100 protein-coding genes, 2 tRNA genes, 1 other RNA gene and 2 pseudogenes (2 of these 105 only partly in view) are annotated in these 115,343 nt (G+C 43.5%); 85 read left to right on the top strand and 20 right to left on the bottom strand.

Annotated elements, in window-relative coordinates; translation table 11 throughout:
• From leuS to GPW69_RS09865, 29 genes are all read left to right on the top strand, one after another.
• A protein-coding gene (gene leuS / locus GPW69_RS10005) for a leucine--tRNA ligase (RefSeq protein WP_044680373.1) crosses the window boundary here: on the top strand, positions 1-2,196 show its 3' portion. The gene continues 306 nt to the left of window position 1, outside the view; 2,196 of the gene's 2,502 nt are visible here — the last part of the coding sequence; its start codon lies off the left edge, out of view; the stop codon is at positions 2,194-2,196.
• 209 nt (positions 2,197-2,405) lie between these two features.
• Positions 2,406-3,014, top strand: coding sequence for a CHAP domain-containing protein (locus GPW69_RS10000; protein ID WP_171841459.1), 609 nt, complete (start codon positions 2,406-2,408; stop codon positions 3,012-3,014).
• A gap of 356 nt (positions 3,015-3,370) precedes the next feature.
• Complete coding sequence (locus GPW69_RS09995; RefSeq protein ID WP_228381388.1) at positions 3,371-4,159, top strand: amino acid ABC transporter substrate-binding protein; 789 nt, start codon at positions 3,371-3,373, stop codon at positions 4,157-4,159.
• A 12-nt stretch (positions 4,160-4,171) separates the two neighbouring features.
• Positions 4,172-4,831 carry an amino acid ABC transporter permease gene (locus tag GPW69_RS09990; protein ID WP_002938543.1) on the top strand — a complete coding sequence of 220 codons (660 nt, stop codon included), beginning with the start codon at positions 4,172-4,174 and terminating at the stop codon, positions 4,829-4,831.
• A 9-nt stretch (positions 4,832-4,840) separates the two neighbouring features.
• Positions 4,841-5,587, top strand: a complete 747-nt coding sequence (locus GPW69_RS09985; protein ID WP_024414065.1) for an amino acid ABC transporter ATP-binding protein — start codon at positions 4,841-4,843, stop codon at positions 5,585-5,587.
• A 365-nt stretch (positions 5,588-5,952) separates the two neighbouring features.
• Positions 5,953-6,894, top strand: a complete 942-nt coding sequence (locus GPW69_RS09980; RefSeq protein WP_002939863.1) for a LacI family DNA-binding transcriptional regulator — start codon at positions 5,953-5,955, stop codon at positions 6,892-6,894.
• Positions 6,895-7,074: 180 nt separating this feature from the next.
• A complete protein-coding gene (locus GPW69_RS09975) occupies positions 7,075-13,380 on the top strand; it encodes a pullulanase (RefSeq protein WP_171841458.1) in 6,306 nt (2,101 codons plus the stop codon).
• Positions 13,381-13,727: 347 nt separating this feature from the next.
• Complete coding sequence (locus GPW69_RS09970) at positions 13,728-15,176, top strand: PTS sugar transporter subunit IIC (RefSeq protein WP_074391239.1); 1,449 nt, start codon at positions 13,728-13,730, stop codon at positions 15,174-15,176.
• Between the two features lie 58 nt (positions 15,177-15,234).
• Positions 15,235-15,513 carry a PTS sugar transporter subunit IIB gene (locus GPW69_RS09965; RefSeq protein ID WP_009910950.1) on the top strand — a complete coding sequence of 93 codons (279 nt, stop codon included), beginning with the start codon at positions 15,235-15,237 and terminating at the stop codon, positions 15,511-15,513.
• 62 nt (positions 15,514-15,575) lie between these two features.
• Positions 15,576-16,061 (top strand): PTS sugar transporter subunit IIA, encoded by a 486-nt coding sequence (locus GPW69_RS09960; RefSeq protein ID WP_012027941.1) that lies wholly within the window; start codon positions 15,576-15,578, stop codon positions 16,059-16,061.
• Between the two features lie 10 nt (positions 16,062-16,071).
• Positions 16,072-16,734 (top strand): 3-keto-L-gulonate-6-phosphate decarboxylase UlaD, encoded by a 663-nt coding sequence (locus tag GPW69_RS09955; RefSeq protein ID WP_002939878.1) that lies wholly within the window; start codon positions 16,072-16,074, stop codon positions 16,732-16,734.
• 5 nt (positions 16,735-16,739) lie between these two features.
• Positions 16,740-17,603, top strand: a complete 864-nt coding sequence (locus GPW69_RS09950; RefSeq protein WP_074391238.1) for an L-ribulose-5-phosphate 3-epimerase — start codon at positions 16,740-16,742, stop codon at positions 17,601-17,603.
• Positions 17,603-18,319 carry an L-ribulose-5-phosphate 4-epimerase gene (locus GPW69_RS09945; RefSeq protein ID WP_024407670.1) on the top strand — a complete coding sequence of 239 codons (717 nt, stop codon included), beginning with the start codon at positions 17,603-17,605 and terminating at the stop codon, positions 18,317-18,319. Before GPW69_RS09950 ends, GPW69_RS09945 begins: the two co-directional genes overlap by 1 nt.
• An 84-nt stretch (positions 18,320-18,403) precedes the next feature.
• Entirely contained in the window at positions 18,404-19,021 is a 618-nt protein-coding gene (locus GPW69_RS09940) for a phosphate-starvation-inducible PsiE family protein (protein ID WP_074391237.1), read from the top strand.
• A 124-nt stretch (positions 19,022-19,145) separates the two neighbouring features.
• Positions 19,146-20,834: a BglG family transcription antiterminator gene (locus GPW69_RS09935; protein WP_029170952.1), complete on the top strand. Its 1,689-nt coding sequence runs from the start codon at positions 19,146-19,148 to the stop codon at positions 20,832-20,834.
• Positions 20,835-20,943: 109 nt separating this feature from the next.
• Positions 20,944-22,035, top strand: a complete 1,092-nt coding sequence (gene ulaG / locus GPW69_RS09930) for an L-ascorbate 6-phosphate lactonase (protein ID WP_074391236.1) — start codon at positions 20,944-20,946, stop codon at positions 22,033-22,035.
• Positions 22,036-22,246: 211 nt separating this feature from the next.
• On the top strand, positions 22,247-24,217 hold the full coding sequence (tkt, locus tag GPW69_RS09925) for a transketolase (protein ID WP_024395431.1): 1,971 nt from the start codon (positions 22,247-22,249) through the stop codon (positions 24,215-24,217).
• A gap of 299 nt (positions 24,218-24,516) precedes the next feature.
• Positions 24,517-25,044: a tRNA adenosine(34) deaminase TadA gene (gene tadA / locus GPW69_RS09920; protein WP_029170954.1), complete on the top strand. Its 528-nt coding sequence runs from the start codon at positions 24,517-24,519 to the stop codon at positions 25,042-25,044.
• A 36-nt stretch (positions 25,045-25,080) separates the two neighbouring features.
• Positions 25,081-25,170: signal recognition particle sRNA small type (gene ffs / locus GPW69_RS09915), an RNA gene on the top strand.
• Between the two features lie 138 nt (positions 25,171-25,308).
• Positions 25,309-25,857, top strand: coding sequence for a hypothetical protein (locus GPW69_RS09910; RefSeq protein WP_074391235.1), 549 nt, complete (start codon positions 25,309-25,311; stop codon positions 25,855-25,857).
• 40 nt (positions 25,858-25,897) lie between these two features.
• Positions 25,898-27,319, top strand: a complete 1,422-nt coding sequence (locus GPW69_RS09905) for a glycosyltransferase family 8 protein (RefSeq protein ID WP_074391234.1) — start codon at positions 25,898-25,900, stop codon at positions 27,317-27,319.
• Between the two features lie 103 nt (positions 27,320-27,422).
• Positions 27,423-28,772: a glucose-6-phosphate isomerase gene (locus GPW69_RS09900; protein ID WP_074391233.1), complete on the top strand. Its 1,350-nt coding sequence runs from the start codon at positions 27,423-27,425 to the stop codon at positions 28,770-28,772.
• A gap of 293 nt (positions 28,773-29,065) precedes the next feature.
• On the top strand, positions 29,066-30,031 hold the full coding sequence (locus GPW69_RS09895) for a polysaccharide pyruvyl transferase family protein (RefSeq protein ID WP_024401365.1): 966 nt from the start codon (positions 29,066-29,068) through the stop codon (positions 30,029-30,031).
• Between the two features lie 257 nt (positions 30,032-30,288).
• A complete protein-coding gene (locus tag GPW69_RS09890; RefSeq protein ID WP_074391232.1) occupies positions 30,289-31,029 on the top strand; it encodes a metallophosphoesterase in 741 nt (246 codons plus the stop codon).
• A 112-nt stretch (positions 31,030-31,141) separates the two neighbouring features.
• Complete coding sequence (locus GPW69_RS09885; protein ID WP_074391231.1) at positions 31,142-31,666, top strand: hypothetical protein; 525 nt, start codon at positions 31,142-31,144, stop codon at positions 31,664-31,666.
• A gap of 107 nt (positions 31,667-31,773) precedes the next feature.
• Positions 31,774-32,472, top strand: a complete 699-nt coding sequence (gene dapD, locus GPW69_RS09880) for a 2,3,4,5-tetrahydropyridine-2,6-dicarboxylate N-acetyltransferase (RefSeq protein WP_074391230.1) — start codon at positions 31,774-31,776, stop codon at positions 32,470-32,472.
• Positions 32,473-32,481: 9 nt separating this feature from the next.
• On the top strand, positions 32,482-33,609 hold the full coding sequence (locus GPW69_RS09875) for an N-acetyldiaminopimelate deacetylase (protein ID WP_074391229.1): 1,128 nt from the start codon (positions 32,482-32,484) through the stop codon (positions 33,607-33,609).
• 41 nt (positions 33,610-33,650) lie between these two features.
• Positions 33,651-34,193 (top strand): 5-formyltetrahydrofolate cyclo-ligase, encoded by a 543-nt coding sequence (locus GPW69_RS09870; RefSeq protein WP_074391228.1) that lies wholly within the window; start codon positions 33,651-33,653, stop codon positions 34,191-34,193.
• A complete protein-coding gene (locus tag GPW69_RS09865) occupies positions 34,177-34,854 on the top strand; it encodes a rhomboid family intramembrane serine protease (protein WP_074391227.1) in 678 nt (225 codons plus the stop codon). The genes GPW69_RS09870 and GPW69_RS09865 overlap by 17 nt, the downstream gene beginning before the upstream one ends.
• Positions 34,855-34,872: 18 nt before the next feature.
• On the opposite strand, the gene galU is transcribed toward GPW69_RS09865, so the two are convergent.
• Together galU and GPW69_RS09855 are read right to left on the bottom strand one after the other, a co-directional pair.
• Complete coding sequence (gene galU / locus GPW69_RS09860; RefSeq protein ID WP_024399879.1) at positions 34,873-35,772, bottom strand: UTP--glucose-1-phosphate uridylyltransferase GalU; 900 nt, start codon at positions 35,770-35,772, stop codon at positions 34,873-34,875.
• 45 nt (positions 35,773-35,817) lie between these two features.
• Positions 35,818-36,834, bottom strand: a complete 1,017-nt coding sequence (locus GPW69_RS09855) for an NAD(P)H-dependent glycerol-3-phosphate dehydrogenase (RefSeq protein WP_074391226.1) — start codon at positions 36,832-36,834, stop codon at positions 35,818-35,820.
• A 221-nt stretch (positions 36,835-37,055) separates the two neighbouring features.
• Between GPW69_RS09855 and GPW69_RS09850 the strand changes: the two genes are divergently transcribed.
• The 3 genes from GPW69_RS09850 to GPW69_RS09840 all read left to right on the top strand — a co-directional run bounded on the left by GPW69_RS09850 (position 37,056) and on the right by GPW69_RS09840 (position 41,189).
• Positions 37,056-37,505, top strand: a complete 450-nt coding sequence (locus GPW69_RS09850; protein WP_074391225.1) for a MarR family winged helix-turn-helix transcriptional regulator — start codon at positions 37,056-37,058, stop codon at positions 37,503-37,505.
• The gene (locus GPW69_RS09845; RefSeq protein WP_074391224.1) at positions 37,498-39,204 is read left to right on the top strand and encodes an ABC transporter ATP-binding protein; all 1,707 of its coding nucleotides are present in this window, start codon (positions 37,498-37,500) and stop codon (positions 39,202-39,204) included. Before GPW69_RS09850 ends, GPW69_RS09845 begins: the two co-directional genes overlap by 8 nt.
• A 200-nt stretch (positions 39,205-39,404) precedes the next feature.
• Positions 39,405-41,189, top strand: a complete 1,785-nt coding sequence (locus tag GPW69_RS09840; RefSeq protein ID WP_074391223.1) for an ABC transporter ATP-binding protein — start codon at positions 39,405-39,407, stop codon at positions 41,187-41,189.
• 82 nt (positions 41,190-41,271) lie between these two features.
• Here GPW69_RS09840 and GPW69_RS09835 read toward each other — a convergent pair whose 3' ends face one another.
• From GPW69_RS09835 to GPW69_RS09825, 3 genes and pseudogenes are all read right to left on the bottom strand, one after another.
• A complete protein-coding gene (locus GPW69_RS09835; RefSeq protein WP_024407655.1) occupies positions 41,272-42,066 on the bottom strand; it encodes a formate/nitrite transporter family protein in 795 nt (264 codons plus the stop codon).
• Between the two features lie 82 nt (positions 42,067-42,148).
• Positions 42,149-43,384 (bottom strand): annotated as a pseudogene (locus GPW69_RS09830) (NAD(P)H-dependent oxidoreductase).
• A gap of 15 nt (positions 43,385-43,399) precedes the next feature.
• Positions 43,400-44,002: an NADPH-dependent FMN reductase gene (locus GPW69_RS09825; protein ID WP_074391222.1), complete on the bottom strand. Its 603-nt coding sequence runs from the start codon at positions 44,000-44,002 to the stop codon at positions 43,400-43,402.
• A 127-nt stretch (positions 44,003-44,129) separates the two neighbouring features.
• Between GPW69_RS09825 and GPW69_RS09820 the strand changes: the two genes are divergently transcribed.
• Entirely contained in the window at positions 44,130-44,489 is a 360-nt protein-coding gene (locus tag GPW69_RS09820) for a YbaN family protein (RefSeq protein WP_074391221.1), read from the top strand.
• 344 nt (positions 44,490-44,833) lie between these two features.
• Here GPW69_RS09820 and GPW69_RS09815 read toward each other — a convergent pair whose 3' ends face one another.
• From GPW69_RS09815 to GPW69_RS09805, 3 genes are all read right to left on the bottom strand, one after another.
• Positions 44,834-45,463, bottom strand: coding sequence for an ABC transporter ATP-binding protein (locus tag GPW69_RS09815; protein WP_014638747.1), 630 nt, complete (start codon positions 45,461-45,463; stop codon positions 44,834-44,836).
• Positions 45,460-47,568: an amino acid ABC transporter permease gene (locus GPW69_RS09810; RefSeq protein WP_074391220.1), complete on the bottom strand. Its 2,109-nt coding sequence runs from the start codon at positions 47,566-47,568 to the stop codon at positions 45,460-45,462. Before GPW69_RS09810 ends, GPW69_RS09815 begins: the two co-directional genes overlap by 4 nt.
• A 205-nt stretch (positions 47,569-47,773) precedes the next feature.
• On the bottom strand, positions 47,774-48,058 hold the full coding sequence (locus tag GPW69_RS09805) for a lactococcin 972 family bacteriocin (RefSeq protein ID WP_024384175.1): 285 nt from the start codon (positions 48,056-48,058) through the stop codon (positions 47,774-47,776).
• Positions 48,059-48,396: 338 nt separating this feature from the next.
• Here GPW69_RS09805 and GPW69_RS09800 point away from each other — a divergent pair, with 338 nt between their 5' ends.
• The 15 genes and pseudogenes from GPW69_RS09800 to mmuM all read left to right on the top strand — a co-directional run bounded on the left by GPW69_RS09800 (position 48,397) and on the right by mmuM (position 62,294).
• Positions 48,397-49,266, top strand: coding sequence for a helix-turn-helix domain-containing protein (locus GPW69_RS09800; protein ID WP_228478013.1), 870 nt, complete (start codon positions 48,397-48,399; stop codon positions 49,264-49,266).
• Positions 49,267-49,360: 94 nt separating this feature from the next.
• Positions 49,361-49,897, top strand: a complete 537-nt coding sequence (locus GPW69_RS09795; RefSeq protein ID WP_141668693.1) for a hypothetical protein — start codon at positions 49,361-49,363, stop codon at positions 49,895-49,897.
• 18 nt (positions 49,898-49,915) lie between these two features.
• The gene (locus GPW69_RS09790) at positions 49,916-50,902 is read left to right on the top strand and encodes a virulence RhuM family protein (RefSeq protein WP_024384172.1); all 987 of its coding nucleotides are present in this window, start codon (positions 49,916-49,918) and stop codon (positions 50,900-50,902) included.
• An 18-nt stretch (positions 50,903-50,920) separates the two neighbouring features.
• Entirely contained in the window at positions 50,921-51,364 is a 444-nt protein-coding gene (locus GPW69_RS09785) for a dUTP diphosphatase (protein ID WP_002939955.1), read from the top strand.
• Positions 51,365-51,370: 6 nt separating this feature from the next.
• A complete protein-coding gene (locus GPW69_RS09780; protein WP_074391218.1) occupies positions 51,371-51,904 on the top strand; it encodes a histidine phosphatase family protein in 534 nt (177 codons plus the stop codon).
• 6 nt (positions 51,905-51,910) lie between these two features.
• Positions 51,911-53,278: a DNA repair protein RadA gene (gene radA / locus GPW69_RS09775; RefSeq protein ID WP_024404944.1), complete on the top strand. Its 1,368-nt coding sequence runs from the start codon at positions 51,911-51,913 to the stop codon at positions 53,276-53,278.
• A gap of 123 nt (positions 53,279-53,401) precedes the next feature.
• Positions 53,402-53,896 carry a beta-class carbonic anhydrase gene (locus tag GPW69_RS09770; protein ID WP_074391217.1) on the top strand — a complete coding sequence of 165 codons (495 nt, stop codon included), beginning with the start codon at positions 53,402-53,404 and terminating at the stop codon, positions 53,894-53,896.
• 207 nt (positions 53,897-54,103) lie between these two features.
• Positions 54,104-54,862 carry a TIGR00266 family protein gene (locus GPW69_RS09765; protein ID WP_013730631.1) on the top strand — a complete coding sequence of 253 codons (759 nt, stop codon included), beginning with the start codon at positions 54,104-54,106 and terminating at the stop codon, positions 54,860-54,862.
• 177 nt (positions 54,863-55,039) lie between these two features.
• Positions 55,040-55,486, top strand: a complete 447-nt coding sequence (locus GPW69_RS09760; protein ID WP_074391216.1) for a LytTR family DNA-binding domain-containing protein — start codon at positions 55,040-55,042, stop codon at positions 55,484-55,486.
• Between the two features lie 4 nt (positions 55,487-55,490).
• The gene (locus tag GPW69_RS09755) at positions 55,491-56,150 is read left to right on the top strand and encodes a LiaF transmembrane domain-containing protein (RefSeq protein ID WP_074391215.1); all 660 of its coding nucleotides are present in this window, start codon (positions 55,491-55,493) and stop codon (positions 56,148-56,150) included.
• A 90-nt stretch (positions 56,151-56,240) separates the two neighbouring features.
• Positions 56,241-57,521, top strand: a complete 1,281-nt coding sequence (locus GPW69_RS09750) for an MFS transporter (RefSeq protein WP_044772041.1) — start codon at positions 56,241-56,243, stop codon at positions 57,519-57,521.
• Between the two features lie 71 nt (positions 57,522-57,592).
• Positions 57,593-59,047 carry a glutamate--tRNA ligase gene (gltX, locus tag GPW69_RS09745; RefSeq protein WP_044772042.1) on the top strand — a complete coding sequence of 485 codons (1,455 nt, stop codon included), beginning with the start codon at positions 57,593-57,595 and terminating at the stop codon, positions 59,045-59,047.
• 180 nt (positions 59,048-59,227) lie between these two features.
• A pseudogene (gene tnpA, locus GPW69_RS09740) lies at positions 59,228-59,722 on the top strand (IS200/IS605 family transposase).
• Between the two features lie 235 nt (positions 59,723-59,957).
• Positions 59,958-61,334 (top strand): amino acid permease, encoded by a 1,377-nt coding sequence (locus GPW69_RS09735; protein WP_044772043.1) that lies wholly within the window; start codon positions 59,958-59,960, stop codon positions 61,332-61,334.
• 12 nt (positions 61,335-61,346) lie between these two features.
• A complete protein-coding gene (gene mmuM, locus GPW69_RS09730; protein ID WP_044772044.1) occupies positions 61,347-62,294 on the top strand; it encodes a homocysteine S-methyltransferase in 948 nt (315 codons plus the stop codon).
• Positions 62,295-62,343: 49 nt separating this feature from the next.
• Here mmuM and GPW69_RS09725 read toward each other — a convergent pair whose 3' ends face one another.
• The gene (locus GPW69_RS09725) at positions 62,344-62,844 is read right to left on the bottom strand and encodes an NUDIX hydrolase (protein ID WP_044772045.1); all 501 of its coding nucleotides are present in this window, start codon (positions 62,842-62,844) and stop codon (positions 62,344-62,346) included.
• Positions 62,845-62,964: 120 nt separating this feature from the next.
• Here GPW69_RS09725 and GPW69_RS09720 point away from each other — a divergent pair, with 120 nt between their 5' ends.
• From GPW69_RS09720 to GPW69_RS09660, 13 genes are all read left to right on the top strand, one after another.
• Entirely contained in the window at positions 62,965-63,840 is an 876-nt protein-coding gene (locus GPW69_RS09720) for a VOC family protein (RefSeq protein ID WP_044772046.1), read from the top strand.
• A gap of 105 nt (positions 63,841-63,945) precedes the next feature.
• Entirely contained in the window at positions 63,946-64,473 is a 528-nt protein-coding gene (locus GPW69_RS09715) for a transcription repressor NadR (RefSeq protein WP_044772047.1), read from the top strand.
• A gap of 76 nt (positions 64,474-64,549) precedes the next feature.
• Positions 64,550-65,098 carry a hypothetical protein gene (locus tag GPW69_RS09710; RefSeq protein ID WP_044669548.1) on the top strand — a complete coding sequence of 183 codons (549 nt, stop codon included), beginning with the start codon at positions 64,550-64,552 and terminating at the stop codon, positions 65,096-65,098.
• Positions 65,099-65,290: 192 nt separating this feature from the next.
• Positions 65,291-66,484 (top strand): argininosuccinate synthase, encoded by a 1,194-nt coding sequence (locus GPW69_RS09705; protein ID WP_044679781.1) that lies wholly within the window; start codon positions 65,291-65,293, stop codon positions 66,482-66,484.
• 13 nt (positions 66,485-66,497) lie between these two features.
• Positions 66,498-67,892: an argininosuccinate lyase gene (argH, locus tag GPW69_RS09700; RefSeq protein WP_044679783.1), complete on the top strand. Its 1,395-nt coding sequence runs from the start codon at positions 66,498-66,500 to the stop codon at positions 67,890-67,892.
• 70 nt (positions 67,893-67,962) lie between these two features.
• Positions 67,963-68,322 (top strand): ribonuclease P protein component, encoded by a 360-nt coding sequence (gene rnpA, locus GPW69_RS09695; protein ID WP_004194560.1) that lies wholly within the window; start codon positions 67,963-67,965, stop codon positions 68,320-68,322.
• Positions 68,306-69,118 carry a YidC/Oxa1 family membrane protein insertase gene (locus GPW69_RS09690; RefSeq protein WP_029170980.1) on the top strand — a complete coding sequence of 271 codons (813 nt, stop codon included), beginning with the start codon at positions 68,306-68,308 and terminating at the stop codon, positions 69,116-69,118. Before rnpA ends, GPW69_RS09690 begins: the two co-directional genes overlap by 17 nt.
• Before the next feature lie 19 nt (positions 69,119-69,137).
• Complete coding sequence (jag, locus tag GPW69_RS09685) at positions 69,138-70,133, top strand: RNA-binding cell elongation regulator Jag/EloR (RefSeq protein WP_013730624.1); 996 nt, start codon at positions 69,138-69,140, stop codon at positions 70,131-70,133.
• A gap of 167 nt (positions 70,134-70,300) precedes the next feature.
• On the top strand, positions 70,301-70,438 hold the full coding sequence (gene rpmH / locus GPW69_RS09680; RefSeq protein ID WP_002939016.1) for a 50S ribosomal protein L34: 138 nt from the start codon (positions 70,301-70,303) through the stop codon (positions 70,436-70,438).
• A gap of 106 nt (positions 70,439-70,544) precedes the next feature.
• Entirely contained in the window at positions 70,545-71,327 is a 783-nt protein-coding gene (locus GPW69_RS09675) for a TatD family hydrolase (protein ID WP_074391591.1), read from the top strand.
• Positions 71,311-71,892 (top strand): ribonuclease M5, encoded by a 582-nt coding sequence (rnmV, locus tag GPW69_RS09670; RefSeq protein WP_044763725.1) that lies wholly within the window; start codon positions 71,311-71,313, stop codon positions 71,890-71,892. The genes GPW69_RS09675 and rnmV overlap by 17 nt, the downstream gene beginning before the upstream one ends.
• A complete protein-coding gene (locus GPW69_RS09665) occupies positions 71,889-72,407 on the top strand; it encodes a DUF3916 domain-containing protein (RefSeq protein ID WP_044763724.1) in 519 nt (172 codons plus the stop codon). The genes rnmV and GPW69_RS09665 overlap by 4 nt, the downstream gene beginning before the upstream one ends.
• A 19-nt stretch (positions 72,408-72,426) precedes the next feature.
• Entirely contained in the window at positions 72,427-72,882 is a 456-nt protein-coding gene (locus GPW69_RS09660) for an 8-oxo-dGTP diphosphatase (protein ID WP_044763723.1), read from the top strand.
• A gap of 365 nt (positions 72,883-73,247) precedes the next feature.
• On the opposite strand, the gene GPW69_RS10965 is transcribed toward GPW69_RS09660, so the two are convergent.
• A complete protein-coding gene (locus GPW69_RS10965) occupies positions 73,248-73,310 on the bottom strand; it encodes a putative holin-like toxin (protein WP_220125378.1) in 63 nt (20 codons plus the stop codon).
• 247 nt (positions 73,311-73,557) lie between these two features.
• Between GPW69_RS10965 and GPW69_RS09655 the strand changes: the two genes are divergently transcribed.
• The 7 genes from GPW69_RS09655 to GPW69_RS09625 all read left to right on the top strand — a co-directional run bounded on the left by GPW69_RS09655 (position 73,558) and on the right by GPW69_RS09625 (position 82,806).
• Positions 73,558-73,818, top strand: coding sequence for a type II toxin-antitoxin system Phd/YefM family antitoxin (locus tag GPW69_RS09655; protein ID WP_044763722.1), 261 nt, complete (start codon positions 73,558-73,560; stop codon positions 73,816-73,818).
• Position 73,819: 1 nt separating this feature from the next.
• Positions 73,820-74,077, top strand: a complete 258-nt coding sequence (locus tag GPW69_RS09650; protein ID WP_024384464.1) for a Txe/YoeB family addiction module toxin — start codon at positions 73,820-73,822, stop codon at positions 74,075-74,077.
• A gap of 115 nt (positions 74,078-74,192) precedes the next feature.
• Positions 74,193-75,065: a 16S rRNA (adenine(1518)-N(6)/adenine(1519)-N(6))-dimethyltransferase RsmA gene (rsmA, locus tag GPW69_RS09645; RefSeq protein WP_074391592.1), complete on the top strand. Its 873-nt coding sequence runs from the start codon at positions 74,193-74,195 to the stop codon at positions 75,063-75,065.
• 207 nt (positions 75,066-75,272) lie between these two features.
• Positions 75,273-77,003, top strand: a complete 1,731-nt coding sequence (locus GPW69_RS09640; RefSeq protein ID WP_074391593.1) for a hypothetical protein — start codon at positions 75,273-75,275, stop codon at positions 77,001-77,003.
• A 12-nt stretch (positions 77,004-77,015) separates the two neighbouring features.
• Positions 77,016-79,460, top strand: coding sequence for an LTA synthase family protein (locus tag GPW69_RS09635; RefSeq protein ID WP_074391594.1), 2,445 nt, complete (start codon positions 77,016-77,018; stop codon positions 79,458-79,460).
• Between the two features lie 142 nt (positions 79,461-79,602).
• Positions 79,603-81,180 carry an ATP-binding cassette domain-containing protein gene (locus tag GPW69_RS09630; RefSeq protein ID WP_074391595.1) on the top strand — a complete coding sequence of 526 codons (1,578 nt, stop codon included), beginning with the start codon at positions 79,603-79,605 and terminating at the stop codon, positions 81,178-81,180.
• A gap of 33 nt (positions 81,181-81,213) precedes the next feature.
• Positions 81,214-82,806, top strand: a complete 1,593-nt coding sequence (locus GPW69_RS09625) for an ATP-binding cassette domain-containing protein (protein ID WP_044684010.1) — start codon at positions 81,214-81,216, stop codon at positions 82,804-82,806.
• A 50-nt stretch (positions 82,807-82,856) separates the two neighbouring features.
• Here GPW69_RS09625 and GPW69_RS09620 read toward each other — a convergent pair.
• Positions 82,857-82,938, bottom strand: a tRNA-Leu gene (locus GPW69_RS09620).
• 448 nt (positions 82,939-83,386) lie between these two features.
• Here GPW69_RS09620 and rsgA point away from each other — a divergent pair.
• The 7 genes from rsgA (at position 83,387) to purR (ending at position 89,511) form a co-directional block, all read left to right on the top strand.
• The gene (gene rsgA, locus GPW69_RS09615) at positions 83,387-84,262 is read left to right on the top strand and encodes a ribosome small subunit-dependent GTPase A (RefSeq protein WP_074391596.1); all 876 of its coding nucleotides are present in this window, start codon (positions 83,387-83,389) and stop codon (positions 84,260-84,262) included.
• A gap of 14 nt (positions 84,263-84,276) precedes the next feature.
• Positions 84,277-84,936, top strand: a complete 660-nt coding sequence (gene rpe, locus GPW69_RS09610; protein WP_024407309.1) for a ribulose-phosphate 3-epimerase — start codon at positions 84,277-84,279, stop codon at positions 84,934-84,936.
• Complete coding sequence (locus GPW69_RS09605) at positions 84,929-85,561, top strand: thiamine diphosphokinase (protein WP_074391597.1); 633 nt, start codon at positions 84,929-84,931, stop codon at positions 85,559-85,561. The genes rpe and GPW69_RS09605 overlap by 8 nt, the downstream gene beginning before the upstream one ends.
• On the top strand, positions 85,562-86,800 hold the full coding sequence (locus GPW69_RS09600) for a DNA recombination protein RmuC (protein WP_044684013.1): 1,239 nt from the start codon (positions 85,562-85,564) through the stop codon (positions 86,798-86,800). It begins immediately after the preceding gene.
• Complete coding sequence (locus GPW69_RS09595) at positions 86,790-87,731, top strand: 3'-5' exoribonuclease YhaM family protein (protein ID WP_044684014.1); 942 nt, start codon at positions 86,790-86,792, stop codon at positions 87,729-87,731. The genes GPW69_RS09600 and GPW69_RS09595 overlap by 11 nt, the downstream gene beginning before the upstream one ends.
• Positions 87,731-88,597, top strand: coding sequence for an aminoglycoside phosphotransferase family protein (locus GPW69_RS09590; RefSeq protein WP_074391598.1), 867 nt, complete (start codon positions 87,731-87,733; stop codon positions 88,595-88,597). Before GPW69_RS09595 ends, GPW69_RS09590 begins: the two co-directional genes overlap by 1 nt.
• Positions 88,598-88,698: 101 nt before the next feature.
• Positions 88,699-89,511: a pur operon repressor gene (gene purR / locus GPW69_RS09585; RefSeq protein WP_002938438.1), complete on the top strand. Its 813-nt coding sequence runs from the start codon at positions 88,699-88,701 to the stop codon at positions 89,509-89,511.
• A gap of 25 nt (positions 89,512-89,536) precedes the next feature.
• On the opposite strand, the gene GPW69_RS09580 is transcribed toward purR, so the two are convergent.
• Both GPW69_RS09580 and GPW69_RS09575 read right to left on the bottom strand, forming a co-directional pair.
• Positions 89,537-90,403: an RluA family pseudouridine synthase gene (locus GPW69_RS09580; protein ID WP_074391599.1), complete on the bottom strand. Its 867-nt coding sequence runs from the start codon at positions 90,401-90,403 to the stop codon at positions 89,537-89,539.
• Between the two features lies 1 nt (position 90,404).
• On the bottom strand, positions 90,405-91,373 hold the full coding sequence (locus GPW69_RS09575) for an NAD(P)/FAD-dependent oxidoreductase (RefSeq protein ID WP_074391600.1): 969 nt from the start codon (positions 91,371-91,373) through the stop codon (positions 90,405-90,407).
• 152 nt (positions 91,374-91,525) lie between these two features.
• Here GPW69_RS09575 and pbp2a point away from each other — a divergent pair, with 152 nt between their 5' ends.
• The 5 genes from pbp2a (at position 91,526) to GPW69_RS09550 (ending at position 99,980) form a co-directional block, all read left to right on the top strand.
• Positions 91,526-93,739: a penicillin-binding protein PBP2A gene (gene pbp2a, locus GPW69_RS09570; RefSeq protein WP_074391601.1), complete on the top strand. Its 2,214-nt coding sequence runs from the start codon at positions 91,526-91,528 to the stop codon at positions 93,737-93,739.
• Between the two features lie 33 nt (positions 93,740-93,772).
• Positions 93,773-93,925 carry a 50S ribosomal protein L33 gene (gene rpmG, locus GPW69_RS09565; protein WP_002940258.1) on the top strand — a complete coding sequence of 51 codons (153 nt, stop codon included), beginning with the start codon at positions 93,773-93,775 and terminating at the stop codon, positions 93,923-93,925.
• Positions 93,926-93,934: 9 nt separating this feature from the next.
• The gene (secE, locus tag GPW69_RS09560; RefSeq protein WP_002940255.1) at positions 93,935-94,111 is read left to right on the top strand and encodes a preprotein translocase subunit SecE; all 177 of its coding nucleotides are present in this window, start codon (positions 93,935-93,937) and stop codon (positions 94,109-94,111) included.
• A gap of 109 nt (positions 94,112-94,220) precedes the next feature.
• Positions 94,221-94,760 (top strand): transcription termination/antitermination protein NusG, encoded by a 540-nt coding sequence (gene nusG, locus GPW69_RS09555; protein ID WP_002940254.1) that lies wholly within the window; start codon positions 94,221-94,223, stop codon positions 94,758-94,760.
• Between the two features lie 141 nt (positions 94,761-94,901).
• Positions 94,902-99,980, top strand: a complete 5,079-nt coding sequence (locus GPW69_RS09550) for a S8 family serine peptidase (protein ID WP_074391602.1) — start codon at positions 94,902-94,904, stop codon at positions 99,978-99,980.
• A 42-nt stretch (positions 99,981-100,022) separates the two neighbouring features.
• Here GPW69_RS09550 and GPW69_RS09545 read toward each other — a convergent pair.
• Positions 100,023-100,093 (bottom strand) — tRNA-Cys (locus tag GPW69_RS09545).
• A gap of 370 nt (positions 100,094-100,463) precedes the next feature.
• Between GPW69_RS09545 and rpsB the strand changes: the two genes are divergently transcribed.
• Positions 100,464-101,240, top strand: coding sequence for a 30S ribosomal protein S2 (gene rpsB, locus GPW69_RS09540; RefSeq protein WP_074391603.1), 777 nt, complete (start codon positions 100,464-100,466; stop codon positions 101,238-101,240).
• 129 nt (positions 101,241-101,369) lie between these two features.
• Positions 101,370-102,410: a translation elongation factor Ts gene (gene tsf / locus GPW69_RS09535; protein ID WP_024407282.1), complete on the top strand. Its 1,041-nt coding sequence runs from the start codon at positions 101,370-101,372 to the stop codon at positions 102,408-102,410.
• Between the two features lie 260 nt (positions 102,411-102,670).
• Here the strand turns inward: tsf and GPW69_RS09530 are convergent, their stop codons facing one another.
• A complete protein-coding gene (locus GPW69_RS09530) occupies positions 102,671-103,372 on the bottom strand; it encodes a GNAT family acetyltransferase (RefSeq protein ID WP_074391604.1) in 702 nt (233 codons plus the stop codon).
• Positions 103,372-103,710 carry a thioredoxin domain-containing protein gene (locus tag GPW69_RS09525; RefSeq protein ID WP_074391605.1) on the bottom strand — a complete coding sequence of 113 codons (339 nt, stop codon included), beginning with the start codon at positions 103,708-103,710 and terminating at the stop codon, positions 103,372-103,374. Before GPW69_RS09525 ends, GPW69_RS09530 begins: the two co-directional genes overlap by 1 nt.
• A 268-nt stretch (positions 103,711-103,978) precedes the next feature.
• Between GPW69_RS09525 and GPW69_RS09520 the strand changes: the two genes are divergently transcribed.
• The 3 genes from GPW69_RS09520 to GPW69_RS09510 all read left to right on the top strand — a co-directional run bounded on the left by GPW69_RS09520 (position 103,979) and on the right by GPW69_RS09510 (position 107,465).
• Positions 103,979-104,437, top strand: coding sequence for a CtsR family transcriptional regulator (locus GPW69_RS09520; protein ID WP_074391606.1), 459 nt, complete (start codon positions 103,979-103,981; stop codon positions 104,435-104,437).
• Between the two features lie 3 nt (positions 104,438-104,440).
• Positions 104,441-106,891 (top strand): ATP-dependent Clp protease ATP-binding subunit, encoded by a 2,451-nt coding sequence (locus GPW69_RS09515; RefSeq protein ID WP_074391607.1) that lies wholly within the window; start codon positions 104,441-104,443, stop codon positions 106,889-106,891.
• 94 nt (positions 106,892-106,985) lie between these two features.
• Positions 106,986-107,465: an adenylyltransferase/cytidyltransferase family protein gene (locus tag GPW69_RS09510; protein WP_074391608.1), complete on the top strand. Its 480-nt coding sequence runs from the start codon at positions 106,986-106,988 to the stop codon at positions 107,463-107,465.
• A 120-nt stretch (positions 107,466-107,585) separates the two neighbouring features.
• On the opposite strand, the gene dusB is transcribed toward GPW69_RS09510, so the two are convergent.
• The 4 genes from dusB to gshAB form a co-directional block, all read right to left on the bottom strand.
• The gene (gene dusB / locus GPW69_RS09505) at positions 107,586-108,590 is read right to left on the bottom strand and encodes a tRNA dihydrouridine synthase DusB (RefSeq protein WP_074391609.1); all 1,005 of its coding nucleotides are present in this window, start codon (positions 108,588-108,590) and stop codon (positions 107,586-107,588) included.
• Positions 108,583-109,449: an Hsp33 family molecular chaperone HslO gene (hslO, locus tag GPW69_RS09500; RefSeq protein WP_074391610.1), complete on the bottom strand. Its 867-nt coding sequence runs from the start codon at positions 109,447-109,449 to the stop codon at positions 108,583-108,585. The genes dusB and hslO overlap by 8 nt, the downstream gene beginning before the upstream one ends.
• Positions 109,450-109,528: 79 nt before the next feature.
• Positions 109,529-112,648, bottom strand: a complete 3,120-nt coding sequence (locus GPW69_RS09495; RefSeq protein WP_074391611.1) for a DUF6359 domain-containing protein — start codon at positions 112,646-112,648, stop codon at positions 109,529-109,531.
• A 556-nt stretch (positions 112,649-113,204) separates the two neighbouring features.
• A protein-coding gene (gene gshAB, locus GPW69_RS09490; protein ID WP_074391612.1) for a bifunctional glutamate--cysteine ligase GshA/glutathione synthetase GshB crosses the window boundary here: on the bottom strand, positions 113,205-115,343 show its 3' portion. Its footprint extends 93 nt past the window's final position; only the last 2,139 of its 2,232 coding nucleotides appear in the window; its start codon lies off the right edge, out of view; its stop codon occupies positions 113,205-113,207.

Genomic DNA, 115,343 nt, shown 5'->3' with positions numbered 1-115,343 from the left:
GAAAACATTGCCAACTTCAAGCGTCAGATTAACGCCCTTGGCTTTTCTTATGACTGGGATCGCGAGGTCAACACGACTGATCCTAACTACTACAAGTGGACCCAGTGGATTTTCACCAAGTTGTATGAAAAAGGCCTGGCCTACGAGGCAGAAGTGCCTGTCAACTGGGTGGAGGAATTGGGAACAGCTATCGCCAACGAAGAAGTCCTTCCTGACGGAACATCTGAGCGTGGTGGCTACCCAGTTGTTCGCAAGCCAATGCGTCAATGGATGTTGAAAATCACAGCCTATGCAGAGCGCTTGCTCAATGACCTAGAAGAAGTTGATTGGCCAGAGTCGATCAAGGATATGCAACGCAACTGGATTGGTAAGTCAACTGGTGCCAATGTGACCTTCAAAATCAAGGACACAGACAAGGACTTCACCGTTTTCACAACTCGTCCAGATACCCTATTTGGTGCGACCTATGCTGTCCTTGCCCCTGAGCATGACTTGGTCGACAGCATCACATCGCCTGAGCAGGCAGAAGCTGTGGCAGAGTACAAACGCCAAGCTTCTCTTAAATCAGACCTTGCTCGTACAGACCTTGCCAAAGACAAGACAGGTGTTTGGACAGGTGCCTACGCGATTAACCCAGTCAATGGTCGTGAAATTCCAATCTGGATTGCTGATTATGTCCTTGCAAGCTACGGAACAGGTGCTATTATGGCCGTTCCTGCCCACGATGAGCGTGACTGGGAATTTGCTAAACAATTTGGTTTGGATATCATTCCAGTTTTGGAAGGTGGCAATGTAGAAGAAGCACCTTACACAGAAGATGGTGCCCACATCAACTCTGACTTCCTAGATGGTCTCAATAAGGAAGAAGCTATTGCCAAAATGGTGGCTTGGTTGGAAGAAAATGGTCTCGGTCAGGAGAAAATTTCTTACCGCCTCCGTGACTGGCTTTTCAGCCGTCAACGTTATTGGGGTGAGCCAATTCCAATCATCCACTGGGAAGACGGTACTTCCACAGCAGTCCCAGAAAATGAGTTACCTCTGGTATTGCCAAAAACCTCAGACATCAAGCCTTCAGGTACAGGGGAGTCCCCTCTTGCTAACTTGACAGACTGGTTGGAAGTGGTGCGTGAAGACGGCGTCAAAGGTCGCCGTGAGACCAACACCATGCCACAATGGGCGGGTTCTAGCTGGTACTACCTTCGCTATATCGATCCACACAACGATGAGAAATTGGCAGACGAGGAGCTTCTCAAAGCTTGGTTGCCAGTGGACATCTACATCGGTGGTGCCGAGCACGCGGTTCTTCACTTGCTTTATGCTCGTTTCTGGCACAAGTTCCTTTATGACCTTGGCGTTGTACCGACCAAAGAGCCATTCCAAAAACTCTTTAACCAAGGGATGATTTTGGGAACTAGCTACCGCGACAGCCGTGGTGCCCTTGTAGCGACAGATAAAGTTGAAAAACGTGATGGTTCTTTCTTCAACATCGAAACTGGTGAAGAGTTGGAGCAGGCACCTGCTAAGATGTCTAAGTCTCTTAAAAACGTGGTTAACCCAGATGATGTGGTCGAGCAATTCGGTGCGGACACTCTCCGTGTCTACGAGATGTTCATGGGCCCACTTGATGCTTCGATTGCCTGGTCAGAAGAAGGTCTCGAGGGCAGCCGTAAGTTCCTTGACCGTGTTTATCGCCTCTTGACGACCAAAGAGCTTGTGGCGGAAAATAGCGGAGCGCTTGATAAAGTTTACAATGAAACTGTGAAGACGGTGACAGAACATATTGAAGACCTGAAATTCAACACGGCTATCGCCCAGCTCATGATTTTTGTCAACGCAGCCAACAAGGAAGGCAAGCTCTACGTCGAATACGCCAAAGGCTTTGTCCAATTGATCGCCCCATTTGCACCACACTTGGCAGAAGAACTCTGGCAGGGTCTGACAAATACTGGTCAGTCAATCAGCTATGTCGCATGGCCAACTTATGACGAAAGCAAGCTGGTAGAAAGCGAAGTGGAAATCGTTGTCCAAATCAAAGGCAAAGTAAAAGCTCGCTTGACCGTAGCCAAAGACCTAGCACCAGCTGAACTTGAAAAAGTTGCCCTTGCAGACGAAAAAGTCCAAGCTGAAATCGCTGGGCAAACAGTGGTGAAGGTGATTAGTGTACCGAACAAACTAGTCAATATTGTTGTGAAGTAACCAAATTAGTGAATATCCTAGCGAAATAAATGTAAATAATAAGAAAACGACTTCCGTATTGGAGGTCGTTTTTTTGACAAAAAGTCCGAACACTGTGATTGTTAAGAGATTGCAAGTTGTCTGTAATATTTGTTACATTTCTTTAAGCTCTCTGCAAGGATTATCCCTTAGGATAGATAGGGCAGAAAAACACGAAGGAATCAAATATTATGAGTTATCAAATGATAAAAAAACAATTCAAATTGGGACTGTTTACAGCCCTCATAGGAAATCTTTTATGGTTGGGAATGGTGAATGTCAGTGCAGATGACACAGTTATAAGCGATAGTCCGACAGTATCAGCGTTAACAAAAAAGGTTGAAGCTGCAAAAATAGCAGCCAAAGCTGCTGCAGAAAAAATTGTAGCTGAGAAAGCTGCAGCCACTGCAAAGGCTGCTTTGGCTACCAATATGGTGTCAGAGGTTGCTGTGGAATATACGGCTAATACCTATCCAGCTGGTCAGTGTACTTGGGGTGCCAAAGAAATGGCTCCTTGGGTTGGAAACTATTGGGGTAATGGTGGAGATTGGGCAGCTAGTGCGGCAGCGCTTGGATATGAAGTGGGAACTACTCCAAAAGTTGGCGCTATTGCTGTATGGACAGATGGAGGCTACGGTCATGTTGCCTATGTAACAGATGTGGCAGCTAACGGGCACATTCAAGTTAAGGAATCAAACTATGGTGGAGTATACTGCCCAAGTAATGTCCGAGGTTTCTTTGACCCAACAACGACTAGCGAAGGAACAGTCAGCTATATTTACCCACCGGCTGGAGTATAATTAATATGAGATATAAAGACCGAGTAGGTCTCAGATTGAAGAAAAAGTCCATTTTGGGCAATTTTCTTCAATCTTTTTTCTTTATGTTGAAAATAAAATAACTCTCAGAAACGATGAAATACCAATGTTTCTAAGAGTTTAATGACTTGCTATCTTTCGCAAACCTCTTCAATTTTTAATATTTTTAGGAGTTCGTCTACGTTCAGAGACCGAGTAGGTCTTTTTTTATGCTCCGATACTTGATTAAAATTTTTAATGTCCCTGATAGAAAAAATATATTGGCTGGAAATAGTTATTCATGATACTATTGTAAAATCTGAAAAAGAAAGTGTGTTTTAATTATGAAGAAAATAGCTATGTTTACAAGTTTATTGTTTGCGGGTATCGTGTTAGCAGCATGCAATTCATCTGCAGGTACATCGAATAGTACAGACCAAACCCTCTTGGCACAAATTAAGGAAGAAGGCGTTATTCAAATCGGTACTGAAGGTGCCTATGCTCCTTACTCTTACCACGATGAGAGCGGAAAGTTGGTCGGTTATGATGTAGAAGTAGCCGAAGCCGTTGCTGAGAAATTGGGTGTTAAGGTGGAATTTGTTGAAACAGAATGGGATTCCATGATTGCAGGTTTGGATGCGGCCCGTTTTGATACTATCGCTAACCAAGTTGGTATTACAGATGAGCGTAAGGTAAAATACGATTTTTCAACACCATATACATACATCTATGGAGCCTTGGTGACGCAAAAAGATAATACTGACATTACAAGCTTTGCAGATTTGTCAGGTAAGAAGTCAGCCAACAGCTTGACAAGTAACTGGGCAGATTTGGCGCGTGAAAATGGTGCAGAAGTTGTCGGTGTGGATGGATTCTCTCAGGCAGTTGAATTGTTGAACACAGGGCGTGTGGATGCTACCATCAATGACAACTTGGTGTACTTGGATTATGTGAAACAGCATGCTGATGCACCGATTAAGGTTGTGACCTTGACGGATGACGTATCGACAACAGCCTTCCCAGTTGCAAAAGGAAATGAAGATCTTGTGAAAGAGATTGATGCAGCCTTGGCAGAATTGGCTAGTGAAGGAAAATTAGCTGAAATTTCAAACAAATACTTTGGTGAAGACGTATCAAAAGCTAAGTAATCAGGAGAAACAATGACAGAGAGAGTATGGCAACTATTGCTTGATTCATTTTCACAAATACTTGTTCCAGGATTGTTGGTGACTATCCCACTGACAATCCTGTCTTTTACCTTTGGCTTGTTAATTGCTATTGGGACTGCCTTGGTGCAAATTGCTCAGATTCCCATTCTCAAACAAGTGGCTCGTTTCTATATTTGGGTTGTTCGAGGGACACCACTCTTGGTTCAACTCTATGTGATATTCTTTGGGCTACCAAGTCTAGGAATTGTCTTGGATGCCTTTCCGTCGGCGGTTTTGGTTTTTTCTGTCAATACAGGTGCCTACGCTGCGGAAACCATACGGGCTTCTATCGAGTCCGTGCCTAAGGGGCAGTTGGAGGCTGGCTATTCTGTCGGGATGAGTTTTGCCCAGACCATGCGTCGGATTATTCTCCCACAGGCCTTTCGAGTGGCCTTCCCGCCCTTGTCGAATACCTTGATTGGATTGGTTAAGGACACATCGCTGGCTGCCAATATCACGGTCTTGGAGATGTTTATGGCGACTCAGCAGATTGCAGCAAGGACCTATGAACCGTTTGCCCTCTATTGTGAGGTGGCCCTTGTTTATCTACTCTTTTCAACTATTTTGACCAAGCTTCAAGCCTATGGCGAGAAGAAGTTGGCAGTCTATTAGGAGGTTCAGATGATTCAAGCAAATGGAGTAAAGCTGGCCTTCGGTGGTCAGCAGGTGTTAAAAGGAATTGATGTAGAGGTCAATCCAGGTGAGGTGGTCGTCATTTTAGGTCCATCTGGATCAGGAAAAACGACTCTTCTTCGTTCTTTAAACTTTTTGGAAAAAGCTGACGCGGGTCACTTAGTCTTCGGTGAGGACAGCTATGACTTGGCTCAGATGACCAAGAAGGACATTGCAGGCATTCGCAAGCGCACAGCCTTCGTTTTTCAAAACTATAATCTCTTTGCCAACAAGACTGCCTTACAAAACGTGACGGAAGGTTTGATTGTGGCTCGAAAAGTACCCAAACAAGAGGCTGAAAGAATCGGTAAAGCAGCCTTGGACAAGGTGGGGCTATCTGATAAATATGGTTTCTATCCAAGCCAGCTATCAGGCGGTCAGCAGCAACGGGTCGGCATTGCCAGAGCCATTGCGACCAATCCCGAGGTCATCTATTTTGATGAACCGACCTCGGCCTTGGATCCTGAGTTAATCGGTGAGGTCCTGGCTGTCATGATGCAGTTGGCCAAAGAAGGTATGACCATGGTGGTTGTGACGCACGAGATGGGCTTTGCGCGTGCGGTAGCTGATCGAGTCATATTTATGGATGGTGGTCGGATTATCGAAGAAGGTCGACCAGAAGACATTTTTGACCAGCCAAAAGAAGAACGTACTAAGCAATTCTTAGCTCGCATTCAAAAGGTAGATGTTGAGTAAGCTAAGCAAATTAATTTATCTTATTCATTTCCATAATCGTACAGAAAATGGACAGAATTTAACAAAGATACTTCAATTGTTAGACATTGATTGGTCTAGCGGTTGGAGTATTTTTTGTTTAGAGGGAATGGATATTCTTATATAGTACTTTTAGCACGAGGCGATGAGCCACAGGCATAGATGAAGTTAGGCAAGGTAAGCTAAGGAAGTAATAGGAGGAAAACTAAATGACGATAAATGTATTCGAAAGGTCTTTACTTTTTAGTAATAAATAGTATATAATAACCTAAAGAAAACGTTTGCACGATTTTGACTGTTTGCTTGCTAAAAGATAAGCAACAGAAATAGAATTAGGGAGGAGTTCTATGACGACATTAGCCGATGTGGCTAGGTTAGCCAATGTATCAAAGATGACTGTTTCGCGTGTCATCAACCATCCAGAACAAGTTACACAAGAGCTGCGGACACTCGTAACAGCTGCGATGGAAGAATTAAACTATAAGCCAAATGTGGCGGCCAAGGCCTTGGCTCAGCAACGGACATTGATTGTTCAGGCTGTCATTCTCGAAAAGATGGATGTGGTAGAGCCGTACTATATCGACCTTCTTGCAGGAATCGCTGATGAGCTCAATCATCGAAATTATACTTTGCAGTTGGTGACCAATCCAAGTCAGATTACTGATCAATGTGATGGTTACATTGTGACTGGTGCTCGAAAGGATGACTATCCCTGGCTGAAAGGTCTGCGGAAGCCATTGATTTTATTCGGGGAGAATCAAGAAGGTCTTCCTTTTGTAGATTCAGACAATCGTTTGGCGACTAGGTCCGCAACCCAGTTTGCTTTATCAAAAGGTTATGAGAGGATTGTTTTTGTAGGGATTGACTTGCCCGAAGCCTTTGAAAAAGGGAGAGAAGAAGGTTACAAAGATGCGATGCAGGGCCGAGAAACTCATCTCTATCGATTGGAAAATCGTTCTCGTGTTGCGGAAGAATTTGTGAAAAATCTTGATTATTTACCAGAAAACACCTGCTTTATCTGCGCATCGGATCGTCTCGCTCTTGGGGTTACAAGAGGTTTACAGGCTCTAGGAAAGTCTATTCCGAATGACGTTGGGGTGATTGGTTTTGACGGCTTCTTTTTAGATCGGATGTCCAGACCAGCCTTGACGACGATGAAGCAGCCGATTCGACAAATGGGGGCTCTTAGTGTCAAACATTTAATGACGATATTGGATGGCAAGCCTCTGGCTAGACAGGGGCATTACTGCCAGGCAACCTTAATTGAAAGGGAGACTACACCTCAGTAGTCTCTTTTTTTGCTCAGTGGGCCGTCTAGGAGCAAAAGAGGAGGAGCTATTTATTCTATTTTTGTTAGATAGTAGTTCAAAACTTGTTACCGCTAACATTTAAGAAAACGTTTGCAAAGACTCCTTGGAATTGTATATACTGGTAGTGTACAATTCAAACTTATTTATATGGAGGAGTCTATGAAAAAGAAATCCGTTCAGAATATGAAACGAATAGGGATGCTAGAGAAGAAACAGATTTTTGGCATTCGTAAACTAAATGTAGGTGTAGCCTCTGTTGGGATTGCGGCTGCTCTGTTTTTAAGTGGGGCAGGTCAACTAGTGCAGGCAGAGGAAGTTGTCCTCCCTGCGTCAACTAGTTCAACGACTCTTTCGGAACAGGATGGCGGCGCGGTAGAAGCGACCACAACTGAGATAGAAGCTACAGATTCTATGGTAGCTGAAGCGACAGCGGTAAGAGAAACAGCCGATGCAACTGCTTCAGAGGAAGCTCCTATCGAAGAAGGAAGCATTCGTCTGCACTTTGAAAATGTGGACGAAACAGCACCAGAAAGTCAAGGACTGTGGACTTGGGGAGGAGTGGCAGAGCCGTCCGATGGTAATCAATGGCCAACGGATACAGCGAATTTTTCAAGCAGTCAGGTAGATGACTACGGCCATTACGTTGATATTAAAAAATCTGAGACACCAGGAACGATTGGCTATCTGGTCCTCAAGAATGGGGAAAAAATAACAGAATCGGACCAAAAAGTGGAGCTTCTTGTTCCGGAACAGAATGAAGCCTGGATCGCTAGTGACTACAGCGTGTCTAGCTATGAGCCGCTCAAAGATGAGAATGTCCTCCGCATCAATTACACCCGTGAAGACAACAATTATGAAGGTTGGGGCGTTTGGACTTGGGGCGATACGACTGAAGTGAGTGATGGCTGGCCAACAGGTGCCGTTGATTTTAAACTTGGCAAATACGGAGCTTATGTTGACATACCCCTATCGAACGGTTTAGATTCTAAGCTTGGATTTCTGCTAATCAATCAGAATAATCCAGATCTTGCTGGCAATAAAACCATTGATTTAGCCTTTGCAGATCGTAAACGGCATAGCCAAATTTTCCTTCGAAATGATGACGATAAAGTTTATACAAATCCATATTTTATCGAAGAGAAAGTAGAACTCGATACCAGCAAAGCTACTCCGGGTACAAAAAATGTGACACTTGAGGCAAGTGTGAAAGCACCATTCAACTACAATGAAAGTGGCTTGGTATCTGTAACTGTCACCAACCCTGAAAATGCTGAGATTGTCAAAATGGAAGTCGATACAAGTGCCATCGGTGGAGGTCTTGTGCCAATTTCTACTGAGCTCAATCGTGTGACCATTAAAGCGACGTCTAGCACAGCGCCAGGGACCTATAGTCTTCCTGTAAAGGTCTATGACAAGGACAACGGTTACTACGAAACCAGCCTGGATGTGACCATTACAGAGCGTATCAAGGCAGATGGTGAAAAAGACTGGGACGAGCAAGTTATCTACTTCATGATGACAGACCGTTTCTACAATGGAGACACCAGCAATGACAAGCTGGTGGAAGGAACGGCCTCCAACCCACGCGGTCTTTACCAAGGCGGGGACTTCAAAGGAGTGACAGCCAAGCTGGACTACTTGAAAGAATTGGGTGTGGACTCTATCTGGTTGACTCCGATTGTGGAAAATATTCCACAGAATGTCGGTAGCGCAACAGATGGAGAGTACTATGCTTACCATGGTTATTGGGCATCCAATTTTGAGAAACTTAATCCGCATTTGGGAAGTTTAGCTGATTTCCACGAATTGATTGATGCCGCAGCCGAAAAAGGTATAAACATTGTTGTTGACGTGGTGCTTAACCATGCTGGCTATGGTACAGAAGAAACCTTTGCAGGTATGGTACGGACTAAGGAAGAAGATAAGCAGGGAGATGATCAGCTCGGTTCGCTTTCAGGGCTACCTGACTTCAAGACAGAAGAAGCAGCTGTTCGCAATCAGTTGGTTGCTTGGCAAGCATCTTGGTTGGAACGCTCAACAACTGCCAAGGGCAACTCCATCTATGCTTTCCGTGTCGATACAGTCAAACACGTTGATGATACAACCTGGCAGCATTTCAAAAATGAATTGGTGGATAGAGACCCTGACTTCCACTTGATTGGGGAAACTTGGGGAGCTAACTATAAAGATACCAAGGGTGACTTGGGTATCGGTACTATGGACAGTCTGTTGGATTTTGGCTTCAAGGATATTGCCAAATATCTGGTCAATGGTCAACTGAAAGCAGCTGGAAAAGAGCTGGAAGAACGTAGCAAGGTTCTGACTAGTGCAGCTTCTCTGGGTCAATTCTTGGGCAGTCATGACGAAGATGGTTTCCTCTACAGTCTCGGTGGCGCAGAAAAAGAAGGAAATCTAGATAAACTGAAATTGGCTGCTAGTCTCTTGATTACTGCAAAAGGCCAGCCAGTCATTTACTACGGTGAAGAATTAGGTCAATCTGGACAAAACAACTGGCCAGTTTATGACAACCGGTACGATTTCGATTGGAGTAAGGTAGAGACAAGTGACATAGAGGACCATTACCAAAAATTGTTGGCTTTCCGTAATGCCAATTCAACATTGCTCTCACGTGGTGATACAAGCACCCTTGCTGGAAATGATAGCCAAGGTTGGCTTATCAGCAAACGCAGTTACCAAGATCAAGCTGCCTATCTTGTCTTCTCAACCAATACCGAGAACAAGGAAATGGCGATTGAAGTATCTGGTAAAGATGTGGTTGTTACAGATGCCTACACAGGAAAATCTTATCAAGCTATCGAGAAAGACGGTAAATGGGTTGTTCAGGTCGAACTTCCAACTATCGGTCAAGGTGGCACCATGCTCCTTCAGACAGAGGCAGGTGACATCGTCAATGCAAGTGTGCAAGGAGCAACTGAAGAACCGATTGAAGCAGGCTACTTCCGTGTTCACTTTAAAACTCTACCATCTGATAATTTATCTAGCTTAGGTTTATGGACATGGGATGATGTCGAAAAACAATCGTCAGATGTTGGTGCTTGGCCAACGGGTGCAACCAATTTCAGTACCGCTAAACAGGATGACTATGGCTATTATCTGGACATCAAGATGAAAGATGAAACAGCTAGCAAGATTAGTCTTTTGATTAATAACACTTCTGGTGAGAACATCACAGGTGATAAGACCATTGAACGGATTAGCACCAAGATGAATGAAGCTTGGTTTGATGAAAACTATCAACTCAGCCTCTATCAACCACTCAAAGAAGGCTATATCCGTATCAATTACTTCCGTACAGATGGCGATTATGACCAAAAAGGTCTCTGGATCTGGGGAGATGTGACAGATGTTGCCTTGGGTGACTGGCCAAATGGTATTGATTTTGAAAACCAAGGCAAGTATGGTGCCTATATTGATGTTAAATTGACAGATTTACCAAGTTCCATTGGCTTCCTGCTATTGGATGAAAGCAAGTCAGGAGATGATGTGAAGATTCAACAGAAAGATTATAGCTTTAAAGATTTGAAAAATCAGACACAAATCTTCCTCAAGGATGATGATGCGACTATTTACACCAACCCTTATTTTGTCAATAATGTCCGTGTGACAGGTGTTTCTCATGTTAGCCTAACAGCTCTAGAAGCAGTCTTTACAACGCTTGAAGGTGCTGATAAGGAAAGTATTTTAGAAAAATTGTCTGTAACAGATAAAAATGGTCGGACAGTGACTGTGACGGACCTTGTCTTGGATGCTACAAGCAACAAGGTGCGAGTCCTCGGGGATTTCAACCAAGAAAATGCGGGCTATACCCTCAAATATGGCAATGATAGCTTCACAACAACTATGAGCTGGCAATTGAAGGATGAGCTCTATGCTTATGATGGAGAACTTGGTGCGCGTGTGAGTCAGGCTGGTAGTGTCGTTGATATGACTCTCTGGTCTCCAAGTGCAGACAGTGTAGCAGTTGTTCTTTATGATAAGGATGACCAATCTAAGGTGGTCGGTAAATTAGCCATGACCAAGGGCGATAAAGGACAATGGGATCTTGAATTGAATGGTCAATCAGGTCTTGGTATTTCGGACTATCGTGGTTACTACTACCATTATGAAATCACTCGTGGGGATCAATCTGTTCTTGTTTTAGATCCATATGCTAAGTCTTTAGCTGAGTGGAATAGTGATTTGGCAGATACAGATCCATCTTATCGTATTGCAAAAGCTGCGATTGTGGATCCATCAGAAGTTGGTCCAAGTGATTTGAACTATGCCACAATTCCTAACTTCAATCAGCGTGAAGATGCGATTATCTATGAAGCACATGTTCGTGACTTCACATCAGACCCTGCTATTTCTGATGAATTGACAGCTCAGTTCGGTACCTTTGCAGCCTTTGCAGAGCGACTCAGCTACCTTAAGGACTTGGGTGTGACCCATATTCAGCTACTCCCAGTTATGAGCTACTATTTTGTCAATGAATTGAAAAATGCAGAGCGGATGAGCGAGTACGCTTCTAGCAACAGCAACTACAACTGGGGCTATGATCCACAGAGCTACTTTGCCTTTACAGGTATGTATTCTACAGATCCGACCGATCCAATGAAACGCATTGAAGAGTTCAAAAATCTGGTCAATGAAATTCACAAACAAGGCATGGGTGTGATTTTGGATGTGGTCTATAACCACACTTCTAAGACCTTCTTGTTTGAAGATTTGGAGCCAAACTATTACCACTTCATGGAGGCAGATGGTACGGCTAAATCAAGCTTTGGTGGTGGTCGTCTGGGAACTACTCACTACATGAGCCGTCGTGTCTTAGTTGATTCCATCAAGTATCTTGTGGATGAGTTTAAGGTAGATGGTTTCCGCTTCGATATGATGGGGGACCATGATGCCGAAGCGATTGAGCTGGCCTTTACTGAAGCTCAAAAACTCAATCCAAACATTATTATGCTTGGTGAAGGATGGAGAACCTTTACAGGTGATGCTAATCAGCCTGTTCAGCCAGCGGACCAAGACTGGATGAGCTCAACAGATACGGTTGCGGTATTCTCAGATGAAATTCGTAATACACTTAAATCTGGTTATCCAAACGAAGGTCAGCCAGCCTTTATCACAGGCGGTGCTAAGAGTGTAGAATCTGTTTTCAATAACATCAAGGCACAACCAGGCAACTTCTTGGCAGATGATTCAGGCGATGTGATCCAGTATATTGCTGCGCATGACAACTTGACCCTCTTTGATATTATCGCTCAGTCCATCAAGAAGGATCCGTCAGTTGCTGAAAACTATACTGAAATTCACCAACGTCAACGCTTGGGTAATTTGCTAGTCTTGACTGCTCAAGGAACACCGTTTATCCATTCTGGTCAGGAGTATGGACGGACCAAACAGTTCCGCCATCCTGATTACAAGGAGCCAGTTACAGAGGACAAGGTACCAAACAAGGCGCATTTGTTGACCAATGCAGATGGAACGCCATTTGACTATCCATACTACATTCATGATTCTTACGATTCATCGGATGCGGTCAACAAGTTTGACTGGACCAAAGCGACAGATGAGGCGCTCTATCCAGAGAATACCCGTACTCAGGCCTTTACAAAAGGATTGATTGCCTTGCGTAAATCTACAGATGCCTTCCGTTTGGGAACAAAAGAAGAAGTTGAACAGAAGGTTAGCTTGATTTCAATTCCAGGTCAAAATGGTATTGCCAAAAATGATGTGGTCATTGCCTATCAAACCATTGCAAGCAATGGGGACCGCTATGCTGTCTTTGTTAACGCAGACAGCAAGGAGCGCAGTTTTGTTCTTTCTGATATTTACAAAGAATTGCTGAAGGGTCAAGTGCTGGTCGATGGTAAGCGGGCTGGAATAGCAGCGCTGACTGATTTGGTAGGTGTGACATTGACAGATGATGCAGTTGTTCTTGCACCTTTGACTGCAACAGTGATTCGTTTGCCTTATATCATCACAGAAGTTCCAGATACAGCACCTACTGCTGAAGAAAAACCAACCCTAGACTTTACTACGAAAGAACGTACAGAAGAAAAAATTCTTCCTATCGTAGAGGAAATTCGCTATGATGCAAGTCTCTCTACCGATCAATCGTATGTCCTTCAAGAAGGCAAGACTGGTAAGAAAGTTCGGGTTTATCAGGATGTCTTGATTGATGGTAAGGTAGTTGCTACTAATTTGTTATCAGAAACAGTTGTTGATAGCGAAACACGTATTGTTGTGAAAGGCAGTATGGAGGCTAAGAAAGAGGCTGAAAAACCGAGTCTTTCTACTACTGTTCAAGCATCTGGACAAGCGACAAGTGCTGCAAGCAAGGTGAGTCTGCCGATTACGGGTGACCGACAAAGCGATTTGGCACTTCTAGGTCTCGGACTTGCTGGACTTGGATTGACAGTTGCTGCGCAAGGAAGAAAGAAAAAATCGGAAGAATAATAATATTTGGCTCTCCAGTGGAGCACTACTCAAAACCTTGTGAATCTCTTATAAATACAAGGGTTGAGAGTATCACTTCCCTCTAGAAGAGGTTGGTTTTAAACCAACCTCTTCTTTCATGTTTTTTGAAGTTCTTCTAATTTTTTAGGTAAAATAACGTCTATTTATTGATTATTAGAATAAATGGGCTGGTGAACGATAGGGAGGAATTCTGATTAAATCAGCCATTAAAGTTCGGAAATAGTCCAATAGTGAACACAAGCCTGTGCTTTATTTGGTCTTTTTGTTTCCGCTTACATAACTTATAATAAAACCATAAAAATCATTTCAAAAAAGGAGAATGAAAAATGGATTTCCTTCAAACCCCATTAAACTGGTTCTCACAGAATATCCTGCAGAATCCAGCCTTCTTCGTAGGTCTTTTAGTCTTGGTGGGCTATGCCCTTCTAAAGAAAAAGCCTCATGATGTTTTTGCAGGGTTTATCAAAGCGACAGTCGGCTACATGATTTTGAACGTAGCAGCCGGTGGTTTGGTAACAACCTTCCGTCCGATTTTGGCGGCTTTGAACTATAAGTTCCAAATTGATGCAGCAGTTATTGACCCTTACTTCGGTCTTGCAGCAGCAAATGGGAAAATTGCTGAGGAGTTCCCTGATTTCGTATCAGCAGCCACTACAGCACTCTTGATTGGTTTCGGTGTCAACATCCTCTTGGTGGCACTACGTAAGGTTACAAAAGTACGTACTCTGTTCATCACTGGACACATCATGGTACAACAAGCGGCAACTATCTCTTTGATGGTACTCTTCCTCATCCCAGCTCTTCGTAACCAATTCGGTACAGCAGCGATCGGTATCATCTGTGGTATTTACTGGGCAGTCAGCTCAAATATGACAGTTGAAGCAACGCAACGATTAACAGGCGGCGGTGGATTTGCCATCGGTCACCAACAACAATTCGCTATCTGGTTTGTCGATAAGATCGCACCAAAACTTGGTAAAAAAGAAGAAAACTTGGATAACTTGAAGCTACCTAGCTTCCTCAACATCTTCCACGATACAGTTGTTGCTTCAGCGACATTGATGCTTGTGTTCTTCGGTGTGATTTTGTTCATCTTGGGTCCAGAAATCATGGCAAATCCAGAAGTTATCACTTCAGGTGCTCCATACAACCCAGCTAAACAAGATTTCTTCATGTATGTTTTACAAACAGCCTTCACCTTCTCAGTATATCTTTTCATTTTGATGCAAGGTGTCCGCATGTTCGTAGCAGAATTGACAAATGCCTTCCAAGGTATCTCAAGCAAATTGCTTCCAGGTTCATTCCCAGCGGTGGACGTTGCAGCTTCTTACGGCTTCGGTTCCTCTAACGCAGTTCTTTCAGGTTTTGCTTTCGGTTTAATCGGTCAGTTGATTACAATCGTTCTCTTGATTGTCTTCAAGAGTCCAATCCTCATCATCACTGGTTTCGTACCTGTATTCTTTGATAACGCAGCGATCGCAGTGTACGCTGACAAGCGTGGTGGTTGGAAAGCCGCAGCTATCCTTTCCTTCATCTCAGGTGTCCTTCAAGTTGCTCTTGGTGCAGTCTGCGTTGGCTTGCTTGAATTGAGCGGTGGTTACCACGGAAACATTGACTTCGAAGTGCCATGGTTACCATTTGGATTTGCATTTAAGTACCTCGGTATTGCTGGTTATGTTCTTGTCTGCCTCTTCTTATTGGCTATTCCGCAACTTCAATTTGCGAAAGCAAAAGATAAGGAAGCATACTATCGTGGCGAGGCACAAGCAGAATAGTATCCTTGGTCTGTAAAATCAGAACATAATGTATTAAAAATAAAATAGGAGTGAAATTATGGTTAAAGTTTTAACGGCCTGCGGAAATGGCATGGGCTCATCTATGGTTATCAAGATGAAGGTAGAAAACGCCCTTCGTCAACTCGGCGTAACAGATTTTCAATCAGCTTCCTGCTCAGTTGGTGAAGCAAAAGGTTTAGCGGCAGGGTATGATATTGTCGTAGCCTCTAACCACTTGATTTCTGAGTTGGAAGGTCGCACGAAAGGTCACTTGGTTGGTCTTGACAACCTCATGGACGACAACGAAATCAAAACAAAATTACAAGCAGTGCTATAAATAGCCGTTAGGGGTAGGGAGTTTCCCTTCCCCTTTCATATAGCGTGTAGAAGGGAAAAACTATGAATTTACAAAAATCATTTACAGAAAATAATTCCATTCGTTTGGGATTGACAGCGGAAACCTGGCAGGAGGCTGTTCACAAGGCTGTTGAACCGCTGATTGAAAGTGGTGCCGCGACAGAAGAATACTATGATGCCATCATTGCATCGACAGAAGAATATGGTCCCTACTATGTGCTCATGCCTGGTATGGCTATGCCTCACGCCCAAGCAGGTGTTGGCGTCTTGAAGGATTCCTTTGCTTTGATTACCTTGACAAAACCAGTCGTCTTCTCAGATGGGAAAGAAGTGTCTGTTCTGCTCACTCTTGCAGCTACCGATCCAAAGATTCATACATCCGTAGCGATTCCACAAATTATTGCTCTCTTTGAATTGGAAAATTCGATTGAGCGTTTGATTGCTTGTCAAACTCCTGAGGAAGTCTTGGCAATGGTAGAAGAGTCCAAAAACAGTCCTTACCTAGAAGGTTTAGATTTAGAAAGTTAGGAGAAAAAACATGAAACATATTCCAAATTTACAAGTTGCCCTTGACCATTCAGACTTGCAGGGAGCGATTAAAGCAGCTGTTTCCGTTGGTCATGAAGTGGATGTTATCGAGGCAGGTACCGTTTGTTTGCTTCAAGTTGGTAGTGAATTGGTAGAAGTGCTACGCAGCCTTTTCCCAGACAAAATTATCGTTGCAGATACCAAGTGTGCGGACGCGGGTGGTACGGTTGCTAAAAACAATGCTGTTCGTGGTGCGGACTGGATGACCTGTATCTGTTCTGCAACTATTCCAACTATGGAAGCTGCTTTGAAGGCCATCAAGGAAGTTCGTGGTGATAAGGGTGAAATCCAAATCGAACTCTATGGTGACTGGACTTATGAACAGGCTCAACTCTGGTTGGATGCTGGCATTTCCCAAGCGATTTACCACCAATCTCGTGACGCCCTCCTTGCTGGCGAAACTTGGGGCGAAAAAGACCTCAATAAAGTGAAAAAATTGGTTGATATGGGCTTCCGTGTTTCTGTGACAGGTGGTTTGGACGTTGATACCCTTAAACTCTTTGAGGGAGTAGATGTCTTCACCTTTATCGCAGGTCGCGGTATTACAGAAGCGGCAGATCCAGCAGCTGCGGCGCGTGAATTTAAAGACGAAATCCGTCGTATTTGGGGGTAAGACCCATGGCACGACCAATCGGAATATATGAAAAGGCAACGCCCAAACACTTCACATGGAAGGAACGCTTGGAGTTTGCCAAAGAATTAGGTTTCGACTTTGTGGAAATGTCGGTGGATGAGAGCGATGCACGTTTGGCTCGTTTGGAGTGGACCAAGGAAGAGCGTTTGGAGCTGGTCAAAGCCATCTATGAAACAGGTGTCCGCATTCCGACTATTTGCTTCTCTGGTCACCGTCGTTATCCGCTTGGCTCCAATGATCCTGCTCTTGAAGCCAAGTCCTTAGAAACCATGAAACAGTGTATCGAACTGGCTCAGGACCTTGGCGTTCGTGTCATCCAGTTGGCTGGCTACGACGTTTACTATGAAGAAAAATCGCCTGAAACTAGAGAGCGTTTCATCAAGAATCTTCGTCATGCTTGTGACTGGGCTGAGCAGGCTCAGGTCATGTTGGCTATTGAGATTATGGATGATCCATTTATCAACTCTGTTGAAAAATACCTAGCTGTTGAAAAAGAAATCGATTCGCCCTATCTCTTTGTCTATCCAGATACTGGAAATGTGTCTGCTTGGCACAATGACATTTACAGCGAATTTTATCTGGGACACCGTTCCATCGCAGCTCTTCACCTCAAAGATACCTATGCGGTAACCGAGAACTCCAAGGGACAATTTCGTGATGTTCCATTCGGTCAGGGCTGTGTGGACTGGGACAATATGTTTGCAGTATTGAAAAAGACCAATTACCAAGGTCCATTCTTGATTGAGATGTGGTCTGAAAACTGCGAAACAGTTGAGGAAACACGATCTGCTATCAAGGAGGCACAAGATTTCCTCTATCCATTGATTGAGAAAGCGGGGTTGAACTAATGCCAAAAGATTTACAGGAAATGCGCCAACGGGTCTATGAAGCCAACGTCGCCCTGCCTGCTCATGGGCTTGTCAAGTTTACCTGGGGCAACGTATCAGAAGTCTGCCGAGAACTTGGTCGCATCGTCATTAAGCCTTCTGGTGTGGACTATGAAAAATTGTCCCCAGAAAACATGGTGGTGACCGACTTGGACGGAAATGTAGTGGAAGGAGATCTGAATCCTTCGTCTGATTTGGCGACCCACGTTGCCCTCTACAAGGCTTGGCCCAATGTCCATGCTGTCGTGCATACGCATTCGACAGAAGCAGTGGGTTGGGCTCAGGCTGGTCGTGACATTCCATTTTATGGGACAACTCATGCGGATTATTTCTATGGTCCGGTACCGTGTGCCCGTTCCTTGACGGCTGAAGAGGTGAATGCGGCCTATGAAAAAGAAACAGGTGCAGTCATCATCGAGGAATTCGAGCGTCGTGGTATCGACCCAGTCGCTGTTCCAGGAATTGTTGTCCGCAATCATGGACCATTTACCTGGGGCAAGGATCCTGCTCAGGCAGTTTACCATAGCGTTGTCCTTGAGGAAGTGGCTCGGATGAACCGCTACACCGAACAAATCAATCCACGGGTGGAGCCAGCGCCAAGCTATATCATGGACAAGCATTACCTCCGTAAACATGGTCCTAATGCCTACTATGGACAAAAGGGTGACGAACATTAAGTTCTTGTGTGAAAAAAACAGTAGGGAAAAGTAGCAGACTCCCCAAAAGGGAGAACTGCTTTTTCCCTTTTGATGAGGAGAAAGATGAGGAAATTTTTACAGGATAGTCTGACAGAGACAGCCTACTATTTAGAATTGATTTTATCTGCCATACTTGGCTTAGCCCTTTTAGCCTTGTCAGCGCTTCTTTTTGCAGACCTGCTTAGCTCATTAGCTGGTGATATTCAAGCGGATACGTTTATTCAAAATTTTCTGAGTCGTGCAATGACCTTGGCGGTCGGAGTCGAATTTATCAAAATGCTTTGCAAACAGTCATCTAGCACCGTGATTGAGGTACTCCTAGTTGCCATTGCTCGCCAACTGATTGTAGAGCATGGTTCTAGTAGTGATTACTTGATTGGAATTATTTCGGTTGCCATCCTATTTGCAGTGCGAAAATACCTCTTCACTCAGTTTGATGATTCCAATAATATTATCATGCGTGCCAGCCAGAAAGTAAAAGTGGCTAATATCATCGCACGAGTAAAAATTCCAAGTGAAGGTAGCGAGACTTTGAGAGATTTTGTGACACGAAAACTCAATGAAGAGGAGAAAACCATTGCTATTGGTGCCTGTGTATATTTGAAAAATGTTGCCCTTCGGATAGATAACATGCACGGAGAACTGATTACCCGAGTAGAAATTATTAAAAGCATCTATTAATTCTAACTAAAGATATTTATGCAACATAAAACAAGTAATAATCAGATGAATTTTAATAATTATTAGAATATCTAAGGTAATTATGTTAAGATAGTAATGGGACGGGGGAAAGAGGAGGAGAATCTTGTTATTAGATAAGAGTAGTTGCGCTCTACTGAGGTACCTGATTGGTCTGCAGGAACCTGAGACAATCATGGCTATTTCCAAGGGCTTGCAACAATCACGTCGAAAAATCTATTACCATCTAGAAAAAATCAATGATGCCTTACCAACAACTGTAGAGAGTATTGAAAGCTTACCTCGCATCGGTATTCGACTTACCGAAGCGCAAAAACTAGCCTGTCGAGATCTTCTCGATTCTATTGATTCGTACACCTACGTCATGAGCATGCCTGAGCGCATTCAGCTGATGTTGGTATATATCTGTATCACACCAGAAAGAGTGACCATTGAACGGCTAATGGAGTTGACAGAAGTCTCTCGTAATACGGTCTTAAATGATTTGAATGAAATTCGAACCCAGTTGGCTCAAGAACAATACAAGATGACCCTCTATGTTTCTAAGAGTCAGGGCTATAGTCTGGTTTGTCACCCTTTAAATAAAATCCAATATGTCCACTCGCTTCTCTATACCATCTTCTTGGACGCCAATAAAGGTTTTTTGCAGGTTCTAGAAGATAAGTTGTTTGAGTTGGTAGGGTGTCAGTTGCTCTTCTCCGAAGAAATGGCACAATTTTTACAGGGACAAGTATCGCAGTTAGAAAAGAAACTAGGCAAGAAGATCAATCGCTACGAAATCGAGTTTATGCTCAAAGTATTGCCTTTCTTGCTCCTTAGCTATCGCAATATGGAGCTGGATGACTTGGAAGAACGAGCCATTCTCAAAGAATTTGAACAAGTTCGAGAGCGTATAGAGTACCGAGTTGCTCAGGAATTGAAAGATGCCTTGTTGCAAACCTTTGATTTGAAATTGGATGAAATAGAAATCTCCCTGATTGCCATTCTACTTCTATCCTATCGAAAGGATAGCGATGTTCATGTATTCAGCCAAGATTTCATTGACTTGAAGCGTGTGGTAGAGCGATTTATTCATCATTTTGAGATACATTCACCATTTGAATTGGAAAATCCAGATGAATTAGCCAAACATCTCTTGGCACATTGCAAGGCTCTGTTGTTCAGAAAAACCTACGGCATCCTATCTAAAAATCCAATGGTCCAACAAATCCAAGATAAATACGGTACCCTGTTTGCTATGACACGGGTTTCTGGAAAGATTTTGGAGGAGGAGTGGCAGATTGAGTTATCCGATGGAGATATTGCCTATTTGACGATTCATCTAGGAGGCGCTATTCGACGCAGTGGTACGCGCAAGGCACAGACACAGATTGTCTATTTAATCTGTGATGAAGGGGTGTCAGTCCAACGCTTACTTTATAAACAATGCCAGCATCATTTGCCAGATAAGAAGATTGGCGCCGTCTTTACCACTGAACAATTCAAGAGTGTCGAAGACTTACTAGAGGTTGATTTCTTGATTACAACCAGCGATGGGTTGGAAACGGATTTCCCTTTGGTGCAGGTTCACCCCATTTTAGATTTTGATGATGTGCTGAACATGACTCATTTTGCAAAATATCGTAGTTTGGCAGATGAAAAACAAGTTTTTGCAGTAGAACTAGACAAGCTTTTGTCGGGATATATCGCAGACGGAAGGACCGCTCGAGAACTCAAACAACGGCTACAAAAACTGATTACCAATGAATTATTAACCAATTTATCCAGTCAAGATATTGAAACAGATCTGTATTAGGGTAAAGTCCAAGTGTGAACACAAGCCTGTGTTTTATTTGGTCTTTTTTTTGTTGCCTTTGAAGCATATACTAGAAGCATAGAAACGTACCTTATAGGAGGAATGGAAAATGGCTAAAGTTCAAGATATTACAAGAGAATCCTGGATTCTTTCAACCTTCCCAGAATGGGGAACTTGGCTCAATGAAGAAATTGAAGAAGAAGCAGTGCCAGAAGGCAACTTTGCTATGTGGTGGCTTGGAAACTGCGGTGTCTGGATTAAAACACCAGGTGGTGCGAACGTGGTCATGGACCTCTGGTCATCACGTGGAAAATCCACTAAAAAAGTGAAAGATATGGTTTGGGGACACCAGATGGCTAACATGGCAGGTGTGCGCAAATTGCAACCAAACTTGCGTGTGCAGCCAATGGTTATCGACCCATTTGCCATCAATGAATTGGACTACTACCTAGTATCGCACGTCCACAGTGACCACATGGATATCAGCACAGCCGCTGCCATCATCAACAATCCTAAATTGGACCACGTCAAATTTGTCGGTCCAGTTGAAAGTGGCGACATCTGGGAAAAATGGGGTGTGCCTGCTGACCGTATTATCCGCATCGCACCAGGTGATAGCTTTGAATTCAAAGACATCAAGGTCCACGCTGTAGAATCCTTCGACCGTACTTGCTTGGTGACACTTCCCATCGAAGGTTATGACGAAAATGGTGGTAAATTAGCAGGACTTCCTGTGACAGATGAACTCATGGCTCGCAAGGCAGTCAACTATGTCTTTGAAACACCTGGCGGAACCATCTACCACGGTGCAGACTCCCACTTCTCAAACTACTTTGCAAAACACGGTCGCGACTTCAACATCGACGTTGCTATCAACAACTACGGTGACAACCCAATCGGTATCCAAGACAAGATGACCTCAATCGACCTTCTCCGTATGGCAGAAAACTTGCGTGCTAAGGTAATCATCCCTGTTCACTATGACATCTGGTCTAACTTCATGGCGTCAACAGATGAAATCTTGCAGCTCTGGAAAATGCGTAAGGAACGCTTGCAATACGCTTTCCATCCATTCATCTGGGAAGTTGGCGGCAAGTATACTTATCCGATGGACAAGGACCGTATTGAATATCACCACCCACGTGGCTTTGATGATTGCTTCTTAGAAGACTCAAATATTCAATTTAAGGCTTTGTTATAAGATTTAGAACTCTCTTGCTCCATAGAGACGAGGAGAGGTACTATAAACTCTGATAAAGTATGAAATGTGCGAATTACTACTGTTCACTCCAAGGGCGGGACGAAAGTCCTGCCTCTTTTCTACGGACAATTTATTTCTCGCTTCATTTCAAACAGACATAGAAAACGCTTTATGGTATAATAAATTCATGACTTTAAAAAAGGAGAAAAACATGTCAAATCTTTCAGTCAATGCGATTCGTTTCCTTGGTATTGATGCCATCGAAAAATCAAAATCAGGTCACCCAGGTGTCGTCATGGGTGCGGCTCCAATGGCCTACAGCCTTTTTACTAAAGAACTTCGTATCAACCCAGCTCAGCCAAACTGGGTGAACCGTGACCGCTTTATCTTATCAGCAGGTCATGGGTCAATGCTCCTCTACGGACTTCTTCATTTGTCAGGATTTGAAGATGTCACTATGGATGAAATCAAGAACTTCCGTCAATGGGGTTCAAAAACACCAGGTCACCCAGAATTTGGTCACACAGCAGGTGTAGATGCAACAACAGGTCCTCTTGGACAAGGTATCTCAACTGCGACAGGTTTTGCGCAAGCAGAGCGTTTCCTTGCAGCTAAGTACAACCGTGATGGTTTCCCAATCTTTGACCACTATACTTACGTAATCTGTGGTGATGGCGACTTGATGGAGGGTGTTTCTGCAGAAGCGGCTTCTTACGCAGGTCTTCAAAAATTAGAAAAACTCATCGTTCTTTACGATTCAAATGACATCAACTTGGATGGCGAAACAAAAGACTCCTTCACAGAAGATGTACGTGCCCGTTACAATGCTTATGGCTGGCATACAGACCTCGTAACAGACGGTACAGATGTAGATGCCATCTTTGCTGCTATTGAAAAGGCAAAAGCAGCTGGTAAGCCATCTCTTATCGAAATCAAGACTGTTATCGGTCATGGTTCACCAAACAAACAAGGTACAAATGCCGTTCACGGTGCTCCACTTGGTGCAGAAGAAACAGAAGCAACTCGTAAGGCGCTTGATTGGAACTATGGTCCATTTGAAATTCCAGCTGAAGTCTATGCGGACTTTAAAGCTAATGTAGCTGATCGCGGTGCAGCAGCCTACGATGCTTGGGTGAAATTAGTTGAAGACTACAAAGTAGCTCATCCAGAATTAGCAGCTGAAGTAACAGCTATCTTGGAAGGTCGTGACGTAGTTGAAATCAAGCCAGAAGACTTCCCAGTTTACGAAAATGGTTTCTCACAAGCAACTCGTAACTCATCACAAGATGCCCTCAACGCAGCGGCTAAAGTTTTGCCAACCTTCCTTGGAGGTTCAGCTGACTTGGCTCACTCAAACATGACCTATATCAAGGAAGATGGTTTGCAAGATTCAGTAAATCCACTCAACCGCAATATCCAGTTTGGTGTGCGTGAATTTGCTATGGGTACTATCTTGAACGGTATGGCAGCTCACGGTGGACTTCGTGTTTACGGTGGTACCTTCTTCGTCTTCTCAGACTATGTGAAAGCAGCAGTTCGTTTGTCAGCTCTTCAAGGTCTTCCTGTGACTTATGTCTTCACACACGATTCTATCGCAGTCGGTGAAGATGGTCCAACTCACGAGCCGATCGAGCACTTGGCAGGACTTCGTGCTATGCCAAACCTCAATGTCTTCCGTCCAGCAGATGCGCGTGAAACACAGGCAGCTTGGTACTTGTCATTGACCAGCAAGTCTACACCATCAGCCCTTGTTCTCACTCGTCAAAACTTGACAGTTGAAGAAGGAACAGACTTTGACAAGGTTGCAAAAGGGGCTTATGTTGTCTATGAAGCAGCAGGCTTTGATACAATCCTTCTTGCATCTGGTTCAGAAGTGAACTTGGCTGTTAAAGCTGCCAAAGAACTAGAAGCAGCAGGCACTAAGGTTCGTGTGGTTTCTGTGCCATCAACTGAACTCTTCGATGCACAAGACGCTGCCTACAAGGAAGAAATCCTTCCAAATGCCATCCGTCGTCGCTTGGCAATTGAAATGGGTGCAACTCAAAGTTGGTACAAGTATGTCGGTCTTGACGGTAAAGTCCTTGGTATCGACACATTCGGTGCCTCAGCTCCAGCCCAAACAGTTATTGATAACTACGGTTTCACAGTAGAAAATGTTGTGAAATTAGTTGGCGAATTGTAATAGAAAATATCAGAGACAGCCTTTCGAGGCTGTTTTTGACATTTTTTAAAAAAATTTCTTGACAATATCGACAATATCGACAATATCGACAATAAACGATATATTAATATCTGTAAATATCAATGTTGCTCCCCCTACCTTCTCGACTGAGGAGGTATTTTTATATTTTTAAGGTGATAGAAGGGCAGCATTTTGAAAGAAATGTGTGACAAGGAAGAAGTAGTGTTAGATTCATTTTGATAGCAGAGAAATAAAGAAGTGATTTTGAACTGTTATCAGGGCTGTGCTATAATAGATTTATGAACTATACACATGAAGAAAAAGAGTATTTTATGACTCAGGCATTGCAGGAAGCTAGAAAGTCGCTAGAAAAGGATGAAATTCCAATTGGTTGTGTGATTGTCAAGGATGGCCAGATTATTGGCAGAGGGCATAATGCACGTGAGGAACTCAATCAGGCAATCATGCACGCTGAGGTTATGGCAATCCAAGAAGCTAACAATGTTGAAGGGAATTGGCGCTTGCTTGATTCGACCCTTTTTGTGACGATTGAACCTTGTGTGATGTGTAGCGGAGCCATTGGCCTAGCACGCATTCCGCAGGTTATCTATGGAGCAACCAACAAAAAGTTTGGAGCTGCAGGGAGTCTCTATGACATTCTGACAGATGAGCGGCTCAACCACCGTGTCAAGGTAGAAACAGGTATTTTAGAAGCGGAATGTGCCAATATCATGCAAGATTTTTTTAGACAACGCAGAGAAAGTCAGAAGGCTGCTAAGCTTATCATGAAAGCCCAAGAGGACCATGCAGACAATCCATCTTGTTAGGTCCCCACTTGCACTCTGGCCAAATTGTGTTATAATAATAAACGGAGCAACATTCGTGCGTGAAGCGGGTCAGGGGAGGAATCCAGCAGCCCTAAGCGAGGTCGAATGTGTGCTCTTTTTGCGTACAGTCCAAAAACCCTTTGAAATCAAGCTTTCAGAGGGTTTTCTTTATCTTATTTTTAGAAGTGAGGGGCAAAATAGGGGCGGCTTAAGAAAACTTTTTGGATGCTCTGCTATTCTACTGAGGAATAAGGAGGAAAGCCTATGTTTTTATTTGCCTTTCCAGGTATGGGAAAAACGACACTTGCTAAGAAATATACAGATGTTGTGGACTTAGAAATGTCCGACATTAAGTACGATAATAGCAGTGTTCGTCATTTAACGAAAGAGGAGCGAAAATCCACCAAACGTCCACTGAAGGATAAACGCTATAAAACAATCTATGTCAATAAGGCCTATACTCTTAATAGACAAGGAAAGACAGTCCTAGTAGCGCTGAATTTTCTGATGAGAATGTTGCTGACCATGTCTATACGCGGTGGTGTACCATTTCATATCTATATTCCCCACCCTTCTCTCAAAGAAGAATACCGCCAACGTTACATTTCAAGAGGCAACAACGACCGGTTCATCTTTGAAGTCATGTTCATTTGGTATCCTGCCCTCATTCCACTTTACCTACTATCGAAGATTTTCCCTAAATGGATTACAGTAACCCAGTCGGGAGAGACTTTGGAGGATTATCACTTGAAGAGTTTCTCCATTAGAAAAGACTGTTACCATAAAGGACTTGTTAAAGGAATGGTATTATAGTAAAATGAGGTGGAGATTAAATAGAAATTAGGAATCCTTTATGAAAGTAGCCTTCTGTGTAACTGATTCACACATTGACTATGTTATTACCACTATTGAAGCCATTTGTACTTATCATTCCACGGTAAAAGTAGCCATTCTTTCATCTGATTTATCAGATGTATCTAGGAAAAAGTTAAATCGTCTTCCAATCGAAGAACTAAGACTTTATACTGAGCTAGATAGAGGCAAGGTTGAGAAACTTCCAATGACAATGCACCATATCACATTGGAAACTTATTTTAGGTACTTTGTACCAGAATTACTATCTGACTGGGATAAGGTACTCTATTTGGACAGTGACTTACTAATTGCGGGAGATCTGACAGAATTTTGGGAAACAGATCTTTCAGATGCCTACTTAGCTGGGGTATCAGAATTGGATATTATTCGACATTATGCGGCCTACAAGAAGAGTATTGGCTTTGAATTAGATGAACTTTATGTGAATGCAGGTGTCTTATTGATGAACCTAGAAGCAATGAGACGAGATAATATCACAAATCTACTTTTCGCAGAAACAGAGCGTTTGACGGGACAGATTCAGTTTCAGGACCAAGATGTTATAAATATTGCTCTGAAGGGTAAAATCGTAGAGGTACCATTACGATATAACTATACTGCTGAGGCTATGCGACAAAATCGTTTACCGATTGAAGAAGTAGCAATATTCCATTACAATTCTGCTCATATTAAGCCTTGGATAAAGTGGGATAAAAATTGGGAATCTCCTGTAGGTGAGATTATTTCTCTTTGGAGAAATAATTATAAGGAAGTAATGAAAGCATACGGTGGTGTCAGTGTCATCGTAGCTTTTCGGAACCAAGAGGAAACATTAGGTCACACCCTATCAGCTCTTGTTAATCAGGCTTTTCATAATATTGAAATTATATTAGTTGACGCAAACTCCGATGATCAATCTTCGGCAATTTGCCAAACTTTTGCTCAGCGAGACAGTCGTATTCAGTATCACTACCAGGCTGCCACATCATTAAACCAAGCTAGAGAGAGGGGATTACGGGCAGCAAGTAGACCATATATTCTTTTTGTTGAAGAGGGTGATTTTGTTTTTGATGAAGGTATCGCTGTTCTATATAAATTAGCAGAGTCAACCGAGTCGGATGTGTTAGTAGGTGCATTTGCTAGATTTAGAAGTGGCCGTTTTCAATTCCTCCCCTATCCTCCATATAGATTAGCACGTAAGTCACTCTCCACAATTGCGAATGAAATGCAGGCATCGAATGCGCGCCATCTATTTTATACAAAGGTCTGGGGAAATCTCTATCGAAGAAATATACTGATGGGACTTCGTTTTACTGGGGATGACCAGCAACAAGAAACATTTGTCTGGGGAGCTCTTCAGCGAGCTCAGAATATTTATGTTTTAAACCAACAAGTCTATGTTTGTCGAGTAAAGGAATAAGCTGTCATAAAACATTTCATGAAAATAAATGAAAATTGATAAATTTCTTGAAAAAAATATGATAAAGCGTTATCATATTATGGTACATAAATGGAGGAAAAACATGACACATATTACATTTGATTATTCAAAAGTCTTGGGCCAATTCGTTGGAGCTCAAGAAGTAGAATACATGCAACCACAAGTTACCCTTGCAGACCAAATGCTCCGTCAAGGAACAGGTCCTGGTAACGACTTTATTGGCTGGTTGGATTTGCCAGAAAACTACGACAAAGAAGAGTTTGCTCGTATCAAGGAAGCAGCAGCTAAAATCCAAAATGAAAGTGAAGTTTTGGTGGTTATCGGTATCGGTGGTTCTTACCTTGGTGCTAAAGCGGCTATTGATTTCTTGAGCAATGCCTTTGTAAACTTGCAAACACGTGAAGAGCGCAAAGCTCCACAAATCCTTTACGCTGGAAACTCTATCTCATCAAGCTACCTTGCTGACTTGGTAGACTACGTGGCAGACAAGGATTTCTCAGTTAACGTGATTTCTAAATCAGGTACAACAACTGAGCCTGCCATTGCTTTCCGCGTCTTCAAAGAATTGCTTGTGAAGAAATACGGTCAAGAAGAAGCTAACAACCGTATCTATGCTACAACTGACAAGGCAAAAGGTGCTGTTAAGGTTGAAGCGGACGCAAATGGTTGGGAAACCTTTGTTGTTCCAGATGATGTCGGTGGCCGTTTCTCAGTCTTGACTGCAGTTGGTCTTTTGCCAATCGCAGCAGCTGGTGCGGACATTGATGCCCTTATGGAAGGTGCAAACGCAGCCCGTACGACATTTACATCTGATAAGATTGCTGAAAACCAAGCATACCAATATGCAGCTGTTCGTAACATCCTTTACAGAAAAGGCTATGTAACAGAAATCTTGGCTAACTACGAGCCATCGCTTCAATACTTCAGCGAGTGGTGGAAACAATTGGCGGGCGAGTCAGAAGGTAAGGACCAAAAAGGTATCAACCCAACATCTGCTAACTTCTCAACAGACTTGCACTCTCTTGGACAATTCATCCAAGAAGGAAACCGCAACATCTTTGAGACAGTGGTTCGTGTTGACAAGCCAAGAAAAAATATCTTGATTCCTGAAATGGCAGAAGACCTTGATGGCCTTGGCTACTTGCAAGGTAAGGATGTTGACTTTGTAAACAAAAAAGCAACGGACGGCGTACTTCTTGCTCACACAGATGGTGGCGTACCAAACATGTTTGTGACCCTTCCACAACAAGATGAGTTCACACTTGGTTATACCTTCTACTTCTTCGAGTTGGCGATTGCTATCTCTGGTTACCTCAATGCGATCAATCCATTTGACCAACCAGGTGTAGAAGCCTACAAGAAAAATATGTTCGCTCTTCTTGGTAAGCCAGGATTTGAAGAACTCGGTGCAGAATTGAACGCACGTTTGTAAGAAAATCATTCCACTAGAGATAGTGGTGCGTCTAAAGAAAACGAGACGATTTGAACGATACTAGGGTATCGTTCTTTTTTTATCGATCTAAATCGCTATTTGGAACTATTGGTAAAAAAATTGTTGGTATATTTTGCAGCTGTTTTATATAAGCAATGTGTCTTGTGCTAATGTGTTGAGGTATTTGTTGTAAGAATTCTATTGAAAATCTATGTTTTTTTAGTTTTTCTATTGACGAGACTACCTTGGACTAGATATAATAGTTACTAATATAGTTTTAAAAAGAGGTATTTATGGTAAAGTATGCATTGTTCAGTTATTCGACAGAAAACATCGGCGATGAAATCCAATCTATTGCGGCGAGTCGTTTCTTGCCACAGATTGATTATTATATAAACAGGGATTATATGAATGATTTTAAACCAGACACCGATGAACAAATTAAACTGATCATGAACGGTTGGTACTCTCATAGACCTCAAAATTTTCCACTAAAAAATGAACAGATTACTCCGCTATTAATTTCAATGTTTGTTACTGGACGCGCTAAAGTACCATTTTCATCAGAGGAAAACGTTGCGTTCTTTAAAAAATATGGTCCAGTTGGTGCCAGAAGTGCGGACACAAAGGAATATATGGAATCTTTGGGAGTTGAATCTTACTGGTCTGGCTGTATGACTCTTACCCTCCAACCAGAGAAATATATTAAGAAACAAGACTTTGTGCTGGCTATTGATCTTCCTGAGGAAGCTTGTCAAAAGTTAGAGAAAGAATCGAAATTACCAGTTATCCGACTAAGTGTTTATACAAATCATAAATATATGTCTGATACACGTAGAATGAAGTTAGCAAAATATTATCTTTATTTGTACCAATCAGCTCGTTTAGTTGTTACTACACGACTTCATGCGACTCTTCCGTGCCTTGCTCTAGGAACTTCTGTTTTAAATATCGAATTACCAAATTTTGAACCAGAACGTTTTGGTAGTTTACGGGAACTTGCCAATCATATGACCTTAGATGAATTCATGTCGGGTACAGGTGATTACGATATTAATAATCCTAAAGAAAATCCAACAGAATTTCTAGAAGCTAGAAAAAATCTTGAAGATAGATGTCAAGCTTTTACAGGATTTAAGAATAAAAAAGGTTTCTTAAATGGACAGCCTGTCGCAGAATTATTACGAGATCCAGAGTTAATCCAAACTTTTGCAACAGGAGTAGCGTCTGCCTACAGAGAGTATGGCACCGGTTTTTAGTCAATCGTTTTAGAAGAGGCTGGGAAAAAAGTCCAAAGCCACTTCTCAGAGTTCGTGTCAACATCTCAGCGTAGTGGTTGATTGGGTTTAACGATCCAGTGGAGTGAGCTGGTCACCCTAAAACTAGAAAGTGACCACAGAAGCCGAACCTACATGTTTGGAAGTGAGGGGGACTCTTTTTTGACTAGTCGAATTCTTTTCCGCTCCCTTATTTCGGTTCAATAAGGTGAAGGAGATAGAAAGTAGGCGGAGATGATATGAAAAAAGATTTTTTTGTAATCGGTGATGTCCATGGAAAATTTGAACTGCTACTTGATATTTTGAAGAAATGGGATGAAGAGCGACAACAGCTGATTTTTCTTGGGGATTTAATTGACCGTGGAGAAAATTCAAAGGCTTGTCTAGAGTTGGTTTGGCAATTAGTCCGAGAAAAAGGTGCTATCTGCCTGACTGGGAATCATGAACGAATGTTTTTGGCTTGGCTACGTGACCCCTTGGACCGCTACGATCACTATCGGAGAAATGGTGGAGATACGACCATCAATTCCTTGCTGGGGCGTCCCTTGGATGCACCGGTAGATGGCCTGGTGGATGCCAATACAGTGATGGAACAATATGAGGACCTGATTGATTTTGTCAAATCTTGCCCCTATCATATGGAGACTGAGCGCTATATCTTCGTCCATGCAGGAGTTGATTTGACCTTACCAGATTGGCGTGAAACCAATAATCATGATAAGGTTTGGTTACGCACCCCTTTCCATGAGGCTGAAAATACCACAGGAAAAATAATTGTCTTTGGACATACACCTGTGTATAACCTCTTTCAAACTCAACTTCGCATTAGTCAAATCTGGACCAGTCCAGATGGGAAAATGGGAATTGACGGAGGAGCTGTTTACGGCGGAGTTCTCCATGGGATTGTACTGGATGATACGGGTCTGGTACAGGATTACATCGTCGGATATGTCAATCCGAGAAAAGAAATTGAAGATTAGATAATGATTGAAAATTAGGAGGTAAAACTTCTAATTTTTTTATTTTTATACTTGACAACGCATATATATATATATATATAATGGTAGTGTAAAACATTTTTTGGAGGTTTATATGAAAAAACTTACTTTCCTAACTTTGACTGTACTGTCAGTGTTTGCACTTGCTGCGTGTTCTACTACTGAACCAAGTAAAAAAGAAGCTACGGATACTTCTGGCAGTGTTGCGCAGTCTAGTTCTGAACAAGCAACTAGTACAAGCTACAAGGTAGGAGATACAATTGTATTTAAAGATGTAGCAGAAATTACAATTACGAATATTGCATGGACTGACGAACGAAATGAAGTGAGCGATATTGTTGCGAATAAAGTACTTTTGGTAACCTATAATGTCACTAACTTGACTGATAAAGATTATGTTGTCGGTGAAGATATGGATTTGTATGTAAACAATAAAGTGACTGAAGGCTACCCAGTTGGAACAATACTCGAAACAATCGCACCTGGTAGAAGTATAGAAGGCGCAACAACCGCCTTTGCAGTAAACGAAGAGGGAACTTCTGAGTTAGAGGTTAAACCAGGGTTCCAGTTTAGTACAGATATAAAACCAGCAATTGTAAAATTTGATTTACCACAATAACTTTAGGAGGCTAACTTAGCCTCTTTTTCATTTTTTTGCATTTCTTCCCAAATTTTCAGAAAATTTTGATATAATAGAAAAAATATTATTTTTAGATTGGAATCATTATGACTGCACAAAAAATGACTGCACAAGAAATCATTGCCTTTATCGGTAATGCTGTGAAAAAAACGACTGTTAAGGTGACATTTGAAGGTGAATTGGCTGGGCCTGTTCCTGCTGAGGTAACAAAGCTTGGCAATGTCCTCTTCGGTGACTGGAAGGATGTCGAGGCACTTTTGGCAAACTTGACTGAAAATGTAGACTACGTGGTTGAGCAAGACGGCCGCAATTCGGCTGTGCCTTTGCTGGACAAGCGTAATATCAATGCCCGTATCGAGCCAGGTGCCATTATCCGCGACCAAGTGACCATTGGCGATAATGCCGTTATCATGATGGGGGCGGTGATTAACATCGGTGCGGAAATCGGTTCAGGTACTATGATTGACATGGGTGCTATCCTTGGTGGTCGTGCGACGGTTGGTAAAAACAGCCACATCGGTGCAGGAGCGGTTCTTGCAGGTGTTATCGAGCCAGCTTCGGCTGAGCCAGTGCGTGTTGGCGACAATGTTTTGGTCGGTGCCAATGCCGTTGTCATCGAAGGAGTGCAAATCGGTAGCGGCTCTGTTGTCGCGGCGGGTGCTATTGTGACCCAAGACGTCCCTGAAAATGTTGTGGTGGCAGGTGTGCCAGCCCGCATCATCAAGGAAATCGACGCTCAAACCCAACAAAAAACAGCCTTGGAAGAGGCTTTGCGGACACTCTAAGAGGTAGCTATGCTAGATTTAATCGCGACACGCCGGTCCCTCCACCAGATTCCAGAGCTGGGCATGGAGGAGTTCAAGACCCACGCCTTTCTTATGGAAACTATTGAGAACTTGCTGGAAGATTGCTCTTTTGCCCAAGTCCGTACATGGAAGACAGGTATCCTGGTCTATCTGACAGGTTCTGCTCCTGAAAAAACGATTGGTTGGCGGGCAGATATTGACGGCTTGCCGATCGTGGAGGAGACGGGCCTGGACTTCAAGTCCCTCCACCCAGACCGGATGCACGCTTGCGGACATGATTTCCACATGACCATTGCCCTGGGGCTTTTGGAGAAAATGGCAGAGCAGCAACCGAGAAACAACCTTCTCTTCTTGTTTCAGCCTGCGGAGGAAAACCTAGCAGGTGGCATGCTTATGTATGAAGCGGGTGCCTTTGGGGATTGGTTGCCAGATGAATTTTATGGGCTCCATGTCCGACCAGACCTCAAAGTCGGTCAAATAGCCACCAACCGTGCGACCCTCTTTGCTGGGACCTGTGAAGTCAAGATACGGTTTACAGGAAAGGGTGGCCACGCAGCATTTCCCCATACCGCCAATGACGCCTTGGTGGCAGCCAGCTACTTTGTGACCCAGGTGCAGTCGGTGGTCAGCCGCAATGTCGATCCAATCGAGGGGGCTGTGGTGACCTTCGGCTCTATGCACGCAGGCACGACCAACAATGTCATTGCTGAAACGGCCTTTTTGCACGGCACCATTCGGGCTCTGACTCAGAACATGAGCCTCTTGGTGCAAAAACGGGTGCGGGAAGTGGCAGAAGGGATTGCCTTGTCCTTTGGAGTGGACTTGGAGATCGAGCTCAATCCAAGCGGCTATCTGCCTGTGGAGAACAATCCCCAGCTGGCTGATGAACTAATGACTTATTTTGAACAGGTTGATGGTGTGGAGATGATTGACTGTCCACCTGCCATGACGGGAGAGGACTTCGGCTACCTTCTCAACAAGGTTCCAGGTGTTATGTTCTGGTTGGGTGTGGATACGCCTTATCCGCTTCACAATCCTCGTCTCAGCCCCAAAGAGGAAGTTCTTCCCTTTGCTGTGGATAAGTTGAGTGATTTTTTGAAAATGAAAGCAAACTAGACTGGGTTTTCCAGTCTTTTTCTGAAAAGAAAGGAGTTTCTGTGGATAAAAAAGAAATTCGGCAAGAGGTCTTGCAGAGATTGAAAGCCCTGACTAGTAGCCAGCGAGCAAGATGGAGTCAGCAACTAACAGAAATGCTCCTTTTATCTGACACCTATAAGTGCTCAAAGTCGCTTGGGACCTACCTTTCCATGCCCCATGAGTTTGACACTTCTTACCTGATTGAGCAGGCTCAAAAGGATGGCAAGCAGATTTTCATCCCTAAGACCTATTCACAAGGTCGTATGGATTTTGTAGAATATAATCCTGATGATTTGGTGAAATCTAGGTTTGGAGTTTGGGAACCTGGTACTTATTCACAACCTGTGGATAAGTCTGTGGTTAAGTTGATCCATGTTCCTGGTTTAGCTTGGAATCAAGCGGGTTTTCGAGTGGGCTATGGAGGTGGTTTTTATGATCGCTACCTAGCAGATTATCAGGGAGAGACGGTATCGACCTTGGCAGACTTTCAAGTCTATGATTTTGAACCAGATGTATTTGATATTCCAGTAAAGGAGTTGTTGATTTTTGAAGAACTTTTTTGATAAGCGCTATCCTGTGACCAATGCCTTGTTGGCAGTCACGGCTCTTGTTTTTCTTTTGATACAAATATTTCGATTTGGGCAGACCACTACAGCCTATACGATTTTTGAATTCGGTGGTATGTATGGCCAAGTGGTACGTTATGATCCGACTCAGTTGTGGCGCTTGATTTCTCCTATCTTTGTCCACATTGGTTGGGAACATTTTATCTTTAACAGCATTACCTTGCTTGGTTTGGGTTATCAATTAGAAGGACTGTTTGGGTCACGGCGCTTCTTTCTCCTCTATCTCTTGTCTGGGATAATGGGGAACCTTTTTGTTCTCTTCTTTACACCAGATGTAGTTGGCGCAGGTGCGTCGACCTCGCTCTTTGGTCTATTTGCAGCCATGGCTCTTTTGAGAAAATTTAGTCGTAGCCCTTATCTACAGGTTCTCGGTCAACGTTATATGGTCCTTTTGGGATTGAACTTGGTCTTGGGACTTTTTAATCCAACCATTAGTATGGCAGGACATATTGGAGGAGCTATTGGAGGATGCTTGGTTGTGATTTTCCTTCCACCTCTTGTGGAAAAGGATCTCTTTACAGGAAGACAGATTTTTTTCAGCTTCATTGGCTATATGAGCTTGATTGTTTTTCTACTAGGGATATTCTATTTGATATAAGAAAAAAACTAGCGATTGCTAGTTTTTCTTTGTATCTAATTTTTTACCAAGATTGATCAAATATTGTTTCAAATCATCTTTTACTTGAGGGTGTTGGAGGGCGTAGTCGATAGAAGTTTTCATGAAACCGAACTTATCCCCAACATCGTAACGGTTACCTTTGAATTCACGAGCGAAAACACGTTGCGTTTTGTTCAGAGTATCAATGGCATCTGTCAATTGAATCTCGTTCCCGGCACCTGGTTTTTGGTTTTCTAAAATCTCAAAGATTTCAGGAGTGAGTAAGTAGCGTCCGATAATAGCAAGGTCAGAAGGAGCATCTTCTGGTTTTGGTTTTTCCACAAAGGTTTCCACACTATAGAGACCGTTGACACCTTCACCTTGTGGAGCGATAACACCGTATGCAGAAACTTCTTCATGAGGAACAGGCATAACAGCAATGGTTGAAGCATGTGTTTTTTCATAGTCGTTCATGAGTTGCTTGGTCAATGGGACAGCTTTTGTATCTGTGATGTCCATCAAGTCATCGCCGAGCATGACAACAAAAGGCTCATTCCCGACAAATGCTTTAGCTTGAAGAACGGCATCACCAAGTCCACGTGGATGGCTTTGACGAATGAAGTGTAGTCGAATGCCTGTTGTCTCATCAACCAGTTTCAACAAGTCATTTTTGCCTTTTTCTTTGAGGTTGTATTCCAATTCAAAGTTTGAATCAAAGTGATCTTCGATAGAACGTTTTGACTTACCAGTGACCACCAAAATATCTTCAATACCCGAACGGAGGGCTTCTTCAACGATAAATTGGATGGTTGGCTTGTCAACGATTGGCAACATTTCTTTGGCAAGAGCCTTAGTAGCAGGCAAGAAACGTGTTCCCAAACCTGCAGCTGGGATAACGGCTTTTCTAACTTTTTTCATAAGTATGTAATCCTTTATAATTTATTTTTTTGTGTTTAATAAGAATCAATGCCATTCATTTTCATGGCGGAATTCACCCGTCATGATTTCTTTGATGGCATCTTCAATACCCGCACCTTGGTAGATGACCTTGTAGATGGCTTGGGTAATAGGCATGTAAACATCTAATTCTTGAGCCAACTCATAGGCTGCCTTAGTTGTTGAAATACCTTCAATCACCATTCCCATATTGTGTTCTACATCTTCGAGTTTTTCACCGCGACCGAGCTGATCTCCAGCTCTCCAGTTGCGGGAGTGGACAGATGTACCGGTAACAATCAAATCACCAACACCAGAAAGACCGCTGTAAGTCAGAGGATTTGCGCCCATAGCAACGCCTAGACGTGTGATTTCTGTCAAACCGCGAGCGATAATAGCTGCCTTGGCATTATCACCATAACCAAGTCCGTGTAAAGCGCCAGCGCCGACAGCAATAATATTTTTAAGGGCACCTGCTGTTTCTACACCGATGACATCATTATTTGTATAAAGTCGGAAGTAGTGGTTGCTGAAAAGATTTTGGACGTAGCTGGCTGTTTCCAAGTCTTTTGAAGCTGCAGAAATCAAGGTCAAATCACGGACGATAGTCTCTTCTGCATGACTTGGCCCTGAAACCACGACGATTTCAGAACGGAGTTCAGCAGGAATTTCTTCCTCCAGTACCTCAGACAAGCGCTTGTGACTATCAGGCTCTAAGCCTTTTGAAGCGTGCATGACAACTACCTTGTGTTTGAGAGCTTGTGCGACTTGCTTGGCAACGAGACGTGTTACCTTGGTTGGTACAACGAAAAGAATAGCGTCAACACCGTCCAAGGCTTCAGTCAAATCCTTATAGCCCTTGATGTTTTCATCTAGGATAACATCCTTGAAATAGCGCTTATTTGTATGTTCTTTATTGATTTCGTCGATTTGTTCGGGGACATTTCCCCAAATACGGACAGTATGACCGTTGTCGTTGAGAACTTGTCCTAGGGCGGTGCCCCATGAACCGGGTCCCAAGATGGCAATGGTTTGTTTGGTCATGAAAAATCCTTTCTAGTTGGTGTAATTTAGAAATATTATACCATAATTGATACATAAAATCTTATATAAGTTATGTAGTATATATATTATAGTTTTCGAGTAAGTAATGGTGCTGAAACAACAAAATATTTTCAGAAAAGAGCAAACGGAATAATTGACAATAGTTCTTAAGAGAACTATAATAGTTCTCATGGTAATTATTTTCGTAGAAAGGAGCTATTATGGGACATACTATTGCAGATTTTCGGAATTTATTAAATCAGATTGAACAAATCAGTGAAACCATTGCAAAGGAATATGATGTGGAGCACCTAGCTGGACCACAGGGATGGGCTCTGCGTTTCATAGCAGAACGGTCTGAAGTTGAAACCTTTGTCAAAGACATTGAAGCGGAGTTGAGGATTTCCAAATCCGTTGCCAGCAATCTAGTTAAGCGAATGGAGAAAAATGACTTTATTCGGGTTTTACCTTCTCAGTTTGACAGACGCTATAAGCAGTTGGTCTTGACAGAGAAAGGTCGGAGCAAGATTTGTCACCTAAAATCCTTCCATGAGGAGATGCACCATTCTCTCTTTCGAGGTATTCAAAAGGAAGAATTTGATTTGATCAGACAGGTGGCCGATCAATTAAAAGAAAATATTCAACACTATAAGGAGAAGAATCATGTTTAAAGAAGCCATTTTACGTTACAAATGGTATGCCTTGGCATCGGTCTTGTTGACGTCTATTGTCGTAGCAACGACCTTGATGCAACCTAGTTATTTACAGGATGTATTGACTGCTGTCTTGGCCAATGATAAGGAAGAAATTGTCCGTGTCGGTAAGTTCCTCTTGCTGATTGCGGGAATCGGTCTCTTGGCTGGTCTGACAAATACAATCATGGCAGCTAAGATTTCTCAGGGAGTATCTGCGGATATTCGTGAGAAGACCTTTCGAAAAATTCAGAGCTTTTCTTATGCCAATGTAGAGGAATTTAACGCAGGGAATTTGGTGGTTCGTATGACCAACGACGTCAACCAAATTCAGAACCTTGTCATGATGCTCTTTACGATCTTGATGCGGGTACCTCTGCTCTTTGTTGGTGCCTTTATCATGGCAGTGCGCACTTTGCCAGAACTTTGGTGGATTATCGTGCTCATGGTCATCATCATCATGGGAATCATGGCAGTCGTGATGGGCTTGATGGGACCGCGCTTTGGTAAATTCCAGTCCCTGATGGACAGGATGAACAGCATTGCAAAGGAAAACCTCCGTGGGATTCGTGTGGTTAAGTCCTTTGTACAGGAGAAGAATCAATACGCTAAATTTAAAGAAGTATCCAATGAGCTTTTGGATCTTAACCTCTTTATTGGTTATGGTTTTTCTATCTTGCAACCTTTGATGATGTTTATCTCCTACATGGCGATTTTTGTGTCGCTTTATCTCGTTTCAGGGATGTTAGACACTAATATCGAAGCAGTTGGGGGCTTTACTTCCTTTATGAGCTATCTCATGCAAATCATGTTTGCCATTATCATGACTAGCTTTATGGGGATGCAGGCTTCACGTGCTGCTATTTCCATTAAACGTTTGAGTGAGGTTTTAGATACAGAGCCAGCGATGACCTTTAAAGAAGGTGCAAAAGAGGACTTGGATGGACGGATTGTCTTTGACAATGTCAGCTTCACCTATCCGCATGATACCGAGCCGACCTTGAAAAATATCTCCTTTGAGATTGAGTCTGGTCAGATGGTCGGTGTGGTCGGTGCAACGGGTGCGGGTAAATCAACACTAGCTCAGCTCATTCCGCGTTTGTTTGATCCACAGGAAGGGACTGTGTCAATTGGCGGTCGTGATTTGAGAGACATCAGTCAGGAAACCTTGAGAGATACAGTGTCTATCGTTTTGCAAAAAGCTATTCTCTTCTCAGGGACCATTGCAGACAACCTGCGTCAAGGTGCACCTGGTGCAGATTTGGAACGTTTGGAGCGGGCCGCAGGTATTGCCCAAGCCAAAGAATTTATCGACCGCTTGGATGATACCTATGAGAGCCAAGTAGAAGAACGTGGAAATAACTTCTCAGGTGGTCAGAAACAGCGGATGTCCATTGCGCGTGGGGTGATTAGTGATCCTAAAGTCTTGGTGCTAGATGATTCGACATCAGCCCTGGATGCCAAGTCTGAGAAGCTGGTCCAAGAGGCCCTCAACCATGACTTGAAGGGGACAACGACGGTCATCGTTGCTCAGAAGATTTCTTCTGTTGTCAAAGCTGATAAGATATTGGTTCTTGATGAAGGTCGCTTGATTGGTCAGGGAACACACGCAGAATTGGTAGCGACAAATGACGTCTACCGAGAAATTTACGAAACACAGAAAGGAAAGGAGGCTTAAAAGGTCCGGTGGACCTTTTAAGGTGGGAGATTTAGAAAGCGAAAAGCTTTCCAACGGAGAAGCAAGTGCAGTCTATATAGTACGATTGTATTTGAACTCGGTCGGAAAGCTTCGAAAAAAGATAAACCTCCTAGCGTTTCGGAACGCGGCGTTGGTTTCCTATTTTTCGGTCGCTTTCTGGGCGACCTTAGTATCATGTTATGAAAACACTTAGATTTTTCTGGTTTTATTTTAAACGCTATAAGCTGTCCTTTGCTGTGATTTTTCTAGCCATTGTGACGGCGACTTATTTGCAGGTGAAGACGCCTGTTTTCCTAGGTAATGCGATTGCAGAGATGGGGAAAATTGGGCAGGCTTATTTTGCTTCGGTGCAAATGGGTCAGTCAGATTTCAAGCCTGACCTAGCTGATTTTAATGGGGTTATGCTCAATCTCTTGTTGGCCTATGTGGCGACTGTGGTATCAACCTTGATTTATACCCTGCTCTTTACACGCATCGTTGCACATTCAACCAACCGGATGCGAAAAGGTCTGTTTGGCAAGTTGGAACGCTTGACAGTTGCCTTCTTTGACAGCCACAAGGATGGGGATATTCTTTCTCGTTTTACCAGTGATTTGGACAATATCCAAAATGCTTTTAATCAGTCCTTGACTCAGGTAGTGACCAATATTGCTCTTTACATCGGTATGGTTATCATGATGTTCCGTCAGGATACTCGCTTGGCTCTGGTAACTGTGGCATCCACGCCAGTTGCCTTGATTGCCCTAGTGATTATCATTCGCCTGTCACGGAAATATACTGACAAGCAACAGGCTGCGGTGTCTAAACTCAATGCCTACATGGATGAGAAGATTTCAGGGCAAAAAGCGATTATTGTACAGGGTGTGCAGGAAGAGACTATTGATGGTTTCTTAGAGCTCAATGAAGAAGTTCGTCGCACAACTTTCAAGGGCCGTTTGTTTGGTGGGATTCTCTTTCCATTTATGAACGGGATGAGTCTGGTCAATACTGCCATTGTTATCTTTGCAGGCTCCAGCATTGTCCTAAATGATAGCTCGCTGGAAACAGCTGCCGCACTTGGTTTGGTCGTGACCTTTGTTCAATATTCGCAACAGTATTACCAGCCTATCATGCAGATTGCATCTAGCTGGGCAGAATTGCAGTTGGCTTTCACAGGTGCTCATCGTATTCAGGAAATGTTTGATGAGCCTGAGGAAGTTCGTCCTCAAAACGCTCCGCTATTTACCGAATTAAAAGAAGGTGTTGAAATCAAGGACATCGACTTTGGCTACCTGCCAGGTCAGAAGGTCTTGGACAAGGTGTCCATTTCAGCTCCTAAGGGTAAAATGGTGGCGGTCGTTGGTCCGACGGGATCTGGTAAGACTACCATTATGAATTTGATCAACCGCTTCTACGATGTCAATGGTGGTAGCGTGGCCTTTGACGGTCGCGATATTCGGGAATATGATTTGGATAGTTTGCGGGATAAGGTCGGTATTGTCTTGCAGGAGTCGGTCCTATTCTCTGGTACCATTGCGGACAATATCCGCTTTGGTGATGAGAGCATTTCGCAGGAAATGGTGGAAACCGCAGCTCGTGCCACCCATATCCACGACTTTATCATGAGCTTGCCAGAGGGTTATGAAACCTATGTGACCGATGATGAGAATGTCTTCTCCACAGGTCAGAAACAGCTGATTTCTATTGCCCGTACGCTCTTGACAGATCCACAGGTCTTGATTTTGGACGAAGCAACGTCTAACGTCGATACCGTAACGGAAGCCAAAATTCAAAAGGCTATGGAGGCCATTATTGCAGGACGGACCAGCTTCGTCATTGCCCACCGCCTCAAAACCATTCTCAATGCGGATGAAATTATCGTCCTCAAAGACGGAAAAGTTATCGAGCAAGGCAACCACAGCCAACTTCTTAAACTTAACGGCTTTTACGCTGAGCTCTACCACAACCAGTTTGTGTTTGAATAGTAAAAAATAACAGCCAAGATAAGCAGGCCACAATCCTTAAACTTTTAGGATGTGGTTTATCTTGGCTGTTTTTGTAGTATCATTACTGTTCAAGATGGTTGGTTTTGGTCTGATTGAGCCAAGCATAAGCAATTCCAATAAAGAGTCCGGCTCCAAGCCAATTTCCAAAGAAAACAACAATCCACTGACGAAGAATATTTACCATAGTAAAGGTATCTACATTAGTACGAGCAGCATTAAAGGCTAAGAGCATGAATGATGCGAAATTAGCAACTAAGTGTTCGTTGATAAGGAAAACAAACATAAAAATAGCAGATACAATAACAAAGAATTTGGCGGATTGTTCCTTGAGTAGCATATACCCAAGGATAGCCATATTCACAAACATATTGGCAGTAATTCCCTCAAAGAAGTTACTCCAGTCGGATTTTCCTAGTTTGATGGTGACAGCGTTGACAACAAAACTTTCGTTAGATAAGTTAAGGTAGGAGAAGGACTGATTGAAAAGCCAAGCCAGAATGGTAGCACCTACAAAGTTGAAGAAGGTGCAGTAAAGTAACATCAGCGTTACTTTTTTCCAAGTAATTTGCTTATAATAGGCACCAGTCGTTAGATACATCATATTAGATGTAGCCAACTCGCCACCAAAAATAAGAACAAAAATCAGTCCGATAGCAAAGATAAAGGTAAAAACAAAACGCGATAGACTTGGGAATTGACTGGAGATGACATCAGCTCCAATAATACCAACAGCTGTTGACATGGTCAAATAAGCTCCTGCATACATGGAGCGTAAGGCGTAACGGCTTAGACTTTCATCAAAAAGGGATTCTTTTTTTGAAACTGCAACCGAAATTTTTTCTTGAAATGGGGACATGGGGCCTCCTTGTGACATAATCATCAAAAATTTATTGAAAAATATAGTGGAAAGGGAGCCCCTTCCCACTAGTTTTTATTTGTTAGTGAGCAGATGCACCAGAATTGGCATCTGTCGGTGTGGAAGCTGTATGGGTACTACCTGTATCTGAAGCGCCAGAGGTTGCATCAACATGGGCAGGAGATGCGGTGTTTCCTGCACCCCCCACCAAGCGTTGTCCAGTGGTTTCAAGATACCAATCTAACCATGGCTTAAAATTAAAGATAATTTCATTGATACCAGCGTAGGACCCGTCAGGATAGTACATAGCTTGGTAGTTATGAGTATTGATAATTTCAGGTGGTGTGCCCGGGACGATTGTTCGAACGTACTCTTGGTCACCATTACGTAAGGTTCCAACAACCCATTCGACATTCTTCATACGAGCAGGTGGTAAAGTGCCGTGAACGGTTGACAAGCGGTTTCCTACTTGCTCTGGGACCCGCTTACCTAACATAGTATCAGGCTCTTGGTGGCTATTGTTGTAATAGAGGAACTAATTGTTATCATCTGCATAGGTCAACTCAAATGGCATGGCGTTGAGGAACATATTGAGTTGGTTAACTGTTAAAAGACCGTTATCTAATTTAACATACGTATCTCCCTCGACAGCGTTGACCAATTTAGAAGCCTTATCCAGCCAGTCTGGGTCATCTGGGTCCACACCTGTGATGGTCGTTGCGATTGGATGGGTACAGTCTAAATCTTCGGGTGCAATTGGCTTGGGTTGTTTCAATTTAGATACAACGCCGACATACTTGATAAAGTTGTCTAGACAGCTTTCCAAGAATTTTACAGTCCCTTCATTGATAATGTTCCCTTTATCATCAAAAGCTTCTTTCGCTTTACCAAGGAGGAATTCATTACCTGGTAGTGTATAGGCATTGACACCTGGAGCGTCCAAAATTTTTCTCAAGTGGACTTGAGCACGAGACGTTCCTTGGTCGTAGTAAGAAGCCCCGATAATCATAACTGGTTTATTTTCAAATGGATGTAAATTGAAACTTAGCCACTCTAGAGTACTCTTAAGAGCAGGTGTGATGGTGTGGTTGTGCTCAGGTGTAGCAATGATGACACCATCAGCACGTGTGATTTTGTTGTAAAGGTATTGGATCGCAAAACTATTAGACTGGTCTTCGTCCTGATTGAACATTGGGACATTTTTGATTTCCAAAAGCTCTAATTCAAATTTTACTTTAAAGTGGCGTTGAATAAATTGCAATAGCATGCGGTTATAAGATTGGTCTGCATTAGACCCGACAATTCCGACAAATTTCATGATTGTTCTCCTCTCTTACAAGTTTTCCCAGTCAAAGTTTTCAGCTTCTTTTTGAAGTAACTCTTTGGCGCTAGACAGGTTACTTGTCATCTTGACAAAGAGACGGAAGTCATCAAAGATGGCATCCAGTTTTTGACTGATTTCTAAATCAATAAGCTCACCGTTTGTATCAAAGGCTTTCATGGAATGAGATAGTAAGAACTCATCTGGTAAAACAGTAGCTTTGAGTTCAGGAGCATTGAGAATTTGGCGTAGTTGCAATTGAGCACGGGACGAACCGAGTGTTCCGTATGAGGCACCTGTAATCATAACCGGCTTGTTAAGCATAGGGTAGACTCCATATGATACCCAAGCTAGTGCATTCATAAGAACAGCGGGGATCGAGTGGTCATACTCAGGTGTTCCGATGATGACACCATCAGCACTTTCAATCTTTGCAACTAATTCTTTAACACTTTCTGGCAGTTCACGATTAGCCGGTTTATTGAAGACTGGAAGGTCCTTGATTTCAACCAATTCAATATCAGCCTTGTCTGCGAAATGCTGTTTGATGTACTGCAAGAGTTTGCGGTTGGTTGAGCGAGCGGAGTTGGTTCCGACAAGTCCTAGAAGTTTCATAGCATCTTCTCTCTTTTCTAAATGTAATATCCTTATCATACCAGTTTACAGGGTGGAAAGCGAGCGCTTTCCTAAACTATACAGAAAATGTTCAAAAAATCACGAACTCTTTTGGTATAATAGTATTATGAAAAAAATTGTTTATCTAGTAGCTGGTTTTGTTAGTCTTGCTATTGGCATGATTGGGATTGTTCTACCTATAATTCCAACAACGCCTCTTTTACTTTTGGCTGGATTTTGTTTTGCTAGAAGCTCTAAAAATTTTGAAAAATGGCTACGCAATACAAAAATTTATAAATTTTACGTAGCGGATTATGCTGAAACCAAAGCCATTTCCCGTAAACGGAAAAAACAAATTATCTGGCAAATCTACATACTCATGGGGATTTCCATTTGGTTGGCTCCTGTATTATTTGTCAAAATTGGACTTGGCTTGCTGACAGTCTTTATTACTTACTATCTGTTTTGGGTTATACCAGAGAAATAGATCCAGACTTGCGGATGAAATCATCGTCCTCAAAGACGGAAAAGTTATCGAGCAAGGCAACCACAGCCAGCTCCTTAAACTCAATAGCTTCTACGCCGAACTCTACCACAACCAGTTTGTGTTTGAATAGGGAAGATAGAAAAGGTCTGAAAACCAGATGAGCTGGTTTTCAGACCTTTTCTTGTTGTATCTAAATTGTTCTTGAATATGATAACCTCGGCAGAGTCAATGCCGTATTCGGGTCAGGCCATAGACGACCTGCTTCTGGGTGTGGAAGTACCTCACTTGTGAATGTAGGTTCTTAGCGGAAAGCTTATTCGCAAAGGGTGTAGAAACTATCTAAATCATAAACGAACAATCCGCTGACACTTATCGGCAATATATGGATCGTGTGTGACGATAATTACTGTTTTTCCACTATTATTCATTTCTATGAGAAATTGCAGGATTAAGTCCCTATTTTCCTGATCTAATGATCCCGTTGGCTCATCTGCCAAGATAAGATTGCTTGGTTTGAGTAGAGCACGAGCGATAGCAATTCGCTGTTGTTCTCCTCCAGACAGCTCGGAAATTTTTTGTTTTAGCGTGTTTGCTAGTCCGATTTTTTCTAGTATATTTTTTATGGACTCTTCCTTTTCCTTTTTTGATAATCTGGTATATTTTAATGCCATCAGGAGATTATACTCGACGCTTTCGTTCTCAATTAGAGCAAAATTTTGGAATAGATAGGAAATTTGTTCCCGAATTATTTTTTGAGATGTCCTAGTGTTTACAGGTACGTTTGAATGACCAAATAGGAGGTAATTTCCTTCGTATTCACCGTCAAGCAAGCCAATGATGTTTAGTAATGTTGTTTTTCCGCTACCACTTTTTCCAACAATTGCGACTAGTTCACCTTGTTCAATGTTGAGGGAAAAATCATGTAGGATATGTTTTTGACCAATCTTTTTAAAGATATGTTCTAAATGAATCATAGGTTCTCTCCTTTCAAGTATTGTACAAGATTTTTTTGCTCCATGCGCAGTGATGTAAATAGGAAAATACCCCCATCAGCAATGGCAAATAGTAAAAAAAGTGCAAGAGGAAATAGTGACTTACCAGCTATCAAAATAACTGGAAGAGGTAGCAAATATAGTAGAGTTAGTCCGATTAGAATAGGTTTGTAGCGGTCAAAAAGTGACCATCCTAAAAATTTCATAGTGATGATATGAGATTTTCTCCAAAGAAACATACTTTTTACAATAAAATAGGAAACAACAATGCTCAGTAAGCAGATAATCGCAAACAGGGTGACGAAGTTACGACTAGCGTCTCGGAAACTATCTACACGTCCTTGTTGAATAGATTTTATTGACGAGAACTTGAAATAGCTATCATCAGGTAATTTCTGAAGAATTTGTTCGATTTTTTGTTGATGTTGAGGGGAATTTGCAATTTTGATTGGGCTACTTAGTCCAGTATTTGATAGGTGTGCTTTATCTTCCCACGACATATCATTGTCATTGACCAGGCTAATCATTGGATTAGTGAAATTGTTGGATAAGGTTTCATTGTATGGGAAGAATGTCCAGTCGCCGTCATAATAAATGTATTCAACATCTACCTCGCTGACTGTTTTTGCCACTTGTTCTTCATATTTCAGTGACAGAAAACCAATCAATTTTGCTAGATTTTTGTTAGACTCTTCATTCTCTTTCATTGATGCTGGAAAGAGTACAGTCAATTGTTTACTTGTATGTGGAATCGGAAATCCTATACTTTCTAGATAGGTTTTGTTGGCGTATAGAACAGGGATGTCATTAGCCAATGTTGAATGTTCAAATTCTTTAAGATGTGAGAAATTGCCAGGGTTTATGATACTAGAACGAATATAGTAAGTTGGAAGATTTTCTGTCAAATTCTTATATAAGGAGTAATAATATTGATGAGCTTTGTCGGAACCAGACAGGCTATCTTGCCAGAGTTGATTTCCTGATTTTACGGTTTCGAGTGTTAGGAAATCTCCCTGTTTTTCCCATTGTTCTTGATAGTTCAATTCTTGGTGTTCCTCATAAATGCTATTTCCGACACCAATCATCAATATAGTGATAAGAAGTGTGAGACAACATTTGAAGAAATTATTGATATAGAATCCTGTTTTGAAGGAAACAAATCCTTTTATGATAGATGCGGCATTAATGCGTTGGATAATTGTGATGACTAAAATGTTGATGAGTAGATAGACTTGAAGGAGGATAAAATGCGCTAACAGCATCATAGTTGTAAAACCTTGAGGCATGTAGTCAAAAAACAGAAACGATAAACTATTTAGAATGATACTACCGATTCCTATGATTAGTATATTTTGTTTTACATAGCGATAGAAAATCTCTAAGTTACTGTATCCAAGTATTTTTTCAACGCCGATATGTTTGATATCTAAAATTGGTTGGTACACAGAAGTTAATGAAAGGAGTAAAAATGCGATACAGCAGATGAGTGCTACTAGTAGCAAGTCTCTGTTTATTAATTCTACTGCTGTTTCAAAGGTTGGAGTCAATAGTGTAGAAGAATCAATATTGAAAAAATGACTTAATTCCTGTACGATTTCAGTGCCGTTTATGGATTTTGTTGATGTGACGGTATACTGACCATTTAGTGTATGGGATGTATCTTGAAAATAGTTTTTTAAAGTGATGAGCCGTATCGTCTTGGCCTGCAAAAATGTTGGGATATGCCCTAGTTTGTCGGAGGATTGTATATTTGTATAAGATCCACTTCCGTCTTCGTTAAAAGTAAGTTGCTGGATTCCAAAATCTTTATAAGGAAAGGTCTCATGAGAAAAAACACCTGCTTTTATTATCTCGGTGTTGCTATCTGTTTTGACAATTGAAACGTCGTATTTATCAGCAATTTTTTCAAAAAAATGCAGTAAATCCTGTGAAGGAACGGCACTATCGCGTAAATAAAATTGAAATGAATAGTCAGTCGTTCCTAATTCACGTATGCGATTGATTTCCTTTGTATAGTGTAGATTTACAACGATAAAACTGACACAACACAGAAGTAGAATCATACAGAAATGGTTTAGCCTTTTCATCTGAACACCTCCTTATAAACGTTTTCCGACCAGCACACCAATAGAGCTGGTCGGAAACTAACTATCTTTTTGAATTTGACTATCAGTCATTTAGCAATTGATGAGTAACAGTTGTTCCCGATTACCCTACTATCAAACATTTCTGAGCATGGTAATCGTTTTTCTCTTAATTTCATGGTCTGTGGAAAACTAATTTTAGTGCATATCAAAAACCATAGAAATATTCCATGCCAGTTGGTGGGATTTTGGTAATAGATGCTTTTGCCCAAATACCTGCGCCTTGGCGTTGACGGTTTTCATGTTGCCCATTTTTTACAGTAGCGGTATGAGAACGTGTTGGATGATGGTAGTTGGAATACCCGTAGGTTCCTGTCCATCCAACTCCATAATGCCATTCGCCACCATCGACAAAATCTGCAAAGGCGACTGTGGATACCATTAAACTACAAGCAATTCCCAAGGCAAAACCTAATTTAGCAAACTTTTTCATGATAATTTTCCTTCCTAAGTGTATTTTTATTTTTAAGATTAGCTTTCCCACCCCCTCCACTCAACATATAGTTTCCAGTCTTTTTCCTCCTTTCCAGAGTGGTGAGATGGTGGTATCTTATTTATTTGTTGATAATTGGTAACGGCCATGACCACCAGCCACCGCCTAGGAGGTGTGGAACCATGAGGATTGCTAGGTAAGCTAAAAGCAAGAGATAGTTTTTCCAAGTTTTCATAAGAGGACCTCCTATCATTTTGTTTGTTTTTATTTACTATTATGGTATCATAGAATAAGTGCAATTGTTGAAAACGTAAACATTTCTCACGTTTTGGGAGGTTATGATGAAGTGGGATTTTGGAACAGTCTTAAAAGAGATTCGCAAATCAAAAGGGCTTAGCCAGCAGGAAGTTTGTGGAGATGCCTTGTCACGGACGACCCTATCAAAAATTGAAAACAACAAAGAGTACCCGACCATTGCTCACTTTTCCCATATTCTTCGTCAGCTGGATATGACCTTTGCAGAGTTTGACTATATCTGCCATGCCTATCAGCCTTCGGAGCGTTCTTCTATCATCCATCGCTTTGAAAATCTGAGAGGACTATTTTTTTCTGAATCAAACTGTCGGGATTTTTTGTACCAAGTAGAGCAGTATTTGAAGAAGCATGAAGATATACGGGTTCAGCGGATAGAAAAACAATTACGTTTGTTGCTATCTATCCTTCAGGTAGGAGATGGGCAACAAACAAAGCAGCTAGCTCAGGAACTCTGGCAAGAGCTAGAAAAGTCAGATACTTGGTATCTGGCTGATTTTCGTAAGCTAAGTCTTATTCTTCCGATTATTCCTGTAGTCCATTTGGAAAATTTTGTAGATAAAATTTTGCTTTCCTTGGACAAATATAAGAATTTCAGAGACATTCATGTTAGTCATTTGACTTTTCTCTATAACCTATCAACTGTCTTGTTGAGAAAAGAAAAGTATGGCTTGTGTCATCCTGTTATGGAGAGAGTTTATGCCATGGCTCAGGAAAGTATGCGGATTGATTATGTAGGCATGGCCAATGTCCGTATGGGCATCTTTCAACAGGATAGAGAGATGGTGGACAAGGGGCTTACCATTCTCCGAGCCGCAGACTTGCTAGAGATGGTTGAACAGTTGGAGCAAGAAGTCGAGAAGTATTGGGAGATTTTTGGCTCGGAAGAGGTTTGAACTGCTTGAGCTAGTTTATATTTGTAGCACCTGTAGGTCAGGTGTTTTTTTGCTGAAAATCGCAGCCTTTGATGAATTAGTGTATAATAGACCTATGAAAAGACTGAGCGTTCGAGTTGAATTATTTCCCCTAAAAAAAGAAGAAATCCTTGCCTACTTAGATGACAAGGGGATTTTGGTAAATGCCTATTTCAAGACCTACCTAGCTCATCCAACTTATCAAGAAGTGGTGGAGAAACAGAAGTGTTTAGTTGAGATTGTCAGTCTAGCTGATATGGGATTTGATCGGGAAGCAACTGCTCCTCAGATAGAGGAGAGAGCCGTGGAGATTGGTTATCAATTACCACCAGCTCATCTGGGAGTTTATCTTCGGCTGGCCTTGTTGAAACAGGAAGTTAGTCAAGATAATATTCTGTCCCAAGGAAAATCACCAGACGGAGCCATTTGCCTGCTATCGCCTCAGTTGGAAGAAGAATTCGCCTTCCCTCGCAGTGTCTATCTCCGTAAGGTTGACCAAGACTTGTGGCTACGTGCAGCCCGCTTTGATGACGAGTACGCCTTTCCCTTAACAACACTTTTTGCATTTGTGACGAAAAATGCGGATGAATTTGTAGTGGGGAGTGAGCCCTAAATAATTAAAGAGGCAAATATGAAGGAATTACAATTTTTAATTTACCGAGCAGAAAATGACCAAGAAAAGGCTAGTGTTATTGTCAGTGACGAGACGATTTGGGCCAGTCAAAAGGAAATGGCAAGACTATTTGATGTTGGTGTGCCAGCTATCAGCAAACATTTGAAAAATATTTTTGAAGAAGGCGAACTAGATGAGCATTCAGTTATTTCCAAAATGGAAACAACTGCAAGTGATGGTAAAAATTATCTAACTAGCTATTACAATCTCGATGCCATCATTTCCGTCGGTTATCGTGTCAATTCTCAAAAGGCTACTAAGTTTAGGCAGTGGGCAACAACTGTGCTTCGAGAATACATGATTAAAGGTTTTGCCATGGATGATGAGCGTTTGAAGCAAGGCGAAAACCTGTTGGAAAAAGATTATTTCCGTGAGCTCTTAGAACGAGTTCGTTCTATCCGTGCTAGTGAACGACGAATTTGGTTACAAATCACAGATATTTTTGCAGAGATTGCGATTGATTATGACGCTAATAGCTTGATGACTAAGCAATTCTATGCTCATGTGCAAAATAAATTTCATTATGCGATTACAGGTAAAACAGCTGCAGAAATTATTTATGAAAAGGCAGACCACACCAAAGCGAACATGGGGTTGGTAACCTGGAAGCACTCTCCTGACGGACGTATTTTGCAATCGGACGCTCTTGTGGCTAAAAATTATCTGAACGAAAAGGAAATTCGTTCGCTGGAACGTAGTATTTCGGGCTACTTTGACTATCTGGAGCGACAAATTGAGCAAGGAAAAACTCAGACCATGCAAGATTTGGCAGATAGTATTGACCGATTTTTAGCCTTTCAAGATTATGAACTTTTAGAGGGGTATGGTCAAATTACAAGGCAGTCAGCCAAGGAGAAAGCTCGGTCAGAATATGCAATTTTTAATAAAACCCAAAAGATAAATTCTGATTTTGAAAAATTACTAGAAGATTTATCCTCAAAATAAGCATTCGAAAGGAAAAATATGAAAATCCGTGGATTCGAACTGGTCAGCCAGTTCACAGATGAAAATTTATTGCCAAAACGAGAGACAGCCCACGCAGCAGGTTACGACCTGAAGGCTGCAGAAACCGTCAGCTTGGAGCCAGGAGAGATTAAGTTGGTTCCAACAGGTGTCAAGGCCTATATGCAGGCCAACGAGGTCCTCTATCTCTACGACCGTTCGTCCAACCCTCGCAAGAAGGGCCTGGTCCTGATTAACTCGGTTGGGGTTATCGACGGAGACTACTATGGCAATCCAGCTAATGAAGGTCATATCTTTGCCCAGATGCGAAATATCACAGAGGAAACCGTCGTGGTGGAAGCTGGCGAGCGGATTGTACAGGCTGTTTTTGCCCCCTTCCTCTTGGCTGACGGCGACCAGGCCGACGGCGTTCGGACGGGCGGATTTGGCTCGACGGGGAAATAGACTACTATGCAGATTCTCTTTGTGCGGCATTCCGAGCCTGACTACAGTATGTTTGACCAGCCTGACAACCCTCGGCTGTACGCAGGTTTTGGACGGGATCTGGCTCCCCTGACTGAAAAGGGAAGGGCTTTGGCCCAGAAAGTTGCCAGCAGTTCTGTTTTTGCTCAGGCTAAGGTGGTTATCGCTTCAAGCGTCACGCGGGCCTTGGAGACTGCAACTTACATTGCTCATGCCCAGCAACTACCTCTTCTGGTCGAGCCCTTTTTTCATGAGTGGCGACCAGACCTACTGGGACAAAATGCCAGTCAAGATGAGGCTATCTTAGCTCATCGATTATTTTTGGAAAATAGCGGAGCGGTGCCTGAGTCTTCTCCTGTTCGTTATGAGACTGCTGCGGAGATGAAAGAGCGATTTTTACAGGCCCTTGAAAAATACAAAGCCTATGACCGAATCGTTATCGTCTGTCACGGTATGCTGATACGCCAGTTTGTCCCCAAAGAAACCATAGCCTACTGCGAAATCCTAGAATACACTATATAGGAGGAAATCATCATCGCTAAGAAAAAAACAACCTTTGTCTGTCAATCCTGCGAGTACCACTCGCCCAAGTATCTGGGCCGTTGTCCAAACTGTGGCTCCTGGTCTAGCTTTGTCGAGGAAGTGGAAGTTGCAGAAGTCAAGAACGAGCGGGTCAGCCTGACAGGTGAGAAGACCCGTCCCATGAAACTCAATGAAGTTTCCTCCATTCAAGTGGCCCGCACCAAGACCAACATGGAAGAGTTCAACCGCGTCCTCGGTGGCGGTGTGGTACCAGGAAGTCTGGTCTTGATCGGAGGCGATCCAGGGATTGGCAAATCCACCCTGCTCTTGCAGGTTTCTACCCAGCTTTCGACCATTGGCACGGTCCTCTATGTGTCGGGGGAAGAGTCTGCCCAGCAGATTAAGTTGCGGGCGGAGCGTTTGGGCGACATCGACAGCGAGTTCTATCTCTATGCGGAGACCAATATGCAGAGCATTCGGACCGAGATTGAGAAGATAAAACCAGATTTCCTGATTATCGACTCTATCCAGACCATTATGAGCCCTGACATCTCCAGCGTGCAAGGCTCTGTCAGTCAGGTCCGTGAAGTAACCAATGAACTCATGCAGATTGCCAAGACCAACAACATCGCAACCTTCATCGTCGGCCACATGACCAAGGAAGGCACCTTGGCTGGACCGCGGACCCTGGAGCACATGGTGGACACCGTTCTCTATTTTGAGGGCGAGCGACAGCACACCTTCCGTATCTTGCGGGCGGTCAAAAACCGCTTTGGCTCCACCAACGAAATCGGCATTTTTGAAATGCAGTCACAGGGCTTGGTCGAAGTCCTCAATCCTAGTGAAGTCTTTCTAGAAGAGCGTCTGGACGGGGCGACAGGCTCTGCTATTGTCGTGACCATGGAGGGCACCCGCCCTATCCTTGCAGAAGTGCAGGCCCTGGTGACGCCGACCATGTTTGGCAATGCCAAGCGGACCACGACAGGCTTGGACTTCAACCGTGCCAGCTTGATTATGGCGGTTTTGGAAAAACGGGCAGGCCTGCTCCTCCAAAACCAAGATGCCTACCTCAAGTCGGCAGGCGGTGTCAAACTGGATGAGCCAGCTATTGACCTAGCGGTCGCAGTTGCCCTTGCCTCCAGTTATAAGGATAAGCCGACCAACCCACAAGAGTGCTTTATAGGCGAAATCGGTCTGACAGGTGAAATCCGCCGCGTCAATCGGATTGAACAACGGATTAACGAAGCCGCTAAATTGGGCTTTACCAAGGTCTATGCCCCCAAAAATTCTCTGACCGGTATCAAGGTGCCCAAGGAAATCACCGTTATCGGCGTGACCACCATTGGCGAAGTCTTGCAGAAAGTGTTCAACTGATGAAATCATTCGGGAGTGACAGTTAGTCGCTCCTCTTTTTGCGACAAATAGTCGGGAATGTGATAAGCTAGGTCTAACCTATTTCTGAAAATTTCAGAAATTCTCATCAGACAAGGAGGTCCTATGTCTTATTTTCAAAACTTTATGAAGGCCAACAAGGCCTATGTTGATCTGCATGGTGATTACCATTTGCCTCTTCGTCCAAAGACAAAGGTGGCTATCGTGACCTGTATGGACTCACGGCTTCACGTGGCGCAGGCCTTGGGCTTGGCTCTGGGTGATGCCCACATTTTGCGGAATGCGGGTGGGCGCGTGACGGAGGACATGATTCGTTCGCTAGTCATTTCCCAGCAGCAGCTCGGCACAAGGGAAATCGTGGTGCTCCACCATACAGACTGCGGTGCCCAGACCTTTATCAATGAGGACTTTGCGGTCCAACTCAAGCGGGATCTGGGAGTGGATGTGGCTGGTCAGGACTTTCTTCCTTTTACAGACATTGAAGAAAGCGTGCGGGAGGATATTGCTCTCTTGAAACAATCTCCGCTCATACCTGACGACATTGAAATTTCTGGTGCGGTTTATGATGTGGATACGGGTCGTATGATAGAAGTTATATAGGAATGCTCAGGAAATTCGGTTTTTCCTGTAAATTTTATCTGAATGGCCGAGAAATCCTTGACAAGTTTTTTTGAATGAGATAAAATTGTATTATCACAACAGAACAAACAAAGAGATAAATGATACTTGGTTTATTTTAGCTTGTTCTAAGTTTATTATGGCTATCCTGTGGTTAACAGGACCTTTCGTAAAAAATAGGAGTCAACTATGTCAGACAATCGGATGAAATATACTATCGATAGTAATATGCAGTTTCCTTTGGTGGAAATCGCCTTGGAAGCTGGTGAATCAGCTTATATTCAACAAGGGAGCATGGTCTACCATACGCCGAGTGTGACCTTGAATACCAAGCTCAATGCGCGTGGTGGTTCAGGTTTTGGTAAATTGATGGGGGCCATCGGTCGGTCAATGGTATCAGGCGAATCTATGTTTATCACGCAAGCCATTTCCAATAGCGACGACGGAAAAATTGCACTTGCGCCTTCAACGCCAGGTCAGGTTATTGCCTTGGAACTGGGGGCAGAGCAATACCGCCTCAATGATGGTGCTTTCCTTGCCCTAGATGGTTCTGCCCAATATAAAATGGAACGCCAGAGTGTTGGGAAAGCTTTCTTTGGTGGTCAGGGTGGACTCTTTGTGATGACTACAGAGGGGCGCGGAACACTTTTGGCGAATGCGTTTGGTTCTATTAAGAAGCTAACTTTAGATGGTGGAAGTATCACCATTGACAATGCTCATGTGGTTGCGTGGAGTCGTGATTTGGACTACAATATCCATATGGAAAATGGTTTCCTCCAATCTATTGGTACAGGTGAAGGAATCGTTAATACCTTTACAGGTTATGGAGAAATCTATGTACAGAGCTTGAACATTGAAACCTTTGCTCAGGTCATTGGCAATCATATTGTCGGTGCAGGTGGTGACGGTGGTGGTGGAAGCACATCATTGCTGGATGCGATTTTTTAAGAAGAAAAACTCTGCAATTTTCAAAATCATATAATAAAAATAAGGTCCCTCGCGTAATGCAAGGGACTTTTCTTAGTTTATTTCTACCACTTACCTATCTAATTTTGCCACTTACTGAAATGCCCTTGTAATTGGATGTCGAACTGGTATAATAGAGCTATCAAAAAGGAGGGAGCTATGAAAGTTAGGGTTGAATTTGATGACAGCTTAGATCAGGTTGAAGTTGTTATCCGAACCAGTCAGCTGGGGCCAGAGATTGAACAGATTCAGCAAGCTTTGCAACAAGTTAGTCGTCCCTCGCTTGTTTTTTACAAGGGGAGCAGCGAGTATTTTCTGTCATTGGGTGACATACTTTTCTTTGAAACGGACGGAACCAAGATTTTTGCTCATACAAGCGATGATGCCTACGAGGTTAAGATGAAACTCTATGAACTTGAGGAGTATTTGCCTATCTACTTTTGTCGGGTAGCTAAGTCAACTATTGTCAATAGCAAGGTAGTTTATTCGCTAGATAAGTCCTTCTCAGGCACCAGTCGGATTTCCTTCTATAAGACTCACAAGGAAGTTCACGTGTCGCGACATTATTACCATTTATTAAAAGAAAAGTTACAGGAAATGAGGTAGGAAGATGAAACGTTTTATGATAGGTTGTTTAGTGATTGGATTAGCGGTCTTGGTATTGCTAAGGGATTCCTTAGGCTTACATCTGGCCATGCCGTTTTGGACAACTGTTTGGTTTGTTTTAACCTTTGTGACGGGTTTTCACCGTTTGGTGAAGCAGGATTGGCTTGCCAGTATCTTTTGTTTCGGTCTGGCTTTTATAGCGGTGAACTCAGTTTACGATTGGGTGAAGTTTGGGACTTGGAATATGGTTCTATCGCTTGTTCTTCTTTGCCTTGGCTTGAAACTGATGCTTAAGCCGAAGAAGCGTAGACTGGCACATGGAGTTGGTACAGGAGTGATTGGCGATAAGGGGCGTGATACAGCTTTTGGTTCCTCGACTCGTTATATCCATGAGGAGAATTTTATTCATGACAGTGTTGATGTAGCCTTTGGATCTAGTACGATCTATTTTGATCAGGCGGTGATTCTAGGTGATAAGGCAGATTTTTATATCGATGCGGCCTTTTCAAATATCACACTCTACCTGCCTGCTGACTGGCAAGCGGTAGTAGAGTTGGATAGCGCCATGTCAACAACTAACAATTATGCATCTGAGCCAAAAGAAAAGGTTCTCTTGGTGACGGGTGATATGGCATTTTCTACATTAAATATTTACTCTATGTAAAAGAATAATCACAGAGGAAAGTCTATCCAGGCTCCTCTGTAAGATGAATCGTCTGAATATTCCGAAAATTAAACAAAGAAAGGGATTATCATGAAAAAGATTTTGAAAAATGCGACTTACCTCTGGGTACTGACTGCGGATATGCTGTCCAATTTTGGCGATGTGGTCTATTATCTGGCCCTGATGAACTATGTCTTGCTGGTGCCAAACAGCCGTCTGGCGCTGGCGATTGTGACTTTCTCAGAAATCTTTCCTAGCTTTATGGGCCTCTTCACAGGCTATCTGGCAGACAAGACGGTCAACAAAATCAGTACTATCAAGCTGACCCTTCTCTTCCGTGTCCTTCTCTACCTCATCCTCGGATTCTGCATGGGCTTTGAGCCAGCCCTCTGGATTGTCGTGGTGGCTGCAACTTTCAATGTCTTTGCAGACTTCGCTGGCTTCTATGAAAACGGCCTCTATACACCTCTGGGATTACGCGTAGCGCCCAAAGAAGAGCGGGAGCAGTACTCGGCTTTTCGCCAGACCGTGACCAGCCTCCTCAACATCGCCTTTCAGGCCCTCTCTGCCCTCTTGGTCGGCCTCCTCTCCTATCAAAACCTTGCCTTTCTCAACGCCGGCACCTTTTTAGCCTCCCTCCTCATCATGCAGCTGCTGACGCCAGCCTTTCGCCAACTCCTGACGGAGCAGCCTTTGAAAATAGCAGAGCAGCCGAGCCAGCCTGAGCAGGCAACCAAGGGTCCGGGCATTCTAGCTTCTTTCAAGCAAGCCATCGTGGAGCTGCGCAAGATCCCTGAGTTTCGCCTGGTCCTGATTACCAGCCCCATAATCAATGCTTGCGGAGCGATTCTGTATCCTATTCTGGTCCTGCTGATTAGCGAAGACCCAAATCTTGTCTTCCTCAATGTTGAAACAACTCTTGCCCTGACCATTCTGATTTTCTTTGTCGGCAACATCTTGGGTTCGACCTTGGTCTTTACCCTTTTCAAAAAGACCAGCATGGTGACGCTTGAAGTGGCAGCCACTTTCTCTCTTCTTGGCGTTTTTGTCGGAATGTTGCTACATCAACTGCCAATTATTTTCTTCTTCCTTACTACAATGGGGATTAGTTCTGGAGCTAGTGGCCCTAAGTTTAATGCCAAGTTTGTTAATTCCATGCCAGAGGAGCAGCTGGCAACTATCGGCGGAGCGGTATCGACCTATTTTATGCTAGGTCAAGCCTTTACTCGACTACTGGTATCAGGTTTGGTCTTGGTATTAGCCGTCGATCAGATTAGCGGACTTTTCCTAACGGCAACTGGCTTGTTGGTCCTCTATGTCCTCTACTGGCTGGCACGTAATCAAAAAACACCTCAAAATCAGTCTGCTTAGGCTGATTTTTCTATCTTCTTATTACGTTCTGTGCTATAATGTTCTTGATTGAAATTTTACAGGAGAGAAACATGACTAAACCAATTCGTGTGCGTTACGCACCAAGTCCAACGGGACTTTTGCATATCGGAAATGCCCGTACAGCATTGTTCAACTATCTTTTTGCCCGTCATCACGGCGGTACTTTCCTTATTCGTATCGAAGACACAGACCGCAAACGCCATGTGGAAGACGGCGAGCGTTCTCAGCTTGAAAACCTGCGTTGGTTGGGTATTGATTGGGATGAGAGTCCAGAAACTCATGAGCAATACCGTCAATCAGAGCGTTTGGATATTTACCAAAAGTATGTTGATCAGCTCTTGGCAGAAGGCAAGGCCTATAAGTCTTACGTGACAGAAGAAGAATTGGCGGCGGAGCGTGAGCGTCAGGAAGCTGCGGGCGAAACACCTCGCTACATCAACGAATACCTGGGTATGTCTGAAGATGAAAAAGCAGCCTACATCGCAGAGCGTGAGGCGGCTGGCATTGTCCCAACGGTTCGCTTAGCTGTCAACGAAACAGGTATCTACAAATGGAATGACATGGTTAAGGGCGAAATCGAGTTCGAAGGTGGCAACATCGGTGGTGACTGGGTTATCCAGAAACGTGACGGCTATCCAACCTACAACTTTGCCGTGGTGGTAGACGATCATCTCATGGAAATCTCGCACGTTATCCGTGGGGACGACCACATTGCCAATACACCCAAGCAACTCATGGTCTATGAAGCACTTGGTTGGGAAGCACCAGAATTTGGTCATATGACTTTGATTATCAACTCTGAGACTGGTAAAAAACTGTCCAAACGTGATACCAACACCCTTCAGTTTATCGAAGATTACCGTCGTAAAGGGTACATGCCTGAAGCTGTTTTCAACTTTATCGGTCTCTTGGGTTGGAACCCTGGTGGTGAAGAGGAAATCTTCTCTCGTGAGCAATTTATCCAACTCTTCGATGAAAATCGCCTCAGCAAATCACCAGCAGCATTTGACCAGAAGAAAATGGACTGGATGAGCAATGAGTACATCAAAAATGCTGATTTGGAAACTATTTTCAACCTTGCCAAACCATTCTTGGAAGAAGCGGGTCGCTTGACAGACAAGGCAGAAAAATTGGTGGAACTTTACAAGCCACAAATGTCATCTGCGGATGAAATCGTTCCGCTGACAGACCTTTTCTTCTCTGATTTCCCAGAATTGACTGATGAAGAAAAAGAAGTCATGGCAGGCGAAACGGTACCGACTGTCCTCAATGCCCTCAAGGAAAAATTGGAAGCCATGACGGACGAAGATTTCCAACCAGACAACATCTTCCCACAAATCAAGGCTGTTCAAAAAGAAACAGGCATCAAGGGCAAAAACCTCTTCATGCCAATCCGTATCGCCGTTTCAGGTGAAATGCACGGACCAGAGTTGCCAAATACCATTTACCTACTCGGCCGTGAAAAATCCATCCAGCATATTGATAATATGTTGAAGAGTTTGTAAGATAAATAATCCCCGCTGTCTCGTGACGGCGGGGATTTTGTTATGGCTTCGAGCCAGTTTTTCTCGTAGAGAAAAACAAGAAAACCACCAGCTATGCTGGTGGCTTACAAGGCTTTGAGCTTCCATTTCTTTTTCCTGATATAATCTAATTGTTCAGGTTAGATAAAGGAGGAAAAAGAAATGGCTAAAACCAGTTACAGTTTATCACATACCAAATGGATGTGCAAATATCACATAGTTTTCACACCTAAGTACCGTAGAAAATCCATTTACTACAAAATAAGGCAGGGCTTAATTGATATTTTCCGTCATCTATGTCGATACAAAGGCGTGGAAATTATTGAGGGACACATGCTGCCAGACCATGTTCATATGCTTGTCTTGATACCCCCAAAACTTTCGATTTCCGATTCTATGGGATATTTGAAAAGTAAAAGTGCTCTAATGATATTTGATAAACACGCTAATTTGAAATATAAGTATGGAAATCGAAAGTTTTGGGCTAGAGGCTACTATGTTAGTACCGTTGGGCTGAACGAAAAGACAGTTGCGAAATACATTCGCGAGTAAACAACTAATCTGGGAGATTAGTTGTTCAATGACATTGCACTTGATAAATTGAGCGTCAAAGAGTATGAAGATCCATTTTCAGATGGCAGTTTTAGAACAAGATAAAAGCCCGTTGTTACGGGCATTAGTCAAGCAATTATAGCACTAACCTGAACGAAGTTCAGCGAACGTCTTTAGACGTCGCTGGAGAGAAACGGCTTATAGCCGGTGTACAAGCCACCCGTTTTCACGGGTGGTTATGACTATAACTGATAACTATAACACTCGCGTTGAAAACGGTATAACGATTTTCTGAAAAACTGTGTTATCATAAATAAATCATTACTATTTAGGAGAGTTTATGGAAAATCATAATTTTGAAAATCAAGGCACCTTTAACCGTGAAATGAACAGCCGTCATTTGCAGATGTTGTCCATCGGTGGGGTTATCGGGACAGGATTGTTTTTGAGTTCAGGCTATACCATTGCACAGGCTGGTCCATTTGGAGCTGTTGCAGCCTATCTTTTCGGAGCTGTTATGGTCTATTTGGTTATGTTTTCTTTGGGTGAATTGTCGGTGGCAATGCCGGTGACTGGATCTTTCCATACCTACGCGACCAAGTTTATCAGTCCTGGTACTGGTTTTATGGTGGCCTGGATGTATTGGTTGTGCTGGGTAGTCGCTTTGGCTTCTCAGTTTGTAGGAGCAGCTCAACTCATGCAACGTTGGTTTCCTAGTGTGCCAATTTGGATTTTTGCAACGATTTTCGCGGTCGTTGTCTTTGGTTTGAACACGCTGTCTGTCGGCTGGTTTGCTCGAGCAGAGGACGCCCTTTCTTCTGTCAAAGTCTATGCCATTATGGCATTCATCATTTTAGGAACCTTGGCGATTTTTGGCGTCTTGCCTTTTGAGGGAACCAATGCTACACCTCTCTTTAATAACATTACAGCCCAAGGTTTGCTTCCTAACGGTTTGGTTGGTTTTATTTCGGTCATGCTATCCGTTAACTATGCCTTCTCAGGTGTGGAAATGATTGGAATTGCTGCAGGGGAGACAGATAATCCTAAGAAAGCCGTGCCGCAAGCTATTAAATCGACCATCGGTCTCTTGGTTATCTTCTTTGTTTTGACTATCGTGGTCTTAGCAGCTTTGCTTCCCATGTCGGAAGCAGGCGTGACAGAAGCACCATTCGTGCTTGTATTGGATAAAATCGGTTTTCCGTACGCTGCAGACATTATGAACTTCATCATTTTGACAGCTATCTTATCAGCCTCAACTTCAGGACTTTACGCTTCAAGTCGTATGCTTTGGTCCTTGGCCAATGAAGGCATGATTAGCAAGGAATTGGTTAAAATCAATAAGCACGGCGTTCCCATGCGTGGGATGATTTTGTCCATGATTGGTGTTGTCGTTGCCTTGATTGCCTCAATTTATGCAGAAGACACCATCTTCCTGGCCTTGGTTTCTATCGCTGGTTTTGCAGTCGTCATTGCTTGGTTGGCTATTCCATTGGCACAAATCGGCTTCCGACGTGAATTTTTGAAAAACAATAGTGTAGATGAATTGGAATACAAGACACCATTTTCACCGACTTTGCCATGGATTACAGTTGTTTTGCTGGTTATTTCCATCATCGGAATTGGCTGGGATCCTTCTCAGCGTGCCGGCCTCTACTTTGGTGTACCCTTTATGATTGGTTGCTATGCGTATCATTACATTCGCTTTAAAAAGTGGTAAGGAGAAACTCGTATGGGTCGTTTTAAGGAACTATTAGAAAATCAAGAGTTTGTCATTTTACATGGTGCTCTGGGAACGGAATTGGAATTTCGCGGTCATGATGTATCAGGTAAGCTTTGGTCTGCCAAATATCTTTTGGAAAATCCTCAGTATATCAAGGATATTCACAAGGATTATATTTGTGCTGGAGCAGATTTGGTCACGACATCAACCTATCAGGCGACTTTTGAAGGTTTGGCGGAAGCTGGTTTGTCACAGGCTGAGGCTGAAAAGTTGATTCGTCTGACAGTTGATTTGGCTAAGGAGGCTCGAGACGAGGTTTGGGCTGACTTGTCGGAGGCTGAAAAAGGACAACGAACCTATCCCCTTATTTCAGGTGACGTTGGTCCTTATGCGGCTTATCTAGCCAATGGTTCGGAGTACACAGGTGATTATGGCAACATCGGTTTAGTGGAGTTGAAGGACTTTCACCGTCGTCGGATGGAGCTCCTCTTAGAACAGGGGGCAGAACTCTTGGCCTTGGAGACCATTCCAAATTTTCTTGAAACACAAGCTTTGGTAGAGTTGCTGGCAGATGATTTCCCAAATTTCGAAGCCTATATCAGCTTCACCTCGCAGGACGGTCAGTCGATTTCTGACGGAACATCAATTGAGAAAATAGCAGAGCTGATTAACAGCAGCGAGCAGGTTTTAGCAGTTGGTCTTAACTGTACAGCACCGTCTCTTTACCCAGCCTTTCTCAGTCAGTTGAGAGAGAAAACGGATAAACCATTTGTCACCTATCCAAATTCGGGTGAGGTCTATGATGGAGCCACTCAAACCTGGAAAGAAGAAGCTGACCATAGCCACAGCCTTTTGGACAATACTCTTGCTTGGCATAAGCTAGGAGCTAAAGTGGTTGGAGGTTGTTGCCGAACCCGACCAGCTGATATTGAAAGTCTTGTCGCAGGATTGAAATAAATGAATCCCCGCTGTCCTGTGACGGTGGGGATTTGTTTCTTATTCGGACTTAGTTTTCTAAAAACAACCTCTCCACATAGTCTTTCTGTCTTGGGATAACCTGTTCATTTTCCAAGAAATCTTTCAGTTTTTCCTGTGGGACCCAGATGTAGTGGCTGGTTTCGTCGGCTTGGAGTTGGATGGCAGATTTGTCCCAGTCGGTTTCAGCCCAGTAGCAGTGGAAGATACACTGGTCGTCATGGGCAACAAAGTGTGTATGGTGGCGGAGTTGGGTCGCTGTCAGTTCAATGCCTGTCTCTTCGCGGACTTCGCGTAAAATGGCCTGCTCTGCTATTTCCCCAAATAAAGCCGAGCCTCCTGCTGTCGCTTCATAATAGTCAGGGTAGGAGGGCTTGGTGCTGTCGCGTTTCATGAAGAGGGTGCTGCCGTCACGGTGGCGGACGATGCACTCGACGACTAGGTGGTAGAGACCATCGGGAATGGCTTCTCCGCGTATGAGGGTGTGGTCGGTCAAGTGACCGTCGGCTGTGTAGGCGTTCCAAGTTTCCATTTCATTCTCCTGTCAATTTTGTAGTTATTCAGTATAGCATATCTATAAGTGTAAAGCAACGTGTTTTGTTTTTGTACGGACAAATGTTATACTGGGGCTACTAACTCAAAGGAGAAATCAATGCAAACCATAATCCCACATCTCTGGTACAATACAGAGGCAAAAGAAGCTGTAGAGTTCTATGTGGACCTTTTCGGCGGCAAGATTGACTGGACCTATACCATTACAGATACGCCTTCTGGCGACTCTGACTTGGTCCAATTCCAACTGGGGGACATGACCCTGGCGGCGATTAGCGCGGGGCCTTATTTCAAGCTCAATGAGTCCATGTCCCTCATGGTGTCGGTGGCTGACAAGGCGGATGTGACTCGCCTCTACGAAGCCCTGTCAGACGGTGGTCGTGTGCTTATGCCATTGGCAGAATATCCCTTCAGTCCTTACTATGTCTGGCTGGAAGACCGCTTTGGTCTGTCTTGGCAACTGTCCTATGCACCGGACTTGGACAAGCCCTATAGCTTTGACATCTGCCTGCTCTTCTCCCAGGACCAGGTTGGTTTAGCCCAACCTATGCTAGATTATTACAAGGATAAGCTGCCTCAAGCTCGTCTTGGTCGCTTGTCTTACTATGGCGAAGGTGAGGCTGCGGTGGCTGCTGCCAAGTTGAATTATGCGGAGCTTTTAATCGGAGATCAAAAAATCATCGCTATGGACCACGGCTATGGCGGTGAGGCCTCTTTCAACGAAGCCTTCTCCTTCATGGTTTATGTAGATAGTCAGGAAGAAGCGGAGAGCTGGTATGAGAAGGTATCGGCAGTTCTAGAAGCGGAGATTTGCGGTTGGGCCAAGGATCAGTTTGGGATTTCCTGGCAAATTGTGCCGCGGATTTTGATGGAGGCATACGATATGGCAAGTCCAGAAAAGGTCAAGGCAGTCAACGCGGCTGTGATGACCATGAAGCGTTTGGACATTGCGGCTATTCAAGCATTGCTAAACTAGCAGATGATAACGGAGACTGTTCTGCAGTTTCCGTTTTTTGGTTGAGGAAAGGTTGATTTACAGGAATTTTGATATAATGGAAAAAAGTGTACGAAAGGAATGTGTATGAAAGCAACAGAACGACGTAAGAAAATCCTATCCCTTTTACGAGAAAGCCTCGATCCCCTTGCAGCTAATTATCTGGCGAAAGAATTTGGAGTGAGTCGGCAAGTAATTGTTGGAGATGTAGCCTTGCTTCGTGCGGAGGGAGAAGCTGTCTTGGCAACTCCGAGAGGGTACTTGCTCCAATCTTCTTTGCCATCTACTGAAGGAGCCTACATTCGAAAGATAGCTTGTCAACATGGTCCAGAAGAGGTAGAAAGAGAGTTGACAATCTTGCTAGAGGGTGGAGCTCAAATATTAGATGTTGAAATTGAGCATCCCATTTACGGCTTATTATCCGGCAAGCTGAATATTGCAAGTTTAGAAGATAGGGATCATTTTTTGGATGCCTTGGGTCAATACCAAGGTGTGTTACTGAGTAATTTAACAGAAGGAGTTCATACACATACAGTCTCTTTCCCATCTGTGCAAGCCTATAATGAACTTTCAGTAGCTTTAAAACATGCAGGTATTTTACTAGAAAATCAATAAACCTTAAACCTTACAGGTGTCTTGACACCTGTAAGGTTTTGTTTTATAATCAAACCAATAGAAAGAGAGGTGCCTAATGTCCCAATTAACACTATCATCTAAAAATTCAGTTAAGCAGCTATCAATTAGTGCAATTTTAACCGCATTTGCCATTTTAATACCTTTAATGATGCCGATTAAAATCATTATTGGCCCAGCATCCTATACACTTGCTAGTCACATTCCTTTGTTTATAGCCATGTTTATTTCACCAGCTACTGCTATTTTTGTTGCTTTAGGTTCTAGTTTGGGATTTTTCCTCGCTGGTTTTCCAATCGTTATTGTATTTCGGGCGCTTACGCATCTGTTCTTCCTTACCTTAGGTGCGGTCTTGGTCAAGCGATTTCCGATTCTTATGGATTCTAAGCGCTTTTTACTATTAGGAATCGGGCTTAATCTCCTGCATGGTCTAGGAGAATATATTGTGGTGATGGTACTTACGTCGGGGGAACAAACTTCTGCTACCTACTGGATAACGATGCTTGGCTTGGTGGGTGTTGGTTCGGCTATTCATGGATTGCTTGATTTTAGTTTAGCTTATTATTTCTGGAAAATGTTAAAAGAACGGAAAATTTATCAACCATAATCAGTTATGATGAGGAATATATTTTAGAAGCTGGAGAATATTCTCTAGCTTTTTTTGGAAATTTTTCTGGAAATGTACGATATTTATTCATTTTTTAAGAAAATTTGCATAAATATGTTGCAAAAAGTATAAATATACACTATAATAGTCACTAAGTTTTATTTGCTAATATATATAGAAATGAGAAAGTTTATGACAAAAGAAAAATTAATCTTAGCTTATTCAGGTGGCCTGGATACTTCAGTTGCAATTGCTTGGTTGAAGAAAGACTATGATGTCATTGCGGTTTGTATGGATGTTGGAGAGGGTAAGGACCTCGACTTTATTCATGATAAGGCCTTATCAATCGGTGCTATTGAGTCCCATGTATTGGATGTAAAAGAAGAATTCGCCCAAGAATATGTCCTACCAGCCCTACAAGCCCATGCCTACTATGAGCAAAAATATCCGCTGGTATCGGCTCTCAGCCGTCCTTTGATTTCTAAAAAGTTGGTGGAAATGGCTCATAAGACAGGAGCAACCACTATCGCTCACGGCTGTACTGGTAAGGGCAATGACCAGGTGCGGTTTGAGGTAGCCATTGCAGCCCTGGATCCAAGCTTGAAAGTCGTGGCTCCTGTCCGTGAATGGAAGTGGGCGCGTGAAGAGGAAATTATCTTCGCCAAGGAAAATGGTGTACCAGTCCCTGCTGACCTGGACAGTCCTTACTCAGTTGACCAAAACCTTTGGGGTCGTGCCAATGAGTGCGGAGTTTTAGAAAATCCATGGAATGAAGCGCCAGAAGATGCTTTTGGCATCACTACTTCTCCAGAAAATGCACCAGATACTCCTGAGTATGTCGATATTGAGTTTAAAGCAGGGATTCCCGTTGCTGTGAATGGTGAAGAGTTAAGTCTGGCTAATCTCATTCAAAAACTCAATGTCATTGCTGGTAAGCATGGTGTGGGACGGATTGACCACGTGGAAAATCGTTTAGTCGGAATCAAGTCACGTGAAATTTATGAGTGTCCAGGTGCTATTACCCTTCTGACAGCCCACAAGGAAATTGAAGATTTGACCTTGGTACGGGAAGTATCGCATTTCAAACCGATTGTTTCAAATGAACTCTCTAACTTGATTTACAATGGTTTGTGGTTCAATCCTGCAACAGATGCCTTGAAGGCCTATCTTGCTCAGACCCAGGCAGTTGTTAATGGCACCGCAAAAGTGAAATTGTATAAGGGATCAGCCAAAGTAGTTGCTCGGAAATCTCCAAATTCCCTTTATAATGAATATTTGGCAACCTATACCAGTGCAGATACTTTTGACCAAGATGCAGCAGTTGGTTTCATCAAGCTTTGGGGATTACCAACCAAGGTCAATGCGGAAATTCATAAAAAGAGCTAGAAAGTAGGAGCTTATGGAAGCAAAGAAATTATGGGGAGGTCGCTTTGAAGCCAGTCTTGAGGAATGGGTTGAAGAATTCGGAGCCTCCATTCGCTTTGACCAAAAATTGGCCAAGTATGATATTCAGGGGTCTTTAGCCCATGTCAAGATGCTTGGAGCCACAGGGATTATCAAGCTTGAAGAAGCCCAGGCTATTCAAACTGGTCTGGAAGAATTGTTAGCAGACTATGAGGCTGGCAAGTTGGTGTTTGATATTCGAAACGAAGACATTCACATGAATATTGAAAGTCTATTGACGGAGAAAATTGGTCCAGTTGCAGGTAAACTCCACACAGCTCGTTCTCGTAACGATCAAGTAGCGACCGATATGCACCTTTATCTGAAGGATACCCTCTTTCAAGTGGTAGACAAATTGACCAACCTACGTCAGATTTTAGTAGATCTTGCACAGGAACATGTGGAAACTATCATGCCCGGCTATACCCACTTGCAACATGCCCAGCCTATCAGTTTTGCTCAGCACTTGTTGGCCTATTACAACATGTTCAGCCGAGACAGTGACCGTTTTACATTCAACATGCAGCATACAGATCTATCCCCACTTGGTGCGGCGGCCTTGGCAGGGACGACCTTTCCGATTGACCGTCAGATGACCTCTGATTTGATGGGATTTGCCAAGCCTTATAGTAATTCTCTTGATGCTGTGTCTGACCGTGATTTTATCCTGGAATTTCTGTCAAATGCCAGTATCCTCATGATGCACATGTCGCGTTTGTGTGAAGAAATCATTAACTGGTGTTCACATGAATACCAATTTGTCACCCTATCCGATACCTTTTCAACAGGTTCTTCCATCATGCCTCAGAAGAAAAATCCAGATATGGCTGAGCTGATTCGGGGGAAAACAGGTAGAGTTTATGGGAACTTAGTTGGTCTACTGACGGTCATGAAATCCCTGCCTTTAACCTATAACAAGGACTTGCAGGAAGACAAGGAAGGCATGTTTGACACGGCAGAAACGATTTTAGTATCTATCGATATTTTGGCAGGGATGTTGCAATCGATGACGGTCCATAAGGAAAGGATGGCTCAATCGACAGAGAAGGACTTTTCCAATGCGACTGAATTGGCAGACTATCTAGCAAACAAGGGTATGCCCTTCCGCCAAGCGCATGAGATTGTTGGAAAACTGGTCTTGGAATGTAGCAAGGCAGGACACTATCTCCAGGATGTATCGTTTGAGACCTATCAGGCTATTTCGCCTCTTATTCAAGCAGATATTTATGATGCCTTGTCCTCCAAAGTTGCTGTCAGTCGCAGAAATTCCCTTGGCGGGACAGGTTTTGAATCGATTACAGACCAGTTGAAAAGTGCCAAAGAGGAAATTCAGAACGCAAAAAGCCTATAAACGGTATGTTTATTGGCTTTTTTGAATTTTGTGGTATAATAGAAGTAATTTTGAAAGATGGAGTGGCAGTTTGAAAAAAAGCTATCGTGTCAAGCGTGAACGAGATTTTAATGACATTTTTACAAAAGGAAACAATGTCGCCAATCGGAGGTTTGTTGTCTACCGATTACCTAAAGAGCAGAAGCATTTCCGAGTAGGTTTATCTGTCAGCAAAAAATTGGGAAACGCTGTCATGCGAAATAAGATTAAGCGCAGGATTCGTCACATCTTAATTGAATGCCAACATCAACTGGTAGCAGATGACTTTGTTATCATTGCTCGAAAAGGTGTAGAGGAATTGTCCTATCAAGAAATGAAGCAAAACCTCATCCATGTTTTGAAACTAGCTAAACTATACCAGGAAGGTGTTGTGATTGAAAAAGAAAGTTAAATGGGCAGGTCTACTGGTAGTATCTCTAATTGTTTTAACAGCCTGCGGAACAGGGCCAGTGACCAGTCAATCTACAGATGCGTGGGATAGATTAATTTACTGGTTTGCCAGCATTATTCAGTTCCTATCTATCAACGGTCAAATTGGAATCGGTATTATACTTTTTACCATTTTAATTCGAACCCTTCTGTTGCCTTTGTTCCAAATACAGATGAATTCCTCACGGAAGATGCAGGAGCTTCAACCTCAGCTGAAAAAGTTGCAAGCGGAGTATCCAGGAACGGATATGGAAAGTCGCCAGCAGCTCTATGAAGCAACGCAAGCTCTCTACAAAGAGAATGGTGTCAGCATGAGGGCGTCCATGATTCCGCTCTTTATTCAAATGCCAATCCTTTTGGCCCTCTTTCAAGCTCTGACACGTGTTGAAGCCTTGAAAGTAGGTCACTTCCTTTGGTTAAATCTTGGGGAGCCGGATCCGTTCTTTATTTTGCCGATTCTGGCTGCAGTGTTTACATTCCTTAGCTCATGGTTGACCAATAAATCAGCAATTGAGAAGAATATGGCTATGACAATTATGACCTATGTCATGCCCGTGATAATCTTTTTCTTTGCTGTGGCAGCTGCTAGTGGGGTGGCTTTGTATTGGACGGTGTCAAATGCCTATCAGGTTGCTCAAACCTTGGTGTTCAATAATCCGTTTAAAATAATAGCAGAGCGTCAAGCGAAAATTGCTGCGGAAAAAGAACGTCAGGCAAAAATCCGACGGGCACAGAAAAAAGCACAGAAAAAGAAATAGGAAAACTAGGAGAGAGAAGATGAAATTTACAGGAGCAAGTGTTGAAGAGGCCATCCAGAATGGCTTGGTAGAGCTGAATATTCCTCGAAAAAAAGCACATATTACTGTGGTTGCGCGTGAGAAGAAAGGTTTCCTTGGTTTCGGTAAAAAGCCAGCGATTGTGGATATTGATGTCATCAATGAAACAACGGTTGTTAAGGCTAATCAGAAAGCAGTTCGTGGCGTTCCAAGTGAAATTAATGACCTCAATGAACCAGTAAAAAGCGTTTCAGAGGCTACGATTGACCTAGGAAAAGTTGTTGCAGCGGTGAAAGAATTTGAAAAGTCTGGTCAAACGCTTGATGATGATATTAAAGCGCAGATCTTGAAAAATGAAAAAGAAGCGACAACGATTTTGGAAGAAACAGGTCGGATTGAAATTCTTTCAGAAGATTTACTAACTACTACAGATGCAACAACATCTGCTAAGGAAGACGTAAATCAAGAAGTCGTCTCAGAAAATCAAGCAGATAATTTTGCTGATTTAGATATTAAGATTGAGCCTCAGTATGATATTGAACAAGTTGTTTCAGAAGTGACAGCTTATGTACAAGAAATTCTGGATGATATGGATGTTGAGGCGCGTATTGATACAAGTCATAATCGCCGTACAATCAATATTCAAGTGGATACCAATGAACCAGGTCGTGTTATCGGTTATCACGGAAAAGTCTTAAAGGCTTTGCAACTTTTGGCTCAGAACTTCTTATACAACCGTTATGAGCGTAATTTCTATATTACAATCAATGTGAATGATTATGTAGAACACCGCGCAGAGGTTCTTCAAGGCTACGCACAAAAATTGGCAGAACGTGTTTTGGCAGAGCAGGAAGCCTACCATACAGATCCGATGTCAAGTAGCGAACGTAAAATTATCCACCGCATTATCTCTAAAATGGACGGTTTGACAAGCTATTCAGAAGGTAGCGAGCCGAACCGATATGTCGTTGTAGATATTGAAGGGAATCATGATTAAAAAGAGGCTAGTCCTCTTTTTTCAATGATTTTCTGATTCTTTCCTAAAAGTATGGTAGAATAGCTTGACAAACGAACAGAATTTATATAAAATAGTTTAGTATGTTTAGTAACTGATCAAAACTAGCCGGCTAAACGAATACAAGAATCTAAGAGGAGGTATTCATCGTGAAACGTACTTTTCAACCAAGTAAAATCCGTCGCGCGCGTAAACACGGTTTCCGTAGCCGTATGGCAACTAAAAACGGCCGTCGCGTGTTAGCTGCTCGTCGCCGTAAGGGACGTAAAGTTCTTACAGTAGCATAAGAAGATGAAAAGAGAAGCCAGCAGAAACTCGAGTCTGCTGGTTTTTTTCTTCTCATAAGAATCTTCTGAAATATGTTACAATAGTAGGAAAGAAAGTGATGGAACGATGATACAAATTTTTGACACCCACACCCACCTCAACGTAGAGCAGTTTGACGGTCGGGTCCAAGAAGAATTAGACTTTGCCAAGGAAATGGGGGTCACCCTCCACAATGTGGTCGGTTTTGACCGAGCAACCATTGACAAGGCTATGGAACTGGCTGACCAGCATCCTGAAATTTATCTGACACTGGGCTGGCATCCGACAGAGGCTGGCACCTATGATGAGGAAGTAGAAAGCTACTTGCTTGAGGCACTCAAACATCCCAAGGTCATTGCCCTGGGGGAGATTGGGCTGGACTACTACTGGATGACAGCGGACAAGGAAACCCAGGCTCGTGTTTTCAAGCGACAGATGGAGTTGGCCAAGCAGTTGGATTTGCCCTTTGTGGTTCATACTCGCGATGCTTTGGAAGATACTTACCAGATCATCAAGGAAGTCGGCGTCGGTCCGCGTGGAGGCATCATGCATTCCTTCTCTGGTACGCTGGAGGAGGCTCAGGCCTTCATGGACTTGGGTATGCACATCTCCTTCTCGGGAGTGGTGACCTTCAAGAAAGCCGTCGAACTTCAGGAAGCGGCGCAAGCATTGCCCCTAGAAAAAATCCTAGTCGAAACAGATGCGCCCTACCTGGCCCCAGTTCCTAAGCGTGGTCGGGAAAATCGCACCGGCTACACCAGATATGTGGTGGATATGCTGGCCCAGCTTCGCAACCAGTCGGTCGAAGAAGTGGCGAAAGCGACCTACGAGAATGCAAGGAGCTTGTTCAGAATTGACTCAGAAAATTAAGATACAGGAAGTCCTCGTTGTTGAGGGAAAAGACGATACAGCAAACCTAAAACGATTTTACGAGGTGGATACCTACGAAACCAGAGGCTCTGCCATATCAGACGATGACTTGGAACGCATCGAGAAACTCCATGACCTGCGTGGCGTCATTGTCTTTACTGACCCAGACTACAATGGGGAGCGGATTCGGAAGATGATTATGCAAGCCATTCCCACGGTCAAACACGCCTTCTTACAGCGGGACGAGGCTCGGCCCCAGTCAAAAACAAAAGGGCGGTCCTTGGGTATTGAGCACGCCAGCTTTGAGGACTTGGAAAAAGCCCTCGCAGGCGTGCGTGGTTACTACGATGATGAAAATAACTTTGACATCACTAAGTCAGATCTGATGCGCCTAGGCTTGCTTATGGGCGGAGACAGTCGCAAGCGGAGGGAGTATCTGGGAGAAAAGCTCCGCATCGGCTATTGCAACGGCAAGCAACTGCTTAAACGCTTGGAGCTGTTTGGGATTGGTCTGGCGGAAGTTGAGGAGGCAATGGAGACTTTCGTTGAAGGGAGTAAGAAATGAAGCGGTTGAAAAAAGAGCGGGGTCAACATCGTAAGCTTCAGAATCTATTGAAAGCTATGAGTTATATTTCTTGGTCGATGTGCTCGGAAGATGCTCTATACGATCATTTCCATGTGCCAAGTAGCCCATTCATACAATCAACGAAAACTAGACCAGCAATCAAAAGACAGTTTTGTCAGGGGTGGGAGATGTTGACGGAGCGGTTTATAGCTGGCAAACCAGAAGAGCTCCGCTTTTGTAAGGTCGTATCAATTTTGTGCCTACCAGAGTTGTGGAGTTCGCAGTTGATTGTGTTTTATGACCAAGATTACTATGAACGATTTTTTAAGAATCCAAGATGGCATCGAAATCTGGATCAGTCTATTCTTATAAATACAAGAAATCGGTGGCTGACATCGGTAGATAAATGCATCGCTGCAGATGAATTGCAGGCTGATGATGGAACGTTCCTCCAAGGAGAAGCAATTTTTTTAGGAGAGTTTCCTAGTTGGATAGGTGAAAGGTATAACGAATAAATTATTGAAGTGAGGGAGTATGAGTAGGACAGAGCACGTCATCCTAACCAATATGTGCATGATTACAGACGGGCAGCAGGTATTGGTCCAGGATAGGAAGTCAAAAAAATGGCCTGGAATTACATTCCCTGGTGGCCATGTCGAGCCAAATGAGTCAATTGTTTCCTCCGTCATTCGTGAGGTCAAAGAAGAAACAGGTTTGGCAGTATCCAATCTCGAACTCTGTGGCATTCAAAACTGGACGGACCCTATTGACCACTATCGCTATCTGGTATTTTGCTACAAAACCAGCCATTTTGCAGGTTCTATTCAATCTTCAGATGAGGGCGAGGTCTTCTGGATTAATCGTGCGGAGCTGAAGAATATTCCGCTGGCAGACGGTTTTGAATTTATGTTGGAAATCTTTGAACAACCACAACTGACGGAGAATTATTACTGGTTTGAAGACGGCGAGTGGAAGATTGATAACAAGTAGGATGTAGAAGCAAACTGCCGATAGACTTGACAATTTTACTTAAAAATCCTAGAATATAAATAGAAAGGTCCTCAAGTTTTCACTTGAGGACCAATAGGACCGTTTTAAAGACGGGACGGATTTGCAGATAACAGAAAAACCGCTACTTACAGACCGGTCAAAGTTGGAAGTGCGGTTTTACTGTTTATTTTTTTCGTTGAAATATTAGAACCTATATTCACAGTTCAGCACTTCCACCTAAGGCTAGTTTTCAGCTACTCATCGTTAGTTTTTTTCAAAATACAGTCGTATTCCCTCAAAAAACTGCCTTGATTAACTAAAAACTATCTCTTATATAAAAGTACTTCACTTGTGAATACAGGTTCTTAAAATAGCCAGTAAAAAATGCCGAAGTTTATCATTAGATCAATCGCTTCGTAAACGGACATTGACGGTCACCTTTTCTAAGGAGTTGTGCCATGGTCTCACCTCCTGCATCAGATTTCCGTCCCGCCTTCGGAACTTCCCTACACTAGATTAATTCGGAAAACAACAAGCATTTTGTTCCGCCTTTTTAAAATAAAAGGCAAAAAAATGAGAAACACACATAAGAATCGCTAAAGAGTTGTACAATAAGTTTGACAACTCTTTTTTTCTATGCTATAGTAAGCCTAGAAATGATGAGAGGTATTGCTTATGGAAGCTATTGTATATTCCCATTTTCGAAATCACTTAAAGGACTATATGAAAAAGGTCAATGATGAGTTTGAGCCTTTGGTCGTGGTTAATAAAAATCCAGAGGAAGATATTGTTGTACTCTCAAAGAGCGAGTGGGATAGTTTACAAGAAACCCTCACTGTTGCTCGGAACACCTATCTGTCTCAAAAAGTTTTGCGTGGTATGGCTCAAGTCAAAGCAGGGCAAACCCAAGAACGAAACCTGATAGAGGCCGACTAGCATGGGAATCCATTTTACAGAGGATGCTTGGGAAGACTATCTTTATTGGCAAGGTCAGGATAAGAAAACACTGAAGAGAATCAATAAAATTATCAAGGATATGCAGCGACATCCTTTTGAAGGCATTGCCAAACCAGAACCTTTGAAGTATGATTATCAAGGTGCTTGGTCAAGGAGGATTGATGCGGAGAATCGGTTGATTTATATGGTGGAGGCTGATCGGTTGTGCATCCTGTCGCTAAAGGACCATTATGGGTGAGAGTAGAAGAAACTGAGATAAAAGATGCAGATAATCAAACTGACAAAAATTGATTTTGTTACCTCGCTGTCTATCTGAAGCTTGCTTAGAAATAAAAAAACAAGAAAGAACACACATGAGAATCGCAGACAAAAACGTTACTCGGGCCGTCCTTGAACGCCACGGGTTTACCTTTAAGAAATCCTTCGGTCAGAACTTTTTGACCGATACCAATATTTTACAGAAGATTGTGGACACGGCAGAGATTGACCAGAATGTCAATGTCATCGAGATTGGTCCTGGAATCGGGGCCTTGACCGAGTTTTTGGCAGAAAATGCTGCTGAGGTCATGGCCTTTGAGATTGACGACCGCCTGATTCCGATTTTGGCGGACACCTTGGGCCGCTTTGACAATGTGACCGTGGTCAACCAAGACATCCTGAAAACCGACCTGCAGACCCAGATTCAGAATTTCAAGAATCCTGACCTGCCCATCAAGGTCGTGGCCAACCTGCCTTACTACATCACAACTCCTATCCTCATGCACCTGATTGAGAGCAAGATTCCCTTCAGCGAGTTCGTGGTCATGATGCAACGGGAGGTTGCCGACCGCATTTCTGCCGAGCCAAACACCAAAGCTTACGGCAGCCTGTCCATTGCGGTCCAGTACTACATGACTGCCAAGGTGGCTTTCATCGTGCCTCGCACCGTCTTTGTGCCCACACCCAACGTGGACTCCGCCATTCTCAAAATGGTCCGCCGCGAGCAACCTCTGGTGAGCGTCAAGGATGAAGATTTCTTCTTCCGGGTGTCCAAGGCCAGCTTTGTGCATCGCCGCAAGACCCTGTGGAACAACCTGACCAACCATTTCGGTAAGTCCGAAGAAGTCAAGGACAAGCTGACGCAGGCACTTGGCATGGCAGAGCTGGAAGCCAGTGTCCGTGGAGAAGCACTTTCTATGGCTGACTTCGCGCGTTTGTCTGACAGCCTTCAGGAAGTAGGCTTATAAAAAAATATTTGATTGTGGAGAAATCTGCAATCAATATTTAGTTTATTTAGAATTATAGTAGTTTTCTACTTGCCTTGTTCGTTGACAGTGGGGAGAAAGCTTGCTATACTGAAATGTAACTAACTTTTGAAAAATATTGTCTGCAAATTGGCAGAATATTTACAAAAACAAGAGAGGGTTTCCCTCTTTTTTTATGAAGGTATCCTTATGTTTAAAAACATGTTAAAAAAGCATCCCCATCTAGTTGCCATTGGCCTATTTGTGGGCTTTTCTTTATTATTATTGGTTCCTCACTTGCTGACCAAGGGCATGGTGACAGGTGCGGACTTGATTTTCCACTACAATCGTTTCTATGATGCGGCTATGCAGATGAAGGAGGGGAATTTCTCCTATATTATCAGTTTGTATGGCTATCAACAGTCAGGACGGATTGTCAATGCTCTCTACGGGCCTTATTTTGCCTATCTACAAGGAGCGCTAGTTCTTTTAAGTGGGACCTGGTTCCGCTATCAGATTTTGTCCAACCTTCTTTTGGGCACTCTGAGTGCGACTTCCCTCTATCTCCTCATGCGTGAGGTCAAGGTCAAATATGCTCATTCCATCCTCTTGTCCCTCTTCTTTGTAACGACCTACTCCATCCAGTATTGGTGGGCAACTCAAGGATTTACCAGCTGGGGTGTGGCCCTTTTTCCACTTTGTTTGATTCCTGCGGTTCGTTTCCTACAGACCAAAAAAGTACCGATATTCCTCATGGCAGGAGCGGTAGGGCTCATGTTGCAGGTTCATATGCTATCAACCTTGTTCTTGGTCATTGCCTATGGTGTTCTCTTCCTGATTGGTTGGTGGAAATCAGACCAAAAAATGAAGATTATTGGACAAGTAGCCCTTTCGGTGTGCATTTTCTTGCTTCTGACCATCAACATCTGGTTGCCACTTGTCTATATCAACGCGACCAACACCTTGGTGCCACCATTTGTTAACAAGAAATTTGTCCTCAATACCGTAACATGGCTCAAAACAGCCTTTCTATACTATCCCTATCCCTTGCCAATTTTCTTTGGAATCTATCTCTATTTCTTGGTGAAAAATTGGAAGAAACAATCGCTGGTTTTGGGTGGTCTTGCTCTGACCTACGCAGTGTTTTTGATTTTGTCAACCAACCTCTTCCCTTGGCAGTTGTTTGCTGGGAAAGGAATTACACTCGTCGAATTGATTCAATTTCCCTTCCGCTTTTTCCTCTACGCCAATGCTCTTTTACTGGCAGTCGTAGGAGTCCAGGTGTCTGGCTTGTCCGACAAACTGCAGAAAATCTTTTCAGGTGTGGCTCTTGCCTCCTTGCTTATTTCGGTTGGTTTCCTCTGGAATCAGAGTTTTAAGGAAATCAATGGGCATTACTATAGCGATACCTTCCTGCAAAAAAGAATTCATACGACTCTGTACGGTACAACGGAAGAGTTACGGGCTTCTTTCCATTCTAAAGACTTGGGCGAATTTATCCACATTGCTCAGAAATCAACGCCAGACTATGTACCAGACTTGTCAGATAGCACAGGTCACATCACCAATGAAGAGTCGGATAATACCTATTTTACCTATCGTGACCAAGTGATTTTACCAAATCAAGACTTTACCAAAGAAGTTGATGGTGATCAGCTGGTGGTGACTTGGACGGCGTCGGAAGCAGAAGAAACAGCTGTGCCAATTATTGTCTACCAAGATAGTCAGCTCGTTTTGAATGATCAGGTCTTGGATAGAGAAGGAATGGAGCTTTCCACAATTGGTGTACCAACGGTTACCAGCCAAACAGGGCAGAATACCCTTGTCCTATCCTACAAGCAACAGTGGTGGTTATCGCCAGTTATCTTTATCAGTTTGACTGGATGGCTACTCTGGTTGATTTACTATATTTTTGCCTATCGAAAATCAAATCTTTCCTAAGAGAGAAATGTTATGAAACAAATCAATCCCAAGGCAAGCAAGCAATTTATTCTGGTTATGATTATGACCGTTTTGCTGGCGATGGGGCGGGCCCTTTTGTTAAGCGGTGTATCTTTTCCGCTCTGGTTTATTCCTCTGCCCCTGCTTGCCTATTCTATTTTTACCTTTTATGTATTGGCCTTGCTTGATAAATATGAGAAGTTTGTAAAGACCAAAACCTTTGCCAAGTATGTCGGTTATTTTCTAGGTTTTCTATATCTTGTCAACCTGGTTTATCGGCTCAATGCCAAGAAGTATCAACCCTGGAATATTTTCCGTAATAATCTCTTTCAGTTTGAACTTCTATTGATGTTGCTTCTTCCAGTATTGTTGGCATTTTTGTGGCGGAAGAATGCAGGAATCAGAGAAAAATTAAGTAAGTGGTCAGCCAGTCATTTGGTGCCGGATAGCTATTTGCTCTTGACCAGCTTGCTTTCTCTCAGTCCACTAGCTATATCTTATTGGAAAGATAGCCATTATGAGAGTTTGGTTGAGAAAGGTTCTTACATAGAGTTTTTCAGCCAGACTCCCTTGTTTGCACCTATTCATTTTATAGGGACCTACATTTTTCTTCGCTATCTTCATAAGGCATTTGTAGAGTTTAAGGCCAATCGGACGAATGTCCACAGCATGCTCTTTATCAGTTTGGCACTGGCTACCTTGTCGCATATTGGTTATCAGGCTTCTATGGCTGGGGGAACGGGTTCTTATTTCACACGCCACCTCTTTCCAGGAGCCATTGTCTTCCAAATTGCCTGCCTCTTTTTCCTCAATGTCATCATTAGCCTAGTTATCAACCGTCAAATCTTATCTGTTGCCGTGATTGCTAGTCTAAACGTCATTTTGGTTACGGCCAATTTTCTCAAATTCCGCTACCGTTCAGAGCCAATGACGCCCAATGATTTCAAATGGATTGGGAATATGGGGATGATTCTCAGTTTCATCAGTCTACGTGTTGTCTTGGTATCGCTCGTCTTTATAGTCCTCCTTGTGTTTATCTACCGACGTATTCACAAAAAGTACTTCCAAGGGAGGATCGTCGCTTCTATCTGGAAACGGCTGGCAGGAATTTCAGTCATCGTATCCCTAATTTTGGGAATGGGCTGGGCAATTCGCAATGAAAAAGACCACAAGATTGTTGGTTGGATTCCTATTCTTTCTCAGGTTAATAACTGGCGTAACGTGGACTGGAAGGGATATGCTTTTGTAGCTCGTTATCGCACTCTTTCATTCCTCTGGTTGCAGCAACTCAGCAAGACCAGTATGGAAATGCCTGAGAATTACTCTGAGAAGACCATGAAGGCTATTGTGAAGAAGTACACCGCCTTGGCTGAGGAAATCAATGCAGAACGGACAGGTCAATTGACTGACCAGACGGTAATCTACATTCTTAGTGAGAGTTTGGCTGACCCGCGTCGAATTCCAGGCGTGACCCTTAGTCAAAATGTCCTTCCAAATATTGAGTACATCATGAGCCAGACTACCAGTGGCTTGATGAAGAGTGACCACTATGGTGGTGGTACGGCTAATATCGAGTTTCAGGTCTACAGTGGTCTGCCCTTCTACAATTACAGCTCATCCATTTCTTCAGTCTATCTGGATGTGGCGCCTAATATGAAGAAGTTGCCAAGTATCAGTGACCTCTATCCGGCAGATAATCGTATCGCTATCCATCCTTACTACGATACCAGTTACAACCGAAATTCTATCTATAAGCAGCTGGGGATTGAGCAATTCTACACGCTCAATAGTGCCAAGTATCCTCTTACTGTGACGGCTGAGGATTATCAGGGGAATTTTGTCAGTGACAAGAAGACCTATGACTTGATTTTGGATCAGGTACGTTCAGGAACAAATACATTTGTCTCTGCTATTACCATGCAGAACCATGTTCAGTGGAATTCTCTAGAGCCTGCAGGTATAACAGCTTCGGGTGAGGGCTTCACGGCTGAGGAAAATGAAAACTTGACCAGCTATGTTCGCCTCCTATCCTTTACGGATCAGGCAACAAGGGATTTTCTAGACCAGCTTAAGACCTTGGATAAGAAAGTGACAGTTGTTTTTTACGGGGACCACCTACCAGGTTTGTATCCAGAGTCTGCTTTCGTGACGGACCCAAGCGCGCAGTACAAGACAGATTATTTCGTGTGGAGTAATTTTGAAACAGAAGACTACCATTATGATTTGGTCAATTCTAGCGACATGAATGCTCTTATGCTGGAGACGACCAATAACAAGGTCAGTCCTTACTATGCTCTCCTGACAGAAGTGCTTCATAAGGACCGTGTAGGGCAGGCTGAGCGGGATGCGAAAGTTGCAGAAGAACTCAAACTGGTCCAATATGACCTATCCACAGGAAAAGGCTACCTTTTGAAATACAAAGATTTTTTCAAAGTAGCGACTGAAACGACAGAATAAAAATAGACCAAGTCAGATAGCTGGCTTGGTTTCTTCTTTATGTGAAAAAGGACACAAACATGGCGAGTTGTGGTATAATAACTTTGTTTAATACAGATTTTTTATTGTTTTACTTAGAAATCTATCAAATGGTGGAGAAGAAATGAAAAAGAGGAATTTTTGGCTAACCTTATCTTGTATTTTTACAGTAGCCCTGCTCAATGTTGGCTTTCTGTACCAATATCGCTATATTATTGATGCTATTGCGGCTGGAGATAGACAGGCCTTTGTGTCTTGTTTTGTGCTGATGGGGCTAACTGTCCTTGTCATGCTGGTCTTTGAATACATTCGTCAGATTGCCAATGTCAGCTATCTCAATCAAGTAGGTTTCCAATTGCAGGCGACCTTTATTGGGAAAATTTTTAATTTACCTTTTAGGCAGTTTGTTGAGCAGGGGGCGGGAGCCTATATTTCCCAGCTCAATAATGATTTGGAGACGGTGAAAGAAGATTATTACGACGCTTTCTTTACTATTTTTCAAGGTGCTTGTACCTTTGGTATTGCCAGTTTGGCCCTTCTTAGCTTGGATGGTCTGACCGCTATTTTCTTGATTCTGATTTCATTCTTGCCAGTTGTGATTCCCTATTTGTTTAAAAAGCGGAGAAGGCTCAATCAGGAGGCGATTTCGGACAGTCAGCAGGTCTATAATACAAGGGTTTCAGATGTCTTTCTGAGTTATTTGCAAGTGAAAAATAGCCGCCAAAGACAGCAAGTTTTAGATGGGCTGAACGATCGCTATCAAGCAGTCAATGATAAGGTCAATCAGGCCAATCGAACGACAGTAACCATGCGGCTCTTAGTCGGTTTCGTCTTTTATCTGACCACTCTTTCGATTATCTTTATCGGTGGTTTTCAAGTCTTTTCTGGAGCCTTGACCATCGGTGGCTTGACAGCTATTCTGACCATTTCAGAGCAGTTGGTGGATCCTATTAATAGCATTGCGGCAGCCTTTTTGGACAGGCATGCCGTTAAGGAATTGAAGCAAGAGTTTGAGCTATCTACTTTGGGGCAAGAAGCGAAGGGACAGGAACTAGCTTCAGCTTTCCAGAGCATGCAACTGGTCAAGGCTAGTTATGCCATCGGTGAGAAGCAGGTCTTTGAAGACCTGACAGTAGCGTTTGAGCGTGGCAAGAAGTACCTGATTCTTGGGGAAAGTGGTTCTGGCAAATCTTCTTTGGCTCTTATTTTGACCAAGAATAGCCAACTGCAAGCAGGGGATATTTACTTTGATAAAACCTCTCTTGCAGACTTGTCCTACCAAGCCATTCAAGACAAGATTGCCTATCTGCCACAAGAGGGAGCCCTTTTCCATGATACTGTACTTTACAACTTGACCATGGGACAGGTTGTTTCAGAAGATAGGCTGATGTTTCTCATTAAGACCATGAATCTTGACAGTCGTTTTCCAAGTTATGCTTCTTTGAGCGAGGAAATCAGTGACGATAGTGGACTGTCTGGCGGACAAAAGCAACGCCTGCTCTTGATTCGTGCCTTGCTACAAGATAAGGAGGTCTTGTTGCTGGATGAAAGTCTGTCTGCCTTGGATCAGGAAACCTATACAGTAATTGAAGCCTACCTTACCTCACTAGCAGATAAGACGCTCATTCATATTTCCCACCGTGTGTCCGATGAGGTCCTTTCTCGTTATGATGGGGTGGTACAGATTGGGGAGAGTAATTAATTTTTGTCAGAATGTTCCTATCTAGGGGGAGTTATGAAAAAAATCATCTATCAATTGCGATTTGTTATTGCCATTCAGTTGGTTTTCCATATCTTATATAGTTTGACCAATGTCGTTTTGCCGGAGTTAAATAAGTATCTTTTTGACCATATTTTTCAGATGGGCTGGTCAGGGCTTGTCTGGCTCTTGTTGGCCTATGCTTTGACCATCATTGCCAATTCAGTCTTTCAGTACATTTCCCAAGTTTATGAGTGGAAGGTGTCTCAGGGCTTCTATGTCAATGCTAAAAAAGGCCTAGCAAACAGCTTGTTATCTCAGCCTTTATCCAAATTTTCAGAGAAGAATGTCTCTGCCTATCTGTCCATTTTTGACAACGATTTGGAAACCATTGAGGAGAGTTATCTGAGTCCTCTCATGGACATTATCCGCTCTAGTTTGAGCATGCTCATCTATGCGGTTTCCCTCTTTCTCTTTGTTCATCCCCTGGTTGCGGTTGGGATTATTCTGTCGTCTGCCTTGGCGGTCTTCATTCCCAAGTGGATTTCCGGTCCTCTTTCTCAGCGGCAGCGGGCATTTTTACAGAGTTTGGAAAGTTATTTTCAGGTGGTGACAGACCTCTTTTCTGCTAAGAATCGCGTTAATACCGAAACCTTCGGCTCCATCAGTCGTGTCCACCATCGGTCAGTAGTAGAAAGTGAACAGGCCCGTTTTCGCTTTGGGCAATTCAAGACCCTGGCTAATGTCGTCAATGGATTTTCCATGTTTTTGGTGCAATTAACAGCTTTTGGCTTGGTCGGCTACCTCTTGCTACAAAAAGAGCTGACCATCGGTGCAGCCATTGCGACTTTTAGCTATGTTGAAAATTTCATCTATCCTATGAAATACATCCTCTTGGATGTCAATTATATCCATTCGACCAAGGAAACAGTTGCCAATTTAGAAGACTATCTTGCTGGTCAGGTCTTGCCTGAGCAAGTGCTAAGCTATCCCAATGTGACAGCCTTGGAAGTGAAAGATGTAGCTTATCATGTGGGAGAATTAGCGGTCACCGATTTTTCCTATCGGTTTGACAAGGGGAAAAAGTATGCCATCATTGGTCCGTCAGCCAGCGGAAAATCCACTTTTCTACGAGTGTTGGCAGGAGAACTAGCTCTGGACAAGGGAAGTGTTTCCTATCTGGAAAACGATGTTTCACATGAAATGGAAGCAGCTACCGCCTTCTATCTCAGCCAGTTTGAGCATCTTTACCATACCGATTTTGAAAGCAATGTGTCTGTTTTTGGAACCTATGAGAAGGGAAGAGATGTCATGCTTGGCTTGTTAAGGAGCTTGCCAAAGAGTTTACAGGACACCTTGCGTACAACAACAGACCCCAGTCTCTTGAGTGGTGGCGAAAAAAATATCCTGTGTCTGCTCCGTGCCCTGATGAGTGGCAAGGACATCTTGCTCTTGGATGAACCGACCGCCCATTTAGACCCTGCCCTGACCAAGCAGGTCTTGACCAACCTCTTGCAGCTGGAGGACAAACTCATCGTTACCATCTTGCACCAATCAGACCCAGCCATCCTAGACATGTTTGATGTGGTTTTGGAAATGCGTGATGGAAAATTGAGCGAGAAGATATAAAAATGACCCCAAGCCAATAATTTTGACTTGGGGTTATCCTTTATAAATAATGCGGAGGAAGGGATTTGAACCCTCACACCCGATGGGCACATGCGCCTGAAGCATGCGTGTCTGCCGTTCCACCACCTCCGCTTGCTTTTTATTATACTATTTTTAAATTGAAATGACTAGAGTAAAGTGTAAAATCTCAGAGTCTGGGTAAAAGACCATCCCACTTCATAAGGTTAGAGTCAACATCTCAGCGCAGTGGTTGATTGCTCCAACAATCAGATTGATTGTTAGAGGTTGGAGATAAGATTTGCAAAGCAAATCTCAGCAGTTCGTGTTTTACACTCCAAATCTAACCATTACGACTGCTGCGAACAAAGTTCGCCTTATCTCCAACCTCAAACTGTCTCCCAGACAGTTTGAGCTGTGCGGGGGTGGGACTGAAACAGTCTGGGAATAGACTGTTTCAGCTCAACAACTTGAAACGTGAAATGGGTGACGCGCTCTTTTATTAAGGTTCGAGTTCTTTCCTGCTCCTTTTTTCCTAGGAAATTTGGTATAATAGGAACAAGTACACACAAAGGAGTCTTCATTGCAAGGAAGAATAATCAAGGCCTTGGCTGGTTTTTACTATGTCGAGGCGAATGGACAGATTTATCAAACCAGAGCCAGAGGAAATTTTCGTAAGAAAGGCCAAACGCCCTATGTGGGTGATTTTGTGGACTTTTCTGCGGAGGAAAATTCAGAAGGCTACATTTTAAAGATTCATGAGCGAAAAAATAGCTTGGTTCGACCTCCTATCGTCAATATTGATCAGGCGGTGGTTATCATGTCGGCCAAGGAGCCTGATTTTAATGCCAATCTACTAGATCGTTTCCTAGTGCTTTTGGAACAGAAGGACATGGATCCCATTATCTATATCTCTAAGATGGACTTGGTAGAAGATCGGGCGGAGATGGATGCCTTCAAGGCTATCTATGAGAAAATTGGCTATCCATTTGTCTATAGTTTGGAGGAATTGACGCCATTATTGCAGGATAAGGTGACGGTCTTTATGGGGCAGACAGGGGTTGGAAAATCAACCCTACTCAACCGCATTGCACCAGAATTAGCCTTGGAAACAGGGGCGATTTCAGATAGTCTGGGGCGTGGTCGTCATACCACTCGTGCGGTCAGCTTCTACAATGTCTTCGGTGGGAAAATTGCGGATACGCCAGGTTTTTCATCCTTAGACTATGAAGTCAAGGAGGCTGAGGCTCTGACAGATTGTTTCCCAGAGATTGCGGAAAGCAGCCAGGACTGCAAATTTAGGACCTGTACCCATACCCATGAGCCGGATTGTGCGGTCAAGGAAGCTGTTGCCAGCTCTGCCATTTCCCAAAGTCGCTTTGACAATTATCTCCAATTCCTCAGCGAAATCCAAAATCAGCGCGAAACCTATACCAAGGTAAGTAAGAAATTCAAATAGAAAGTTGGTTCTGTATGTCACATTATAAGATTGCACCGTCTATTTTGGCGGCAGATTATGCAAATTTTGAAAAAGAGCTCAAACGTCTAGAAAAGACAGGTGTGGAGTATGTGCACATTGATGTCATGGACGGTCATTTTGTGCCAAATATTAGCTTTGGGGCGGATGTGGTTGCGGCTATGCGTCCCCACAGCAAGCTGGTTTTTGATTGCCATCTCATGGTGTCCAATCCTGAAAATCATATTGAGACCTTTGCACGTGCGGGTGCAGATATTTTAACCATTCATGCAGAAGCAACGGTTCACCTGCATGGGACCTTGCAGAAAATCCGTGCCGCTGGTATGAAGGTGGGTGTGGTCATCAATCCAGGTACACCTCTTGTGACCATTGAGCCTGTGCTTAACTTGGTGGATCAGGTTCTGCTCATGACGGTCAACCCAGGTTTTGGTGGACAAGCCTACATCCCAGAAGTGGCTGAGAAGATTGAGGCCTTGGTCAAACTCCGTGAAGCCAAAGGCTTGAACTTTGACATCGAAGTGGACGGCGGGATTGACGACAAGACCATTCATTCAGCCAAAAATGCGGGTGCCAATGTCTTTGTGGCTGGTTCCTATCTCTTCAAAGGAGACTTGGATGCCAACGTTGCCAAATTGAGAGCGGCCCTCCATGATTAAGATTGCTGTTATTGCAGGCGGTTCCTTTGACTGCCTTCCTGAGCCTGCCGACCTCTATGTGGGGGTAGATGCAGGCTCTCTTCGTCTTCTGGACCATTCCCTGCCTCTTGACTGGGCCATGGGTGATTTTGACTCGGTGACGCCTGAAGAGTTAGGGTGGATAAAGGATCAAGCAGAGTGTTTTTTGCAAGCTCCTGCTGAAAAAGATGATACAGATTTGGAGCTGGCTTTAAAGGAAATCTTCAAGGCATATCCGCAGGCCCAGGTTCGCATATACGGTGCCTTGGGTGGCCGCATGGATCATATGATGGCCAATCTCTTTCTGGCTGCAGAGCCTGACTTGGCAACCTATATGGAGCAGATTGAATTGGTGGACAGTCAGAACATCGTCCGTTTTCGACCTGCAGGTCAGCACCGTTTGTCACCGATTGCTGGTATGAAGTACATTTCCTTTATGCCGTCGGACCAGAGCCGCCTGACCATTCGTCATGCCAAGTACCCGCTGGATGCCAGCAATTATTTTTTCAAAAAATGCTATTCCTCTAACGAATTTATAGATAGAGATATAGACATTCAACTGGATAAGGGCTACGTGGTCCTTATCTACAGTAAGGATAAGAATTAGATGGATATTGTATTACTTATTTTGCTGATACTGGTCTTGATTGCCTTGGTTTTTCTTTATGGAAAATGGCAGAGCTTGGCCCTGCTTTTGCAAGATCAGGCAGAAGACACAGCAGACAACTTGTCTGATCAGCTCAGCTATCAACTAGAAAATGCAACTCTCAAACAGCAGCAAGCCATTCATCAGGAAGTGGAAAGACTCCGCACGGAGCTTTACCAACAGCTAACCGACATCCGTCAAGAGCTGAATAAGAGCCACTTGGAAACGCGAGATGCCACCGACCGCCGTTTGCAGGCCATTCAGGAGTCCAATGAAAAACGCCTGGAAGAGATGCGGCAGACGGTCGAGGAAAAGCTGGAGAAAACCCTGCAAACCCGCCTACAAGCCTCCTTTGAAACGGTGTCCAAGCAGTTGGAGTCAGTCAATCGTGGTCTGGGCGAAATGCAGACGGTGGCGCGTGATGTGGGTAGTCTTAACAAGGTGCTGTCTGGCACCAAAACCCGTGGCATCATGGGTGAATTGCAGCTGGGACAGATTATCGAGGATATTTTGACACCTAGCCAATATGAGCGAGAGTTTGCCACGGTTTCAGGCTCTAGTGAGCGCGTGGAGTATGCGGTCAAGCTACCAGGACGGACGGAAGGAGATTATATTTACTTGCCAATCGATTCCAAGTTTCCGCTGGCGGATTACTACCGCTTGGAGGATGCTTACGAAAGTGGGGACAAGGACCAGATTGACCTCCATCGCAAAAATCTCTTGGCGGCTATTAAACGTTTTGCCAAGGATATTCAGAGCAAGTACCTCAATCCGCCTGAAACGACTAATTTTGGTGTGCTCTTTCTGCCAACCGAAGGGCTGTATTCAGAGGTGGTCCGCAATCCCATTTTCTTTGATGACCTACGCCGTCAGGAAAATATCGTGGTAGCAGGACCGACTACCCTTTCTGCCCTGCTCAATTCCCTCTCCGTCGGCTTTAAGACCCTCAACATTCAACGGTCGGCCGATGATATTTCCAAGGTCTTGGGCAATGTCAAGCTGGAATTTGGCAAGTTTTCTGACCTCTTACTTAAGGCTCAGAAACAACTCAATCAAGCCAGCAGCAATATTGACAAACTCCTAACCACTCGCACCAACGCTATCGAGCGTAGTCTTCGTACCATTGACCTGTACGAAGATGACCAAACCAAGGGACTGCTTGGCCTGTCCCCATTAGATGAGGAAGATAATGAAAATTAACCAAATGAAAAAAGATGAATTCTTCGAAGGATTTTATCTTATTAAAACAGCTGATGTCCGTCAAACACGAGCTGGCAAAGATTACCTCGCCCTGACCTTCCAGGATGATACTGGTGAAATTGAAGGCAAGGTCTGGGACGCCCAGCCAGGGAAAATCAAGGATTTTACTGCTGGGACAGTTGTTCACGTGCAGGGACGCCGTGAAGTTTATAACAATACCCCGCAAGTCAATCAATTGGTTCTCCGTTTGCCAAAAGCTGGCGAACCCAATGACCCTGCTGATTTCAAGGAAAAGCCACCGGTGGATGTCAATGACACCAAGGACTATCTGAGCCAGATGATTTTCCGTATTGAAAATGCCACTTGGCAGAGGATTGTCCGTGCTCTTTACAGCAAGTACGACAAGGAATTTTATTCCTATCCAGCGGCCAAGACCAATCACCATGCCTTCTATTCAGGTTTGTCCTTCCATACAGCGACCATGGTCCGCTTGGCAGATAAAATTGGTGACATCTATCCTCAGCTCAACAAGAGCCTGCTCTTTGCAGGAATCATGCTTCATGATCTAGCCAAAGTGATTGAACTGACAGGTCCTGATAACACAGGCTACACTGTCCGTGGCAATTTGATTGGACACATTTCCTTGATTGATGAAGAGATTACCAAGGTCTTGATGGAATTGGGCATCGATGACAGTCTGGAGGAAGTGACTGTTCTGCGTCACGTTATCCTCAGCCACCACGGTCTCTTGGAATATGGTAGCCCAGTCCGTCCGCAGATTATGGAGGCGGAAATCCTCCACATGATTGACAACATTGATGCGGAAATGATGATGATGCTATCGGCCTTGGACAAGGTCGGCCCAGGTGAGATGACCAACCGCATCTTTGCCATGGATAACCGAGCCTTTTATAAGCCCAATATCGACTGATGGCAGTTAGGATAGTGTCTCGACAGCCCCTCACCAAAGGCTGGTCCACGGACCAAAAGTACAAGGTCCAGCTAGAAGATGGTCGCTTTGGTCTGTTGAGAATAGCAGAGCGACCAGCCTATGAGGCTAAGCGATTAGAGTTTCAGTTAGTTGAAAACCTGTTTGGTCTAGGTTTGCCTGTGGCAGAGCCACTAAGTTTTTGGGCGGATGACTTGTCAGTCTACACCCTCTATGAATGGGTGGAAGGTCAGGACATGAATGAAGTGGCTTCCGATCTGTCTGATTCTGTCTTGTATGATTTGGGCTGTCAGGCTGGACAGTTTTTGCGAACCTTGCATGCCCTACCGATTGACCAAAGTCAACGGGACTGGAACAGTTTTTATCAGGCTAAGATTGACAGTAAAATCAAGGCCTACCAAGCAACTAGTCATTCCTATCCAAATGGTCAAGCTATGATAGACTTTGTCCAGGCCAATCGTCACTTGCTTGAAGGGAGACAGATTGCCTACCATCATGGAGATTTTCATACAGGGAATTTTCTACTGGGAAGAGATGGAAAGCTAAAAATCTTAGACTTTGATCGCTACGACATAGGAGATCCCTGGGAAGAATTCAACCGTTTGATTTTCACGGCAGATTTGTCTCCAGCCTTTGCGCGTGGTCAGGTAGATGCCTATTTTGACGGCGTTATTCCAGAGGAATTTTGGAGACTTTTAGCTCTATACTTAACAGTAAACAGTCTAGGCGCTCTTTCTTGGGCAGAACAAGTAGATTCCGAACAAATTTCATTGATGAAGTTGCAAGCGCAGAAGATTTCTGAATGGTATGAATATTTTAATCATCATCTTCCAAAGTGGTATATGTAAGCGATAAACAAAATACGAAAAAGACGGACTTTTTAATCAAAAAAGTTCGCTTTTTGTAGTTTATTGTGATATAATAGAAAAAAGTGAAAGAGGATGATTTTATGAAATTAAGAAGAAGTGAGCGTATGGTTGTCATTTCCAATTACCTCATCAACCACCCTTATGAATTAACTAGTTTGAATACCTTTGCGGAAAAGTATGAATCTGCCAAGTCATCTATCTCAGAGGATATTGCCATCATTAAAAAGGCTTTTGAGGAAAGCTCTATCGGGCATATTGAAACCATTACTGGTGCCAGTGGAGGAGTTGTTTTTACTCCATCGATCTCTAAGGCAGAGTCCGTCGAAATTGCACAGGCCCTTCGTGATCAGATGGCCGAAAGTAATCGTATCTTGCCAGGCGGTTATATCTATTCATCTGACTTGCTGTCTACACCACATATTTTGAAAAATGTCGGTCGTATCATTGCAGATGCTTTCAAAGATGAAAAGATTGATGCGGTCATGACAGTTGCGACTAAGGGTGTCCCTTTGGCCAATGCTGTTGCCAATGTCCTTAATGTACCGTTTGTTATTGTGCGCCGTGATTTGAAAATCACAGAAGGTTCAACCGTTTCTGTCAACTATGTGTCAGGATCTAGCGACCGTATCGAAAAGATGTTTCTGTCCAAGCGTAGTTTGAAGGCAGGAAGCCGTGTCTTAATCGTCGATGACTTCTTGAAAAATGGTGGCACCATCAATGGTATGATTAGCCTTTTGTCTGAGTTTGACTCAACCTTGGTAGGCGTGGCTGTCTTTGCGGAAAACCAAAAAGGGGACCGTAGCGTAGCTAACTACAAATCTTTGCTCGCTGTGACCGACATCAATGTCAAGGAAAACCGAGTTGATGTAGAGTTGGGAAATATTTTTGAATAACATACATGCAAAAAAGAGCTGGTTTTCAGCTCTTTTTTACTATTCTTTCAAAACTCTCCGACCGTGCTTCCACGCTGATTTCTTCGAGGGTCAGCGGGTGGGTCAAGCTGAGTTTTTGGGCATGGAGCATGAGGCGGGGTGCTGTGATTCGACTGTAAAGAGGGTCTCCGATTAGGGCATGACCATGATGGGACAAATGCACCCGAATCTGATGTGTCCGCCCTGTCTGGAGGCGACAGGTAACCAAACTATTTTTGCCAAGGGTCTTCAAGAGATGGACTTGGGTCAAAGCAGCCTGTCCCTTGCGGTTGTCGACCACCCGCTTTCTGCGGTCGTGTCGGTCCCGTCCGATTTTATCAGTGATAGTCCAGTCTGTCTTTCTTAGCTGCCCTTGGCAGAGGGCCAGATAGTCACGGTAGATGACCTTGTCTTCCAAAATCCGATTGAGAATGGGCAGGATAAAAGGATTTTTGGCAAAGAGAATGGCTCCGCTGGTTTCCATATCCAGCCTGTGGACCACATAGCAGGTCTGACCGACATAGGCAGATACATGGTTGAGCAGGGCGATTTCAGTAGGCTCATTGCCGTGGGTTTTCATGCCTTCGGGCTTGTTGACGATAATCAAATGCTCATCTTGATAGAGTTCCTCTACCAAGTCCGCCTGTCCTAGAGGAATACTTTTTTCAGGATAATCTTCCTGGTCAAAGGTCAATTCTAGCAGGTCGCCTGCAGCAATCGGACTCTGCCAGTTAATCAGTTCGCCGTTGACACGGACATGCTTCTTGGTGCGGAGGAAGTGGCGGATTTTTCTGGGAATGAGAAAATAATCTTCCAAGACTTCCTTAACAGTCAGTTGTGGAAAGGCTTGGGGAATGCGAATGTCAATTTTCATCTTATAGGCTGGTTGAGTGCTTGGGTTGCACTTTTTCATTTGGATTGAGGTAGTTCATGGCATTGTTGACGGCGGTTGGGGCTTCGCCCAGTCCAGTCGCAATCAGATCAACCTTTCCTTCATAGAAACAACAGTCACCGATGGCATAGATACCAGGAACAGAAGTTTCTTGCTTGCTGTTGACCACGATGCGGTGGCGATTGAGTTCCAGTCCCCATTCTTTCAGCGTACCGACAGATGATTTGAAACCGTAGTTGACAAAGAGGTGGTCGAAAGACAGGCTGAGCTTGTCCTCGCTCTTAACCTTGTCAAAATGAATGCTAGAAGCTCTGCCATTTCCCCCAGAAAGCTCTTTAGGGACAAAAGGTGTGTGGATGCTGACGCTGGACTGCTTGAGCTCTTCCACGCTGTGCTCGAGGGCTCGGAAGTTGTCACGACGGTGGACGATGTGAGTGGTCTTGGCGATTTTTTCAAAGGCCAGGGACCAATCGACCGCAGAGTCACCGCCACCCAAGACGACGATGTCCTTGTCGGCATACTGCTGGATGTTGGACACGTGGTAGTGGACGTTGTCAAATCTGTCAGCACCATCAATCTCCAGCGGACGTGGCTTGAAGGCCCCGCCACCCATAGCGATAATCAGGGTCTTGGTCTGGTGGCTGCCCTTGTTGGTCCTTAGGGTAATGGTTTCCCCAGGTTCAATAGCAGTCAGGGTTTCATTGAGGCAGATGGTGGTGTCAAATGGAGCCAGCTGGGCGAGGAGGTTGTCGGTCAACTCCTGTCCTGTCAGGCTGGGAAAGGCGGGAATGTCTAAAATGGCCTTTTCGGGATAGAGAATGGCAGGCTGGCCACCCAGTTGGGGAAGGGAGTCAATGATTTTGACCTTGGCTTGACGGAGGTGGGCGTAGAAGGCGGCGAAGAGACCGACAGGTCCGCCACCGATGATGGTAATATCATATACTTGTGTCATGGGAATCCTCTTCTTTGTTCAGAATGACCCTATTTTATCATATTTTTTGAAAAAATTCCCTGTCTGTTATCACAAGTTATCGCAGGCTTTTTTCTGCTAGTTTTTACGAAATGGTGTATAATGGTACAAAATTCACTAGAAAGAGGTAAAGTATGGACGATTTGCAACATCAGCCGATTGAAGTTCCAGAAGATTTCCAAATTGATCATGAAGACCTACCTAGCCGTCGCCGCAGGGGAAATCGTGGCTCTGTTGATAAACCAAAGAAAAAATCACGTATTCCGGAGCCGATTCGTAAATTTTGGCGGCGTTACCAACTGACTAAAATTTTAATCATTTTAATGGTCCTGACAGTTCTTACAGTAGGTGGCTATCTATTTTTCCTTGCAAAGACAGCTAATGTTGGTGATTTACAGCAGGCGCTAAAAGCCACAACGATTATTTATGATAAAGATGGTGCGGAAGCTGGGACATTGTCAGGTCAGAAGGGGACCTATGTAGAGCTGGATGCTGTCTCCGATAATTTAGAGAATGCCGTCATCGCTACAGAAGATCGGAGCTTCTACAAAAATTCAGGCATTAATTACCAGCGTACAATTTTGGCTGCCTTGACGTTAGGTCGGTCTGGAGGTGGTTCAACTATTACCCAGCAATTGGCAAAAAATGCCTTTCTAACTCAGGATCAGACCATCAGTCGAAAGGCTCGAGAATTCTTTTTGGCTCTGGAAATCAATAAAAAGTACAGCAAGCAAGAAATTTTGACCATGTATCTCAATAACGCCTATTTTGGGAATGGTGTTTGGGGAGTGGAAGATGCAAGCCAAAAGTACTTCGGTATTCCAGCCAGTGATCTTACTCTTGAGCAAGCGGCCGTCATTGCAGGTATGCTCAAGGGACCTGAGATTTATAATCCTTATTATTCTCTAGAAAATGCAGTTAATCGTCGGGATACAGTCCTGCAAAACATGGTCAATGCTGGTTATATTGATCAAGCGACTGCAGATGCAGGTTTCCAAGTCGATTTAGCGAGCCAGTTAGCAGATACCTATTCTGGTAAGCAAGATAACTATTCCTATCCATCTTATTTTGATGCTGTGATTGCTGAGGCGATTGAGCGATACGGACTGAAAGAATCAGACATTATTAATAACGGCTATAGGATTTACACAGAGATGGATCAAAATTCTCAAGCCAGTATGCAGGTGATTTTTGATGATGAGACCATGTTCCCGACATCAAGTTTTGATGGTACCCATGCTCAGGCTGCCAGCGTAGCTCTTGATCCGACGACTGGTGGAGTTCGTGCCTTGGTTGGTCGAGTTAACAGTTCAGAGGATGCGGTCTTTCGGACCTTCAACTTTGCGACACAAGCCAAGCGCAGTCCTGGTTCAACAATCAAGCCTCTTGTTGCCTATGCTCCAGCAGTAGCGGCGGGCTGGTCGATTGATATGGCTCTGGATAACCATACAGAAACCTACGGCGATTACACCTTGCATAACTATGATTATTCGACTTCTGATACCATTCCAATGTATCAAGCTTTGGCTCTCTCTTACAATTTACCAGTAGCTCATATAGTGAACACCTTGGGGATTGACAAAGCCTTCGAGTATGGACAAAAGTTTGGGCTTGATATGGAAAATGTCGAGAAAGTTTTGGGGGTTTCAATTGGTTCTGGAGTGGAGACTAATCCTCTGCAAATGGCCCAGGCCTACGCTACTTTTGCGAATAAGGGGGTGATGAAGGATGCCCATCTCATCACTCGTATTGAAACGGCTAGTGGAAAGGTTTTAGCAGAGCATCGAGAAACAAGTACCAAGGTGATTGACCGCTCTGTCGCAGATAAGATGACAGCAATGATGCTTGGAACCTATACCAATGGTACGGGAGTGACAGCAGATGCGGCCAATTATTATATTGCTGGGAAAACAGGAACAACCGAAACGAGTTTTGATGTCAATCTTGTCAATGACCAGTGGCATATTGCCTACACACCTGATTTGGTCATCAGTCAGTGGGTTGGTTTTGAGCAGACAGATGAAAATCATTATATAGATAGTAGTAGCTACTGGATGGCTCCGTCGGTCTTCCAGACTGTAGCCAATTCAATCTTGCCATATACTGCAGGAACACAGTTCGAAGTAGAAAATGCCTATGCACAAAATGGTATTGTAGAAGTAGCTCCAGATGAAGCTGCACAAACTGAATCAAGTCTTGGTCAAGAACAGGTACAAGAAATTTCAGATCAGGCGAAAAACTTGATTGAGCAAACCAAACAAAATCTAATCGATGCCCAGTTACCAGAACGAGCAAAAACCTTGTGGGATAACATTACGTCTTGGTTTGGAGAGTTGTCAAATCCATAAAAACATGGTAGAATGAAAAGGATGGAGGGCTTTATGGCACTAAAAAAAGCAAGCCTAGCCTGTACTGTTTGTGGTTCTCGAAACTATTCAATCAGCCTTTCGAGCAATCCCAAGCCAACACGGTTAGAAGTAAATAAATTTTGTAAACACTGTGGACAATACACTGTTCACAAGGAAACCAGATAGGAGTCGCGCATGAAATTTATCAAAGACATTATCCGCATTTTAAAAGATACGTCTTGGCCAACTCGTAAGCAGAGCTGGACGGATTTCGTGTCTGTAGTGGAATATACTGCCTTTTTCGTAGCGGTGGTTTACCTCTTTGACTTGATTTTGTCACGAGGAATCATGAGCTTGATCAATCTTTTCTAGAAAATACTTGCCATTTGTAAAATGGAAGTGATATAATAAGGAAAAGCGAAAGCCTTCGGGCTTTTTTTAGCGTTTAAAAATTCCGTGTTTCCAAAGAAAGGAAGTAACAATGTACGATAGTTTTGATAAGGGCTGGTTTGTTTTACAGACCTACTCAGGATATGAAAATAAAGTGAAGGAAAACTTGCTCCAACGTGCCCACACTTATAACATGTTGGAAAACATCCTCCGTGTAGAAATTCCAACTCAGACTGTTCAGGTTGAAAAGAACGGTGAGGTCAAGGAAGTAGAAGAAAACCGTTTCCCTGGTTATGTTTTGGTGGAAATGGTTATGACCGATGAAGCTTGGTTTGTGGTTCGTAACACGCCAAACGTTACAGGTTTCGTGGGTTCACACGGTAACCGTTCAAAACCAACTCCACTTTTGGAAGAAGAAATCCGTCAAATCTTGGTGTCTATGGGACAAACCGTTCAAGAATTTGATATTGATGTCAAAGTTGGCGATACTGTTCGTATCATCGACGGTGCCTTCACAGACTACACAGGTAAAATTACAGAAATTGATAACAACAAGGTCAAAATGGTTATCTCTATGTTTGGTAATGATACCATTGCAGAGGTTAATTTGAGCCAGATTGCTGAGTTGTAATAAGTTGTTAAAGCGCAGGGAGACCTGTGCTTTTTCTTGTTTTTGAGGCTAATTCAAAAAAAACTTGCCAAAGATTTAAAAATTTTATAGAATTAGGTATACCTAACTTATAAATTAATCAATATTAAAAACGGAGGTTTTATGAAACAGAAGTGGTCTCAAATTGAGAATAAACAACGCTTTAGCATCAAGAAGTTAAGTATCGGTGTGGCATCGGTATCAATAGGATTTTTTATCACGGGTGTTCCGATGGTTCAAGCAGATACTAGTGGAGAAGGAGTGGAGTCTACGGTTGCGGTCGCAACGGATATGGACAGCAAGCAAGATTCTGTGGTAGAGAAAAAAGAAGATGGGTTATTATCAGATGAGCCAGTTAAAACGGAGCAGGTGGATGAACCAGTTGCTGAAGAAGGAGTGGTCGAAGAAGTTGTAGATACAGAGGCGGGTGAAGAATCAGGTCTTCTCACAGATCGAGCTACGACCGAGATAAAAACTACAGCTGGTAAGACAACAGAGGAGTCAAGGGAAAAAGAAGACATTAGCGGAAAAGAAGCTAGTGCTCCTCAAACAATCCCGCAGGAATCACAGCTTGAGCCAGAAGAGGTGACAACAGGGCGCTATATTTTACAATTTTCCGAAGAGAACCGAAATCTTGTATTGGATAAATTAAAGAAAATTGATGGCGTTAAAATTGTTCATGAGTATAAGGAGGTTTTAACGGGAGCATCTGTAGAGGTAGGGAAAGAAAATTTGTCTGATGTGAAGGCAATTACCGAATTAACCTCTTTGGAAGAGAGTCGCCGTATCCGACCGACTCTTCATACTGCTAAAGAGCTGGTTGGTGCCTTAAAAGCAAGTTCTAAATACCAGACAGATGGTCGCGGAATGGTGATTGCAGTCATTGACTCTGGTTTGGATATTAAGCACAAAGACATGAGGTTGGATGAAGGTGTCGTCCCTAAAATCAAGGAAATTACTCCATCTACGACAGGGACATACACTCTAAAAGTCCCTCATGGCTATAATTACGTATCTGGTAACGATAATCTCTACGATGATACCCACGAACCACATGGTATGCACATAGCAGGAACTCTGGCTGGGAATGCAACAGACGAAGAAGTTGCGTCTAAGCAGGGGATTGATGGGATTGCTCCCAACGCACAACTGCTAGTCTACAAGATTTTTTCAAATGACCCTAAAAATTATAAGGCTGAGACGGAGGATGCTGCTTATGCTGCTATTGAAGATGCTATCAAACACGGGGCAGATGTCATCAGTTTGAGTGTTGGTTATTATGATAGCGGGTTGCCGGGGAATGCTTACTACACGATTGCTAAGAGGGCAGCAGAAAAGGGGATTATCATTACAGCAGCTATTGGTAATGCTGGCGCCTCCTCTTCAGACACCTCCTTTGACCTGCATACAAATAATGCCTTAGGAGCTGTGGATACGGCAACAACAGTTGGCGTAGCAGCGACTCCTGCAGTTATCGCGGTTGGATCGGCGAGAAATACCCATCTTGTTCAACGCGAATTTATGCTGAATGGGCAGTCTTTTGGCTACTATCCTATTGGCTATACAACGCTTACAGAGGGGAAATATGAATTTGTAGATGCTGGAAATGGTCATTGGGAAGAAGTGCAGGGGCTTGATTTGGCTGGTAAAGTGGCGATTATCAAAAAAGATAAGTTTGACTTGAAAGATGCTGTTCGTAATTTGAAATTCAAGGATGTTGCTGGAATTATTGTGATAAACACAGATCAGGGATGGAATAAGGATTATTATAGGACCCATCAGTTATTGGTAGATGATAAGACTTTGCTTTCCTACTCCTCTATCTGGGGAATTAGTCTTAGCGGGGAAGATGGAAGGCGATTATTAGAAGTTGCCAACCAATCGCAAGGCAACACTGGTTTGGTCCTCAGGCCTATAATTGGAATGAAGAAGTTGATTGAAGTACCGACGGTATCAGGCTTTTCTAGTTGGGGGCCTACGGTCAACTTAGAATTGAAGCCAGAGATTGTGGCACCAGGAGAGGATGTTTATGCAACCTTGAATGACAATCGTTATGGCTCCATGTCGGGGACTTCGATGGCTTCGCCAATTGTGGCGGGTGCCAGTGCACTTTTATTGCCACGGATTCGCCAAATGACACCGCCAGAAGGCATGACTAGGATGGATTTGCTGAGAATCATTTTGATGAATACTGCTACCCCTTTGGTTGATGTTCTAGATTCATCTGGGCATGCTTTGGAAAATTCTCCGAGACAACAAGGTGCTGGTCTGTTGCAGATCGATAGAGCCTTTGAAACAGATGTGATTCTTCACCACCGTCTAAAAGGAGGGGTGGAATTAAAAGAAATAGGGCGTGAGACAGAATTTGAGGTAACCTTGGAAAATCTGGGAAACCAACAAAGAAGCTTTGCTATTTCAGCTGGGAAAGTATTGACTAGCCAAGATGTTCCTGTTGATAGAATAGGACGTTCTGGAAAAGTAGTTAAAGAGATTCATGCGGCAGAAATCAAGGGCTCGAGTATTCATCTTTCTGAGCAATCCATTCAACTGGGTCCTAAAGAGAAGAAATCTATTCGCCTAAGATTGGATGCAGGAGAAGCGAAAGACCAGTTTGCAGAAGGGTATATTTACTTCAAATCATTGACGGAAGGGCAGTCGGACATCAGTATTCCTTATTTTGGCTTTGTGGGGGACTGGTCAAAAGAAAGGATTGTTGATGCACCGGCTTGGGAAACCAGTTCTAAATTGAAACTGACCTCGGTTTTATCTAGCTATAAACACAATAAGTCTGGGCGCTATATTGAACTTGGGCGTGAAAAGATTCAAGACAATCAATCACCTCTAAATCCAGACAATATCGCAATTCAAAACCAGCATTCGGATAGTCAGATTGGGAATGCCTTTGTTCGATTTGCGCTATTGAGGGATATTACCAACTATGATTTGGATATTGTAAAAGAAGCTACAGAAGATGCTCCTGTTTTAAGGCGGATTGATACAGGAACCATGCTGTCTCGTGTTCGCTATGTAGATTATTTTGAAAGTCTATCGGAGTATTCCAAGCTTCGTACTCCGATAGAATTGCACCGTTGGGATGGGAAAGTGTACGATGCAAGCAAGGATGAAAACATACCAGCACCGGAAGGACAATATTTCTTTAGATTGCGGGTAAAAAATAAAGAAAATGGGACCTATCAGTATACCTATCTGCCAGTCAAAATTGATAATCAAAAGCCAGAAATTGTCGCGATTGATACCAATCGTCTGACCAGCCATAGAGAACTAGTCGTCACAGCCAAGGATAATAATAAAGTTTGGGAGGTTCGAGCTAATCTAAATGGAGAAGATCTTCTTGTTGAAAAGGTTGTAGATGATGCAGGTCAACTACATTACCATCTCAAAGAAGTGGAACTGCCACTCGATGCTAAAAATCATCTCCGTGTTGAGGTGATGGATATAGCGGGTAATGTGGTTGCTGTTGAAAAAGACTTGGTGGCGCCTGTAATCCAGTTTAAAAATTTGGAAGATTTGATGGCAATTCGCAGTAAGAAAACTGTAGAAATTAAAGCGAACGTCTCAGCGCAAGTTTCCAATGTGCAGGCTAACTTGGATGCTCAGGCTGTGAATTACTCTCTGGAGAATGGTCAACTATCTCTCCAGATTCCAGAGCAATCAGATGGACGTCATAGTTTTGAATTAATCTTGAAAGATAAGGATGGCAAGCTTATTTACACTAAAACCTTGAATTATTTGGTAGATAATGAAAAGCCGACGATTGATCTTGATATTGAAAAAGATGAAGAGGATGAAGAGGTTATCCAGATTGGTAAAAACGGGCGTTTTACATTGAAGGGGAAAGTGAGTGATAATGTTAGTCTTCCTAAGAACATCAAACTTTACTATTCTAATCTAGACATTGGTAAGGGAGAGCTGAAGATCATAGATGTAAAAGAAGACGGCAGTTTTGAGCAAGACTTCTTTAAATCTGATTTTCCTAGAGCCATCATGTTAACTGCGGTAGATGAGAAGGGAAATAAATTAAAGGACCTTCGTATCAATACAAGTCCAGAGAGTCTGGATGAGGAGGAGGAAACAGAAGTTCCGATTACTGTCAATAACTGGTTGATTGACCCGATTCGTTTCAATAAAGAAAGTCTTGGTCGTGAGCTAGATAGCGAGTTGGTCGACTTCAAAAAGCAAGAAGATGGTACTTATCTATTTACATTTGAAATAGAAGCAGAAACGGATCAAGCTCATTCTGTGCGCATCAATGGTGGTGAAAAACGCTATTTTGAGGATGGTAAGTTGAACTATCCAGTTACCCTGATTGAAGAGGGAAATGTTGTGGATATAAGTGTGTACAATGAGGCGGATGAGTTGACTTACACGAAGAAATATCAGATGTTGGTTGATACAGAAAACCCTGTTTTAAAGCTGGAAAATGAGGTGCTACCATTGGAAAGACAGGTAGTGGATAGTGAAGAAGATGAAGACGAGGAAAATCAGTATGCAGGAGTTCTCCTGGCAGATGCTGATGGGCACTTGACACTTACCGGAAGCGCCAAGGATAATGGAATTTATTGGTCCTTGAAGATCAACGAAGATTTTGTAGCTCGAGGAGGCTTCTGGAGGCAGTATGGAAATAATGAAAAAGCCTTTCGCTATGAGCTACATAGTCTGAAAGACGGGGATACAGTCAAACTTGATTTGAGTGACAGTTTTGGAAATGCTCTTGTGAAGAAATATAAGGTACGGTTAAATGACAAGGAAGTATCTGAGCAGGTTCCTGAAAAAGACCTTCATGTGGAGCAATCAGATAAGGATCAAGCCCCTAGCATTCCTGTTCCGAAATCGGAAGCGCATGTACCAATGCCAAAAGAAGAGAATTCACTTGCTCCGCAAACAGAATCCATTGAAATCGCGCTGTTAACTGGCGATACAAGAGAAGATGGTGTGGAGCATTTGGGGAGACTTGCAAAACATGAGGAGGCATTAGGAATTTCTGATGAGAGAATAGAAGTGTCCATACCTCACAGAGAATTCTTTGAAAGAAGCGGAAGAGGAGAGACAGGTGCATTAGCGGCGGATACTAGTGGGAAACTGCCTCAAACTGGGGCTAGCCTTGGAAGTGTCTTTATAAGTGCCTTGTTAGGTCTATTTGGTGGAGCTATGGCTCTCGGAAATCTGAAGCGAAAAGAATAGCAAAAAACCTAGGAAGATTCCTAGGTTTTTTCGAATATTAAAAGGCGGTAGACGGATTTGAACCGACGATCAAGCTTTTGCAGAGCCGTGCCTTACCACTTGGCTATACCGCCATAACAAAGAATATTGTATCTTAAATCCTGGAAATGGTCAAGTGGAAAAATAAAGATTTAGAGATAATCTGGTTCGAATTTGAAAATTCTCTTGCCGTGCCGAGCTGATTGAGGCGAAGTTGGTGATGTGAGGAGAGGTTATTTGTTTGAGGAGGGGAACTATTTTGAATAGGGGGAAGGGGAGAATTTGATGGCAGATTTTCATGAATTTCTCTGCTATTTTACTTGAAAATATACAGGTATTCTGATATACTAATAGAGTTGCTGTGCAACAAATACTCATCTCGGACCAATTGTGGTCTTGTTGCCGAAAGGTTGGGCTGCAAGTCGAAGTCCGGGAGAGGAGAAAAAACAAAAAGGAGAAATACTCATGGCAGTAATTTCAATGAAACAACTTCTTGAGGCTGGTGTACACTTCGGTCACCAAACTCGTCGCTGGAATCCTAAGATGGCTAAATACATCTTCACAGAGCGTAACGGTATCCACGTTATCGACTTGCAACAAACTGTAAAATTGGCTGACCAAGCTTACGAATTCATCCGTGACGCTGCAGCAAACGACGCAGTTATCTTGTTCGTAGGTACTAAAAAACAAGCTGCTGAAGCTGTTAAAGACGAAGCTATCCGCGCTGGTCAATACTTCATCAACCACCGTTGGTTGGGTGGAACTCTTACAAACTGGGGTACAATCCAAAAACGTATCGCTCGTTTGAAAGAAATCAACCGCATGGAAGAAGATGGAACTTTCGAAGTGCTTCCTAAGAAAGAAGTAGCATTGTTGAACAAACAACGTGCTCGTCTTGAAAAATTCTTGGGCGGTATCGCTGATATGCCACGCATTCCAGACGTAATGTTCGTTGTTGACCCACATAAAGAGCAAATCGCTGTTAAAGAAGCTAAAAAATTGGGTATCCCAGTTGTAGCGATGGTTGACACAAACACAGATCCAGATGATATCGATGTTATCATCCCAGCTAACGATGACGCTATCCGCGCTGTTAAATTGATCACAGCTAAAATGGCTGACGCTATCATCGAAGGTAACCAAGGTGAAGATAGCGTAGCAGTAGTTGAAGCTGAATTGGCAGCTGAGCCAGCATCTACAGAATCAATTGAAGAATTGGTTGAAGTTGTAGAGGGTAAATAAGTAACGAAGGCGATTTAAAATCTATAGGATTTTAGCTCGTGTACAATTTCAAACATCAAAAAAACAATCCTAGAGGGGCAGGGCTGAGCCCGCTCCTCTATTTTATAAATACAAACAAGGAGAATAGACATGGCAGAAATTACAGCAGCTCTCGTTAAAGAATTGCGTGAAAAATCAGGTGCTGGCGTTATGGACGCTAAAAAAGCATTGGTTGAAGTAGAAGGCGATATCGAAAAAGCAATTGAATTGCTTCGTGAAAAAGGTATGGCTAAGGCAGCTAAGAAAGCTGACCGTGTAGCAGCTGAAGGTTTGACTGGTGTTTACGTTGATGGTAACGTAGCCGCAGTTGTTGAAGTGAACGCTGAAACAGACTTCGTTGCGAAAAATGCTCAATTCGTTGAATTGGTAAACACTACTGCTAAAGTAATTGCAGAAGGCAAACCAGCTGACAACGAAGCAGCTCTTAAATTGACTATGCCTTCAGGTGAAACCCTTGAAGAAGCATACGTAAACGCAACTGCAACAATCGGTGAGAAAATCTCATTCCGTCGCTTTGCTTTGGTTGAAAAAACAGATGCTCAAGCATTCGGTGCATACCAACACAACGGCGGCCGTATCGGTGTTATCTCAGTTGTTGAAGGTGGCGACGAAACTCTTGCAAAACAAATCTCAATGCACATCGCTGCGATGAAACCAACTGTTCTTTCTTACACTGAATTGGATGAGCAATTCGTTAAAGATGAGTTGGCACAAATCAACCACAAGATCGAACAAGACAACGAAAGCCGTGCAATGGTTGACAAACCAGCATTGCCATTGTTGAAATACGGTTCAAAAGCTCAATTGACTGACGAAGTGATTGCAGCAGCTGAAGAAGCTATCAAAGCAGAATTGGCAGCAGAAGGCAAACCAGAAAAAATCTGGGACAAAATCATCCCAGGTAAAATGGATCGCTTCTTGCTTGACAACACTCAAGTTGACCAAGCTTACACACTTCTTGCACAAGTTTACATCATGGACGACAGCAAAACAGTTGAAGCTTACTTGAACTCAGTGAACGCTTCAGTTGTAGAATTTGCTCGTTTCGAAGTGGGTGAAGGTATCGAGAAAGCTTCAAACGACTTTGAAGCAGAAGTTGCAGCTACGATGGCAGCAGCTCTTGGTAAATAATTAGTAGTCTTCATTTTATCTTTTATTACTTCGTTAACTCGCCTTGCCGTACTTCAGTACAGCCTACGGCTCGTTGCCTAGTACTAAAAGCAAACTGAAAGACTACTCGACAACTCAAGAACTTCCGAAAGGGAGTTCTTTTTATAAAATCGGTCTTAGGGCGGATGTCGGCTATGCTTGATTCGGTTATACTAGTATCAATCCTAAATATTTTTCATAATCTCCTTAAAAAGCACCGGCCTTGTGGTCGGTGCTTTTTGTTAGATTTCTAAAATATAAGTATCCCAGCTAGGCTTGTTTGGTTGTCGGAATTGGTCAGCTAAACGCATGGCGATAGGATCGCAGTCATCAGCCTCAAAGCTAATTTGCTCATACTGTTCAAATAGTTGGCAAATAACTGTTTGGATGAAGAAATCAAAAGTTTGTTCATCTTTTCCGCATACGTAGGCAATTTCATTGTTTTCTACGAAGGCACAATTTTCTGAGTCTGTATAAACCAGGTCAGGTAAGTCCTTCTCGAATTCTTCTTGACTGGCAGTCCATGGATTGATGTCTTGGTGGACTGTTTGATAGTGGTCAAAAATTTGCTGACAGGCTATTTGATAAGGTGCGGTGCCTTTGCGGACTATGCTTAAGTTGGAAGTGCCTGTTTGACTGAGATAGTCTTGCTTGCTCACTTCGAACTCGTAACATTTCCGTTTGCAGACAAAGCCAGCTGCGGTGAGGAAATGAATTCTTTCCTGCTCTGCAGAGGAGAGCATAACCTGAAGAGGTTTTCCGCCTAAGGAAGTCTGTAGGGACTGGAAGAGCTGCTCTGCTATGGTGTAATTGAAATCAACTAAATCTAGTCGCAGATAGATATTGGTCTGGTGGTAGGGGTTGCTGTAGGTATGGATGCTACCGACTGGTCTTCCGTGATGAGAGATGTGGAAGGTGTTGGCTTGGTAGGAAATGTCTAGCATTAGCCTTGAATAAAAGCCACAATTTCTTCTTCGGTCATGCTGGAGTCGCAGCGGACTTGGACACCAGCAGGTTTAGCGACCAAGAGGCCTGGAACAGTTGGGACTTGGTAGTGGTCGCGAAGGGCCTGGAGTTCTGGACTGATTTGGCTGGAGTCGAGGAAGTGGACGGTCACTTGCTTGTCTTGGGCGACCTTATGGAGTTTTGGCGCAAAGCGGTTGCAGTAAGGGCAGGTTGCTCGTCCGATGAAGAGAACAGCCCCCTCTTTTGCAGCTAGAAGGTTCTGTGCCTGCTCCACAGTCACACTTGTAAAGTCTTGAATGTAATCTTGAAAGTTCATGGTATAAGATATAAAGGGCCTTAAGCGGATACAGACAAAATAGGAAACAGAACGATGACTAGTTCTCGTTTATCTTTTTGGCCTAGTCCGTAGCCCGTATTCAGTTCAACCAAATACGGAGACCCTAGTCCTTTCTATTTTTCTTTTATTATAGGATAAAGCAGAGCAGATTTCAAAATTCTGCTACGCTAGTTGCTAGGCTTTTGCTTTCAAAATTCGTCATTTTAAGGTATAATGGTCAAAGATAGTCAAAGAAAGAGGCGATACTATGGCGATGAAGAATACATCGGATTATATAGAAGAGCATATCAAAGCCATCTTGGACCAAGTCAGTGTAGCTGAGTTGCGTCGAAGTGAATTGGCCAGTCGGTTTGAAGTGGTGCCAAGTCAGATTAACTACGTCATTAAAACTCGTTTTACAGCCAGCCGTGGTTATATTGTGGAAAGCAAGCGTGGTGGCGGTGGTTATATTCGCATTGGTCGGATTACCTTTTCGGATAAGCACGAACTGGTCCATGATTTGTTAAACAACATGGGTGAGCAGTTGTCTGCGACGGTTTATGCGGATATTTTACAGCTCCTTTTTGATGAAGGATTGATGACAGAACGAGAAGGCAATCTCATTTTGTCCACAGGATCTGATGAAATATTAGGAAAAGATGCAAGTACTATTAGAGCACGCATGATGCGTCAAATACTACGACGTTTAGATAGGAAAGAGGAATAATTCATGAAAATTTCAACTGGTTTACAACGGGTTTTTGAAGATGCCCAGTTAGTGGCCCAACGTTATGCCTGTGATTACTTGGAAACCTGGCATGTGCTCTTGTCTTTCGTTATCAACCATGATACAGTCGCCGGCGCTGTTTTGGCAGAATATCCTATTTCAATTTCTGACTATGAACATGCAACTTTTGTTGTGACCGACAAGGTCTATCGTGAAGAGTTGGATAGTTTTCGTATTTTACCATCTTCTAAACGTTTGGATGAAACGGCTAGTTTTGCCAAGAAAATTGCAGAAGTCGTCAAGGCTAAGGAGCTGGGAACGGAGCATTTGTTTATGGCTATGTTGTTGGACAAGCGGTCAACAGCTAGTCAGATTTTGGACAAGGTAGGTTTTTATTTTGAAGACTCAGATGATAAGTTTCGTTTCTTGGACTTGCGTAAAAACTTGGAGGCACGTGCGGGATTTACCAAAGAGGACCTTAAAGCTATCCGCAGTGTGATGAAGGGTGGCAAAGCCAAACCTACTAATATGGGACAGATGATGGGAATGCCCCCAGCACCTCAAAGTGGTGGATTAGAAGACTACACTCGTGATTTGACAGCTTTGGCGCGTGAAGGGAAGATTGAACCTGTCATCGGTCGAGACGCTGAGATTGCACGGATGATCCAAATTCTATCACGTAAAACCAAGAACAACCCAGTTCTAGTTGGTGATGCTGGTGTCGGAAAAACTGCGCTTGCTTTGGGTCTTGCTCAACGTGTTGCTGCAGGTGATGTCCCTGTTAGCTTGGCTAAGATGCGGGTTTTGGAACTTGACTTGATGAACGTTATCGCTGGAACTCGTTTCCGTGGTGATTTCGAAGAGCGGATGAATAATATCATCAACGACATCGAGGAAGATGGTCAGGTCATCCTCTTCATCGATGAGTTGCATACCATTATGGGTTCAGGGTCAGGGATTGATTCGACCTTGGATGCAGCCAATATCCTCAAACCAGCTCTTGCTCGTGGCACCCTCCGTACGGTCGGAGCGACAACTCAGACAGAGTATCAAAAGTATATTGAGAAAGACGCAGCCCTGGTTCGTCGTTTTGCCAAAGTGACCATTGAAGAGCCGACAGTGGAAGATAGCATTGCCATTTTGACTGGTTTAAAAGGTACTTTTGAGAAATACCACAGGGTCCGTATTGGAGATACTGCTGTTGAAACTGCTGTGACCTACGCTAAGCGGTATTTGACCAGTAAAAACCTGCCAGATTCTGCCATTGATCTGCTGGATGAAGCCAGTGCAACGGTACAAAATCGAGTGAAAGGGCAGGCTGAGGAAACGGGACTGACGAGTATTGACAAGGCCTTGATGGATAAAAAATATAAGACTGTCAGCAAGCTTTTGATTAAAACGAAAGAAGATGCCGAGGCTAGTCAAAACTATGACCTTGAAGTAACAGAAGAAGATGTTTTAGAAACACTTAGCCGCTTGTCAGGTATTCCTGTAGCCAAGCTCAGTCAGTCAGATACCAAGAAATATCTGAATTTGGAAGCAGAACTGCATAAACGTGTCATCGGTCAAGAAGAAGCTATTTCTGCAGTTAGCAGAGCTATTCGCCGTAATCAGTCAGGGATTCGTACAGGTCGCAGACCGATTGGTTCCTTTATGTTCTTGGGATCAACTGGTGTTGGTAAGACAGAGCTTGCTAAAGCCTTGGCAGAAGTTCTCTTTGATGACGAATCTGCTCTTATCCGTTTTGATATGTCTGAATACATGGAGAAATTCGCAGCCAGCCGTTTAAACGGTGCCCCTCCGGGCTATGTGGGCTATGAGGAAGGTGGCGAATTGACAGAAAAAGTTCGTAACAAACCTTATTCTGTTCTTCTTTTTGATGAGGTTGAAAAGGCTCATCCAGATATTTTCAATGTTCTTTTGCAGGTCTTGGATGATGGTGTTCTGACAGACAGTAAGGGACGTAAGGTTGATTTCTCAAATACCATTATTATCATGACGTCAAACCTTGGAGCAACAGCCCTTCGTGATGATAAGACAGTTGGCTTCGGTGCCCTTGATTTATCTAAGGACCACAAGGAAGTGGAGAAACGCATTTTTGAGGAATTGAAAAAAGCCTATCGTCCAGAATTTATCAACCGTATTGACGAGAAAGTTGTCTTCCATAGCCTAACGGAAACTCATATGCAGGATGTTGTCAAGGTCATGATTAAACCGTTGTTAGCTATAACAGCTGAGAAAGGAATTACCCTTAAACTGCAACCGTCAGCCCTCAAGTTATTGGCTAAACAAGGTTACGACCCAGAAATGGGAGCTCGTCCTCTTCGTAGACTCTTACAAACCAAATTGGAAGATCCGTTAGCAGAAATGTTGCTCCGTGGTGACTTGGCTACTGGTTCGACCTTGAAGGTTGGGGTCAAGGGCGAAGAGCTCAAGTTTGATGTGGTCAAATAGGTGGTAAAATGCTAGAACTAAGACTGCTTTTAGAAGCAGATTGTGAGGACTTTATCTGCCGCAATCATATAGTTTCGGATGTGAAAGGTAAGGTATGAAACAAACCGTAGCAGTCGTTTTCGGAACCTTTGCCCCCATGCACAAGGGGCATTTGGATTTGATTGAACGAGCAAAGTTGGCTTGTGGTCAGGTTTATGTGGTGGTTTCAGGATATGACAAGGATCGAGGAGATAGGATAGGTTTAGACCTGACCAAACGATTTCAATTTGCTCAAGAGCAGTTTAAGGAAGATGATTTTGTCGAAGTTCGTGCCCTGGATGAAACGGATTTGCCTCCCTATCCAGATGGTTGGGACCTTTGGCTAGACCGCCTGCTTGGTTTATTGGACTTGTCAGAACATCAAGTACCAGTCTTCTATGTGTCTGAGGAAGAATACGCTCAGGAACTGCAAAGTCGAGGCTATCAAGCTCATTATAGTCCTAGAAAATTTGGTATTTCAGCGACCCTCATTCGCGAGAGTCCAGAGAAGTATCGAGACTACATTGCCCCTGCCTTTGTTGACTTTTTTTGCTGAGCAGGAATAGGGTAATCATACAGAAAAAACGCATAAAATCAGGTTATAACCTATGTTTTATGCGTTTTTGTATCGGATTAATGTTAGTGAATGCCACTCTATTCAGATTTTCATTGAGTATTACTTAGTGATCCGTTCTTGATAGGCTTCTCTAGCTTGGTCAAAGAGTTCTTGGACCTGCTCGATAGTCTCTGCTCGGGCAACGGCACCACGGATTTTGGCAGCACCTGCTGAACCACGGAGGTAGTGAGGGGCAAGACCACGGAATTCACGTACGGCAATGGATTCGCCTTTGAGATTGGTCAATCGGGTCAGGTGGTCGAAGGCGACATTGAGTTTGTCATCGAAGGAGAGGTCGGGCAGGACTTCTCCTGTTTCAAGATAGTGGTTGATTTGGTTGAAGATGTAAGGATTTCCCATAGCAGTCCGTCCGACCATGACGGCATCAGCTCCGACTTCCTCGATTCGTTGGCGGGCATCTTCTACAGTACGGATGTCACCATTTGCGATGAAGGGAATCTTGGTCAGGCTGCCAGCTACCTTGGTCAAGGTTTCTAGGTCAACGGTTCCTGTGTACATCTGCTCGCGGGTCCGTCCGTGCATGGCCAGGGCAGACACACCGGCACTTTCTGCGGCCAGGGCATTTTCGACTGCTAGGTCGGTATTGTTCCAACCCGTCCGCATTTTAACAGTCAAGGGAATATCGAGGACTGAGGTCACTTCCTTGATGATGTGGTAAATCTTGTCGGGGTCCTTGAGCCACTTGGCACCAGCTTCGTTTTTAACGACCTTGTTGACAGGGCAGCCCATGTTAATATCCACGATATTAGCCTTGGTGTTTTTCTGGATGAAGTCGGCAGCCCGTTTCAGTCCTTCGGCATCGCCGCCGAAAAGCTGGATGGACATAGGGTATTCGTTGTCATCGATATGGAGCATATGGAGGGTCTTCTCGTTGTTGTAGAGAAGGCCTTTTTCAGAAATCATTTCCATAACGACCAGACCTGCTCCCATTTCCTTGGCAATGGTGCGGAAGGCCGAGTTGGTCACGCCAGCCATTGGGGCCAGCACGCAGCGATTGGGGATTTCCACATCACCAATCATGAAAGGGGTGTTGAGATTAGCCATTGATGAGTTCCTCCAAATCGTTTTCGTCAAAGTGGTAATGGGTCTGGCAGAATTGACAGGTGATGTCCACGCCCTTGTCTTCGTCTTTCATCTCTTGCAGGTCTGTTTTTGGCAGGCTGGCCAGAGCATCGAGGAAGCGGTCTTTAGAGCAGTCGCAGACAAAACCGATTTCTTCTTCTGACAGGCGTTTGAAGTCGTCGTCGCCATAAATGGCGGATAGCAGAGCTTCTATATGGTTTTCAGAAGCCAGCAAGCTCGAAATGGCAGGCATTTCTTGGATGCGTTTCTCGAAACGGGCAATTTCAGCCTCGGTTGCACCTGGTAAAACTTGCAACAAGAATCCGCCAGCTACCTTGACCTTATCTTCCTCGTCCAACAAGACATTGAGTCCTACCGCAGATGGTGTCTGCTGGCTGTCTGTCAGAAAGTAAGCAAAGTCTTCACCGATCTCACCAGAAATCAAGGGTGTCATGGAATTGTAAGGGTGACCTGTTCCGTAGTCTGTGATAACCAGGAATTGCCCGTTGCCCACAAGAGGCCCAACGATGACTTCGCCAGTTGAGGTCCGTTTGTAATCCAAGTCTGGATTTTGAATGTAGCCCTTGACCTGAACTTTGGTATTGGCAACGGAGATGATAGCCCCAACAGCACCGCTGGCCAAGATTTTCAGGGTGATTTTTGTATCGCCTTTTTCATTGGCAGCCAAAATTTGATTGGCAATGAGGGTGCGACCCAGAGCAACGGTGGACGACGCCATAGTGTCGTGTTTTTCTTGGGCTGTTTTCACGGTTTCTGTGCTATCTAGCACAAAGGCACGGAAATGCCCGCTTTTTGATAGTGTTTTAATAATTTTATCCATAACTTTAATTATAGCACAAGTGGAGGTGGAGCAGTAGAAAAATGAGCCTGAAAGTCATGCTTTCAAGCTCAAAAAATGATTAGGATTCTTTTTGTTTTTTAACAAGGCAGGCACTCAAGATTACGAGACCGATTGTGATAAGTACAAAGCTTGTTTCTCCTCCTGTCTTTGGAAGGATTTTCTTTTGATTGTTTTTGGCAGTAGGGGTCACGGTTGTTTGTCCCTTGTCTGTAGCGCCAGAACGGTCATCAGTATTTACAGATGTTTGATCAGAAGTTGAAAGATTTGTTGGCTTGTTATTGTTGGTCGTACCATTGTCATCACTATTATTGACTGTTCCTGAGTCATCTGTCTGCTTGTCGCTTGGTTCTGGTTGAGTTGGTTCTTGTGCCTTTGTCACATCCAGTTGTACCAATAGCGGATCGTGGTCAGAAGCTCTGCCATGTTCTTCCATAAAGGCTGAATTGACATGGACCATATCAAAGGCATAGCGCTCCAACAAGTTAGTTGATACCAGCATATTGTCAAGAGACTGATTGTTTCCATTATAGAAGTAAGAGAAGCGATCGGATGCATCGTGACGACTAACGAGGTTAGCCATTCCTCCTGTTTCTAAAATTTCTATGGTTTTAGTAAATTCATAGTCATTGAAGTCGCCTAGCATAACGATATTAGCATTTGGATTTTGAGTTAAGCCTGTTTTTGTAAAGTCAGCGATAATTTGTGCTAGTATGTGGCGTTTTTCTTCGGACTTGAAGCTGACGGGTTGGATTTTTCCGTAGAGACCATTGTCACCGCGTTTTGAGTTGAGATGGTTGGCAAGGACAACGACTTTCTCGCCTTTGAAGACGAATTCAGCTGCAAGTGTTTTGCGGACAGCTGCCCAAGCAGGGTTGGTTGGGTCGATTCGGCCCAGGCTGAGATTGAGTTCGCCGTTTTCCCAAGCTACTGCCTGTGTTGCGGTACCGATTGGTTTGTCAGATAGGCTGACACGTTTGGAGTTGTAGAGGAAGCCGACGCGAATATTGCCTCCCTCTTGTCCGCCGTCTTTGTTGTTTTCAGGAGCAATATCCACATAGGTATAGGTTGGTCCGCCGGCTGCTTGAATGGCTGCAATCAGGCGCTCAGCACTCTTACTAGCATCAGTTGTACCGTCGTTTGTAGCACCGTTGTTGTCCTGCACTTCAATCAATCCGATAATGTCTGGAGAATGTAGGTCTGAAACAAAGGATTTGGCAATACGTTGGACTTTAGCGTCTGATGTTGACTTACTGTCAGCAGAGAAGTTTTCAATGTTATAAGAAGCGATGGTCAGCTTGTCATCATTTGGGATAATGGTTGTTATTTCTGGTTTTGTAGCTCCTTCGTGCAAGGTTGGAAGGGTGCTATCATCTACATAGACCTTATAATTGGTGTAAGAGTAGGTAACTGGTCCAGCAATACGACCGGTAAAATAGTCTCCTGATTTGACGATCTGTTTTCCATTTTTCAAAAGTAGTGGAATGATATTGGTATTATTCCCTTCAGGGCGAAGGTTGACGCCTCCGACATTGTTTAAAGGAAGTTGACTAGTGGCAGGAGTGACATAGATTTCCTTGTTTTTTAGTGGGCCGAGGATTTTTGCATCATCAACGGCAACCACCATGCCTTCAACGGATTCCCAGAAATCGAGTGCATCTTGTTCTGGATCAAATTGAGCCAAACCGTCGTTGTCAATAATATCGGCTGGGATGGTTCGATCAAGACCAAGGACTATAGGAGATGGTACAGGTGCAGTCCCATCCACAGTTACTTCAGTAGCTCGAATTTGTGTGATGGTTAAGTCTGTTTCACCACGTTCTGTATAACCTTTTCCGAGGTATTCTTCTACACGTCCTGCGATAGTGACAAGATCTCCTACCTTGACATTTGTTTTTAATTTGTCAGTAAAGATGTTAATACCGTCAGATGTTTTGACGTCTCCATCTGGTGTGACATCCTGCACGTAGAAGTTATTGGCAGAGGTAACGTAGGTTACTACGACGTTTTTAAGAATCACAGATTGATTGGTTAGAGGTGACTGGTGACTTGCACCTTGAATGTGACCGACTGTTACAGTTTCGGTCTTGCCTGATGCTGTTTCTGTTGTTGCCTTTTCAACGACTTCAAAATGAGAGAGGTCAAATGGTTTTAATTGTATTTTTCCATTATAAGTGGATAAAATAGCGGTTAGATTAATCTTATCTCCCTTGTTGATATGGTTCAAAAGATCAGCTGTTTTGATACCTGTTCGACTATCTAAACGCACATCCACAGTTTGTCCTTCGGAGTCAGTTACGGTAAAGGTAGAATTTTGATAGCTATCGCTTTGAATATCTCCGACAGTCAAGTTTTTTAGAGAAACTAGTGTTGCCTGTGCTTGCGTTGCTAACTGAGCGATGTTTGTTTCTGTAATAGGAGTGTTGAAATGCTCAGATATAGCCTTGTGGTTGCTAACTGTGGTTAGTTGGAGTTCGCCTTTATACTCACCCAATGTTCCTGTTAATTGAACGGTATCACCAGGCTGATAGCCCAAGGCAGCCCCAGGGTAGATATAGATACCAGCACCGTCAGAACCTTGGAGGTAGAAACCATTTCCTCCCCAACTGTTTACTAGGCTAATAATTTTACCAGAGACTGTGTACTCTGTTCCTTGTGCACCGGAACGAACAGTAGCAATCGGTGTAGAAACAAGGTCACTTGACTCGGTAGTCGTATTTTCACTTGTTGGTGGCTGAACATTAGTAGAAGATGAATCTACGATTTCAATCGCTGTAGCTGGTTTGATCCCAGCTCGCTTCATGTATGTATCGCTAGTTCCTGTGATGCGAACCAATTTTCCGACTAGTTCGGGATGATCAACGAGGTTGAATTGGCTGCGAAGTGGTTCCTTTAGTTGAATAGGGATAGTGTCGGCGGCCGCAGTATCCATGCTTGCACCAAGGGCTAAATTTGTTTTGTTGGTAGCGTCAAAAGCGGTTCCGCTACTATTAAGTGGTGCAATAAGATAGCCTTGTATCGTGACTTCCGACTTGGTTATTGCAAGTGACGGATAATTCTCTATCGCCACTTCAGTAGCGTGCACAGATGGTATGGGCGAAGTGGCGAGACTAAGCAAGAGTCCGGCTGTTACCGCTACAGAACCTACGGTATAGAAGAGAGAACGGTTTCTAATCTTCATATAAAACTCCTTTTTGTTATATATGGACGTTATCAAAACGTCTGCGGTTGTTATATACATATAGTTTAACAAAAAATGAGTCGTTTGGAATACTTTTTCTGGATATAATACGGATATTTTTAAAAAATCAAATGAAATAGTAAAAATACATTGGGAAACAAAACAAATAACGAACGATTAGATTGGATACTAGGAATTGGTTCATAAAAAAGCACCGAGATATAAATGATTATCTTGGTGCCATATTCATTTTGTTTAACATTAGTTGGGAGGTTTTGTGAAGGAAGAAAGGGGCAAAGCAGATATATAGTCCTTTAGTTGACTTTTTTACTTCGGCGCAAGAGGGACTTCGTTTCTGCCTTTTCCGCTTCAAACAATCCACTGGTTTGTTTGAACTCGCTTTGCCGTACTTTATAGAGAGGTAAGTCTGATTTCCAACCTAGAATGTTCTAGCAACCTGCCGCTATTGAGGCGAACTCGCTTTGCCCTATCTCCAGCCTTCAAAAGCTCCACGAATCTTTGAAGTAAGTACTAACAAAGTAAGGAAAATGGAAAACTATAGTTCTGGAAACAATTTTTTCAAAATCTTCGGTGTAATGCTCTGTCCAGGTCCTGCGTAAGTATAGGTGTGCAGGTACATGGCAGGGTTGAAGTTGAGCTCAATACAGGTGCAGTTGGGCTTGTCTTTGCTGGCTGGCTTGGTGCGGTCGGGGATAATCAAGTCCACACCGCAAGCCCAAGCTCCCATAGCAGTCGCCATATCAGCGGCCAGTTGCTTGTAGGACTCGTCCATCTGGTCAGTCATATCGATGGAGTCGCCACCCGTTGAGATATTGGAATTGCCACGCAGAAAGGCTTGAACGCCCTCTGGCAAAACTGTATCGGGTGTGTAGCCTTGTTGCTCCAACATAAGCAGTTCGATGTCGCCCAAGTTAATGATTTCCAGCGGTGAACGGTGGTCACGCCCACGCAGTGAATCTTGGTTTTTTTGGTCCACCAATTCACGGATGGTTGAGCTACCGTCCCCCACGGCATTGGCTGCGACGCGGAGCAGGACAGCCTCGCACTTGCCGTCCAGGACGAAGAAGCGGTACTCGGTTCCCGCCACGAATTCCTCTACTAGCACATGGTTGTCTTCTGAAAAGGCGATGTCAAGGGCTTTTTCATAGTCCGTAAGGCTGGCTGGCTCCTGGAAGATAGAGATGCCTAGGCCGAAGTTGGTGGATTTGGGTTTGACAACAATAGCAGAGCTGGCTACCTGTCCGTAGTACCGCAGGGCGTCTGTCTTGTTTGCAAATTCCGCTCCCGCAGGTACTGGAAAACCAGCCTGGTCCAAGATTTTCTTGGTCACGACCTTGTTGGCCATGGCGAGAGGAATGACGTAGTTGTCCTTGGAGGTCATGTTGCCATTTTTGATGTACTCGACATGGTCGCCATGCCAGAGTTTGAGAAATTGGTCTTCTTCATCCAAAATCTCCACGTTCAAGCCCAGCTGAATGGCGTCGAAGAGAATCATCTGGGTGGAGAGTTCCATGTTTTCATAGCCCTTGAGGGCGTAAGGGGCTGTCCAAGCATAGTCATGGAAGACTTGTCCTTGCTGCTGACCAAACTTTTCTAGAGACCCATCTTCAACCTGCTCTGCTATTTTTCCGGAAAGGGTCAGATGTGGGTCTTGAAGAGAGGCCTCCACATGTGCAATGAGCTGGCCATAGTAGTCATCCAGTCCAAAGTGGGCAACTATGGCTTTCATGGCTGTCAAGATTGGCGTGGCATCGGCCTTGCTAGGTAGAGGTGTGTGTGGGTGGCTAAGGGCGATGAGGTTGTTAAGTTTATCTGCTTTTGCTAGGGTGTTATCAACATCTGTCAGTTGGTCTAGCCAAAGAAGAGATAAGATAAAGAGGTGGACTGTATCAAGGGTTTCCTGACTAATAGCAAGCGGGTCATAGGGGTTAAGGTCAAAGGAACGGAATTCTAAATAAGAAATCCCCTTGCTGAGGTAGTCACGGCTAGTCTTGGCACCACGGAGGCGGACAGCTGAGTAAAATTCCTTCTCAGCGGATAGTTGACCAGACTGGACAGCTTGTTCGATGTCATCCACGTACTGTTTGAGAGAAGAAAAGGAAATATGAACATCATCGGAGTTGACATAGCCGTACTTGGAATTACGAATGGAACGGACGCAACCGACTTCCGTAGTTAGGAATCCTTTTTCGGCTAGGCTACTTGCCCCGTATAGGTAGGTTAAGAGCCAACGATAGTTGAGGAAGTTTTGTGCTAATTTGAGGTAGAGGGTATTTTTGAATGCGATAAAGTCTGTTTCCTCGCTTAATTCAAAAAGTTGTTGGGTTAAGTCTTTTCCTAATTCAAAATTATAGTGGATGCCAGACATAGATTGGACGAGCTTACCATAGCGTTCCCCCAAACCGACACGATATTGGTACTCATAGTCGCTATCTAGTTGAGCAATTTGGATTTCCTCTTCTGAAATCATAGGTGGCATGGATAGGGGCCAGAGGTATTCTTGCTTATCCATAGAACGTGCGGCAACATCTGTAATGGCTCCCAGTAGGCGACGAGCTTCCTTAGTCGACTGAGCGATTGGTGTAATCAATTCTAACTGTGGCTCGCTGTAGTCTGTCTGGATATAGGGGTGGAAGCTACGAGAACCCAGTTTATGAGGATGGGGAGTTTGTGC

It is taken from the genome of Streptococcus suis (genome assembly GCF_902702775.1).
Taxonomy (GTDB): domain Bacteria; phylum Bacillota; class Bacilli; order Lactobacillales; family Streptococcaceae; genus Streptococcus; species Streptococcus hashimotonensis.
The sequence above is the reverse complement of the archived record's forward strand: the minus strand, read 5'-3'. Positions and strand labels throughout refer to the sequence as shown.

What these genes read in the sequence shown, in the direction of transcription:
- GPW69_RS10000 (WP_171841459.1), top strand. Translation starts at nt 2,406, where the DNA reads ATGAGTTATCAAATGATAAAAAAACAATTCAAATTGGGACTGTTTACA.
- GPW69_RS09995 (WP_228381388.1), top strand. Translation starts at nt 3,371, where the DNA reads ATGTTTACAAGTTTATTGTTTGCGGGTATCGTGTTAGCAGCATGCAAT.
- GPW69_RS09990 (WP_002938543.1), top strand. Translation starts at nt 4,172, where the DNA reads ATGACAGAGAGAGTATGGCAACTATTGCTTGATTCATTTTCACAAATA.
- GPW69_RS09985 (WP_024414065.1), top strand. Translation starts at nt 4,841, where the DNA reads ATGATTCAAGCAAATGGAGTAAAGCTGGCCTTCGGTGGTCAGCAGGTG.
- GPW69_RS09980 (WP_002939863.1), top strand. Translation starts at nt 5,953, where the DNA reads ATGACGACATTAGCCGATGTGGCTAGGTTAGCCAATGTATCAAAGATG.
- GPW69_RS09975 (WP_171841458.1), top strand. Translation starts at nt 7,075, where the DNA reads ATGAAAAAGAAATCCGTTCAGAATATGAAACGAATAGGGATGCTAGAG.
- GPW69_RS09970 (WP_074391239.1), top strand. Translation starts at nt 13,728, where the DNA reads ATGGATTTCCTTCAAACCCCATTAAACTGGTTCTCACAGAATATCCTG.
- GPW69_RS09965 (WP_009910950.1), top strand. Translation starts at nt 15,235, where the DNA reads ATGGTTAAAGTTTTAACGGCCTGCGGAAATGGCATGGGCTCATCTATG.
- GPW69_RS09960 (WP_012027941.1), top strand. Translation starts at nt 15,576, where the DNA reads ATGAATTTACAAAAATCATTTACAGAAAATAATTCCATTCGTTTGGGA.
- GPW69_RS09955 (WP_002939878.1), top strand. Translation starts at nt 16,072, where the DNA reads ATGAAACATATTCCAAATTTACAAGTTGCCCTTGACCATTCAGACTTG.
- GPW69_RS09950 (WP_074391238.1), top strand. Translation starts at nt 16,740, where the DNA reads ATGGCACGACCAATCGGAATATATGAAAAGGCAACGCCCAAACACTTC.
- GPW69_RS09945 (WP_024407670.1), top strand. Translation starts at nt 17,603, where the DNA reads ATGCCAAAAGATTTACAGGAAATGCGCCAACGGGTCTATGAAGCCAAC.
- GPW69_RS09940 (WP_074391237.1), top strand. Translation starts at nt 18,404, where the DNA reads ATGAGGAAATTTTTACAGGATAGTCTGACAGAGACAGCCTACTATTTA.
- ulaG (WP_074391236.1), top strand. Translation starts at nt 20,944, where the DNA reads ATGGCTAAAGTTCAAGATATTACAAGAGAATCCTGGATTCTTTCAACC.
- tkt (WP_024395431.1), top strand. Translation starts at nt 22,247, where the DNA reads ATGTCAAATCTTTCAGTCAATGCGATTCGTTTCCTTGGTATTGATGCC.
- tadA (WP_029170954.1), top strand. Translation starts at nt 24,517, where the DNA reads ATGAACTATACACATGAAGAAAAAGAGTATTTTATGACTCAGGCATTG.
- GPW69_RS09910 (WP_074391235.1), top strand. Translation starts at nt 25,309, where the DNA reads ATGTTTTTATTTGCCTTTCCAGGTATGGGAAAAACGACACTTGCTAAG.
- GPW69_RS09905 (WP_074391234.1), top strand. Translation starts at nt 25,898, where the DNA reads ATGAAAGTAGCCTTCTGTGTAACTGATTCACACATTGACTATGTTATT.
- GPW69_RS09900 (WP_074391233.1), top strand. Translation starts at nt 27,423, where the DNA reads ATGACACATATTACATTTGATTATTCAAAAGTCTTGGGCCAATTCGTT.
- GPW69_RS09895 (WP_024401365.1), top strand. Translation starts at nt 29,066, where the DNA reads ATGGTAAAGTATGCATTGTTCAGTTATTCGACAGAAAACATCGGCGAT.
- GPW69_RS09890 (WP_074391232.1), top strand. Translation starts at nt 30,289, where the DNA reads ATGAAAAAAGATTTTTTTGTAATCGGTGATGTCCATGGAAAATTTGAA.
- GPW69_RS09885 (WP_074391231.1), top strand. Translation starts at nt 31,142, where the DNA reads ATGAAAAAACTTACTTTCCTAACTTTGACTGTACTGTCAGTGTTTGCA.
- dapD (WP_074391230.1), top strand. Translation starts at nt 31,774, where the DNA reads ATGACTGCACAAAAAATGACTGCACAAGAAATCATTGCCTTTATCGGT.
- GPW69_RS09875 (WP_074391229.1), top strand. Translation starts at nt 32,482, where the DNA reads ATGCTAGATTTAATCGCGACACGCCGGTCCCTCCACCAGATTCCAGAG.
- galU (WP_024399879.1), bottom strand. Translation starts at nt 35,772, where the DNA reads ATGAAAAAAGTTAGAAAAGCCGTTATCCCAGCTGCAGGTTTGGGAACA.
- GPW69_RS09855 (WP_074391226.1), bottom strand. Translation starts at nt 36,834, where the DNA reads ATGACCAAACAAACCATTGCCATCTTGGGACCCGGTTCATGGGGCACC.
- GPW69_RS09850 (WP_074391225.1), top strand. Translation starts at nt 37,056, where the DNA reads ATGGGACATACTATTGCAGATTTTCGGAATTTATTAAATCAGATTGAA.
- GPW69_RS09845 (WP_074391224.1), top strand. Translation starts at nt 37,498, where the DNA reads ATGTTTAAAGAAGCCATTTTACGTTACAAATGGTATGCCTTGGCATCG.
- GPW69_RS09840 (WP_074391223.1), top strand. Translation starts at nt 39,405, where the DNA reads ATGAAAACACTTAGATTTTTCTGGTTTTATTTTAAACGCTATAAGCTG.
- GPW69_RS09835 (WP_024407655.1), bottom strand. Translation starts at nt 42,066, where the DNA reads ATGTCCCCATTTCAAGAAAAAATTTCGGTTGCAGTTTCAAAAAAAGAA.
- GPW69_RS09825 (WP_074391222.1), bottom strand. Translation starts at nt 44,002, where the DNA reads ATGAAACTTCTAGGACTTGTCGGAACCAACTCCGCTCGCTCAACCAAC.
- GPW69_RS09820 (WP_074391221.1), top strand. Translation starts at nt 44,130, where the DNA reads ATGAAAAAAATTGTTTATCTAGTAGCTGGTTTTGTTAGTCTTGCTATT.
- GPW69_RS09815 (WP_014638747.1), bottom strand. Translation starts at nt 45,463, where the DNA reads ATGATTCATTTAGAACATATCTTTAAAAAGATTGGTCAAAAACATATC.
- GPW69_RS09810 (WP_074391220.1), bottom strand. Translation starts at nt 47,568, where the DNA reads ATGAAAAGGCTAAACCATTTCTGTATGATTCTACTTCTGTGTTGTGTC.
- GPW69_RS09805 (WP_024384175.1), bottom strand. Translation starts at nt 48,058, where the DNA reads ATGAAAAAGTTTGCTAAATTAGGTTTTGCCTTGGGAATTGCTTGTAGT.
- GPW69_RS09800 (WP_228478013.1), top strand. Translation starts at nt 48,397, where the DNA reads ATGATGAAGTGGGATTTTGGAACAGTCTTAAAAGAGATTCGCAAATCA.
- GPW69_RS09795 (WP_141668693.1), top strand. Translation starts at nt 49,361, where the DNA reads ATGAAAAGACTGAGCGTTCGAGTTGAATTATTTCCCCTAAAAAAAGAA.
- GPW69_RS09790 (WP_024384172.1), top strand. Translation starts at nt 49,916, where the DNA reads ATGAAGGAATTACAATTTTTAATTTACCGAGCAGAAAATGACCAAGAA.
- GPW69_RS09785 (WP_002939955.1), top strand. Translation starts at nt 50,921, where the DNA reads ATGAAAATCCGTGGATTCGAACTGGTCAGCCAGTTCACAGATGAAAAT.
- GPW69_RS09780 (WP_074391218.1), top strand. Translation starts at nt 51,371, where the DNA reads ATGCAGATTCTCTTTGTGCGGCATTCCGAGCCTGACTACAGTATGTTT.
- GPW69_RS09770 (WP_074391217.1), top strand. Translation starts at nt 53,402, where the DNA reads ATGTCTTATTTTCAAAACTTTATGAAGGCCAACAAGGCCTATGTTGAT.
- GPW69_RS09765 (WP_013730631.1), top strand. Translation starts at nt 54,104, where the DNA reads ATGTCAGACAATCGGATGAAATATACTATCGATAGTAATATGCAGTTT.
- GPW69_RS09760 (WP_074391216.1), top strand. Translation starts at nt 55,040, where the DNA reads ATGAAAGTTAGGGTTGAATTTGATGACAGCTTAGATCAGGTTGAAGTT.
- GPW69_RS09755 (WP_074391215.1), top strand. Translation starts at nt 55,491, where the DNA reads ATGAAACGTTTTATGATAGGTTGTTTAGTGATTGGATTAGCGGTCTTG.
- GPW69_RS09750 (WP_044772041.1), top strand. Translation starts at nt 56,241, where the DNA reads ATGAAAAAGATTTTGAAAAATGCGACTTACCTCTGGGTACTGACTGCG.
- gltX (WP_044772042.1), top strand. Translation starts at nt 57,593, where the DNA reads ATGACTAAACCAATTCGTGTGCGTTACGCACCAAGTCCAACGGGACTT.
- GPW69_RS09735 (WP_044772043.1), top strand. Translation starts at nt 59,958, where the DNA reads ATGGAAAATCATAATTTTGAAAATCAAGGCACCTTTAACCGTGAAATG.
- mmuM (WP_044772044.1), top strand. Translation starts at nt 61,347, where the DNA reads ATGGGTCGTTTTAAGGAACTATTAGAAAATCAAGAGTTTGTCATTTTA.
- GPW69_RS09725 (WP_044772045.1), bottom strand. Translation starts at nt 62,844, where the DNA reads ATGGAAACTTGGAACGCCTACACAGCCGACGGTCACTTGACCGACCAC.
- GPW69_RS09720 (WP_044772046.1), top strand. Translation starts at nt 62,965, where the DNA reads ATGCAAACCATAATCCCACATCTCTGGTACAATACAGAGGCAAAAGAA.
- GPW69_RS09715 (WP_044772047.1), top strand. Translation starts at nt 63,946, where the DNA reads ATGAAAGCAACAGAACGACGTAAGAAAATCCTATCCCTTTTACGAGAA.
- GPW69_RS09710 (WP_044669548.1), top strand. Translation starts at nt 64,550, where the DNA reads ATGTCCCAATTAACACTATCATCTAAAAATTCAGTTAAGCAGCTATCA.
- GPW69_RS09705 (WP_044679781.1), top strand. Translation starts at nt 65,291, where the DNA reads ATGACAAAAGAAAAATTAATCTTAGCTTATTCAGGTGGCCTGGATACT.
- argH (WP_044679783.1), top strand. Translation starts at nt 66,498, where the DNA reads ATGGAAGCAAAGAAATTATGGGGAGGTCGCTTTGAAGCCAGTCTTGAG.
- jag (WP_013730624.1), top strand. Translation starts at nt 69,138, where the DNA reads ATGAAATTTACAGGAGCAAGTGTTGAAGAGGCCATCCAGAATGGCTTG.
- GPW69_RS09675 (WP_074391591.1), top strand. Translation starts at nt 70,545, where the DNA reads ATGATACAAATTTTTGACACCCACACCCACCTCAACGTAGAGCAGTTT.
- GPW69_RS09665 (WP_044763724.1), top strand. Translation starts at nt 71,889, where the DNA reads ATGAAGCGGTTGAAAAAAGAGCGGGGTCAACATCGTAAGCTTCAGAAT.
- GPW69_RS09660 (WP_044763723.1), top strand. Translation starts at nt 72,427, where the DNA reads ATGAGTAGGACAGAGCACGTCATCCTAACCAATATGTGCATGATTACA.
- GPW69_RS09655 (WP_044763722.1), top strand. Translation starts at nt 73,558, where the DNA reads ATGGAAGCTATTGTATATTCCCATTTTCGAAATCACTTAAAGGACTAT.
- GPW69_RS09650 (WP_024384464.1), top strand. Translation starts at nt 73,820, where the DNA reads ATGGGAATCCATTTTACAGAGGATGCTTGGGAAGACTATCTTTATTGG.
- rsmA (WP_074391592.1), top strand. Translation starts at nt 74,193, where the DNA reads ATGAGAATCGCAGACAAAAACGTTACTCGGGCCGTCCTTGAACGCCAC.
- GPW69_RS09640 (WP_074391593.1), top strand. Translation starts at nt 75,273, where the DNA reads ATGTTTAAAAACATGTTAAAAAAGCATCCCCATCTAGTTGCCATTGGC.
- GPW69_RS09635 (WP_074391594.1), top strand. Translation starts at nt 77,016, where the DNA reads ATGAAACAAATCAATCCCAAGGCAAGCAAGCAATTTATTCTGGTTATG.
- GPW69_RS09630 (WP_074391595.1), top strand. Translation starts at nt 79,603, where the DNA reads ATGAAAAAGAGGAATTTTTGGCTAACCTTATCTTGTATTTTTACAGTA.
- GPW69_RS09625 (WP_044684010.1), top strand. Translation starts at nt 81,214, where the DNA reads ATGAAAAAAATCATCTATCAATTGCGATTTGTTATTGCCATTCAGTTG.
- rpe (WP_024407309.1), top strand. Translation starts at nt 84,277, where the DNA reads ATGTCACATTATAAGATTGCACCGTCTATTTTGGCGGCAGATTATGCA.
- GPW69_RS09605 (WP_074391597.1), top strand. Translation starts at nt 84,929, where the DNA reads ATGATTAAGATTGCTGTTATTGCAGGCGGTTCCTTTGACTGCCTTCCT.
- GPW69_RS09600 (WP_044684013.1), top strand. Translation starts at nt 85,562, where the DNA reads ATGGATATTGTATTACTTATTTTGCTGATACTGGTCTTGATTGCCTTG.
- GPW69_RS09595 (WP_044684014.1), top strand. Translation starts at nt 86,790, where the DNA reads ATGAAAATTAACCAAATGAAAAAAGATGAATTCTTCGAAGGATTTTAT.
- GPW69_RS09590 (WP_074391598.1), top strand. Translation starts at nt 87,731, where the DNA reads ATGGCAGTTAGGATAGTGTCTCGACAGCCCCTCACCAAAGGCTGGTCC.
- purR (WP_002938438.1), top strand. Translation starts at nt 88,699, where the DNA reads ATGAAATTAAGAAGAAGTGAGCGTATGGTTGTCATTTCCAATTACCTC.
- GPW69_RS09580 (WP_074391599.1), bottom strand. Translation starts at nt 90,403, where the DNA reads ATGAAAATTGACATTCGCATTCCCCAAGCCTTTCCACAACTGACTGTT.
- GPW69_RS09575 (WP_074391600.1), bottom strand. Translation starts at nt 91,373, where the DNA reads ATGACACAAGTATATGATATTACCATCATCGGTGGCGGACCTGTCGGT.
- pbp2a (WP_074391601.1), top strand. Translation starts at nt 91,526, where the DNA reads ATGGACGATTTGCAACATCAGCCGATTGAAGTTCCAGAAGATTTCCAA.
- rpmG (WP_002940258.1), top strand. Translation starts at nt 93,773, where the DNA reads ATGGCACTAAAAAAAGCAAGCCTAGCCTGTACTGTTTGTGGTTCTCGA.
- secE (WP_002940255.1), top strand. Translation starts at nt 93,935, where the DNA reads ATGAAATTTATCAAAGACATTATCCGCATTTTAAAAGATACGTCTTGG.
- nusG (WP_002940254.1), top strand. Translation starts at nt 94,221, where the DNA reads ATGTACGATAGTTTTGATAAGGGCTGGTTTGTTTTACAGACCTACTCA.
- GPW69_RS09550 (WP_074391602.1), top strand. Translation starts at nt 94,902, where the DNA reads ATGAAACAGAAGTGGTCTCAAATTGAGAATAAACAACGCTTTAGCATC.
- rpsB (WP_074391603.1), top strand. Translation starts at nt 100,464, where the DNA reads ATGGCAGTAATTTCAATGAAACAACTTCTTGAGGCTGGTGTACACTTC.
- tsf (WP_024407282.1), top strand. Translation starts at nt 101,370, where the DNA reads ATGGCAGAAATTACAGCAGCTCTCGTTAAAGAATTGCGTGAAAAATCA.
- GPW69_RS09530 (WP_074391604.1), bottom strand. Translation starts at nt 103,372, where the DNA reads ATGCTAGACATTTCCTACCAAGCCAACACCTTCCACATCTCTCATCAC.
- GPW69_RS09525 (WP_074391605.1), bottom strand. Translation starts at nt 103,710, where the DNA reads ATGAACTTTCAAGATTACATTCAAGACTTTACAAGTGTGACTGTGGAG.
- GPW69_RS09520 (WP_074391606.1), top strand. Translation starts at nt 103,979, where the DNA reads ATGGCGATGAAGAATACATCGGATTATATAGAAGAGCATATCAAAGCC.
- GPW69_RS09515 (WP_074391607.1), top strand. Translation starts at nt 104,441, where the DNA reads ATGAAAATTTCAACTGGTTTACAACGGGTTTTTGAAGATGCCCAGTTA.
- GPW69_RS09510 (WP_074391608.1), top strand. Translation starts at nt 106,986, where the DNA reads ATGAAACAAACCGTAGCAGTCGTTTTCGGAACCTTTGCCCCCATGCAC.
- dusB (WP_074391609.1), bottom strand. Translation starts at nt 108,590, where the DNA reads ATGGCTAATCTCAACACCCCTTTCATGATTGGTGATGTGGAAATCCCC.
- hslO (WP_074391610.1), bottom strand. Translation starts at nt 109,449, where the DNA reads ATGGATAAAATTATTAAAACACTATCAAAAAGCGGGCATTTCCGTGCC.
- GPW69_RS09495 (WP_074391611.1), bottom strand. Translation starts at nt 112,648, where the DNA reads ATGAAGATTAGAAACCGTTCTCTCTTCTATACCGTAGGTTCTGTAGCG.